Annotated in this window: 108 protein-coding genes, 5 tRNA genes, 3 pseudogenes and 1 riboswitch (2 of these 117 running past the window's edge); of the genes and pseudogenes, 56 read left to right on the top strand and 60 right to left on the bottom strand. The window is 70.5% G+C overall.

Annotated elements, in window-relative coordinates:
- Positions 1-839, top strand: the 3' portion of a protein-coding gene (locus IE198_RS06610; protein WP_189883627.1) for an FAD-binding oxidoreductase. 529 nt of this gene lie to the left of the window's left edge; the window shows 839 of its 1,368 coding nt (coding positions 530-1,368); the start codon falls outside the window, past its left edge; the stop codon is at positions 837-839.
- Positions 840-872: 33 nt separating this feature from the next.
- Here the strand turns inward: IE198_RS06610 and IE198_RS06605 are convergent, their stop codons facing one another.
- Positions 873-1,343 carry an SsgA family sporulation/cell division regulator gene (locus IE198_RS06605; protein WP_189883625.1) on the bottom strand — a complete coding sequence of 157 codons (471 nt, stop codon included), beginning with the start codon at positions 1,341-1,343 and terminating at the stop codon, positions 873-875.
- Positions 1,344-1,568: 225 nt separating this feature from the next.
- On the opposite strand from IE198_RS06605, the gene IE198_RS06600 reads away from it, so the two are divergent.
- Together IE198_RS06600 and IE198_RS06595 are read left to right on the top strand one after the other, a co-directional pair.
- The gene (locus IE198_RS06600) at positions 1,569-3,101 is read left to right on the top strand and encodes an RDD family protein (RefSeq protein WP_189883623.1); all 1,533 of its coding nucleotides are present in this window, start codon (positions 1,569-1,571) and stop codon (positions 3,099-3,101) included.
- Between the two features lie 85 nt (positions 3,102-3,186).
- Positions 3,187-3,924, top strand: a complete 738-nt coding sequence (locus IE198_RS06595) for an RDD family protein (protein ID WP_189883621.1) — start codon at positions 3,187-3,189, stop codon at positions 3,922-3,924.
- On the opposite strand, the gene IE198_RS06590 is transcribed toward IE198_RS06595, so the two are convergent.
- The gene (locus tag IE198_RS06590; protein ID WP_189883619.1) at positions 3,910-4,215 is read right to left on the bottom strand and encodes a hypothetical protein; all 306 of its coding nucleotides are present in this window, start codon (positions 4,213-4,215) and stop codon (positions 3,910-3,912) included. The two genes, IE198_RS06595 and IE198_RS06590, sit on opposite strands and share 15 nt — an antisense overlap.
- A gap of 374 nt (positions 4,216-4,589) precedes the next feature.
- On the opposite strand from IE198_RS06590, the gene IE198_RS06585 reads away from it, so the two are divergent.
- Positions 4,590-7,004 (top strand): immune inhibitor A domain-containing protein, encoded by a 2,415-nt coding sequence (locus tag IE198_RS06585; RefSeq protein ID WP_189883617.1) that lies wholly within the window; start codon positions 4,590-4,592, stop codon positions 7,002-7,004.
- Between the two features lie 122 nt (positions 7,005-7,126).
- Positions 7,127-7,435: a hypothetical protein gene (locus IE198_RS06580; RefSeq protein WP_189883614.1), complete on the top strand. Its 309-nt coding sequence runs from the start codon at positions 7,127-7,129 to the stop codon at positions 7,433-7,435.
- A 203-nt stretch (positions 7,436-7,638) separates the two neighbouring features.
- Here IE198_RS06580 and IE198_RS06575 read toward each other — a convergent pair whose 3' ends face one another.
- Both IE198_RS06575 and IE198_RS06570 read right to left on the bottom strand, forming a co-directional pair.
- A complete protein-coding gene (locus IE198_RS06575; protein WP_189883612.1) occupies positions 7,639-8,223 on the bottom strand; it encodes a nicotinamidase in 585 nt (194 codons plus the stop codon).
- A 184-nt stretch (positions 8,224-8,407) separates the two neighbouring features.
- The gene (locus IE198_RS06570; protein WP_189883610.1) at positions 8,408-9,736 is read right to left on the bottom strand and encodes a nicotinate phosphoribosyltransferase; all 1,329 of its coding nucleotides are present in this window, start codon (positions 9,734-9,736) and stop codon (positions 8,408-8,410) included.
- A 106-nt stretch (positions 9,737-9,842) separates the two neighbouring features.
- Between IE198_RS06570 and clpS the strand changes: the two genes are divergently transcribed.
- The 9 genes and pseudogenes from clpS (at position 9,843) to IE198_RS06535 (ending at position 16,317) form a co-directional block, all read left to right on the top strand.
- Entirely contained in the window at positions 9,843-10,154 is a 312-nt protein-coding gene (gene clpS / locus IE198_RS06565; RefSeq protein ID WP_100107345.1) for an ATP-dependent Clp protease adapter ClpS, read from the top strand.
- Positions 10,154-10,747, top strand: a complete 594-nt coding sequence (locus IE198_RS06560; RefSeq protein WP_189883608.1) for a DUF2017 domain-containing protein — start codon at positions 10,154-10,156, stop codon at positions 10,745-10,747. Before clpS ends, IE198_RS06560 begins: the two co-directional genes overlap by 1 nt.
- 319 nt (positions 10,748-11,066) lie before the next feature.
- Positions 11,067-12,515, top strand: a complete 1,449-nt coding sequence (locus IE198_RS06555; protein WP_189883606.1) for an amino acid permease — start codon at positions 11,067-11,069, stop codon at positions 12,513-12,515.
- An 82-nt stretch (positions 12,516-12,597) separates the two neighbouring features.
- A complete protein-coding gene (locus tag IE198_RS06550) occupies positions 12,598-13,020 on the top strand; it encodes a M67 family metallopeptidase (protein WP_100107341.1) in 423 nt (140 codons plus the stop codon).
- A gap of 277 nt (positions 13,021-13,297) precedes the next feature.
- Positions 13,298-13,647, top strand: a pseudogene (locus IE198_RS34995) (iron chelate uptake ABC transporter family permease subunit); the annotation flags it as partial.
- 264 nt (positions 13,648-13,911) lie between these two features.
- Positions 13,912-14,037, top strand: coding sequence for a putative leader peptide (locus IE198_RS36050; RefSeq protein ID WP_267895594.1), 126 nt, complete (start codon positions 13,912-13,914; stop codon positions 14,035-14,037).
- A gap of 89 nt (positions 14,038-14,126) precedes the next feature.
- On the top strand, positions 14,127-14,414 hold the full coding sequence (locus tag IE198_RS06545; protein ID WP_189883604.1) for a MoaD/ThiS family protein: 288 nt from the start codon (positions 14,127-14,129) through the stop codon (positions 14,412-14,414).
- Positions 14,415-14,420: 6 nt separating this feature from the next.
- Positions 14,421-15,371 (top strand): PLP-dependent cysteine synthase family protein, encoded by a 951-nt coding sequence (locus IE198_RS06540; RefSeq protein WP_189883602.1) that lies wholly within the window; start codon positions 14,421-14,423, stop codon positions 15,369-15,371.
- A gap of 193 nt (positions 15,372-15,564) precedes the next feature.
- Complete coding sequence (locus tag IE198_RS06535) at positions 15,565-16,317, top strand: MBL fold metallo-hydrolase (RefSeq protein WP_189883600.1); 753 nt, start codon at positions 15,565-15,567, stop codon at positions 16,315-16,317.
- A gap of 70 nt (positions 16,318-16,387) precedes the next feature.
- Here the strand turns inward: IE198_RS06535 and IE198_RS06530 are convergent, their stop codons facing one another.
- Positions 16,388-17,656, bottom strand: coding sequence for a PTS transporter subunit EIIC (locus IE198_RS06530; RefSeq protein WP_189883598.1), 1,269 nt, complete (start codon positions 17,654-17,656; stop codon positions 16,388-16,390).
- A gap of 259 nt (positions 17,657-17,915) precedes the next feature.
- On the bottom strand, positions 17,916-19,172 hold the full coding sequence (locus IE198_RS06525; protein WP_189883596.1) for a PTS transporter subunit EIIC: 1,257 nt from the start codon (positions 19,170-19,172) through the stop codon (positions 17,916-17,918).
- 143 nt (positions 19,173-19,315) lie between these two features.
- On the opposite strand from IE198_RS06525, the gene IE198_RS06520 reads away from it, so the two are divergent.
- The 4 genes from IE198_RS06520 (at position 19,316) to rdgB (ending at position 21,586) form a co-directional block, all read left to right on the top strand.
- Positions 19,316-19,660 (top strand): PTS sugar transporter subunit IIB, encoded by a 345-nt coding sequence (locus IE198_RS06520; RefSeq protein WP_308426793.1) that lies wholly within the window; start codon positions 19,316-19,318, stop codon positions 19,658-19,660.
- 90 nt (positions 19,661-19,750) lie between these two features.
- A complete protein-coding gene (gene rph, locus IE198_RS06515; RefSeq protein WP_189883592.1) occupies positions 19,751-20,485 on the top strand; it encodes a ribonuclease PH in 735 nt (244 codons plus the stop codon).
- 94 nt (positions 20,486-20,579) lie between these two features.
- Positions 20,580-20,966 carry a DUF8711 family protein gene (locus IE198_RS06510; protein WP_189883591.1) on the top strand — a complete coding sequence of 129 codons (387 nt, stop codon included), beginning with the start codon at positions 20,580-20,582 and terminating at the stop codon, positions 20,964-20,966.
- Between the two features lie 8 nt (positions 20,967-20,974).
- Entirely contained in the window at positions 20,975-21,586 is a 612-nt protein-coding gene (rdgB, locus tag IE198_RS06505) for an RdgB/HAM1 family non-canonical purine NTP pyrophosphatase (RefSeq protein WP_189883588.1), read from the top strand.
- 48 nt (positions 21,587-21,634) lie between these two features.
- Here the strand turns inward: rdgB and IE198_RS06500 are convergent.
- Together IE198_RS06500 and bcp are read right to left on the bottom strand one after the other, a co-directional pair.
- A tRNA-Leu gene (locus IE198_RS06500) sits at positions 21,635-21,718 on the bottom strand.
- Between the two features lie 289 nt (positions 21,719-22,007).
- Entirely contained in the window at positions 22,008-22,475 is a 468-nt protein-coding gene (gene bcp, locus IE198_RS06495; protein ID WP_189883586.1) for a thioredoxin-dependent thiol peroxidase, read from the bottom strand.
- A gap of 127 nt (positions 22,476-22,602) precedes the next feature.
- Between bcp and IE198_RS06490 the strand changes: the two genes are divergently transcribed.
- From IE198_RS06490 to IE198_RS06480, 3 genes are all read left to right on the top strand, one after another.
- Positions 22,603-22,923, top strand: coding sequence for a DUF3618 domain-containing protein (locus tag IE198_RS06490; protein ID WP_100107329.1), 321 nt, complete (start codon positions 22,603-22,605; stop codon positions 22,921-22,923).
- Between the two features lie 97 nt (positions 22,924-23,020).
- The gene (locus IE198_RS06485) at positions 23,021-23,323 is read left to right on the top strand and encodes a GroES family chaperonin (RefSeq protein ID WP_218184061.1); all 303 of its coding nucleotides are present in this window, start codon (positions 23,021-23,023) and stop codon (positions 23,321-23,323) included.
- 56 nt (positions 23,324-23,379) lie between these two features.
- Positions 23,380-23,446, top strand: a riboswitch (guanidine-III (ykkC-III) riboswitch).
- A gap of 41 nt (positions 23,447-23,487) precedes the next feature.
- Entirely contained in the window at positions 23,488-23,808 is a 321-nt protein-coding gene (locus IE198_RS06480; protein ID WP_189883583.1) for a DMT family transporter, read from the top strand.
- Here the strand turns inward: IE198_RS06480 and IE198_RS06475 are convergent.
- Positions 23,802-26,459 carry a transglycosylase domain-containing protein gene (locus IE198_RS06475; RefSeq protein ID WP_189883582.1) on the bottom strand — a complete coding sequence of 886 codons (2,658 nt, stop codon included), beginning with the start codon at positions 26,457-26,459 and terminating at the stop codon, positions 23,802-23,804. The genes IE198_RS06480 and IE198_RS06475 overlap by 7 nt on opposite strands.
- Before the next feature lie 141 nt (positions 26,460-26,600).
- Between IE198_RS06475 and IE198_RS06470 the strand changes: the two genes are divergently transcribed.
- The 4 genes from IE198_RS06470 to IE198_RS06455 are packed head-to-tail and all read left to right on the top strand — an operon-like array spanning position 26,601 to position 29,883.
- Positions 26,601-27,401 (top strand): ABC transporter permease, encoded by an 801-nt coding sequence (locus IE198_RS06470; protein ID WP_189883581.1) that lies wholly within the window; start codon positions 26,601-26,603, stop codon positions 27,399-27,401.
- Complete coding sequence (locus IE198_RS06465; RefSeq protein ID WP_229833769.1) at positions 27,394-28,197, top strand: ABC transporter permease; 804 nt, start codon at positions 27,394-27,396, stop codon at positions 28,195-28,197. The genes IE198_RS06470 and IE198_RS06465 overlap by 8 nt, the downstream gene beginning before the upstream one ends.
- Before the next feature lie 7 nt (positions 28,198-28,204).
- Positions 28,205-29,161 carry an ABC transporter ATP-binding protein gene (locus tag IE198_RS06460; RefSeq protein WP_189883580.1) on the top strand — a complete coding sequence of 319 codons (957 nt, stop codon included), beginning with the start codon at positions 28,205-28,207 and terminating at the stop codon, positions 29,159-29,161.
- Positions 29,162-29,187: 26 nt separating this feature from the next.
- On the top strand, positions 29,188-29,883 hold the full coding sequence (locus tag IE198_RS06455; protein WP_189883579.1) for a DUF1707 SHOCT-like domain-containing protein: 696 nt from the start codon (positions 29,188-29,190) through the stop codon (positions 29,881-29,883).
- Between the two features lie 380 nt (positions 29,884-30,263).
- Here IE198_RS06455 and IE198_RS06450 read toward each other — a convergent pair whose 3' ends face one another.
- Entirely contained in the window at positions 30,264-31,508 is a 1,245-nt protein-coding gene (locus IE198_RS06450; RefSeq protein WP_189883578.1) for an SGNH/GDSL hydrolase family protein, read from the bottom strand.
- 113 nt (positions 31,509-31,621) lie between these two features.
- On the opposite strand from IE198_RS06450, the gene IE198_RS06445 reads away from it, so the two are divergent.
- Entirely contained in the window at positions 31,622-32,971 is a 1,350-nt protein-coding gene (locus IE198_RS06445; protein WP_229833768.1) for a DUF445 domain-containing protein, read from the top strand.
- A gap of 247 nt (positions 32,972-33,218) precedes the next feature.
- Here the strand turns inward: IE198_RS06445 and IE198_RS06440 are convergent, their stop codons facing one another.
- Positions 33,219-33,521, bottom strand: coding sequence for a hypothetical protein (locus IE198_RS06440; protein ID WP_189883576.1), 303 nt, complete (start codon positions 33,519-33,521; stop codon positions 33,219-33,221).
- A 106-nt stretch (positions 33,522-33,627) separates the two neighbouring features.
- Positions 33,628-34,566 carry a CHRD domain-containing protein gene (locus IE198_RS06435; RefSeq protein ID WP_229833767.1) on the bottom strand — a complete coding sequence of 313 codons (939 nt, stop codon included), beginning with the start codon at positions 34,564-34,566 and terminating at the stop codon, positions 33,628-33,630.
- A 182-nt stretch (positions 34,567-34,748) separates the two neighbouring features.
- On the opposite strand from IE198_RS06435, the gene IE198_RS06430 reads away from it, so the two are divergent.
- A complete protein-coding gene (locus IE198_RS06430) occupies positions 34,749-35,357 on the top strand; it encodes a COG4315 family predicted lipoprotein (RefSeq protein WP_189883571.1) in 609 nt (202 codons plus the stop codon).
- Positions 35,358-35,588: 231 nt separating this feature from the next.
- On the opposite strand, the pseudogene IE198_RS36900 reads toward IE198_RS06430, so the two are convergent.
- From IE198_RS36900 to IE198_RS06410, 5 genes and pseudogenes are all read right to left on the bottom strand, one after another.
- A pseudogene (locus IE198_RS36900) lies at positions 35,589-35,849 on the bottom strand (YunG family protein); the annotation flags it as partial.
- Between the two features lie 90 nt (positions 35,850-35,939).
- Positions 35,940-37,169: a damage-control phosphatase ARMT1 family protein gene (locus IE198_RS06425; RefSeq protein ID WP_189883718.1), complete on the bottom strand. Its 1,230-nt coding sequence runs from the start codon at positions 37,167-37,169 to the stop codon at positions 35,940-35,942.
- Positions 37,170-37,344: 175 nt separating this feature from the next.
- Complete coding sequence (locus IE198_RS06420; protein WP_308426790.1) at positions 37,345-37,719, bottom strand: GNAT family N-acetyltransferase; 375 nt, start codon at positions 37,717-37,719, stop codon at positions 37,345-37,347.
- 78 nt (positions 37,720-37,797) lie between these two features.
- Positions 37,798-40,938, bottom strand: coding sequence for a DEAD/DEAH box helicase (locus IE198_RS06415; RefSeq protein ID WP_189883567.1), 3,141 nt, complete (start codon positions 40,936-40,938; stop codon positions 37,798-37,800).
- A 68-nt stretch (positions 40,939-41,006) separates the two neighbouring features.
- Positions 41,007-42,017: an SEC-C domain-containing protein gene (locus tag IE198_RS06410; protein WP_189883565.1), complete on the bottom strand. Its 1,011-nt coding sequence runs from the start codon at positions 42,015-42,017 to the stop codon at positions 41,007-41,009.
- Positions 42,018-42,218: 201 nt separating this feature from the next.
- Here IE198_RS06410 and IE198_RS06405 point away from each other — a divergent pair, with 201 nt between their 5' ends.
- A complete protein-coding gene (locus IE198_RS06405; protein WP_229833766.1) occupies positions 42,219-42,935 on the top strand; it encodes a class E sortase in 717 nt (238 codons plus the stop codon).
- A 40-nt stretch (positions 42,936-42,975) separates the two neighbouring features.
- Here IE198_RS06405 and IE198_RS06400 read toward each other — a convergent pair whose 3' ends face one another.
- A complete protein-coding gene (locus IE198_RS06400; protein ID WP_189883561.1) occupies positions 42,976-44,082 on the bottom strand; it encodes a substrate-binding domain-containing protein in 1,107 nt (368 codons plus the stop codon).
- A gap of 235 nt (positions 44,083-44,317) precedes the next feature.
- On the opposite strand from IE198_RS06400, the gene IE198_RS06395 reads away from it, so the two are divergent.
- Both IE198_RS06395 and IE198_RS06390 read left to right on the top strand, forming a co-directional pair.
- Positions 44,318-44,635, top strand: a complete 318-nt coding sequence (locus IE198_RS06395; RefSeq protein WP_189883559.1) for a DUF6412 domain-containing protein — start codon at positions 44,318-44,320, stop codon at positions 44,633-44,635.
- Between the two features lie 102 nt (positions 44,636-44,737).
- A complete protein-coding gene (locus IE198_RS06390; protein WP_189883557.1) occupies positions 44,738-45,469 on the top strand; it encodes a YidC/Oxa1 family membrane protein insertase in 732 nt (243 codons plus the stop codon).
- A 13-nt stretch (positions 45,470-45,482) separates the two neighbouring features.
- On the opposite strand, the gene IE198_RS06385 is transcribed toward IE198_RS06390, so the two are convergent.
- The gene (locus IE198_RS06385) at positions 45,483-45,818 is read right to left on the bottom strand and encodes a YnfA family protein (RefSeq protein WP_189883555.1); all 336 of its coding nucleotides are present in this window, start codon (positions 45,816-45,818) and stop codon (positions 45,483-45,485) included.
- A gap of 186 nt (positions 45,819-46,004) precedes the next feature.
- Between IE198_RS06385 and IE198_RS06380 the strand changes: the two genes are divergently transcribed.
- Entirely contained in the window at positions 46,005-46,862 is an 858-nt protein-coding gene (locus IE198_RS06380; RefSeq protein ID WP_189883553.1) for a fumarylacetoacetate hydrolase family protein, read from the top strand.
- A 353-nt stretch (positions 46,863-47,215) separates the two neighbouring features.
- Here IE198_RS06380 and IE198_RS06375 read toward each other — a convergent pair whose 3' ends face one another.
- Together IE198_RS06375 and IE198_RS06370 are read right to left on the bottom strand one after the other, a co-directional pair.
- On the bottom strand, positions 47,216-47,704 hold the full coding sequence (locus tag IE198_RS06375) for a heme-degrading domain-containing protein (protein ID WP_373299782.1): 489 nt from the start codon (positions 47,702-47,704) through the stop codon (positions 47,216-47,218).
- Positions 47,701-48,792, bottom strand: coding sequence for a Gfo/Idh/MocA family oxidoreductase (locus IE198_RS06370; protein WP_189883551.1), 1,092 nt, complete (start codon positions 48,790-48,792; stop codon positions 47,701-47,703). The genes IE198_RS06375 and IE198_RS06370 overlap by 4 nt, the downstream gene beginning before the upstream one ends.
- A 67-nt stretch (positions 48,793-48,859) precedes the next feature.
- Between IE198_RS06370 and IE198_RS06365 the strand changes: the two genes are divergently transcribed.
- The 6 genes from IE198_RS06365 (at position 48,860) to IE198_RS06340 (ending at position 54,795) form a co-directional block, all read left to right on the top strand.
- Complete coding sequence (locus tag IE198_RS06365; protein WP_189883549.1) at positions 48,860-50,038, top strand: ROK family transcriptional regulator; 1,179 nt, start codon at positions 48,860-48,862, stop codon at positions 50,036-50,038.
- 130 nt (positions 50,039-50,168) lie between these two features.
- On the top strand, positions 50,169-51,056 hold the full coding sequence (locus IE198_RS06360; protein ID WP_189883547.1) for a hypothetical protein: 888 nt from the start codon (positions 50,169-50,171) through the stop codon (positions 51,054-51,056).
- A gap of 357 nt (positions 51,057-51,413) precedes the next feature.
- Positions 51,414-52,193, top strand: a complete 780-nt coding sequence (locus IE198_RS06355) for an HAD-IIA family hydrolase (protein ID WP_189883545.1) — start codon at positions 51,414-51,416, stop codon at positions 52,191-52,193.
- Positions 52,194-52,286: 93 nt separating this feature from the next.
- Positions 52,287-52,928: a hypothetical protein gene (locus IE198_RS06350; protein ID WP_189883543.1), complete on the top strand. Its 642-nt coding sequence runs from the start codon at positions 52,287-52,289 to the stop codon at positions 52,926-52,928.
- A gap of 1 nt (position 52,929) precedes the next feature.
- The gene (locus tag IE198_RS06345; RefSeq protein WP_189883541.1) at positions 52,930-53,622 is read left to right on the top strand and encodes a class F sortase; all 693 of its coding nucleotides are present in this window, start codon (positions 52,930-52,932) and stop codon (positions 53,620-53,622) included.
- Positions 53,623-53,775: 153 nt separating this feature from the next.
- Positions 53,776-54,795 carry a glycoside hydrolase family 6 protein gene (locus tag IE198_RS06340; RefSeq protein WP_189883539.1) on the top strand — a complete coding sequence of 340 codons (1,020 nt, stop codon included), beginning with the start codon at positions 53,776-53,778 and terminating at the stop codon, positions 54,793-54,795.
- 62 nt (positions 54,796-54,857) lie between these two features.
- Here the strand turns inward: IE198_RS06340 and glxA are convergent, their stop codons facing one another.
- The 3 genes from glxA to IE198_RS06325 all read right to left on the bottom strand — a co-directional run bounded on the left by glxA (position 54,858) and on the right by IE198_RS06325 (position 59,309).
- Positions 54,858-56,810 (bottom strand): radical copper oxidase GlxA, encoded by a 1,953-nt coding sequence (gene glxA / locus IE198_RS06335; RefSeq protein WP_373299781.1) that lies wholly within the window; start codon positions 56,808-56,810, stop codon positions 54,858-54,860.
- Entirely contained in the window at positions 56,807-58,756 is a 1,950-nt protein-coding gene (locus tag IE198_RS06330; protein WP_189883537.1) for a glycosyltransferase family 2 protein, read from the bottom strand. Before IE198_RS06330 ends, glxA begins: the two co-directional genes overlap by 4 nt.
- A 479-nt stretch (positions 58,757-59,235) precedes the next feature.
- Positions 59,236-59,309: transfer RNA gene (locus IE198_RS06325), tRNA-Lys, on the bottom strand.
- A 208-nt stretch (positions 59,310-59,517) separates the two neighbouring features.
- Between IE198_RS06325 and IE198_RS06320 the strand changes: the two genes are divergently transcribed.
- The 3 genes from IE198_RS06320 (at position 59,518) to IE198_RS06310 (ending at position 62,779) form a co-directional block, all read left to right on the top strand.
- Positions 59,518-60,798, top strand: a complete 1,281-nt coding sequence (locus tag IE198_RS06320; protein ID WP_189883535.1) for a peptidoglycan-binding protein — start codon at positions 59,518-59,520, stop codon at positions 60,796-60,798.
- Between the two features lie 63 nt (positions 60,799-60,861).
- Entirely contained in the window at positions 60,862-62,070 is a 1,209-nt protein-coding gene (locus IE198_RS06315; protein ID WP_189883533.1) for an SPFH domain-containing protein, read from the top strand.
- Positions 62,071-62,191: 121 nt separating this feature from the next.
- Complete coding sequence (locus IE198_RS06310; RefSeq protein WP_189883531.1) at positions 62,192-62,779, top strand: lytic polysaccharide monooxygenase auxiliary activity family 9 protein; 588 nt, start codon at positions 62,192-62,194, stop codon at positions 62,777-62,779.
- Between the two features lie 112 nt (positions 62,780-62,891).
- On the opposite strand, the gene IE198_RS06305 is transcribed toward IE198_RS06310, so the two are convergent.
- From IE198_RS06305 to ehuB, 6 genes are all read right to left on the bottom strand, one after another.
- A tRNA-Lys gene (locus IE198_RS06305) sits at positions 62,892-62,965 on the bottom strand.
- 92 nt (positions 62,966-63,057) lie between these two features.
- Complete coding sequence (locus tag IE198_RS06300) at positions 63,058-63,816, bottom strand: IclR family transcriptional regulator (RefSeq protein WP_189883529.1); 759 nt, start codon at positions 63,814-63,816, stop codon at positions 63,058-63,060.
- 167 nt (positions 63,817-63,983) lie between these two features.
- A complete protein-coding gene (gene ehuA / locus IE198_RS06295) occupies positions 63,984-64,763 on the bottom strand; it encodes an ectoine/hydroxyectoine ABC transporter ATP-binding protein EhuA (RefSeq protein ID WP_189883527.1) in 780 nt (259 codons plus the stop codon).
- Positions 64,753-65,406 (bottom strand): ectoine/hydroxyectoine ABC transporter permease subunit EhuD, encoded by a 654-nt coding sequence (gene ehuD, locus IE198_RS06290; RefSeq protein ID WP_189883524.1) that lies wholly within the window; start codon positions 65,404-65,406, stop codon positions 64,753-64,755. Before ehuD ends, ehuA begins: the two co-directional genes overlap by 11 nt.
- A complete protein-coding gene (gene ehuC, locus IE198_RS06285; protein ID WP_189883522.1) occupies positions 65,406-66,143 on the bottom strand; it encodes an ectoine/hydroxyectoine ABC transporter permease subunit EhuC in 738 nt (245 codons plus the stop codon). Before ehuC ends, ehuD begins: the two co-directional genes overlap by 1 nt.
- Positions 66,140-66,994 carry an ectoine/hydroxyectoine ABC transporter substrate-binding protein EhuB gene (ehuB, locus tag IE198_RS06280; RefSeq protein ID WP_189883520.1) on the bottom strand — a complete coding sequence of 285 codons (855 nt, stop codon included), beginning with the start codon at positions 66,992-66,994 and terminating at the stop codon, positions 66,140-66,142. The genes ehuC and ehuB overlap by 4 nt, the downstream gene beginning before the upstream one ends.
- Before the next feature lie 69 nt (positions 66,995-67,063).
- Between ehuB and IE198_RS06275 the strand changes: the two genes are divergently transcribed.
- Positions 67,064-67,564 (top strand): DUF3830 family protein, encoded by a 501-nt coding sequence (locus IE198_RS06275; RefSeq protein ID WP_189883517.1) that lies wholly within the window; start codon positions 67,064-67,066, stop codon positions 67,562-67,564.
- A 300-nt stretch (positions 67,565-67,864) separates the two neighbouring features.
- Here IE198_RS06275 and IE198_RS06270 read toward each other — a convergent pair whose 3' ends face one another.
- Positions 67,865-69,253, bottom strand: coding sequence for an amidase (locus IE198_RS06270; RefSeq protein ID WP_189883515.1), 1,389 nt, complete (start codon positions 69,251-69,253; stop codon positions 67,865-67,867).
- Positions 69,234-70,196: a D-2-hydroxyacid dehydrogenase gene (locus IE198_RS06265; RefSeq protein WP_189883514.1), complete on the bottom strand. Its 963-nt coding sequence runs from the start codon at positions 70,194-70,196 to the stop codon at positions 69,234-69,236. The genes IE198_RS06270 and IE198_RS06265 overlap by 20 nt, the downstream gene beginning before the upstream one ends.
- Before the next feature lie 94 nt (positions 70,197-70,290).
- On the opposite strand from IE198_RS06265, the gene IE198_RS06260 reads away from it, so the two are divergent.
- From IE198_RS06260 to IE198_RS06250, 3 genes are all read left to right on the top strand, one after another.
- Entirely contained in the window at positions 70,291-71,094 is an 804-nt protein-coding gene (locus IE198_RS06260; protein WP_189883511.1) for a maleate cis-trans isomerase family protein, read from the top strand.
- A complete protein-coding gene (locus tag IE198_RS06255) occupies positions 71,091-71,810 on the top strand; it encodes a maleate cis-trans isomerase family protein (RefSeq protein ID WP_189883508.1) in 720 nt (239 codons plus the stop codon). Before IE198_RS06260 ends, IE198_RS06255 begins: the two co-directional genes overlap by 4 nt.
- Positions 71,811-71,907: 97 nt before the next feature.
- Positions 71,908-73,002, top strand: coding sequence for an LLM class flavin-dependent oxidoreductase (locus IE198_RS06250; RefSeq protein WP_189883505.1), 1,095 nt, complete (start codon positions 71,908-71,910; stop codon positions 73,000-73,002).
- A gap of 197 nt (positions 73,003-73,199) precedes the next feature.
- Here the strand turns inward: IE198_RS06250 and IE198_RS06245 are convergent, their stop codons facing one another.
- Positions 73,200-75,032, bottom strand: a complete 1,833-nt coding sequence (locus IE198_RS06245) for a putative bifunctional diguanylate cyclase/phosphodiesterase (RefSeq protein ID WP_189883502.1) — start codon at positions 75,030-75,032, stop codon at positions 73,200-73,202.
- 477 nt (positions 75,033-75,509) lie between these two features.
- Here IE198_RS06245 and IE198_RS06240 point away from each other — a divergent pair, with 477 nt between their 5' ends.
- Complete coding sequence (locus tag IE198_RS06240; RefSeq protein WP_308426789.1) at positions 75,510-76,688, top strand: M6 family metalloprotease domain-containing protein; 1,179 nt, start codon at positions 75,510-75,512, stop codon at positions 76,686-76,688.
- 59 nt (positions 76,689-76,747) lie between these two features.
- On the opposite strand, the gene IE198_RS06235 is transcribed toward IE198_RS06240, so the two are convergent.
- The 7 genes from IE198_RS06235 to IE198_RS06205 all read right to left on the bottom strand — a co-directional run bounded on the left by IE198_RS06235 (position 76,748) and on the right by IE198_RS06205 (position 83,158).
- Positions 76,748-76,821 (bottom strand) — tRNA-Lys (locus IE198_RS06235).
- Positions 76,812-77,429: a bifunctional DNA primase/polymerase gene (locus tag IE198_RS06230; protein WP_189883499.1), complete on the bottom strand. Its 618-nt coding sequence runs from the start codon at positions 77,427-77,429 to the stop codon at positions 76,812-76,814. The genes IE198_RS06235 and IE198_RS06230 overlap by 10 nt, the downstream gene beginning before the upstream one ends.
- Positions 77,430-77,818: 389 nt before the next feature.
- A complete protein-coding gene (locus tag IE198_RS06225; protein WP_100107283.1) occupies positions 77,819-78,160 on the bottom strand; it encodes a DUF8844 domain-containing protein in 342 nt (113 codons plus the stop codon).
- Between the two features lie 73 nt (positions 78,161-78,233).
- Positions 78,234-79,601, bottom strand: a complete 1,368-nt coding sequence (locus IE198_RS06220) for an AAA domain-containing protein (protein WP_373299779.1) — start codon at positions 79,599-79,601, stop codon at positions 78,234-78,236.
- On the bottom strand, positions 79,598-81,214 hold the full coding sequence (locus IE198_RS06215; RefSeq protein WP_189883497.1) for a hypothetical protein: 1,617 nt from the start codon (positions 81,212-81,214) through the stop codon (positions 79,598-79,600). Before IE198_RS06215 ends, IE198_RS06220 begins: the two co-directional genes overlap by 4 nt.
- Positions 81,205-82,350, bottom strand: a complete 1,146-nt coding sequence (locus tag IE198_RS06210; RefSeq protein WP_189883494.1) for a hypothetical protein — start codon at positions 82,348-82,350, stop codon at positions 81,205-81,207. The genes IE198_RS06215 and IE198_RS06210 overlap by 10 nt, the downstream gene beginning before the upstream one ends.
- The gene (locus tag IE198_RS06205) at positions 82,280-83,158 is read right to left on the bottom strand and encodes a phosphatase PAP2 family protein (protein ID WP_189883711.1); all 879 of its coding nucleotides are present in this window, start codon (positions 83,156-83,158) and stop codon (positions 82,280-82,282) included. The genes IE198_RS06210 and IE198_RS06205 overlap by 71 nt, the downstream gene beginning before the upstream one ends.
- Positions 83,159-83,332: 174 nt before the next feature.
- Between IE198_RS06205 and IE198_RS06200 the strand changes: the two genes are divergently transcribed.
- Positions 83,333-83,929 (top strand): histidine phosphatase family protein, encoded by a 597-nt coding sequence (locus IE198_RS06200; protein ID WP_189883491.1) that lies wholly within the window; start codon positions 83,333-83,335, stop codon positions 83,927-83,929.
- Positions 83,930-84,163: 234 nt separating this feature from the next.
- Here the strand turns inward: IE198_RS06200 and IE198_RS06195 are convergent, their stop codons facing one another.
- Positions 84,164-85,582, bottom strand: coding sequence for an NsdA family TPR-like regulatory protein (locus IE198_RS06195; protein WP_189883488.1), 1,419 nt, complete (start codon positions 85,580-85,582; stop codon positions 84,164-84,166).
- Between the two features lie 227 nt (positions 85,583-85,809).
- Here IE198_RS06195 and IE198_RS06190 point away from each other — a divergent pair, with 227 nt between their 5' ends.
- Complete coding sequence (locus IE198_RS06190) at positions 85,810-86,280, top strand: hypothetical protein (RefSeq protein ID WP_373299787.1); 471 nt, start codon at positions 85,810-85,812, stop codon at positions 86,278-86,280.
- Between the two features lie 65 nt (positions 86,281-86,345).
- Positions 86,346-87,209, top strand: coding sequence for a spermidine synthase (locus tag IE198_RS06185; RefSeq protein ID WP_189883486.1), 864 nt, complete (start codon positions 86,346-86,348; stop codon positions 87,207-87,209).
- Between the two features lie 21 nt (positions 87,210-87,230).
- Here IE198_RS06185 and IE198_RS06180 read toward each other — a convergent pair whose 3' ends face one another.
- Entirely contained in the window at positions 87,231-87,767 is a 537-nt protein-coding gene (locus IE198_RS06180; protein WP_189883483.1) for a hypothetical protein, read from the bottom strand.
- 77 nt (positions 87,768-87,844) lie between these two features.
- On the opposite strand from IE198_RS06180, the gene IE198_RS06175 reads away from it, so the two are divergent.
- The 5 genes and pseudogenes from IE198_RS06175 to IE198_RS36555 all read left to right on the top strand — a co-directional run.
- Entirely contained in the window at positions 87,845-88,546 is a 702-nt protein-coding gene (locus IE198_RS06175; protein WP_189883481.1) for a response regulator transcription factor, read from the top strand.
- Positions 88,543-89,937 (top strand): sensor histidine kinase, encoded by a 1,395-nt coding sequence (locus IE198_RS06170; protein ID WP_189883478.1) that lies wholly within the window; start codon positions 88,543-88,545, stop codon positions 89,935-89,937. The genes IE198_RS06175 and IE198_RS06170 overlap by 4 nt, the downstream gene beginning before the upstream one ends.
- A gap of 165 nt (positions 89,938-90,102) precedes the next feature.
- Positions 90,103-91,593 (top strand): cellulose binding domain-containing protein, encoded by a 1,491-nt coding sequence (locus tag IE198_RS06165; protein WP_189883475.1) that lies wholly within the window; start codon positions 90,103-90,105, stop codon positions 91,591-91,593.
- A gap of 410 nt (positions 91,594-92,003) precedes the next feature.
- Entirely contained in the window at positions 92,004-92,231 is a 228-nt protein-coding gene (locus IE198_RS06160) for a hypothetical protein (protein WP_189883472.1), read from the top strand.
- Positions 92,232-92,516: 285 nt separating this feature from the next.
- Positions 92,517-93,051 (top strand): annotated as a pseudogene (locus IE198_RS36555) (transposase); the annotation flags it as partial.
- A 19-nt stretch (positions 93,052-93,070) separates the two neighbouring features.
- Here the strand turns inward: IE198_RS36555 and IE198_RS06150 are convergent.
- From IE198_RS06150 to IE198_RS06085, 13 genes are all read right to left on the bottom strand, one after another.
- A complete protein-coding gene (locus IE198_RS06150) occupies positions 93,071-93,286 on the bottom strand; it encodes a hypothetical protein (protein ID WP_189883722.1) in 216 nt (71 codons plus the stop codon).
- The gene (locus IE198_RS06145) at positions 93,283-93,567 is read right to left on the bottom strand and encodes a hypothetical protein (protein ID WP_189883470.1); all 285 of its coding nucleotides are present in this window, start codon (positions 93,565-93,567) and stop codon (positions 93,283-93,285) included. Before IE198_RS06145 ends, IE198_RS06150 begins: the two co-directional genes overlap by 4 nt.
- On the bottom strand, positions 93,564-93,761 hold the full coding sequence (locus tag IE198_RS06140; RefSeq protein ID WP_189883467.1) for a hypothetical protein: 198 nt from the start codon (positions 93,759-93,761) through the stop codon (positions 93,564-93,566). Before IE198_RS06140 ends, IE198_RS06145 begins: the two co-directional genes overlap by 4 nt.
- 87 nt (positions 93,762-93,848) lie before the next feature.
- The gene (locus IE198_RS06135) at positions 93,849-94,694 is read right to left on the bottom strand and encodes a helix-turn-helix domain-containing protein (protein WP_189883464.1); all 846 of its coding nucleotides are present in this window, start codon (positions 94,692-94,694) and stop codon (positions 93,849-93,851) included.
- 16 nt (positions 94,695-94,710) lie between these two features.
- The gene (locus IE198_RS06130) at positions 94,711-95,499 is read right to left on the bottom strand and encodes a DUF6879 family protein (RefSeq protein ID WP_308426788.1); all 789 of its coding nucleotides are present in this window, start codon (positions 95,497-95,499) and stop codon (positions 94,711-94,713) included.
- A 13-nt stretch (positions 95,500-95,512) separates the two neighbouring features.
- Complete coding sequence (locus tag IE198_RS06125; RefSeq protein WP_229833765.1) at positions 95,513-95,959, bottom strand: DUF732 domain-containing protein; 447 nt, start codon at positions 95,957-95,959, stop codon at positions 95,513-95,515.
- 1,384 nt (positions 95,960-97,343) lie between these two features.
- Positions 97,344-97,904 carry a hypothetical protein gene (locus IE198_RS06110; RefSeq protein ID WP_189883457.1) on the bottom strand — a complete coding sequence of 187 codons (561 nt, stop codon included), beginning with the start codon at positions 97,902-97,904 and terminating at the stop codon, positions 97,344-97,346.
- Positions 97,897-98,022 (bottom strand): hypothetical protein, encoded by a 126-nt coding sequence (locus tag IE198_RS36045; RefSeq protein WP_268246459.1) that lies wholly within the window; start codon positions 98,020-98,022, stop codon positions 97,897-97,899. The genes IE198_RS06110 and IE198_RS36045 overlap by 8 nt, the downstream gene beginning before the upstream one ends.
- Before the next feature lie 914 nt (positions 98,023-98,936).
- Positions 98,937-100,190 (bottom strand): tyrosine-type recombinase/integrase, encoded by a 1,254-nt coding sequence (locus IE198_RS06105; protein ID WP_189883454.1) that lies wholly within the window; start codon positions 100,188-100,190, stop codon positions 98,937-98,939.
- Between the two features lie 110 nt (positions 100,191-100,300).
- Positions 100,301-100,373, bottom strand: a tRNA-His gene (locus tag IE198_RS06100).
- 92 nt (positions 100,374-100,465) lie between these two features.
- Positions 100,466-101,068, bottom strand: coding sequence for an oligoribonuclease (gene orn / locus IE198_RS06095; RefSeq protein ID WP_100107274.1), 603 nt, complete (start codon positions 101,066-101,068; stop codon positions 100,466-100,468).
- 170 nt (positions 101,069-101,238) lie between these two features.
- Positions 101,239-102,435, bottom strand: a complete 1,197-nt coding sequence (locus IE198_RS06090) for a helix-turn-helix domain-containing protein (protein ID WP_189883451.1) — start codon at positions 102,433-102,435, stop codon at positions 101,239-101,241.
- A gap of 388 nt (positions 102,436-102,823) precedes the next feature.
- Complete coding sequence (locus tag IE198_RS06085; RefSeq protein WP_189883449.1) at positions 102,824-103,111, bottom strand: hypothetical protein; 288 nt, start codon at positions 103,109-103,111, stop codon at positions 102,824-102,826.
- A gap of 421 nt (positions 103,112-103,532) precedes the next feature.
- On the opposite strand from IE198_RS06085, the gene IE198_RS06080 reads away from it, so the two are divergent.
- Both IE198_RS06080 and IE198_RS06075 read left to right on the top strand, forming a co-directional pair.
- Positions 103,533-104,054 carry a universal stress protein gene (locus IE198_RS06080; RefSeq protein ID WP_189883447.1) on the top strand — a complete coding sequence of 174 codons (522 nt, stop codon included), beginning with the start codon at positions 103,533-103,535 and terminating at the stop codon, positions 104,052-104,054.
- A gap of 183 nt (positions 104,055-104,237) precedes the next feature.
- Complete coding sequence (locus IE198_RS06075; RefSeq protein WP_189883445.1) at positions 104,238-104,813, top strand: acetate uptake transporter; 576 nt, start codon at positions 104,238-104,240, stop codon at positions 104,811-104,813.
- Between the two features lie 127 nt (positions 104,814-104,940).
- Here the strand turns inward: IE198_RS06075 and glmS are convergent, their stop codons facing one another.
- From glmS to IE198_RS06060, 3 genes are all read right to left on the bottom strand, one after another.
- A complete protein-coding gene (glmS, locus tag IE198_RS06070; protein WP_189883442.1) occupies positions 104,941-106,758 on the bottom strand; it encodes a glutamine--fructose-6-phosphate transaminase (isomerizing) in 1,818 nt (605 codons plus the stop codon).
- 53 nt (positions 106,759-106,811) lie between these two features.
- Positions 106,812-107,078, bottom strand: coding sequence for a hypothetical protein (locus tag IE198_RS06065; protein ID WP_100111129.1), 267 nt, complete (start codon positions 107,076-107,078; stop codon positions 106,812-106,814).
- 88 nt (positions 107,079-107,166) lie between these two features.
- Positions 107,167-108,096, bottom strand: coding sequence for a DUF4429 domain-containing protein (locus tag IE198_RS06060; RefSeq protein WP_189883440.1), 930 nt, complete (start codon positions 108,094-108,096; stop codon positions 107,167-107,169).
- 130 nt (positions 108,097-108,226) lie between these two features.
- Here IE198_RS06060 and IE198_RS06055 point away from each other — a divergent pair, with 130 nt between their 5' ends.
- Positions 108,227-109,837, top strand: coding sequence for a beta-N-acetylhexosaminidase (locus IE198_RS06055; RefSeq protein ID WP_189883437.1), 1,611 nt, complete (start codon positions 108,227-108,229; stop codon positions 109,835-109,837).
- A 129-nt stretch (positions 109,838-109,966) separates the two neighbouring features.
- Here the strand turns inward: IE198_RS06055 and IE198_RS06050 are convergent, their stop codons facing one another.
- On the bottom strand, positions 109,967-110,830 hold the full coding sequence (locus IE198_RS06050) for a siderophore-interacting protein (protein WP_189883434.1): 864 nt from the start codon (positions 110,828-110,830) through the stop codon (positions 109,967-109,969).
- Between the two features lie 2 nt (positions 110,831-110,832).
- Positions 110,833-110,959: the 3' end of an ABC transporter substrate-binding protein gene (locus IE198_RS06045; protein ID WP_189883431.1), read on the bottom strand. The gene runs 905 nt beyond the window's last position; only the last 127 of its 1,032 coding nucleotides appear in the window; its start codon lies beyond the right edge, outside the window — the gene reads right to left on this strand; the stop codon is at positions 110,833-110,835.

The following is a 110,959-nucleotide window of genomic DNA, read 5'->3' as shown; positions in this document are numbered from 1 at the left end:
ACACCGGCCGCCGCACCGCCAAGGGGGTCGCCGGATACGACCTGACCCGCCTCTTCGTCGGCTCGGAGGGCAGCCTCGGCATCGTTGTCGAGGCGGTCCTGGCGCTACGGCCGCAGCCGCCGGCCCAGCTGGTGCTGGCCGCCGAGTTCCCTTCGGCGGCCACGGCCTGCGACGCCGTATGCGCGATCATGGAACGCGGCCACACCCCCTCGCTGCTGGAGATCATGGACCGCACCACGGTCCGCGCGGTCAACAAACTGGCCAACATGGGTCTGCCCGAGACGACGGAGGCCCTTCTCCTCGCCGCCTTCGACACGCCCGATCCCGCGGCCGACCTGGCCGCCGTCGGCGCGCTGTGCGCGGCTGCGGGTGCGAGCGAGGTGGTCCCCGCGGACACCGCCGCCGAGTCCGAACTGCTGCTCCAGGCCCGCCGGATGTCGCTGACGGCCCTGGAGACCGTCAAGTCGGCGACGATGATCGACGACGTCTGCGTACCGCGCTCGAAGCTCGGCGCGATGATCGACGGCACGGCCGCGATCGCGCAGAAGTACGACCTGACCATCGGAGTCTGCGCCCATGCCGGTGACGGCAACACCCACCCCGTCGTCTGCTTCGACCACCTCGACCCCGACGAGTCGCGGCGTGCCCGCGAGTCGTTCGACGAGATCATGGCGCTCGGACTGGAGCTGGGCGGCACCATCACCGGCGAACACGGCGTCGGCGTGCTGAAGAAGGAATGGCTGGCGCGCGAACTCGGACCGGTCAGTCTCGAGTTGCAGCGCGGCATCAAGCAGACCTTCGACCCCCTCGGCATCCTCAACCCGGGCAAGCTCTTCTGACGCGTCCCGGGCAGGTTCCGCCGGTCCCGCGGCTCAGGCATCGCCGTCCTGCGGGTCGCCGGAGGTGCCGTGTGCACGCATCTCGTCCGCTCCGGCCGGGGCCAGCAGCTCGGCCAGGGCCGCGTCGATCCCCAGCGCCGACGACTCGGAGCCGGGCGGTACGACCCGCAGCGTCTGCTCCAGCCAGGCCGACACCCCCTGGGACGACGCCTCCAGCAACGCTTCCCCATCGGGTGAATTCAGTGCCACGAGGATGACGCCTTGTCCCTCGCTCCTCGACGGCCGGACCCGTACGTCTCCGGTGCCGGACGGTCGGAACACCCCTTCGATCAGCAGCTCGCGGGCGAACGTCCAGCTGACGGGGTGGTCCGAGCCGACGTGGAAGACGATGTGCACCGCATAGGGGTCGTCGGTCCGGTAGGACAGCAGGGCCGGTACGGGGACGGTGCGCTCCGGCGACAGCACCAGCTGCATTTCCAGCTCGCGTTCCACCACGGTCTGCATGGGTCTCTTCCCTCCTGTAGTCCTGCTGCGTCGGCCCGGTGAGCGGGCCTCACGGAAAGAGAGCGCCCTCCATCACCGGTATTACGCGATTTCCGGCGGTAACTTTCCGTGACCATGGAGTGACCGGAAGGAAGTCGTTACGGCAGGACCGGCCCAGCGGTGTGCGCGGGTCTGATAGATGTGGTGCCTTGAATTGAGGCCTCGAAGAGATACGGGACCACGGTGATGAGCGCCCCCACCCCGGCAACCGGCGACGGCAGCCCCACGCCCGGCTACTACCCGGACCCGTCCATTCCCGGATACGTCCGGTACTGGAACGGTGCGGCATGGGTGCCCGGTACGAGCAGGCCCGCCCCGAAGGAGGGCGAAGCCATGCCCACGCCGCCCCCGTCGGCGGCCCCCTCCGCACCTGCCGCGGCGGCCCCCGCACCGCCCGCCCCCTCCGTGGAGGAGACCGGGCCGGTGTTCCTCGACGAGGAGCCGTCCAACGAGCCGTCGCGCCCCGAACCGGCCACCGCTTGGCAGGCCGATGTCTCACGTCAGGCCGGCTTCGGCGGCGACCTCGACAACCGGGTCTCGTGGGGCGGCGACCCCCGTGGCGCCGATCGGCCGGCGGCTTTCGACGCACCCGCCGATCCGCGCCGCCCGGCCGGGCCCGCCTCGCCCGCCGACCCGACCGGCGGCAAGCTGCCCGGCGTACGCTCCGTGGGCCCGCAGACCGGACCCGCTGCCGACGAGGTCCCCGGCGAGGTCCGCCCGGTGAGCACGTCCTCGGCGGGCGAGCCGCCGGCCGACGGCACCGTCGCCATCCGTGCGGTGCGCCCCGGCAAGGGGCCGGGTTCCTCCGGCGTGGCGGAGGAACCGCCCGCCCGCCCTACGCCGGTGCCGCGCCAGCCGGCTGAGAACACCGTCACCATCCGGGCCCAGCGCCCAGGACAGCCCGACGGCACGATGACGATCCGTCCGGTCGGCAACACCGGTGAGGCGGCCGCCGGGCGGCAGGGCCCGCAGCCCGCCGCATCCCACACGTCCCCCGCCCCCCAGGCCCCGGTGAACCCGGCCCCGGCACAGGCTGCTCAGCAAGCGCCGGCCCAGCCCCAGGTGCCCGCACAGTCCCAGCCGCCGGTGACCAGCAGCGCGGGTGGCGGCGCGGCCTCCTGGGCACAGCAGGTGCACCAGCTCGCCCAGACCCCCGGCACCGGCCCGGGCGAGCCCGTCCTTCCGTGGAAGCCCCCCGTCAACGACCCGTTCCTGGCCGCCGCCCAGGCCCAGGCCGCCGCCCGGCCCGCCGGACTCGGCAAGCGGCTGGCCGCCCGTCTGATCGACACGGTGCTGCTCGGCGCGCTCGTCGGCGCCGTGGCCGTCCCGGTCCTCGCACAGACCCGCGCCCACATCGACGACAAGATCGAAGCGGCGAAGCTCACCGGCGAGACGGTGACGGTGTGGCTGCTCGACGGCACCACCGCGGGCCACCTCGGCATCGTCCTCGGCGCCCTGCTCGTGCTCGGCGTGCTGTACGAGTCGCTGCCGACCGCAAAGTGGGGCCGGACGCTCGGCAAGAAGCTCTGCGGTGTGAAGGTGCTGGACATCGAGACCCATGAGCCGCCGGTGTTCGGCGCCGCGCTGCGCCGCTGGCTCCTCTACAGCGTGCTCGGCGTCCTCGTCGTCGGTGTGCTCAATGTGCTCTGGTGCCTGTTCGACCGCCCCTGGCGGCAGTGCTGGCACGACAAGGCCGCGCACACGTTCGTGACCGGCTGACCCGTCGCCGTACGGCCCGTGCAGCGGTTCCCCCGAACGCGCGCGAGCCGTTGCGGGGCTCATGGGGCCGGGATGCACTGCCCCCATGAGCAACGACCAGCCGCCGCACGGGCCGCCCGACGACGACCCGTTCCGAAAGAAGCCGCAGGAACCGCAGGAACCGACGGGTCCCGGCGAGTCGACCCCGCCCCCCGCGGACGGCCCCCCTGCAGGCGGCGGTTCGCCCTACGGCTCTCCGTACGGCGGGGAGGGCGGGCCGTACGGTGCGGGCGGTGGTGGTCAGCCGCCGCCGTACGACGGGGGTGCCTACGGAGGCGGCCCGTACGGGGCGGCCGACCCGCTCGCGGGCATGCCGCCGCTCGCCCCGTTCGGCAAACGGGTGCTGGCCAGGATCATCGACATGATCATCGTCTTTGTGCCGCTGGTGCTCATCTCGTTTGCCTTCGGCGGCGTCGAGGTCACCTATGGCGGCGACGACTGGGACGAGGTCGCGGACCGGGTGAACTCCGGCCGCCAGTGGCTGTGGTCGCTGATCACCCTGGTCGCCTACGTCGGCTACGACACGGTCATGACGGCGAAGAACAACGGGCAGACCGTCGGCAAGAAGATCATGAAGCTGCGGACCGCGATGCTCAACGACGGCCGGGTGCCGGACGTCGGCTCCTCGCTGCTCCGCGCGGCCGTGCTGTGGGTGCCCGCGCTGGTGTGCTGCTACTGCATCTGGTGGCTGGTCATCGTCATCACGGTGCTCACCGACAAGCCGTACCGGCAGGGCCTGCACGACAAGTCCGGCAAGACCGTGGTGGTGTCAGCGACGCAGTGAGTGCTCGCCGACCCTGGCCTCGCCCCCGGTGTGCGAACGGGGGGCGGGGACACGGGTGGTGATTCCGTCAGGGGCGGCGGAGGCGGCGGGGCCGGTGGCGGTCCCGGTCCGCCTGGTCCCGCGGCGCAGGGGCGGCCTCATGGCGACCAGGAGCCCGAGTGCCAGCGAGGCGATGCCGATCGCGGCGACCGCGATGCCGTCGGTGGTGCGGGTCAGCAGCAGGAGGGCGACGGTCGAGAAGACGACGGTGGCCGAACCATAGGCGAGCTGTGCGGCAGTCGGACGCGGCATGACGGTATCCGTCCTCGGGACAGGGGCAGGTCGGAGTCTGGACGATTCGCACTGACACAAGACTCTACGACGGTGGATGCCCGTGCGGAGCCGGCAGTAAGCGTGACCTAACCCACGGTGCCGGTGCATGGGGGGCGCATTGGTTCATTCGCTCGGTCAAGTGGCCAGAACTCTGCGCCTCTTGTCCTGATTCACCATCGTCCGGATAGCGGAACCCTGCTCCTGCATAGTGCAGTTGGTCTGTGCAAGTCAAGGTCTGTCTTTTCTTCCTCAACTCCGGTCGAATGTCGTCACTTGAGACGCGATACCGCGCGCGCGGACGACCCCACAACCGGTCCGCAGCGGCGACGGGACGCGGGGGAGGACACCATCAAGTGACCAGCAAGCGAAGGACGTTCAGAGCGTCCGCGGTGCTCGTGGCCCTTGCCGCGACGACTGCGACGGCTTCTGCGTTCACCAGCGCGCAGGCCGACGGCCAGAAGTCGTCGGACCCTGCGGGCATCGAGCGGCACGACCCGGCACCGCACAAGGGCCATGTCGAGCACGACCTCGAGGGTCCGTTCAGCAAACAGCAGGAGCAGCAGCGCCAGGCCGCCCTCGAGCAGCTCATAGCCGGGGATGCCACCGTACAGAAGCGTGGCGGCTCCAAGGTCGTCAAGCTCGACGACAAGAAGTATGTCGAGCTCGCCCGGGAGAAGACCGACAAGATCTTCACCATCCTCGTGGAGTTCGGCGACAAGGTCGACGACACGACGATGTTCGACCCGGACGGCGCCGGCCCCAAGCCGCCGGTCAAGAAGTTCGGCGGCACGCCCGGCCCGCTGCACAACCGGATCGCCGAGCCCGACCGGTCGAACGACAACTCGACCGCCTGGCAGGCGGACTACGACCAGGAGCACTTCCAGGACCTGTACTTCGGCACCGGCAAGGACAAGGACGGGCAGCCGAAGCACTCCCTGAAGACCTACTACGAGAAGACCTCCTCCGGCCGCTACTCGGTCGACGGCACGGTCTCCGACTGGGTCAAGGTCGAGTACAACGAGGCCCGCTACGGCTCCAACTACTGCGGCCAGTCCAACTGCGCCAACGCCTGGGACGCCGTACGCGACGGCGTGAACGCCTGGGCCGCCGACCAGAAGGCCAAGGGCAGGTCCGACGCCGAGATCAAGGCGACGCTCGCCGAGTACGACAAGTGGGACCGGTACGACCACGACGGCGACGGCAACTTCAACGAGACCGACGGCTACATCGACCACTTCCAGTTCGTCCACGCCGGTGAGGACGAGTCGGCCGGCGGCGGCGTCCAGGGCCCGAACGCCCTGTGGGCCCACCGCTGGTACGCCTACGGAACCGACGCCGGCAGGTCCGGCCCGGCGAACAACAAGGCCGGTGGCACCCAGATCGGCAACACCGGCATCTGGGTCGGCGACTACACCGTGCAGCCCGAGAACGGCGGCCTCGGGGTCTTCGCCCACGAGTACGGCCACGACCTCGGTCTGCCGGACCACTACGACACCTCCGGCGGCGGCGAGAACTCGACCGGCTACTGGACCCTGATGTCGGCCGGCTCCTGGCTGGGCACCGGCAAGGAGTCCATCGGCGACCTCCCGGGCGACATGACCGCCTGGGACAAGCTGCAGCTCGGCTGGCTCAACTACGAGACGGCCAAGGCGGCGACGAAGTCCACCCATACCCTGGGTGTGTCGGCGTACAACACGAAGAAGCCGCAGGCGCTCGTCGTCGAACTGCCGAAGAAGGCCGTCACCACCAGTGTCGTGAAGCCCGCCGAGGGCTCCCAGCAGTGGTGGAGCGACATGGGTGACGACCTCAAGAACACCCTGTCCCGCACGGTCGACCTCACCGGCAGGTCCACGGCTTCGCTGGAGCTCGACGGCTGGTGGGACATCGAGGCCGACTACGACTACCTCTACACCGAGGTGTCGACGGACGGCGGCGCCAACTGGACGCCGCTGGACGGCACGGCGGACGGCAAGGCGATCACCCGCGACTCGAGCGACAAGCCGGCTCTGACCGGTCCCTCCGAGGGCCACAAGAAGCTCGCCTACTCGCTGGACGCCTACGCGGGCAAGAAGGTCGACGTCCGCTTCCGCTACCAGACGGACGGCGGCGTGGCCGGCAAGGGCTTCACGGCCGACGCCATCACCGTCAAGGCCGACGGCGCGCCGGTCTTCTCCGACAACGCCGAGGGCGACGTCGAGGGCTGGACCGCGAAGGGCTTCAACCGCATCGGTGAGTCCTTCACACTCGAGTACGAGCAGTACTACATCGCCGAGAACCGCCAGTACGTGTCGTACGACAAGACGCTGAAGGCCGGTCCGTACAACTTCGGCTTCAAGGCGCCCAGGGACAACTGGGTCGAGCACTACCCCTACCAGAACGGTCTGCTGATCTGGCAGTGGGACACCGCGCAGAAGGACAACAACACCAGCGCCCACCACGGTGAGGGTCTGGTCCTGCCGATCGACGCCCACGCCAAGCCGATGAAGTGGTCGGACGGCACGGTGCTCCGCAACAAGATCCAGACGTTCGACTCGACGTTCAGCCGCTACCGCACGGACAGCTTCTGGCTGCACAACGCGGACAAGCCGCACTGGATCGCCTCGCAGCGAGGCAACGCGGTCTTCGACGACCGCAACGGCGTCTACTGGTACGCCGAGAACCCGACGGGCAGCGTCAAGGTAACTGACACCAACACCAAGATCTCGATCGTCAAGGAGCCGCGCAGCGGCCAGACGATCACGGTCAAGGTTGGCCCGTCGACCAATTAATCCGTAATATCGCAGGTCAGAGCATGATCGGCCGTCGCCCTCTAGCGGGCGGCGGCCGATCGTGTTTAGGTGCGTCTGACCAGGTTCTTATTGACAGTGAGCTCACGGGGGAGTGGTTCCGCATGCCCGGCGGAGGTTATTGCAAGCTGCCCAACGGCAGCGTGGTCGTCGCGCTCAACCTGCCGAGCCCGGCCGGCCGCGACGGCACACTCCGCTTTCTGGTCCATGCGGCGAACCGCGCGAGGGCGTTGACGCGGCTGCGCAATCTGGGGCTCAGAGCGGTGTATCTACGGGGGAACGCGGCGCCGCCGACGCCGGACGAGATCACAGCGGTGCTGCACCACCCCGACGGTCTGCTGTGGCGCCCCGACCAGGACGCCACGCGGGAACTCTGGGCCCCGGCCCGCGCGCTCCTCCGCCGCCCGGTGTGACCGACCGCGTGGGCGGGGCGGGCGCCACCGGCATTCGAGCGGAGGGGCAGGCCCCGCCGGCGCTCAGCAGCCCCGTGGAACGGGTCCGGGCGGGGGCCCGGTTCCGGAAAGGGCGGGTGGGGCAAACGGCCCAGCGCGGCGGCCCCCACCGGCGCGGCCCGGTACGGGCGTGGACGCTCCCTGGCGCGCGCAGCGACCGCGCGTCAGAGCACCGGCTTGCCGCTCAGCTCGACCCCGGCCTCCCGCAACCGCTCCAGCGCCCTCGCCGTCGTCTCCTCCGAGACCCCCGCCGTGAGGTCGAGGAGCACCTGCGTGGTGAAGCCCTCGCGCGCCGCGTCCAGCGCCGTCGCCCGCACGCAGTGGTCGGTCGCGATGCCGACCACGTCCACCTCGGTGACCTCATGCGCCCGCAGCCACTGCGCGAGCGTCGAGCCGTTCTCGTCCGTGCCCTCGAAGCCGCTGTACGCCGCCGCGTACGCGCCCTTGTCGAAGACCGCGGAGATCGCGCCGGAGGCGACGGCCGGCGCGAAGTTCGGGTGGAAGCCGACGCCCTCCGTGCCGGCCACGCAGTGCGGCGGCCAGGAGTCGACGAAGTCGGGGTTGTCGGAGAAGTGGCTTCCGGGTTCGACGTGGTGGTCACGGGTGGCGACCACATAGCGGTAGCCCGGCTGGGCCTGGCCGATCAGCTCGGTGATGGCGGCCGCGACGTCGGCACCTCCCGTCACCGCAAGGCTGCCGCCCTCGCAGAAGTCGTTCTGAACGTCCACGACGATCAAGGCGCGGTGCATGACGGGCTTCCTTCGGTGGGATACGGGAGACGGAAAGAGGCGGACGGTCGGGTCAAGGACCTGCAGAACTACTGAGCGTAGACACTCACCACGCCGTAGGGGAGGGGGCGGCGGCCCGCAGGGGCCTGCGGCGTTCACGTGCCCGATCGTGGACACTTCATGCGCCCCGCGGGCACCGGCAGTATCACGCGTACTCGGTGGGGATCACCGGTTCGCCGCGCGAGAGCTGTATCGCCGACATCGGAAGCCCGGCCCGCGCCGCGATGTGCCGGTCGCGGGCCGCGTCCAGCGGCTCGCGGGCGACGACCTCCCCGCCCTTGACGAGCTCCACCAGCAGCTGCTGCCCGGCGAGCTCCGGCGGTACCTCGCCGACGCCCACGACCTCGGCCTCCGCGACCCCGTCCGCGTCCCGGCGGCGCGCCGCCCACTTGCGGCCGCCGATCGACATCTTGCCGCCCAGCGACTTCTTGGCCACCGGCTGCAGCGGTGCGGAGGGATCGGCGGACCGGGCGCGCGCGACGAGCTTGTAGACCATCGAGCAGGTGGGGTGGCCGCTGCCGGTGACCAGCTGGGTGCCGACCCCATAGGCGTCGACAGGTGCGGCCGCCAGCGACGCGATCGCGTACTCGTCGAGGTCGGAGGTGACCACGATCTTGGTGTCGACCGCGCCGAGCTCGTCCAGCTGCTGGCGTACCCGGTGCGCCACGAGCAGCAGGTCGCCGGAGTCGATGCGTACGGCCCCGAGTTCCGGGCCGGCGATGTCGACGGCCGTACGGACGGCCTCGGCCACGTCGTACGTGTCGACCAGCAGTGTCGTGCCCCGCCCCAACGAGTCGACCTGGGCCTGGAAGGCGCCGCGCTCGCTGTCGTGCAGCAGGGTGAAGGCGTGTGCACTGGTGCCGACGGTGGGGATGGCGTAGCGGAAGCCGGCCGCCAGGTCGGACGTGGAGTCGAAGCCGCCGACGTAGGCGGCGCGCGCCGAGGCGACTGCGGACAGCTCGTGGGTGCGGCGCGCGCCCATCTCGATGAGCCGGCGCCCGCGCGCGGCCGTCGACATCCGCGAGGCGGCGGCGGCGATCGCGGAGTCGTGGTTGAGGATGGACAGGATCACCGTCTCGAGCAGCACGCATTCGGCGAAGGAACCCTCGACCCGGACGATCGGTGAGCCGGGGAAGTACACCTCGCCCTCGGGGTAGCCCCAGATGCTGCCGCGGAAGCGGTAGCCGGCGAGCCACTCGAGCGTGGGCTCGTCGACGATGCGTGCCTCCCGCAGGAAGCCGAGGACGCCGGGGTCGAAGCGGAAGTTCTCGACGGCGTCCAGCACTCGGCCGGTGCCGGCCACCACGCCGTAGCGCCGGCCCTCGGGCAGGCGTCGGGTGAAGACCTCGAAGACGGAACGCCGCTCGGCCGTGCCGGCCTTCAGCGCCGCCTGAAGCATCGTGAACTCGTACTGGTCGGTGAAGAGCGCGGTCGACGGCACGTCCACCGGCAGCCCAAGGTCTGCAGTGTTCATGACGGCGATGCTAGCGCACATTTCGTCAGTCTGACGAGATCTCGTTCCGACGGGTTGCCGTGATGCGGCGGGGCCGTTTGTGCGATGCGGCCTCCCGGGTGGCAGCATGGGTGGAGTGACGATGCCCGTAGAGATCGAACGACCGGAGTCGGCGGAGGAGACGCATGTCGTCCCGGAGCCGGACGTGCCCTGGGTGACGCTGGTGCACAACGACCCGGTCAATCTGATGAGCTATGTCACCTACGTCTTCCAGGCTTACTTCGGCTACTCGAAGGACAAGGCGCACAAGCTGATGCTCGACGTCCATCACAAGGGACGCGCCGTCGTCTCCAGCGGCAGCCGCGAGGAGATGGAGCGTGACGTGCAGGCGATGCACGGATACGGACTGTGGGCCACGCTCACCCAGGACCGCGGCTGATGAGCTCTCACTTCGAGCCGCTCGCCGGCGGCGGGGCGACCGTCCGCCTGGACGAGGTCGAGGTCGCGATCCTGCGGTCCCTCGCCGTCCAGCTCCTCGAACTCATCGGGCCCGGCGACGAGCCCGCCCAGGGCGAGGACCCGCTGGCCGCCCTGTTCGCGGAGGGGCCCAGCGAGCCGCCCTCCGATCCGGCGCTCGCCCGCCTCTTCCCTGAGGCCTACGCCGATCCGGAGGCGGGGCCGCCCGACGAGGAACTGCGGGCCGCGTCCGCCGAGTTCAGGCGCTTCACCGAGAAGGACCTGCGTACCCGCAAGCGCGAGGACGCCCTCGTCGTCGTGAAGACCCTCGACGCACTGGCTCCCGTCGGCGACGCCGGCGCCGTCCTGGAGTTGGGCTCCGACGACTGTCTCCACTGGCTCGGCGCCCTCAATGACCTGCGGCTGACCATCGGCACCCGCCTCGACGTCGGCGAGGACGACGAGAGTGCGGCCCTGTACCGCCTCCCGGACTCCGATCCGCGCAAGCCCATGGTCATGGCGTACCTGTGGCTCGGCGCCCTCCAGGAGACGCTCGTCGAGGCACTGATGTCCTGAGGGTGCCGGCGACGTTCCCGTTCGCTCAACGGACCCTCAAATCCGGATAACGATCGCGTCAATCGATCGTCGCCGTTCCTCACGCGGCGCGTCCTTTGTCCGGTTCTCCCTGTGGTGTGCGTCACTTTCCACCGAGTGGATCACTGTTGCGGGCGTGATAAATCTTCACGACCGCTCGGGGGACGCCACCCCTGTCCTCCGAGTGCGCTTGAACCGGCGGACCGCCGGTGGCACTCCATCCACATCCGGGGGGATCAGGACCTGATCCGCAGCGGCGCTACTCGCCGGCGCGGATCAGCATGGAGAAAGGCGCATCACCATGACCTCGGTGCAGGTCGACAAGCACACCGGCGACGAGGCCGGGGGCAACACTTCGCAGGAAGGCTACGAGCGCGGGCTCGGCAGCCGGCAGGTCCAGATGATCGCCATCGGCGGGGCCATCGGCGTCGGACTCTTCATGGGGGCCGGCGCGAACATCGCCAAGGCCGGTCCCAGCATCATCCTGATGTACGCCCTCGCAGGCGTCGTCATCTTCTTCATCATGCGAGCGCTCGGAGAGCTGCTCCTGTATCGCCCTGTCTCCGGCTCCTTCGCCGAGTACGCCCGTGAGTTCCTCGGCCCGTTCTTCGGCTTCGTCACCGGCTGGACGTACTGGCTGATGTGGATCGTCACCGGCATGGCCGAGCTGACCGCCGCGGCCATCTACATCCACTTCTGGTTCCCCGAGATCCCGCAATGGGTCAGCGCCCTGGTCTTCCTGGTGGTGCTCTTCGGCGTCAACCTGATCTCGGTGAAGATCTTCGGGGAGGTCGAGTTCTGGTTCTCCATGATCAAGGTCACCGCGATCATCGGCATGATCGTGATCGGTCTCGGCGTCCTCACCCTCGGCTTCTCCGACGCCGGTGACACCGCCTCCGTCTCCAACCTCTGGTCCTACGACGGGATCTTCCCCAACGGCATCGGCTCGAGCCTGATGACCCTCCAGGGCGTCATGTTCGCCTACCTCGCGGTGGAGCTCGTCGGTGTCACGGCGGGTGAGTCGGAGAACCCCGAGAAGACCCTGCCCAAGGCGATCAACACGCTGCCCTGGCGCATCATCATCTTCTACGTCGGCGCCCTGGTCGTGATCCTCTCCGTCGTCAAGTGGACGGAGTTCTCCGCGGGCGAGAGCCCCTTCGTGCACGCCTTCGAGAAGATCGGCATCCCGCTCGCCGCGGGCATCGTCAACTTCGTGGTCCTCACCGCGGCGCTGTCCTCCTGCAACTCCGGCATGTACTCCACCGGCCGGATGCTGCGCGACCTCGCCTCCAACGGAGAGGCCCCCGAGGCCCTCGGCAGGCTCAACGCCCGCCGCACCCCGGCCATCGGCATCGCCGTCTCCGTGACCCTGATGGGCATCGGCGTGGTCCTCAACTACATCGTCCCGGAGAAGGCCTTCGGATACGTCGTGTCCGTGGCCACCGCGGCCGGCATCTGGACCTGGATGATGATCCTCGTCAGCCACATCCGCTACCGCTCCGCGGTGGACGCGGGACGGCTGGGTGCCTCGTCCTTCCCGGCCCCGGGCGGCGCGCTCTTCAGCTGGGTCGCCCTGCTCTTCCTGGTCGGCGTGACCGCCATGGTCGCCCTCGACGAGGCGGGCCGGATCTCGCTGTACGTGGCGGCTGTCTGGGCCGTCGGCCTGGCCGTCGGCTGGCAGGTGCTGAAGCGGAGCAACCCGCGGATCGCCGAGCACACGCCGCGGGAGTACGCGACGAAGTCCGACTGACGCGGCGGTGGTGTCCACCACCCGTCTCACCTGATGGCCTCCGGATCTCGGATCCGGAGGCCATCTGCCTATCCTGTGGCCCATGCTGACCATCACCCAGGCCCTCTTCGACCAGATCGTCGCCCACGCCCGTGAGGACCACCCCGACGAGGCCTGCGGCGTCGTCGCCGGACCGGAGGGCTCCGGCCGTCCCGAGCGCTTCATCCCGATGCTGAACGCGGCCCGGTCGCCCACGTTCTACGAGTTCGATTCCGGGGACCTGCTCAAGCTCTACCGCGAGCTGGACGACCGCGACGAGGAGCCGGTGATCATCTACCACTCGCACACCGCGACCGAGGCGTACCCCTCGCGCACCGACGTCAGCTATGCCAACGAGCCCGGCGCCCACTACGTGCTGGTCTCGACCGCCGATACCGACGACGCGGGGCCGTTCCAGTTCCGCTCGTTCCGCATCGTGGACGGTGTGATCACAGAGGAAGACGTGAAGGTAGTCGAGGCGTACTGAGGACGCCCGCGGGTGCCCACCGCCGTCACGGCGTACTGAGCGCCGACCACTCGGCATGGAGGCCGCAGGACCCGGGAAGCCGGTGCGAACCCGGCACGGTCCCGCCACTGCGGCCAGGCCCTGCCCGGAAGTCGGCAACTGGCCCGCCGCCTGCTCCGACCACCCTGGGGACGCGTAAGCCCCGGTGGAGGCCCTTGTCCCGCTGACCGGCTGCACCGCCGGGGCGGAGGCCGGCCCCGAGGCCGCCGGCCTCCGGCTTCCCCTGCACCCTCACCCACTGGGGGGTGACGAGGGCGACGGCGTCAGGCGCACATATACGGACACCGCGCGCTTTCGTGCCGCCGCGTTCGTGCTCGCGTCACCGCCGAGTGCTGGTCGCCGTCCCGGCGCCGCCGGCTTCATCGGCCCGATGGTGCGCACGCCGCCGGGCTTGCCGTCGGCGCTCCCCACCGCGCCCTGCTGCCCGTCGCCGTCTCGGCTGGGCGACCGCACTCGTCGTTGCCGACCTCGCGGCCCGTACGGCCGTCGGCCCCCAGGTACGTACCCGTCGGCCTCCTCGCCGCGCTCACCGGAGGGCCGCTGTTCCTGTGGCTGATGCGCCGGCGCCCCGAAGCAGCCGTCCTGTGATCCCGACCATCCCGCCCGCCGCTCTCGGCGTCCACGGCCCCCGTTACGAGAAGGGCGGGCGGATCGCCGCCCGCGGAACCCCCTCGGACGCCTCGCACCGCAGTTGCCCGCCGACGTCTACGAGGTCGATGCGGGGGTCGCCGAACACCCGTGACGGCTCTCCGGCCATCACCTTTTCGCCCCCTGCCCGCATTCTGAGCGTCCGTCGTCCGTCATGTGAGATCACACTCCGGGACACGGACCGGGAATCGATACGATGACCGCATGGTTCTCCCTGACGTGAGCGACAAGACGCCGAGCACCCTGCTGCTCGTGGCGCGGCTGCACGTCGACCTGTGCCGCCTCGCCAGCGCGATGTGTACGGACCGCGCCGGCCGCGCCGCGTCCTGACGTACGAGCGCTTCAGCCAGCACCGCCCCCACGCGCGGGGGTCCACAGCCGCGCGCCCCTACGCCACCACCACAACAGGAGCCCACGTCATGGCCATCGAGGTCCGCATCCCGACCATCCTCCGCACCTACACCGACGGCGCCAAGGCGGTCGAGGGCAACGGGGACACCCTTGCCGAGCTCTTCGCCGACCTCGAGAGCCGCCACAACGGCATCGAGGAGCGGATCGTCGACAAGGCGAACGGCGACCAGCTGCGTCGCTTCGTGAACGTGTACCTCAACGACGAGGACGTCCGTTTCCTCGACGGCATCTCCACCAAGCTCGCGGACGGCGACAGTGTCACGATCCTCCCGGCCGTCGCCGGCGGGATGGTCTGATCCCCGATGCGCTACGACTCCCCGCTGGCGGCCGTGGGCAACACGCCCCTGGTCCGGCTCCCGCGGCTGTCCCCTTCCGGCGACGTCCGGATCTGGGCCAAGCTCGAGGACCGCAACCCCACCGGCTCGATCAAGGACCGCCCCGCCCTCCACATGGTCGAGCAGGCGGAGAAGGACGGCCGCCTCACCCCCGGCTGCACCATCCTCGAGCCCACCAGCGGCAACACCGGCATCTCGCTGGCGATGGCGGCCAAGCTCAAGGGCTACCGCATCGTCTGCGTCATGCCGGAGAACACCTCCCAGGAACGCCGGGACCTGCTCAAGATGTGGGGCGCCGAGATCATCTCGTCCCCGGCGGCGGGCGGCTCCAACACCGCCGTGCGCGTCGCCAAGGAGCTCGCGGAGCAGAACCCGTCCTGGGTGATGCTCTACCAGTACGGAAACCCGGACAACGCCGGCGCCCACTACGCCACCACCGGCCCGGAGATCCTCGCCGACCTGCCGTCCGTCACCCACTTCGTGGCCGGCCTCGGCACCACGGGCACGCTCATGGGCGTCGGACGCTTTCTGCGCGAGAACAAGCCCGACGTGAAGATCGTCGCCGCCGAGCCGCGCTACGACGACCTCGTCTACGGCCTGCGCAACCTTGACGAGGGCTTCGTCCCCGAGCTCTACGACGCCTCCGTGCTGACCACCCGCTTCTCGGTCGGCTCCGCGGACGCCGTCACGCGCACCCGTGAACTCCTCCAGCAGGAGGGCATCTTCGCGGGCGTCTCCACCGGCGCGGCCCTCCACGCCGCGATCGGCGTCGGCAAGAAGGCGGTCAAGGCGGGCGAGTCGGCGGACATCGTCTTCGTCGTCGCCGACGGCGGTTGGAAGTACCTGTCGACGGGCGTCTACACGGCGGAGACCACCGAAGCGGCGATCGAGACCCTGCAGGGCCAGCTCTGGGCCTAGCCCACTGAGCTCCGCGACCGGCCACAACTTCATACGAACCAGGCGATGTCACCCCTCGTCCCCGAGTCGGGACGGGGGGTGACGTTACCCACAACACGGGGCGGCTGAGGAGCGACCAGCCCTTTGGCGCCTTACGCTCGACGGACCGCACGACCTTCCCCCAGCCCTCCCCGTCAACGGAGGTTCCAGCTCCATGAAGCTCACCGTCGTCGGCTGCTCCGGGTCGTTCCCGTCCGCGGAATCGGCCTGCTCGAGCTACCTCGTAGAGGCCGACGGCTTCCGGCTGCTGCTCGACATGGGCAACGGCGCCCTCGGCGAGCTGCAGCGCCACTGCGGTCTCTACGACCTCGACGCCATCTTCCTCAGCCACCTCCACGCGGACCACTGCATCGACATGTGCGGGTACTTCGTCGCCCGCTACTACCGCCACGACGGCGGCCGCTGCCCCGCCATCCCGGTCCACGGCCCAGAGGGCACCGAACAGCGCCTGACCACCGCTTACGCCGACACGCCCTCCGCCTCCGCCATGAGTGAGGTGTTCGACTTCCACACCCTGAAGCCGGGCCACTTCGAGATCGGTCCGTTCTCCGTGCGCACCGAGCGGCTGGCGCACCCCGTCGAGGCGTACGGCATCCGGCTGGAGCACGGCGGCAGAACGCTGACGTACTCCGGCGACACCGGTGTGTGCGACGGCCTGGACGAGCTGGCGGCGGGTGCCGACCTCTTCCTTTGCGAGGCGTCCTTCACGCACGGCAAGGAGGACATCCCGGACCTCCACCTCAACGGCCGCGAGGCGGGCGCGTACGCGCACCGCGCGAACGCGGGCCGGCTGGTCCTCACCCACATCCCCCCGTGGACGGACCCCCAGCAGACCCTGCGCGACGCCACGGCCGTCTACTTTGGCCCGACGGAGGTCGCCCACCCGGGCGCGGTGTTCGAGATCTGACGCATCCGGGACAACGCGGAAGCCCCCGACACAGCGCGGGGGCTTCGGCGTTCGCAGTGGGCCGTGCGGCTTACTTCGCCTCGGCCTTCTGCAGCTCGGCGAGCTCCTCGTCGGACTCGCGGCCCGGCGTCGGAAGGTTGAACTTGGTGATCGCGAAGCGGAACACCACGTAGTAGACCGCCGCGAAGCACAGACCGACCAGGGCCAGACCCCACGGGTTGGACGCGATGCCCAGGTTGAGGCCGAAGTCGACGAGACCGGCGGAGAAGCCGAAGCCGTCCCTCATGCCGAGCGCCCAGGTCAGTGCCATGGAGACACCGGTCAGCACCGCATGCACCGCGTACAGCACCGGCGCGATGAACATGAAGGTGAACTCGATCGGCTCGGTCACACCCGTGACGAACGAGGTCAGCGCGAGCGAGAACATCATGCCGCCGACGACCTTGCGACGCTCGGGGCGGGCGCAGTGCACGATGGCGAGACAGGCTGCGGGGAGGGCGAACATCATGATCGGGAAGAAGCCGGTCATGAACTGTCCGGCGGTCGGGTCGCCCTCGAGGAACCGTGCGATGTCGCCGCTCTTGCCGTTGTACTCGCCCGCCTGGAACCACGGGAAGGAGTTCAGCAGGTGGTGCATGCCGACCGGGATGAGCGCACGGTTGGCGACACCGAAGATGCCCGCACCCACCGCGCCGGAGCCGACGAGCCACTCACCGAAGTTGTGCAGGCCGGTACCGAGCCACGGCCAGATCAGCCCGAAGACGATGCCGACGATCAGACCGGCGAAGGCGGAGAGGATCGGGACGAGACGGCGGCCGCCGAAGAATCCCGCCCACTCCGGCAGCTTGGTGCGGTAGAAGCGCTGGTAGAGCAGGGCGACCACGATGCCCATGACGACGCCGCCGAGGACCTTGGCGTCGACCGCCTGCTCCACCATGACGATCTTGCCGTCGACTATGGCTTCCTTCTTCGGCAGGCTGCTGTCCGTGAAGGTGCCCAGCACGTTCTTGAAGACCAGATAACCGGCCACGGCGGCCAGCGCCGTGGAACCGTCCGACTTCTTGGCGAACCCGATCGCGATACCGACGGCGAACAGCAGCGCCATGTTGTCGAGGAGCGCGCCACCGCCTGCGGACATGTACTCGGCGATCTTGGTGATGAAGGTCGGGTACGACTCCTTGCCGAGCATGTCGGGCTGGCCGAAGCGCACCAGGAGCGCGGCGGCGGGCAGCACGGCGACAGGCAGCATCAGGCTGCGGCCGATGCGCTGCATGACAGCCATCGCACCCGCGCCCATCTTCTTCTTGTCCGCCCCGGGGGCGGCGCTGGCCGTGGACATAACTTCCTCCAGTGGGCAAGGCGCCGCCGGAGGGCATGACTACGGGGAGGGCGGCGTCTCAAGGGGAATGCGGCCTATGGTCCGGACCGCGTGGTCTACACCACTGAGTGGTGTAGACCTGTTGTAGCACGGTGGTGGTTCGATAAGGAACCTGCGAATTTTGCAGACCGCGTAACGATCCGGACAACGAACGCCAGGGCCCCCGGACCGTCACGGTCCGAGGGCCTGTGCCACCAGCTCGTACGTGCCGGGAGGCGACCTATTTCGTCGCGTCGCGCTCCATCTCCTCCTGGACCTCCTCCGGCTCCCGCCCAGGTGTAGGAATGTTGAACAAAGTGATCAGCAGTCGGAAGAGCACGTAGTAGACCACTGCGAAACAGGCGCCGATCGGCAGGATCAACCACTGCTTCGTGCCCAGGTGCCAGTTGACGACGTAGTCGATCAGGCCGGCAGAGAAGTTGAAGCCCACATGCACCCCCAGCGCCCAGGTGATGGCCATGGAGGCGCCGGTCAGCAGCGCGTGCAGCCCGTACAGCAGTGGTGCCACGAACATGAAGGAGAACTCGAGCGGTTCGGTCACCCCGGTGACGAAGGAGGTCAGGGCGACAGAGAACATGAGTCCTGCCACCCGCTTGCGGTGCTCGGGGCGGGCGCAGTGTGTGATCGCCAGAGCCGCCGCGGGGAGACCGAACATCATGATCGGGTAGAAGCCGGCCATGAACTGGCCCGCCTCCGGGTCCCCGGCGAGGAAGCGCGTCAGGTCGCCCTGCACCACCGTGCCCTCGTCGTTGTACTCGCCCGCCTGGAACCAGAAGAACGTGTTCAGGAACTGGTGCATGCCGATCGGGATCAGCAGCCGGTTCGCGACGCCGAAGATGCCCGCGCCCCATGCGCCCAGGTCGATCAGCCGCTTCGAGAAGGCGGTCAGCGCGTCACCGACCGGATCCCACAGCAGCCCGAACAGCACGCCGAGCGCGCAGCAGAGGAAGGCCATGATGATCGGGACCAGCCGTCGGCCGTTGAAGAACCCCAGCCAGTCGACGAGCTTGGTGCGGTGGTAGCGCTGCCAGATCACGGCCGTCAGCAGGCCGATCAGGATGCCGCCGAGCACCCCCGGGTTCTGTGGTTGGCCCTCCGGCATGGCCTCCGTCACCGAACCCGCGACGGGGAACGCCTTGAGCGTGCTGAAGTAGACGAGAAAGCCCGCGACCGCCGCGAGCGCGGTCGAGCCGTCCGACTTCTTGGCGAAACCGATCGCGACGCCGATGCAGAAGAGCAGCGGCAGGCCGAGGCTGCCGTCGAGAATGCCGCCGCCGCCCTCCACCAGGACCTTGGCCGTCCGGTCCCAGAACGGCCCATCCAGAGTGGCTTCGAGCAGGTTCCCGAGGCTGACCAGCAGGCCGGCCGCGGGCAGCACGGCGACCGGGAGCTGGAGGCTGCGGCCGACCTTCTGGAGTCCCTGGAAGAGGCCGTGCCGCCACTTCTTCCGCGGCGCGGCCGCGCTCTCGGAGCTCATCGGCGTCCTCCCGGAGCAGACCTGGTTCGGCACGTGTAGCAGACTGGTGTAGACCAGTCGCGGTACGGTCCTGGAGCCCGGTCACACGACAGGGCGCCGGTGATCGTCATCTTTCGGTACAAGATGGTTACCCACCCGTGAAGATGGGCCAACCGTGCGTTACCGTGACAAGCCGGACCTACGGTGGGCCGAGGCGGTGGGCCGCGGCGGTGGGCCGGGACAGCGCTCAACGCTCAGAACGCAGGGAGAAAGACATGGCCAGCAAGGCTGAGAAGATCGTCGCCGGGCTCGGCGGAATCGACAACATCGAGGAGATCGAGGGCTGCATCACCCGCCTGCGCACCGAGGTCGCCGACCCCGGCCTCGTCGACGAGGCCGCGCTCAAGGCCGCCGGCGCCCATGGCGTCGTCAAGATGGGCACCGCCATCCAGGTCGTCATCGGCACCGACGCCGACCCCATCGCCGCCGACATCGAAGACATGATGTGAGCTGATCCCTCACCCACCCCGGCACGTCGAGGGGCCTGATTCCGGCCGACCGGAACAGGCCCTTCACCCATCTGCCGATAGGCTCGCAGCATGTCTCGAATCGACGGCCGCACCCCCGAACAGCTCCGCCCGGTCACCATCGAACGCGGATGGAGCAAGCACGCCGAGGGCTCCGTCCTCATCTCCTTCGGAGACACCAAGGTGTTCTGCACCGCCTCCTTCACCGAAGGCGTCCCCCGCTGGCGCAAGGGCAGCGGCGAAGGTTGGGTCACCTCCGAGTACTCGATGCTGCCCCGCTCCACCAACACCCGTGGCGACCGCGAATCCGTACGCGGCAAGATCGGCGGCCGCACCCACGAGATCAGCCGCCTCATCGGCCGTTCGCTGCGCGCGGTCATCGACTACAAGGCCCTCGGCGAGAACACCGTCGTCCTCGACTGCGACGTCCTCCAGGCCGACGGCGGCACCCGCACCGCCGCCATCACCGGCGCCTATGTCGCCCTCGCCGACGCCGTCGCCTGGGCGCAGACGAAGAAGCTCGTCAAGGCGAACCGCAAGCCCCTCACCGGAACCGTCGCCGCCGTCAGCGTCGGCATCGTCGACGGCACCCCCCTCCTCGACCTCTGCTACGAGGAGGACGTCCGCGCCGAGACCGACATGAACGTCGTGTGCACCGGCGACGGCCGCTTCGTCGAGGTCCAGGGCACCGCAGAGGCCGAGCCCTTCGACCGCAAGGAGCTCAACGCCCTCCTCGACCTCGCCACCGGCGGCTGTGCCGACCTCGCCGCCCTCCAGGCCGAGGCCCTCGGCCGCTCCGCAGAGTAAAGACGCAACCAAGAACGCCCCATGGGGCGTCTTACAGACACGGGCGCACGGGCCGAACCGTGCGCCCGTCCGTACCCGGGGAGGACCGTTCCACATGTCTGCGCGCCGACGCACCGCACTCGCCATCGCCGCCGCTGCCCTCATAGTGCCCACCGCCGTCGGCTGCAGCGCCCTCGACAAGGCACTCGACTGCGTAGAGACGGCCGATTCCATCGCCACCAGCGTCAACAAGCTCCAGGAAGCCGTCTCCACCGCCACCGAGGACCCCACCAAGGCCCGTGAGGCGCTCGACGACATCGACCGCGAACTCGACAGCCTCGGCGACAAGACCGACAACGCCGACCTCAGCAAGGCCGTGGACGACCTCGCCGCGGGCGTCGACAATGTGCGCAAGTCCATCGAGGGCGGCGACGCCACCCCGGACATCAGCCCCGTCACCGACGCGGCCACCGAGATCGGCAAGGTCTGCACCCCCGGATAATCGAGGGCATGACCCGACTGATCCTCGCCACCCGCAACGCCGGAAAGATCACCGAACTCAGGGCCGTCCTCGCCGACGCCGGTCTCACCCACGACCTCGTCGGCGCTGATGCCTATCCGGAGGTCCCCGACGTCAAGGAGACCGGCGTCACCTTCGCCGAGAACGCACTTCTCAAGGCCCATGCCCTCGCCAAGGCCACCGGCCTGCCCGCCGTCGCCGACGACTCCGGCCTCTGCGTCGACGTCCTCGGCGGCGCGCCCGGTATCTTCTCCGCCCGCTGGGCCGGGCGCCACGGCGACGACCAGGCCAACCTCGAGCTGCTGCTGGCCCAGCTCCGGGACATCGACACCCCCCACCGCGGCGCCCACTTCGCCTGCGCCGCCGCGCTCGCGCTCCCGGACGGCACGGAGCGTGTCGTGGAAGGGCGTCTGGCCGGCACCCTCCGGCGCTCCCCGCACGGCACGAACGGCTTCGGCTACGACCCGATCCTCCAGCCCGACGGCGAGTCGCGTACCTGCGCGGAGCTGACACCGGAGGAGAAGAACGCGATCAGCCACCGTGGCAAGGCGTTTCGAGCGCTGGTACCGGTGGTGAAGGAACTGCTGGGCCGAGCCCGGTGAACCGTCGAGGGGCGCGGCACCGATGCGGTGCCGCGCCCCTCGCGCACGTGCGGCCGGAGGGACTCGAACCCTCACGGGTGTTACCCCACTGGGACCTAAACCCAGCGTGACTGCCAGTTCCACCACGGCCGCGTGTGCGCCCATCGTAGTGGGCGGCGACCGTGCGGCCGCCTGCCGGTCAGGACTTCGGGTGCGAGGCCTGGGCCGGGAGCACGTCGGCGGCCTCTTCCTTGGACGAGACCGACGGCGGGGAGCAGTCGAGGGGCGTCTGCGCGGTCTCCTTCACGCACGCGACTTCCTGCACGCCACCGCGATCATGCCGACCAGTGCCGCCGCCGCCGAGCCCTGCGCGGGCACCAGAAGGCCGGCCGCGCCGACGCAGCCGTCCTCGAAGCGTGCGAGGCGCGGGAAAGCCGTCGGGTCAGACCCCGAGGTCCTTGATGATCTTGGCGACGTGGCCGGTGGCCTTGACGTTGTACAGGGCGCGCTCGACCTTGCCGTCCTCGTCGACGACGAGCGTGGAGCGGATCACGCCGGTCACCGTCTTGCCGTAGAGCTTCTTCTCGCCGAAGGCGCCGTATGCCGCGAGCACCTCCTTGGAGGGGTCGCCGACGAGCGTGACCTTGAGCGCCTCCTTCTCGCGGAACTTGGCCAGCTTCTCGGGCTTGTCGGGTGACACGCCGATGACGTCGTAGCCCGCGCCGGCCAGCAGCTCGAGGTTGTCGGTGAAGTCGCAGGCCTGCTTGGTGCAGCCGGGGGTGAGTGCGGCGGGGTAGAAGTACACGATCACCTTGCGGCCCTTGTAGTCGGCGAGCGAGACCTCGTTGCCGTCCGCGTCGGGCAGGGTGAAGGCGGGGGCGGTGTCGCCGGGCTGGAGTCGCTCGCTCATGGTTCTCCTCGATGGGCGGTCGGTGCGTACGGCATCGAGCGTAATGGGGGTGCCGACGAGTGCGGCCGCGCCTCAGCTGACAGACTGTCGACGAAGGACTACCGGACACGACCACGGAGGCAGCGCAGTGTCGGATGCCAGGACCCCTGCGCAGATCGAGGCGGACATCGTCCGCCGGCGCGAGCAGCTCGCGGAGACGCTCGACGAGATCGGTGTGCGTATGCACCCGAAGACTGTCATCGGCGACGCGAAGGCCAAGGTCGCCTCGACGGTGGACCGGACGGCCGGACGCGCGTTCGTCGCGGTGAACCGCTCCGTGTCGGACGTGAAGGAGAAGTTCGTGTCCGAGGACGGGTCGCCGAGGCTGGAGCGGCTGGTGCCGGTGGCGCTGGTGGCGGTCGGTCTGGTGGGCCTGCTCGCTGTTTCGGCGCGCAGGCGCCGTTTGTGACCCTGCGGCCCGTGGAAGCCGCCGAGGCAGGTAGGTTCGTCGTGTGAGCGCCAACAGCCATCAGCACAGCCCCCAGCACGACAAGCTGCCCATCCGGATGCTGCACGACCGCGTCCTGGTGAGGACGGACATCCCGGAGGGGGAGCGGCGTTCCAGCGGCGGCATCGTCATCCCGGCGACCGCTGCGGTGGGGCGGCGCCTGGCCTGGGCCGAGGTCGTCGCCGTCGGGCAGAACGTGCGGACGGTGGAGCCGGGGGACCGGGTGCTGTACGACCCCGAGGACCGGGCCGAGGTCGAGGTGCGGGGCGTGGCCTACGTGCTGATGCGGGAGCGGGACCTGCACGCGGTGGCGGCGGACCGGTTCCAGGGGTCGGAGGACTCCACGGGGCTGTATCTGTAGCCGTGGCAAGAGGGCTGGTGGCCGAGGCCACCAGCCCTTTGTCCTGCCCGGGGCCGGGCGGCTTGCTACGTTGGGAGGACCCCGACGAGACGCGCCGTACCGGGTAGGAAAAGACGACGCACCCCGTTGTTGCCCGCGTTGTTCCGCGTCTCGGAGGTGCCGTCATGGCCTGGGTGCTGCTTGTTGTCGCCGGTCTGCTCGAAGTGGGCTGGTCGATCGGGATGAAGTTCACCGAGGGGTTCACCCGGCTGTGGCCGAGCGTCTTCACCGGTGCGGGGATCGTCGTCAGCATGCTGCTGCTGTCGTACGCGGCGAAGTCCCTGCCGATCGGCACGGCCTACGGCGTGTGGGTCGGTATCGGTGCGGCGGGTGCGGCCGTGGTCGGCATGCTCGTGCTCGACGAGCCGGTGACCGCCGCCCGGATCTTCTTCGTGTGTCTGCTGCTGATCGCGGTGGTGGGACTGAAGGCGACCTCCGGTCACTGAGCCGACCCGGCCGGCCGGACGGCGGGCGTGGACGGCGCCGCGGACGTGAAGGGCGTCGTGGGCGTGGAGGACGCGGCGGGTGTGGTGGGCGCCGCTGACGTGAAGGGCGTCGCGGGCGTGGACGGCGCCGCCGGCGCAGTCGGCAGCGGCGGGGCGGTGGGCCCGACCGCGCCGGGCCGGGCGGATGCGCCGGTGCCGGGCGGCTGACCGGGTGCTGCTCCGGGCGCTCCTCCCGGGGCGACGGTGCTCGGGGTGGTGCCGGGCCGTCCGCCGCCTGCTCCGTACGGGCCGCTGTCGCGGCCTTCGCCGGCCTGTTCGTCCGGGTTCTGCCGGTAGATGTCCTCGGGGTCGCGGGAGCCGCCCGGGTCGTTCGGATCCCGCGGGTCGGGCGGCGGGTCGTCCGCGCCGGGTGCGAGCTGCAGCTCGAAGTCCCGGACCAGGGAGCCTTCGAGGGCGGCGGCCGTGTACTGGCCCCAGATCTCGGCGGGTGGGCCGCCGCCGTTGATGCGTGACATGCCGAGCGCACCGTACAGCGATGTCTGGGCCCCGGTCTGCGGGTTCTGCCCCATGACGGCGATCACGGTGGACAGTTCGGGTGTGTAGCCGGCGAACCAGGCTGCCCGGTCCTCCTCCGCGGTGCCGGTCTTGCCGGCGGCGGGCCGGCCGGCCGACTGGGCGGCGGAGCCGGTGCCGCCGTCGACGACGCCGCGCAGGACGTAGGTGGTGGTGTCGGCGGCCTCACGGCCGACGGCCTGTACGGTGCGCTGCTCGGGGAGCGCCACCTCCACGCCGTTCTTGGTGATCTTCTCGATGAGCGTGTACGCGATGTGTTTGCCGTGGTTGGCGAGGCTGGCGTACGCGCCCGCCATGTCGAGGACGCTGGCGGTGGCCGGACCCAGGGCGATGGAGGGGGAGGGGCTCAGGTCGGGGGTGGTGCTCGGCAGGCCGAGGGCGATGGCGGTGCTCATGACACGTGCGGGGCCGACGTCGACGGCCATCTGCGCGAAGACGGCGTTGACGGAGTTGTCGGCGGCCTCGCGGACGGGGATGGGGCCGTAGGAGACGTGGTCCTCGTTCTCAGGGGCGTAACGGGGGCCGTTCCAGCCCTGGACGGGGCGTTTGCTGTCGCCGACGTAGATGGCGTTGGGGGCGATCGGCCGGCCCTCCTGGGTGAGGGAGTGGTTCTCGACGGCCGAGGCGAGGACGAACGGCTTGAAGGTGGAGCCGACCTGGTAGTCGCGCCGGGTGGCGTTGTTGACGTACTGCTTGGTGTAGTCGATGCCGCCGTACATGGCGACGACCTTGCCGGTGTCCGGTTCGATGGAGGCGCCGCCGACGCGGACGTCGCGATCGGCCTCGCGTTCGCTGTCGAGTCTCGACATCACCCGGTCGTTGACGGCGGCGGTGAGCGCGTCCTGTTTGGGGCGCTGCAGTGTGGTGGTGATGCGGTAGCCGCCGGTGGCCAGGGTCTTCTCGTCGAGGATGCCGTGGGCGGCGAGTTGGTCCTCGACGGCCTGGACGATGTAGCCGCCCTGCCCGGACAGCCCGCTGGAGGGTTTCACCTGACGGGGTGTGGGGAAAGTCAGAGCCTCCCGGGCCGCGGCGCCGAGCCACTTCTCCTTCACCATGCCGCCGAGCACGTAGTTCCAACGCGCCATCGCCGCCTGCTGCTTCTCGGGGTGGGTGGCGACGTCGTAGGCGTTGGGCGCGTTGAGCAGACCGGCGAGGTACGCGCCTTCGGCCACGTCGAGGTCCTGGACGTCCTTGCCGTAGTAGGCGTGGGCGGCGGCCTGGATGCCGTAGGCGTTGCGGCCGAAGTAGCTGGTGTTGAGATAGCCCTCGAGGATCTGGCTCTTGCTCTGGTTGCGGCCGAGCTTGATCGCGATGAAGAACTCCTTCACCTTGCGGGTGACGGTCTGTTCCTGGCCGAGGTAGTAGTTCTTCACGTACTGCTGGGTGATGGTCGAACCGGACTGCTTGCCCTTGCCGGTGACGGTGTTCCAGGCGGCGCGGATCATCGCCAGGGGGTCGATGGCGGGAGCGCTGTAGAAGTCGCGGTCCTCGGCCGCGAGTACGGCGTGCTGGACGGTGAGCGGAATCCTGTCGAGGGAGACGTTCTCGCGGTTGATGTCGCCGTCGCGGGCGATGTGCGTGCCGTCCGCGTAGAGGTAGACGTTGGTCTGGGCGGTGGCCGCGGCGTTGGCGGGCGGGATGTCGACGAGCAGATAGCCGGTGACGAGCCCGCCGATGGTCAGCAGTGACGCGACGAGCAGGGTGCCGAGGGTGATGCGCCAGGTGGGGACGGCGCGGCGCCAGCCGGTGCGCTTGCGGCGGGGCCTGCGGCTCCTCTTCGTCTTCGCCGTGTTCCCGAAGGGCGCGGCGGCGTCGGGCGCCTCGCCGCCGTCGGACCCCCGTTCGGTGGCCGGGCCCCCGTCGTCGGGGTCCTCGCCGGCGTCGGTGCCGGAGGCAGGGTCGTTGTCGGCCGCGGGTTCCTCGTCGGGGTCGGGCTCGGTGTCGGCCTCGGTCTCCGTGCCCGACTCCGGGCCCGTGTCCGTCTCCGGGGCCTTGCTCTCGTTCTCGTCCTTGTCGGACGGGTCGGCTGCCGTCGCGTCCTGGGGTGTCCAGCCCTGCTGCTGCGGCTCGTCGCTCATGGACCCATACTGCACTTTTCATCCCGATATCCCCCGTATCCGGGCGCTTCCGTCACCGGAAATCCCCTCGCGGTGGCCAGTCGCCCTGAGCTAGGGTCGTGCGCTTTGGTGCCCGGGGCGGTCGCGTGGAGGGGAGTGGTCGTGCGGCTCTATGCGGTCGTCGCGGCGGGTGGGTTCCGGCGCTATGCGACCTACCGGGTGGCGACGGCGGCAGGGGTGTTCACCAACACCGTTTTCGGTTTCATCCTCGCGTACACCTATATCGCCCTGTGGGACGAGCGTCCGCAGCTCGGCGGATACGACCAGTCCCAAGCGCTCACCTATGTGTGGCTGGGCCAGGCACTCCTGATGACCTGCGCCATGATGGGCGGCGGCTTCGAGGACGAACTGATCGAGCGCATCCGTACCGGTGACATCGCCATCGACCTCTACCGTCCGGCCGACCTCCAATTGTGGTGGCTGGCCGGGGACCTGGGCCGGGCCGCCTTCCACCTGCTCGGGCGGGGCATCGTGCCGATGGTGCTCGGTGCGCTGGCGTTCGATCTGGCCCTGCCCGTCTCGCCGTTGACATGGGTGGCCTTCCTGGTGTCGGTGGCGCTCGGCGTGGTGGTGAGCTTCGCGGTGCGGTTCCTGGTGGCGCTGTCGGCGTTCTGGCTGATGGACGGCACCGGCGTGATGCAGATGTGCTGGCTGGTCGGCCTGTTCTTCTCGGGGATGCTGCTGCCGCTGAACCTCTTCCCCGGGCTGCTCGGCGACGTGGCCCGCGCACTGCCCTGGTCGTCGCTGCTGCAGGTCCCCGCCGACGTGTTCCTCGGCACGCACACGGGCTGGGACCTGGTCCGGGCATACGCCTTCCAGGGCGGCTGGGCGCTCGTCCTGCTGGCCGCCGGGCGGGCGCTGCAGTCGGTCGCGACGCGCCGGGTGGTGGTCCAGGGTGGCTGATGCGCTCAGGGCGTACGGGCTGATCGTCGCGATGTGGGTGCGCTCCACCATGGCGTACCGGGCGTCGTTCGCACTGACGACGATCGGCAACTTCGCGGCCACCGCCTTCGACTTCGTCACGATCCTGCTGATGTTCTCGCACGTCGACGCGCTGGGCGGCTACTCGCTGCCGGAGGTCGCGTTCCTGTACGGGACCACGAGCACCGCCTTCGGCCTCGCCGACCTGCTGATGGGGTCGATGGACCGGCTGGGGCGCCGCGTACGGGACGGCACGCTCGACACCCTTCTCGTACGGCCGGTGCCGGTGCTCGTCCAGGTCGCCGCCGACCGGTTCGCGCTGCGTCGCCTCGGACGGATCACGCAGGGCCTGCTGGTGCTCACGTACGCACTGGTGACCCTCGACATCGAGTGGACGGTGACGAAAGCGGCGATGCTGGCGCTGATGCCGCTCTGCGGGGCCGCGATCTTCGCGTCGGTGTTCGTGGCGGGTGCGGCGTTCCAGTTCTTCGCGCAGGACGCGGCAGAGGTGCAGAGCTCATTCACCTACGGCGGGAACACGCTGCTGCAGTACCCGCCGTCGATCTTCGCGAAGGACCTCGTGCGCGGCGTCACGTTCGTCGTACCGCTGGCCTTCGTCAACTGGGTGCCCTCGCTGTACGTGCTGGGCCGCGAAGACCCGATCGGTCTGCCCGACTGGTTCGCGCTGCTGCCGCCCGTCGTCGCCGCCGGCTGTCTCGGGCTCGCGGCACTGGCCTGGAGGGCCGGGCTCCGTTCGTATCGAAGCACCGGAAACTGAGGACACAGTGGATTTCATCGAACTCGACCAGGTCGAGAAGGTCTTCGACGTACGACGCAGGACGGGCCGGCTGCGCAGGGAGAAGCACCAGGTGCGGGCCGTCGACGGAATCAGCTTCACCGTCCCCCGCGGCGAGATGGTCGGTTACATCGGCCCGAACGGCGCCGGCAAGTCCACCACGATCAAGATGCTGACCGGCATCCTCACCCCCAGCGGCGGCCGGCTCCGGGTCGCGGGCATCGACCCGTCGAAGGAGCGGACGCGGCTCGCGCAGCGCATCGGCGTCGTCTTCGGGCAGCGCACGACACTCTGGTGGGACCTGCCGCTGCGCGACTCGTACCGGCTGATGCACCGCATGTACCGCATCCCCGACCCGGTCTTCCGGCAGAACCTGGACCGCTGCGTCGAACTGCTCGACCTGGCGGAGCTCTTGGAGGTGCCGGTGCGTCAGCTGTCGCTGGGGCAACGGATGCGCGGCGACATCGCGGCCGCGCTGCTGCACGACCCCGAGGTGCTGTACCTGGACGAGCCCACCATCGGACTCGACGTCATCTCCAAGGCGAAGGTCCGTCGGTTCCTGCGCGAACTGAACGCGGAACGCGGCACCACGGTCCTGCTGACCACGCACGACCTGACCGACATCGAACAGCTGTGCAAACGTGTGATGGTCATCGACCACGGGCGGCTGATGTACGACGGGGCCCTGGCAGGGCTGCACGAAGTGGGCGAGAGCGAGCGGACACTGGTGGTGGACCTGGAACGAGAGCTGCCGCCCATCGACCTGGAGTCGGCCCGGACGCTGAAGGTGGAGGGGCCGCGGCAGTGGCTGGCGTTCCCCGCCTCGGTGTCGGCGGCGCCGCTGGTGGCGGCGCTGGCGGAACGGTATCCGCTGGTGGACCTGTCGGTGCGGGAGCCGGACATCGAAGCGGTGATCGCGAAGATGTACGCGGAGCGCTCGGCCTGACCGGTTTGCTTGACTAGGCTGCCGGTATGACGAGCGAACTCCCCGAGATGCGCGCCTCCGACGCCGAACGCGAGCGGGTCGCCGAGCGGCTGCGGGACGCCGTCGCCGAAGGGCGGCTCGACATGAACGAGTTCGAACAGCGCCTGGACGCGGCGTACCGGGCGCGCACGCACGGTGACTTGGAGCCGCTGGTGCGCGACCTGCCGGTGCCGGCCGGCCCCGCCTCTGCCGTCGAAGGCCCCCGCACCACCTGGTCGGGCCGGGTCGGCGGGCCGGCCACCTCTAAGGGCGCGTTCTCGTTCTGGGGCGGCTTCGGGCGGCGGGGGAGCTGGACCGTCGGCCGGAGGTTCACCGCGTTCGCCCTGATGGGCGGCGGCGAGCTGGACCTGCGCGAAGCCCGGTTCGAGGACCGGGAGACCGTGATCGACTGCATCGCGATCATGGGCGGCATCCAGGTCACCGTGCCGCCCGGCCTGAACGTCGAAGTCAGAGGCATCGGTCTGATGGGCGGCTTCGACGAACGAGGCCGCGTCGATGCCACCCCCGACCCGGAAGCGCCCCGCGTGATCATCAGGGGTCTGGCGCTGATGGGCGGCGTCGGTGTGGAGCGCAAGCTCACGCGGGCGGAGAAGCAGCGGCTGAAGGCGGAGCGTGAACGTGAGCGGAAGCTCATGAAGGGGGACGACCGGGACGACCGCAAGGAGCTGGGCGGAGGCGCGTAGCGTCTGCGGCGGGCTTGACCGGGTGCCCTGGGGCGTGGCGGTGTGTTGCCCGGGGCGTGGTGGGCGCGGGGCGGGGGTGGCCGCTGCGCGGGGCCGTTTCGCCTGCCCGCCCCTTCCCGACCCGGGGCTCCGCCCCGGGCCCCGTTCCTACGGGGGCTGCGCCCCCATGGACCCGTTCCCCCGCGCCTCAAACGCCGGCGGGCTGAGATTGGCCGTCTGTCGGGGGTCCGCCCCGGCCCGGCGCCCCGACCCCGGCACCTCGAATACCGGTGGGCTCGAATTGCCGCGTGCTTCGGTCCCGGCAGAGACCGCCACGCGGTGGAGCCGCACACAGCGGGAAGCGGGCGGCAAGCCCGTCGCAGGGCGAGGCCCGGCCCGCGTTACAGCGCTGCCAGATCCACCGTCGTCCCCATCCGTACGAACCCCGCATCGCTGGGATGCAGATGATCCCCCGAGTCGTACACCGGCCTCAGCCGCCCCGGTGCGTACGGATCCCGCAGCGCTGCGTCGAAGTCGACCACCGCGTCGAAGATGCCGCCCGAGCGGATCGATTGGTTGATCTTCAGGCGTTCCGCTTCCGCGGACGCGGTGCAGCGGGGGTGGCCGCCGCACGGCGCGAGCGTGGAGCCGATCACCCGCCACCCGCGGGCGTGGGCGCGGTCGGCGAGCTCGGTCAGGCCCGCGGTCACGTGGTCCGCGGTGGGCGCGTGCGGTGCGCGCAGTACGTCGTTGATGCCTATGGCGACGATCACGGTCCGCGCGCCGGACCGCGCCAGGACGTCACGGTCGAAGCGTTCCAGGGTGCTGGGGCCGCGCCCGTACTCCAGCAGCCGGTTGCCGCTGATGCCCTGGTTGAGTACGCCGTAGCGGCCGCCGAGCCGGTCGGCGAGCACGTCCGGCCACCGCTTGTTGGCGCCGGGGGTCGCGGAGACCCCGTCGGTGATCGAGTCGCCGACGGCGACGATCGCGCCGCGTGCCTGCGAGGTCAGGACGTCTACGGCGGTGACGTGGTGCCAGGAGCTGGTCTGCTCCTCGTACGCGTCGCCCGTCTCGTCCCGCGTGGCGTCGCCGTCCGCCAGATAGGAGGTCTGGACGGCGTGCGGGTGGCTGGTGGCCGGGCCGCCGGGCGCCGGGGTGTGGACGGAGATCAGCAGGTCGCCGTCGTACGGGATACGCAGGACGACCGGGTCGCTGACGATCAGCCCGCCGGGCTCGACGGTCACCTCGTGCGCCCCGTCGAAGGTCATCCGGCGCAGGCTGCCCTCGACGGCGGCCGGGCCGGTGCCCGCGCGTACGGCGAGCGATGCGCCGGTGATCCGCAGCGGCTCGGTGCCGTACAGATTGGAGAAGGTGACGCGGGCGGCCGTGCCGCCGATGCTGGTGTGCACGACGTTCCGCACGGAACGGCCGTCGCGGCCGCTGGGCGCGCCGACCGCGGAGGTGGCCGCTGCGGCGGCGACGGGACTCGCGGACCAGGTGCCGATCCATTCCGGTACGGCGGCCGGGGGCGTACGAAGCTCGGGTTTCTTCTTGAAGGAGCCGACACCGAGGTAGATACCGCCACAAATGAGGGCAACTGTGGCCATGAGGGCAGCGAGATTCACATACCCCTGACGCTTATTCATGCACACATCATCCGGCATGGTCCGGGAACTCGATGTGCCGCCCAGGAGTACCTGATGTAGGGACGAGTGGTAGGGACATTGCGTACGGACGCAGGCGCGGACGGGTGGAGCGGATGGAACGTACAGAACTGGGCAAGCCGGGCGGCGGTGACCGGGTCGGCGGCACGAGCGCCCGGCCGGCCCCCTCGACGGCCCTGCCGTCGTTCGCGTACACCGAGGCCGACGAGGAGAAGCGGCGTGGTGTGCGGCGGATGAAGACGACCGCGACCGGGCTGCTGCTGCTCGTCGCGCTCGTCTTCGTCCTCGCCACCTGGGCGAAGAACGCGGGCCTCGGTGCCTGGGCCGGTTACGTCGCGGCGGCGGCCGAGGCCGGCATGGTCGGCGCGCTCGCCGACTGGTTCGCCGTCACCGCCCTCTTCCGCCACCCGCTCGGCATCCCCATCCCGCACACCGCGATCATCCCGAACAAGAAGGACCAGCTCGGCGCTTCCCTCGGCTCGTTCGTCGGCGAGAACTTCCTCTCGGGCGACGTCGTACGGCTCAGGCTCCGCGCCGTCGGCATCGGCAGCCGGCTCGGGGCCTGGCTCGCCGAACCCGCGCACGCCGACCGGGTCACCGCCGAACTGTCGACCGCCCTGCGCGGCGCGCTGACCGTGCTGCGCGACTCCGATGTGCAGGCGGTCGTCGGCGAGGCGATCACCCGCCGCGCCGAGGCCGCCGAGATCGCGCCCGGTATCGGCAAGACGCTCCAGAAGGTCGTCGCGGACGGCGCCCACCACCGTGCCGTCGACCTGATCTGCACCCGTGCGCACGACTGGCTGATCCTCCATTCCGGCTCCGTGATGGACGCCGTCGAGGGCGGGGCGCCCGGCTGGACCCCGCGCTTCGTGGACAGGAAGGTCGGCGAGCGCGTCTACAAGGAGCTGGTGCGTTTCGTCACCGAGATGCGCGACATGCCCGGCCACCCGGCGCGCGGGGCGATCGACCGCTTCCTCGGCGACTTCGCCGCGGACCTCCAGTCGGACACGGACACCCGCGCCCGCGTGGAGCGCATGAAGTCGGAGCTGCTGTCGCGCACCGAGGTGCAGGACGTGATCGCGTCGGCCTGGTCCTCCGTCCGCGCCATGATCATCTCGGCGGCGGAGGACGACCGGAGCGAGCTGCGGATGCGGGCCCGCGCCTCGCTGCTCTCCCTCGGGTCGCGCCTCGCGACGGACAGCCGGCTCCAGGCGAAGGTGGACGGCTGGGTGGAGGAGGCGGCGGTGTACGTGGTGACGACGTACCGCGGGGAGATCACCTCGCTCATCTCGGAAACCGTCGCGAGCTGGGACGCGGAGCACACCTCCCGCAAGATCGAGGCGCACATCGGCCGCGACCTCCAGTTCATCCGGATCAACGGCACGGTGGTCGGCGCGCTGGCCGGCCTGCTCATCTACACCGTCGCGCACGCGCTGGGCGCGTGAGGGTCCGGTCGTCCGGCCCCGGACGTGCGCTGGGCGGGTGAGGGTCCGGTCGTCCGGCCCCGGACATGTGCTGGGCGCGTGACCGGTCCCTGCCTGATGGTCACGCGCCCAACGCCTCTACGGGGAGGTGTGGATGAATACGTACGGTGTGCCGGAAGCGTTCAGCCCGATCTCGGGGACTCTCGGACCCGGGGATCGGAGTCCCAGGGATCTGTGTCCCGGGGATCCGGGCCCGGCCCCGGCTCCGTCAGTGACTGCGCCGCGTGACCGTCCACGAGGCCAGCGCCACCCCGGCGGCCGCCGTGAACACCGCCGGCCACGCGCCGACCTTCCTGGCGAGCGGGCGCGACCCGGCGAACGCGGCCACGTACGCGGCGCTCAGCCCGGCCGCCGCCTTCGGCCCGGCGACCTGGTGCCATTGCCGGGCGGCCACGGCGCCGGCCGCGGCGAGAGCGACCCCGCCGAGGGGACGCTTCCTGGTCCACCGGGCCACGCCGTACCCGCCGACGAGTCCGCCTGCCGCCACCGCCGCTGCGGGAACCCTGGCCATTGCTGCCGCCTCTCGCGTTTTCGCTGTCACTGTTCGTCCCGAGCACAGACCGTCGCCGTCGGCGTCCTGGTCGTCATCGTCCCGGTCGTCGTGGCGGTCGGTCCTCCTAGTGGAAGAGCTGGCCGCGGACCGCCCCGTCCGGGAACTCCTCGGTGTGGATGTTGGAGTAGAAGCCCCACGGGTTGTTGCGGATCTCCTCGACCACTCCGGCGTGCTGGTCGTTCAGCCGCCCGGAGACGGCGAACAGGCCCTCGGGAATCGGCTTGTCGAAGAAGCCCATCACCACGTCGCCGTTCTTGCCGAATTCGCCCTTGTGGATGTGCGCGGCGCTGGGGGCCTTGATGTTGACCCACGCCAGCGAGAAGTCGACGGTCCGGCCCTTGGGGTGCAGGAACGTCACCGCCTTGCCGTCCCGGTCGTTGACCTTCGTCGCGTCGTTGTTGGCGACCTCCTGGGCACCGTTGGCGAGGGCCCGTAGCTTGCCGCCCTTGATGATGTGGAGCGGGTTGATGTTCTCGTGCAGTTGCTTCAGCTGGCCGCGGACCGCCCCGCCGGGGAACTCCTCGCTGTGCAGGTTCATGTAGAACCCGGACGGATGCTCGATGATGCTCTTCGCGAGCTCGGCGTCGGTCAAGGTCGCGTGCCCGGCGGCCGAGTGCAGCGAATCGGGCATCGGGGTGCCGAACAGCGGCACCTTGACGTCGCCGTTCTGCCCCGCGGCGCCCTGGTGGATGTGGCCCTGGCTCGGCACGAACCCTTCCCACTGCATCGCGAACACCACGCGGTCGCCCTTCACCTGCATCAGGGCCACCGCCTTTCCGTCCGGATCGTTCACGGCGGCCCCGCTCGCGTCGGGCACCTCGTGCGCGCCGGTGAGGACGACGGCGAAGGTGACGGCCTTGCCGTGGCTGGGTTTCGTGAACGTGGCGGCGGACTGCGACAGACTTCGCCCCCCTCCATGGCTGTCATGTGCGACGGCTGGGACGACACCGGCCACGGCCAGCACGAGGGCGGCGGCCGGCACGGCGAGAGTGCGCTTGTGCATTGCGGATGTACCTCTCATTGGGGGCCGACCCGGTCGTGGTCGGTCGGGGTCTTGTACGCGGTGCCCGCGCGGGCCGTTCAACGAGAGGTCCATTGGATCCGATTGAACAGCCGCTCGGTCGAGGCCGTACCACCCGCCGTACGAACTGCCCGCTACAGCACCGGAAGCCGAGGGATCAGACCATGCGCAGCACCCGGAACCGTGGCCGCACCAAGGCCCTGATCGCAGCCCCGCTGATGGCGCTGGTGCTGCTGACCGCGACCGCGTGCGAGGACTCCGGTGACTCGGGTTCGTCGTACGGCGCGGGTCCCGCCGGGCAGCCGGCGGACCAGCAGGCCCCGGCCGAGCCCCCGGCGGACTCGGCGGCCGACGCCACCCCGCCCACCGGCGAGGAGCCGGCCGCCGACGCGCCGCCCAAGCAGGCGCCGGCCCCCTCGATCTCGGTCCGCACGGCCGAGACGGACCTCGGCACGATCCTGGTCGACGACCAGGGCCGCACCCTGTACGGCTTCACCAAGGACAAGCCCGGCCAGGCGAACTGCGACGCCGACTGCATCGCGGTATGGCCGGCGTTGATCTCGGCCAAGGATGTGACGGCGGAGGGCGGCGCCGACGCGTCACTCCTCAAGGAGGTCAAACTGGGCGCGGGCGCGGAACAGGCCGTCTACGGTGACTGGCCGCTGTACTACTACGTGGGCGACGTGACGGCCGGTGACGTCAACGGCCAGGGCCTGGACGCCGAATGGTTCGTGATCGCGCCCGACGGCAAGCTGATCAAGTCGGAGGCCTGACCCCGGGTTCTTCCGGCTACGCGAGGGTGCACTGCTCAGGGCCGGGCGGGCCGAGGCTCTACGGCGTCCGGGAGGCGGGCCCGCGGGAGCTACGCGCCCCCAGGGGCGCAGCCACCCAGCCGGGCGAGGACCCGGCCGCGCAGCAGCTCGTACTCCTCCGCCCGGCGCCGGGGCCGGCCTGGCGACGGCACGGCCTGCCGTAACGGTCCGGCCGAGCCGGAACTGGTCGCGGGTGATGTCGATCTCGGTGCCGTCGGGCCGCCGGTTCCACCAGTGGAAGCCGTGCTGCTCAGCGTCCAGGTGCACTTCCCCGAGCATGAACTCGCCACCGAGCAGGTCGTGCACGACCAGGGCCGTGATGTCGCAGTGCCCCCACGCCGGGTTTCCGGAGTCCCATCCGGCGCGCTCCGGATCGTCGGGCGAGCAGGTGTCGGCGGCCCAAGAGGCGCGCAGCGCATGCTCGATGCCGGCCAGGGTGTGGGTAGCGTTCACACACGGCAGGATGCCGCACCCCTGTGACAACGTCCCGGGGAGACCGACCCCGACCGAGCCGCCCGGGCCGAGCGCCGAGCGATCACGCCGTCAGGCGTTCACGGCCCGGCCCCCCATCTGGATCAGGGCGTGCGTGCCGCTCGTACGCCACGCCTGCCCGCCCGCCTCCAGCGCGGCCACGGTGTCCCCCTCCAGACCGGTGATGACGTCCGACTTCAGGGTGCGCAGTGCCGCCACTGGCCCAGGGAAGTACGGGACACGCCCACCGAAGGACGTGGTCGGCTCCCAGAGGCGGTCGCCGACGAGACGCCGGTAGTTCAGGTCGCCCTTGACGACGGTCACGGTGGCCCCCGCGAACTCCTTCCGCAGGCTGTCGGGCATCGCGTCGTACGGGAACGGCGCGCAGAAGAACTCGTGCGCGCGGACCACGAGCCGGCCGTCGGCCATCGCACCCCACAGCCGTCGCCCGATCTCCGCGGCGTACCGTGCGGCCTGCACCTGAGCCTGCGCGAGGCGCCGCATGCTGTCGACGACGTCCGACATGGTCGCGTCGGAGACGTAGTACGGATACGGCTTCACATGCAGCACCACCTCCACCGCGCGCTCGGCGTGCAGCAGGTGGTCGATGAGTACGAGGTCGGGGATGAGCTCACGCCCGGCGTTGTCCGCGACGACGTGCACGGAGGGCGCCGCGCCACCCGCCGGCAGCAGTGACCACAGCGCCGCGCTCTCGTCGGCGACGAGTCGCGAGCCGGTCCCGCCGGCCGTCGACGGCTGCGCGCCACCGGAGTCGAGACGGAAGCCGAGGTCCGCGCGGTTGCCCCACAGCGAGGCACCCAGCAGCGCGGGCCCCTGGACGTCGGCGGGCCGCCCGGCCAGCTCGTCGAGCGCGGCGAGCTCGTCGTCGACGGTCGCGCTGCGCAGCTCGGCGGCCTTGAACGGCCCGAAGGGGTCGATCCCCTGCCAGGGACCGGGCTCGAAGTAGCCGAGCGCGCCCAGGAGCCGGCGGTAGAAGTAGCTCTCGGACCACAGGAACGGCACGTCGAACCAGGACCGCCCGAAGTAGCCCTGTCCCCACGCCGCCCAACGCTCGCGGTCGTGCGAGCCCGCGGCGAGTGGCTCGATGACACCGTGGGCGGTCTCCTCGAGCAGCGCGTCGAGCGCCGCGTGCTGCGCCGGCCCACAGGGGAACGCGTCACGGACCTGTTCGATGAGTGCCGGGTGCCGCTTGGCCAGCACCCCCCAGGCGAACGACCCGGGCTCGTTGCCCAGGATCACGGGTGCGTCGTCGGCGCTTGCCTGCGTCGCGTCTGCGGTCATCTCGCTCACGTACTCCTCGGTCGTTGCGGGCCGCGGCCGGTGCGCCGCCGACGGGTCCATCATGACGACCTGCACGGCCGCGGTTGGCTCCGGCCGCTCCCGTACCCGCGATCCCCTGAAGGGCGCCCGGGGCGGGGGCTTGCCTGTCAGGCGGCTGCGGCCGGGGACCGGTCTCTCACAGCGACAGCTTGAACCCGTCGTGGCTCCGGGCAAACCCGAGCGATGCGTAGAACCGGTGCGCCTCGGCACGCCGCTTGTTGCTGGTCAGCTGTACGAGGGTGCAGCCACGCTCCCGCGCCCGGTCGATGGCCCGCGTGAGCAGGTCCCGCCCGAGCCCGGCCCCACGCCGGTCCGCCCGTATCCGCACCGCCTCGATCAGCGCGCGTTCCTGCCCGTGGCGGCCGAGGCCCGGGATGTAGGTGAGCTGCAGACAGCCGAGGACCGTACCGTCGCCCTCGTCGAGGACCATCATCTCGTTGCGCCTGTCGGCGTCGATGGCATCGAAGGCCCGGACGCACGCATCGTCGACATGGACCGTGCTCGCGTCCACGACGGTCTCTTCGCCGGCCAGGAGTGCTACGACGGCGGGCAGATCGAGGCGGGTTGTGACCGGCGGTGGCGGGCGCACTCAGCTCGCGGCGACGGCCGAGTAAGACCACACATCTGCGGGAATCTCGTGCTGCAACTCCCAGGTGATGCCCATCGGCTTGCTGCCCGTGTGACCAAGGAATTCGGCGGGCCCCAGCAACATCCACGGCTGAGGGCCGCCAATGTCCGTGCTCCTGTAGCGGCGGACGAACAGGAGCACGTGCGTGCCGCGTTCCTTGTGCCGCCTGTAGCGCTGGCCAGTGGGGGAGCTCTCAGAGGTCTGGTTCTGGGACTCCCAATGGAAGCGGAAGTTGTTCACGGCGTAGTCCCTGTAGCGCGTCTGCGGTGAGAAGTCCTTCTCGTCCTTCTCCAATGTGATCAACAGAGCGTCGGTCTTGATGCTCTCGCACCACCTCACCCCCTCCCGGAAGTGCCCAGGCATGAAGCCGCCGATGAAGGACTGGCCCAGCGCGGGCAGGATTTCCTCACGGCTGTACGAGGCGTGCACCGTCAGTGGCAGGCTGGTCAGTTCGCCCAGGAGAGGCACCGGGACATGGTCCGTGCGTTCCAGGTTGTGGGCCAGGACTTGGCGCAGCTCGTCCCGGAAAGCCTGTTGCGGCCGGAGGTGGTCCAAGGCCTCTTGGTACGTAGCGAAGCCGCCGAGCGGCCACAGCGAGAAGTAGAGCATGCGGACGTACGCCTGGTCCCGTTCGCCAAGATCGGCATACGCTGGTGCGTCATCGGCGAGAAGCGTGGAGTACGCAGCAACCCGTTGCGGGTCATCGACGTGCAGTAATGCGGAGGCTCGCCTGAGCAGTTTTGCTTCCCCTTCGGGGGCGGGGGCGGTCAGCAGCTTTGCACGGCGTAGGAGACCAGTCCACGAGTTGCCGTTGCCACGGTAGAGCTCCTTGATCTCTCGCCCACTCTCGCGTAGGTACGCGGAGAGCCGGAGCTCGGCGTACTGGCCCACCTCCCGAGCCAACTGAGTGATGTTTACACCGATCTGACTGCGAATGTTGTCGATGATCAGCTCCTTGGCCTTGGGCTCAAGGATGATCTGGCAGCCGGACGGCAACTGCGGAAAGTCATGCGCGATGTTGGCGAGTAGGCGATTGCGCGTCAGGTTCGTGAGGGTTCGGAACTGCTCCTCGAAGCGGAACTCTTTGCGGTGCTGGCCAATGAAGTCCAGGACCGTTAGCACTGCCTTGCCTTCGCTGCGCCGCAGGCCACGGCCAAGCTGCTGGAGGAAGACGGTCGCACTCGACGTCGGCCGCAGCAGGAGGAGGGTGTCGACGTCCGGGACGTCCAAGCCCTCGTTGAAGAGGTCGACGGAGAAGATGACCTGCAGCTCTCCAGATCGCAGAGCGTCCAGCGCCGCCTTCCGTTGCTCGCGCGGTGTCTCGCCCGACAAGGCGATTGCGTTGAGGCCAGCCCGTTGGAAGAAATCGGCCATGAAACCGGCATGGGCCACAGAGACGCAGAATCCGAGCGCGCGCATGGAGCCCGGGTCGGTGACCTTGTCTCGCACGGCCTGCACGACGAGGCGGGCCCGAGCCTCGTTGCCGGTGAATAGGTTGCCGAGAGCCGAAGCGTCGTATGAACCACGCTTCCAGGCGATGGCGCTCATATCGGTGTTGTCGGACACACCGAAGTAGTGGAAGGGGCTGAGAAGTTCGTTCTCGAGGGCTTCCCATAGGCGCATCTCTGCCGCGATACGGCCATCGAAGAACTCGTCCTGGACATTGCGGCCATCCAGGCGCTCCGGTGTGGCCGTCAACCCCAGCATCTCGACGGGCTTGAAATGATCAATGATCCGGCGATAGGTCGGTGACACGCCATGGTGGAACTCATCGATGACGATGACGTCGAAGTGGTCCGGCGCGAAGCGTTCCAGCGAACGGGTGCTGAGCGATTGCACGCTTGCGAACACGTGCGTCCACTCGTCGGGGACCATGCCGCTGTGGAACTCCCGGCCGAAGTCAGCGTTGACCAGTACATCTTGATACGTGCGAAGTGACTGGCGGAGGATCTCTTGACGGTGTGCAACGAAGAGGAGCCGGAGCTTTCGGTCGTGCTGGCTCACCAGCCGCTTGTAGTCGAGAGCAGCCATCACCGTCTTGCCCGTGCCGGTTGCTGCCACGAGTAGATTCCGATGCCGATCGTGAACGGTTCGCTCAACCTCCAGCCGTTCCAGCATGTCTCGTTGATGTGGATAGGGACGCACTTCTAGGCCGGACAGGGTGATGCTCCGGCCGCTGTCGGTGCCGGCAGCGGTGCTTCGGCCGGCCTGCTGGAGAGCCGCGTCCAAGCGTGAGCCGTCGCGCTCTGGCTCGTACAGCTCGAAGGCTGACTCACTCCAGTAAGAGTCGAAGGTGGCCTCGAACTTGCGGAGAACGTCGGGCGTCGCGATGGATGAGAGCCGGACGTTCCACTCGAGGCCGTCGAGCAGCGCGGCCTTGGAGAGGTTCGAGCTACCGACGTACGCGGTGTCGTAGCCGCTGTTTCGCCGGAACAGCCAAGCCTTCGCGTGCAGCCGGGTCGAACGTAGTTCGTAGTTGACCTTTACTTCCGCATCGTACTTTTCGACCAACTTGTCCAGCGCTCGGCGTTCGGTCGCGCCGATGTAGGTGGTCGTGATCACTCGGAGGGGGACGTTGCGGGCGTGCGCGGCTTCGAGGGACTGCTCTATGACTCGCAGACCGTGCCACTTCACGAACGCGCAGAGAAGATCGACGCGGTCAGCGGTGGCCAACTCGGCGCGAAGCTCGAAGCCGAAGCTTGGATCGCCGGATGAATTGGTGATGAGTGCCGTGTCAGAGAGTGGTGTCGCAGGACGGATCGCGTAGACGCCCTTAGCTTCCTGCTCGGCGATCGCGAGGAGTTGGCGCGGCCCATCGGCGACGAGGTCGACCCACTCGCGTGCTCCCTCGATGGTGCTCATCGACTCGAGGATGTGGTTCGCGGCGTGGACACGTTCGGCTGCCGGCAGGCGTTCCAGTACCCGCCGCGTCGTCTCCGCCACGTGTCGCGCGATGACCTGAGGCGATGACTCGGGGCCCACCGCGTCGTCGATGGCATGCCAGCGATCACTCGTGAGGCCTTTGAGCTGGTTCTCGAGCCGCAAGGTGATCAGCTGCTCGTACAAGCCGGTTACAGGTGGATCATCGATGGGACCCGACATCGCATTCCCTCCCCTATAGGCCTGTCAGTGATATCAGGCATCACTGACAGGGCCCAACGGGACAGGTTCTACGCCCCGTGACACTCCCCGTACCGTCTCCCCGACCCGCACCAGCAAGCCGCCCCCCGCGCCGGCGGCCATGCCGCAGCCCGTCCCCGCGCCGCGAGGGTCGTGGCGTACTGGGGGAGGAGGTCGGCGTTCGACGGTGAGGACTGCTCGGACGCGGCGAAGGCCTCGTACGAGGGGACCGTGGCCGTCACGATGCCCAGGTTCTCCGTGCCCGTGGCCGCGAGGTCGCGCAGCGAGGCCTCGATGTCCGTCAGGTGGGCCGCGTGGGTCGGGTACTCGGACTCGAGCTCCGGGTACGCCTCGAGCAGTTCGGTGAGTTCCGCCTCCGGCCAGTGGAGGACCGCGACCGGGAAGGGCCGGGACAGGGCCGAGCGGTAGGAGCCCAGTTCGGAGCGGAGGCGGGCGATCTCGGCCTTGAGCTCTGCCGGGTTGTCGGAGCCGAGTGCCCACAGGCGGTTCGGGTCGTGCAGTTCGTCGAGGGTGACGTCCGGGGTGTGGGCGGCGTGGACCCGGTCGGCCGTCGCGTCCCATTCGTCGTGGGGCAGGCCCAGCATGCGGCGGACGCGGTGGCGGCCCGACAGCAGGGACCGGGTGGCGTAGGGGACGTCCTCGTCGCCCTCGGCGAGGAGGATCGACAGCGCCGCCGAGAAGCACTCGTGCGACGCCTCCAGCTCGTCGTGGTGCTCCAGCGTCTCCGCGATGATCTCCCACGGCGGGGCCTCGGTCGGGGCCGCGGTGCGGATGCCGTTGATCAGCGCGCGGGCCTCGGCCTCGTGGCCGTACTCCCAGAGGTTGGCGGCCTGCAGCGCTTTGACGAGCTGCGGGTGCTCCGGGGCTTCGGAGGCCAGGAGGCGGTCGTAGAGGGTGGAGGCTCGGCCGCGTTCGCCGGCGAGTTCCAGGTGGGCTGCGGCCTGGAGGAGCAGCGGTTCGGCGTCCTCCGGATACTGCTCGGCGGTGCGCAGCAGGCGCTCGGCTTCGGCGATGTGGTCAGCAGGCGTGTCGGGGCGCATGCAGCACACCGTACTGCTGTACGGGGTACCGCAGGAGGCCGACCCGATCCCGGGTACGGGGTGCTGGGCGTGTGCGCCCCTGCCCCGCTGCCCGGTGCCGAGCCGGTCGCCACGCTGGTGAGTTGAGGGCGGCGGCCCTACCCTGCGCCCGTGCGGAGGCGGTGGGAGCGGCAGCGGGGACGAGGCGGGGAACGCGGACGCGTGTGGTTCGCGCGCGGGCTGTCGACAGCCGCGGAGGTCGCGGTCACGCTCGGCGTCGTCGTTCTGCTGCTCGTCGTCCACCAGCTGTGGTGGACCAACCGGCAGGCCACACAGGGCGCGGCGCGCCAGGTGCAGGCCCTGGAGCGGGAGTGGGAGGGGGAGCGTAAGCCGCCGGCCGGGGAGGAGGTACGGGAGGCGGAGCCCACCCCGAAGGCCGACACCGACGCCGGCGCGGCCCCGGACCGCGGGCCCGAGCCGCCCCGCTGGGACCGGGCGTACGCCGTCCTGCGCATCCCCCGCCTCGGCGTCGTCGCCCCCGTCGCCGAGGGGATCGGCAAGCGGGGCGTCCTCGACAAGGGGTACGTCGGGCACTACCCGGGCACCGTGCAGCCCGGCCGGGCCGGGAACTTCGCCGTCGCCGGGCACCGCAACTCCCACGGCGAACCCTTCCGGCACATCGACCGGCTCCGCCCCGGAGACACCGTGGAGGTGGAGACGCGCGAGGGTGTGTACGTGTACGCCGTCGACAGGACGCTCCCGCGCACCCTGCCGGGCGAGACGGGTGTGATCGACCCGGTACCGCGCAGCTCGGTGCGGCCCGCCGCGGGATACCGCGCGGCGGGCAACTACCTGACGATGACGACGTGCACGCCCGAGTTCAGTTCCCGGTTCCGGCTGGTGGTGTGGGGGCGGCTGGCCGCGGTACGGCCACGATGAGCGTGACCGGTACGGGAAGTGGCCGCCCCCGCCCGTACGGCTACGAGGTGAGTCCGATCTCCTCGCACGCCTCACGCAACTTGGGCACACAGATCTGGTCGACGGTGTAGAGGCCGTCCAGGACGACGGTTTCCTTGATGTTGTCCCGGGTCAGCGCGATGACCGGGATGCGCACGGTCGGGACGGACTCCTCGGTCGGAGTGTCGATGTCCGTGTGGGCGGCCGCGCCGAGCGACATGTGCCTCGCCAGCAGGATGGCCATCTCGGCGGCGGCGGCCGCCTCCGGCGCGTACTGCTTGTAGACGGTCATGTACTGATCGCCGGTGACGATGCGCTGTACTGCGGCCAGCTCGGCGTCCTGGCCGGTGACGGGCGGCAGGTCGGTGACGCCGGCGGACTTGAGCGCCGTGATGATGCCGCCCGCCATGCCGTCGTTGGCGGAGTAGACGCCGGCGATGGCGTCCTTGCCGAGAGAGGCGATCGCGGCATCCATGTTGGCCTTGGCGTTCTCGGGCTTCCAGTCCTTGGTGTCGTACTCCAGGCCGATCTCGACCTTGCCGTCGAGCTCGGTGTGGGCGCCCTTCTTGAACATGGCGGCGTTCGGGTCGGTCAGGGCGCCGTTCATCATCACGATCTTGGCGGACTTGGACGCGCCGCCCCCGCTCTTGAGAGCCTCCAGCAGGGCTTTGCCCTGGATGTGGCCGACCTGTTCGTTGTCGAAGGAGACGTAGCCGTCGATCGGGCCCTCGGCGAGGCGGTCGAAGGCGACGACGGGGATGTCGGCCTCGTCGGCCTTCTCGATCGCCTCGGCAATGGCCTTGGAGTCCACCGCGTCCACGATCAGTACGTCGACCCCGTCCTCGATCATGGATTCGAGCTGCTGCGTCTGCAAATCGGCGTCTTGCTTGGCGTTGGCGTAGAGGACCTTGCCCTTGCTGTTGGTGAGCCGGGCGATTCGCTCCTCGATGACCGGTTTGTCGAACTGCTCGTATCGAGCGGCCTGGTTCTCCGGAAGGAGCAGCCCGACGACGATGTCGTCGCTCAGCCTCACACCCGGCTCCTCCTCCTCCGTCCCGCAGGCGGCGAGCGGTATGAGCATGGCGGTGGCGGCGGCTGCGACGGCGGCACGACGCAGATGTGCGTTCATTGGGTGAATCCAACCTCCCTGACAGGCCGAAGCATTTGCGGCCAAGGTGGCCGAAAGCCAACTCTGCGGGTCAGGAAGCGTCAAGGGTTGCGCCGCTAACGTGATCGCAACGTGATTCTGTGTAATCAAGCGTTCAAACAGTTGCGTCGGCGGACCGGGAACCCTGCGCCGGTGCGGCTCGTATACTCGATGTCCCGCAGGACGAGATGGCAGATCGCTGACAGGGGAGGGGCGCATGGCCGGTCGTACGGCACGCATGCTTCGCCCCGCCGTGCTGCTGTTCCTCCTCCTGCTCGAGATCCTCCTCGTCGACGGCAGCAGCATCTCCGCCGCCGTCGCGCTCGCCGCCTCCGCCACCGCCGCTGCCGGTGCCGCACTGATCGTCTGCGCCGTCATCAGCGCGCGCTGCGCGCCCGCCGTGCCACGCACCCGCGTACGCACCGCCCTGCGGGACCGCGAGGAACGCACCGCCTTCCTGCCGCAGCGCGACCCCGATGCCCGGGGTCGCAGGCGGCCCCGAGCGCCCGGTCGTCCCCTCCTGACGACCCCGTAGGCGCACCGGCGCCGATACGCGCACTCCGCGCAGCCCTTAACGGGTCGTCATGCCGTCATGTCTTCCTTTCCCGGCACGACGAGACCCCCGGAGGGCTCACCCATGTCCGTTTTCGCCACCCTGGTCGAGCAGCTCGCCGACCTGCTCCAGCCACTGTTCGCCGCGTCCGCCACTGCCGCCGCGATCGTCGTCTTCACCGCGCTCGTACGACTCGCGGTCCACCCCCTCTCCCGCGCCGCCGCCCGCGGGCAGAAGTCCCGCACCCGCCTGGCGCCCCAGCTCGCCGAACTGCGCACCAAGCACGCCAGTAATCCGGAGCGGCTGCGGAAGGCCACGTTGGAGCTGTACGCCAAGGAGAAGGTGTCCCCGATGGCCGGCTGCCTGCCGAGCCTGCTCCAGGTGCCGGCGTTCCTCCTGATGTACCACCTGTTCTCCAGCGCCGAGATCGGTGGCGAGCCCAACGGGCTCCTCGGCCACTCGCTCCTCGACGCGCCCCTCGGTGACCGTTGGACCGACGCCCTCGCGCACGGCGGGGTGTTCGGCGGCGCGGGACTCGTCTACCTGGCCCTCTTCGCGGTCGTCGCCGCCGTGGCGACGTCGGGCTACCGGCGCACCAAGCAGCAGATGGCCGCCGCGCCGGCGACCGCCGAGCCGCTGCCGGGCATGGGGGCGATGACGAAGGTGATGCCGCTGCTCTCGTTCCTCACGCTCGCCACCGTCGCCGTCGTGCCGCTGGCCGCCGCGCTGTACGTCGTCACCTCCACCACCTGGACCGCGGTCGAGCGGGTGTTCCTCTACCGGGACGTTCCGGTGCCGCCGACGGCATTGATGTGAGCCGGGGAGCAACTCAGCGGGCGCGGGGCGCGTACATGATGACAGCCATCCCGGCGAGGCAGATCAGCGCGCCGGTGATGTCGTACCGGTCGGGCCGGTAGCCGTCCGCGACCATGCCCCAGGCGATGGACCCGGCGACGAAGACACCGCCGTACGCGGCGAGGATGCGGCCGAAGTCGGCGTCGCTCTGGAAGGTGGCGACCACCCCGTAGAGGCCGAGCGCGACGACGCCCGCACCGATCCAGATCCAACCGCGGTGCTCGCGCAGTCCTTGCCAGACCAGCCACGCGCCGCCGATCTCGAAGAGCGCGGCGACGAGGAAGAGGGCGGCGGAGCGTGCGACGGACATGACGGGGACCCTACGCGGGGGTCGGCGACGCTCGAGGGACCGCGTCGGCTACCGGCCCGAAGGGTCCAGGTTGTGAACACGGTCTTGCAGAGTGGTCGGACGTCTTGGAGGATCAGCCAATCCTCCGATCCTCCGATGGCCGCACCTGTCGGGCCGGGCTCGTACTCGACCAGAGGAGAGAAGACCATGAAGCTGCTGCGTGTCGGAACGGCAGGCGCCGAACGCCCCGCGCTGCTCGACCAGGACGGAACGCTGCGCGACCTGTCCGCCCTCGTCGCGGACATCGACGGCGCGCTGTTCGCCGACGCCGCCGCCCTCGGCCGGCTCAGGGCCGCGGCCGACGCGGGCGACCTGCCCGTGCTGGACGCGACCGGGCTCCGTGTCGGGCCGCCGGTGGGCCGGATCGGGAAGGTCGTGTGCATCGGGCTGAACTACCACGACCACGCCGCGGAGACCGGCGCCGAGACCCCGGCCGAGCCGGTCGTCTTCCTCAAGGCAGCCGACACCGTGGTCGGTCCCGACGACACCGTGCTCGTGCCGCGCGGCAGCCGCAAGACGGACTGGGAGGTCGAGCTCGCCGTCGTCGTCGGACGTACGGCCCGCTACATCGAGCCCGACGAGGATCCGCTGTCGTACGTCGCCGGGTACGCCGTGGCACACGACGTGTCGGAGCGGGAGTTCCAGATCGAGCGTGGCGGCACCTGGGACAAGGGCAAGAACTGCGAGACGTTCAACCCGCTCGGGCCGTGGCTGGTGACGGCCGACGAGGTGCCGGACCCGCAGGCCCTCGGACTGAGGCTCTGGGTCAACGGCGAACTCAAGCAGGACGGCACGACCGCCGACCAGATCTTCCCCGTCGCCGACGTCGTCCGGTACGTCAGCCGCTTCATGACCCTCCACCCCGGCGACATCATCAACACCGGTACACCGGCGGGCGTGGCGCTCGGGCAGCCCGAGCCGAAGCCGTTCCTGCGCGCCGGTGACGTGGTCGAGCTCGAGATCGACGGCCTTGGCCGCCAGCGCCAGGAGCTCAAGGACGCGTAGCGCGCGCGAGCACGCGAAGTCACGGGAGGGCGGCCGGCCACCCCGGGCGCCCGCCCGCCTGTGGCGTGACGGCTACCGGCGCGGGCGGGCTCGGGTCGCACCTCCGCGGGCGGAGTGGCGGCTGCCCGAGCGGTGCCCGCGGCGCGGCGGGCTGCAGGCCGCCTGCCCCTGTGGCGTGACCGACCGGCGCAGCACTTCCGGCGCCGTCCGACGGGCGGTCGGGCAGTCGGTGTGGCCGGGCCCGGCTACGCCCCTCGGCCCGGGCCAACACCGGGCGAGAAGCCGGGGCTTGCGGTACGGCGCGCGACAGCGTGCCGTACCGCAAGCCCGTGCCCGCAGCCGACGTCGCCGGCTCACGTGGCGATGAAGCGCTCCAGCGCCTCGACCACCATCGCGTGGTCCTCCGCCTGAGGCAGGCCCGAGACCGTGACCGAGCCGACGACGCCCGCTCCGGCGAGCGTGATCGGGAACGACCCGCCGTGCGCCGCGTACCGGTCCGGGTCCAGGCGCGAGGATTCCTCGAACGTGGTGCCCTTGGCGCGGTGCCGCGCCCCGACCAGGTACGAACTCTCGCCGTACCGCTCGACGACCCGTCGCTTGCGGTCGATCCACGCGTCGTTGTCGGCGCTGGAGCCGGGCAGCGCGGCGTGGAACAACTGCTGGGCGCCGCGCCGGATGTCGATGGCCACCGGTGCCTCGCGCAGATGCGCCATCTCCACCAACATGCTGCCGAGCGCCCATGCGTCCGAATACGTGAACCGGCGCAGCGTGAGCCGGCGCTCCTGCTCGACGATCTCGTCGACACTGAGGTGGGGGGCCGGCTTCATCGTGTCCATGTTCATGCGCTGACCTCCACGGTGACGGTGATCCCTTCACGGGCGGAGCGACGGGCGGCCTCCAGCACGTCCAGTGCTGCGGCCGCCTCCTCCGCGGTGACCGGCGGAGCGGTCTTCTCACGCACCGCGGCGGCGACCGCCGCGTAGTACGCGGGGTAGTCGCCCGGCACGGTCTCCACGGGAGCGCCCCCACCGGTCAGCGGCGACTCTCCCGCACCCACCCGGCCCCACATCGACTCCGGTTCCACGCCCCACGGCTCGCCGTCCTTCGGGCGGCGGCCGGCGCGCAGGGCGTCCTCCTGCGGGTCCAGGCCGTACTTCACGTACCCGCCCTCAGAGCCCAGAACCCGCAAACGCGGACCGAGCTGTGCGGTGGTGGCGCTGACGTACAGATGCGAGCGGACACCGTTCGCGTGCGTGATCGCGATGAAGGTGTCGTCGTCGGCCCGCGCGCCGGGGCGGCGCACATCCGACTCGGCGTACACGCGCACGGCCGGGCCGAAGAGGGTCAGCGCCTGGTCGACGACATGGCTGCCCAGGTCGTACAGCAGACCGCCGATCTCCAGCGGGTCGCCGGACTCGCGCCAGCCGCCCTTGAGCTGCGGGCGCCAGCGCTCGAAGCGGGACTCGAAGCGCTGCACATCACCGAGGTCACCGTCCTCGATGAGCTTGCGCAGGGTCAGGAAGTCGTTGTCCCAGCGGCGGTTCTGGAAGACGGAGAGCACGAGCGAGCGCTCGGCGGCGATGGCGGCGAGCGTGCGGGCCTCCACGGCGGTGCCGGCGATCGGCTTGTCGACGACGACCGCGAGACCCGCCTCCAGGGCGGCGCGGGCGAGCGGGACGTGCGTCTTGTTCGGCGAGGCGATGACGACCAGGTCGAGTTCGTCGGCCCGGGCCCACAGGCGGTCGGGGGACATCTCGAGGCGGACCTCGGGGAACTCGGCGCGTGCCTGCTCCTGCCGCTCCGGGCTGGAGGTGACGACCGTGTCGAGGACGAGTCCTTCGGTGGCGGCGATCAGCGGGGCGTGGAAGACGGAGCCCGCCAGGCCGTAGCCGACGAGGGCGACGCGTAGGGGAGAGCCGGTACCAGTCATAGGCCCACTTAAGCAACGGTGTTGCCAAAGTGCAAGCGGGGGTGAGAATGGAAGGGTGAACAGGAGCATGGCGGGAGTGGGAGCCAATCTGCCCGCGCTGCGCAGCCACAATGCGGCGCTCGTCCTCGATCTGCTGCGCACGGCCGGTGAGGGCGGTATAAGCCGGCTCGAGCTGGCCGAAGCCGCCGGCCTCACGCCGCAGGCCGTCAGCAAGATTGTCGCCCGGGTACGGGAGGAAGGCCTCGTGGAGGAGGCCGGCCACCGGGCGTCGACCGGAGGCAAGCCGCGCACCGTGCTGCGCCTGGTGCCGTCGGCGGGCCATGCCATCGGCCTCCACCTGGACCGGGACGAGCTGACGGTGGTCCTCCTCGACCTCGCCGGCAGCCGCGTCGACACCCGAACCGTCCCCCTCGACCTGGGCGCCGGCACGGAGGCGGTCGTGGCGACAGCGGCGACCGAGGTCGCGACCCTGCTGACCGGGCCGGCTCCGGAGGCCGTGGGGGGCGGACTGCGGGTGCTCGGCATCGGAATCGCCATGCCCGGGCCGCTCGACCACGCGGGCGGGACGACACATCGCGTCACCGGCTTCCCCGAGTGGGACGGGTTCCCGATGCGGGACGTGCTCTCCGCGCGCCTCGGGCTGCCCGCCGTCCTCGACAAGGACACCAACGCCGCCGCCCTCGGCCTCGCCCTCCACGGGCCCGGCACCTCCTTCGCCTACCTCCACCTCGGTACGGGCCTCGGCGCCGGTCTCGTCCTCGGCGGCGCGCTCTACCGGGGCGAACGCACCGGCGCCGGCGAGTTCGGGCACCAGGTCATCCAGCTCGACGGCCCCGAGTGCAGCTGCGGCAAACGCGGCTGCATCGAGGCGCTCTGCCTGCGCGCCGTCGCCCGCGGCGACCTGGCGGACGCCGCCCGCATCCTCGGCACCGGTGCCACCAACCTCGTCGAACTGCTCGACATCGACCGGGTCCTCCTCGGCGGCCGTGTCATCACCGCCGCCGAGGACGAGTTCGTACGGGGAGTGGGCGCGGTGCTCGCCTCGCGCAACCAGGTCCCGGTGGCCGCGGCCGAAGGCGGTGAGCACACCGTCGCCGACGGTGCCGCGCAGCTCGTGCTCGCCCCGGTGTTCGGCCGGTCGGAAGCCCTCGCGCCCCCCGCAGTCGCCCCGGCCGGGACCGCAAGGCCCGGCGGTGGCTCCCCAGCCGGTCCCACGGTCAATCAGGAGGGCCTCGAAATACGCTGACAGGAGGGGCGTTGCGCCGCTGAACGGCCGTACCGTGCCGTGCGCCGACCTGGCCGCCGGGCACACATGGATCGCCCCGGGACCCGTCCCGGGGCGATCCCGGCAGTACGCGAGCCAGCAAAGGCCTCTCATGCGAACGCGCAATGCCCTCGCCCTCACAGCCGCCGCGTCACTGATCGCGCCCGCGCTGATCAGCGGTTCCGCGACCACGGCCGCCGCCGTGACCTCCGGTGTCCCGCTCCGAGCGGCCACCTCCACGCAGGCCGCCGCACCCCCGGCGGCCCGGTCGGACGACCGGCCCGCCGAGCCTGCCCCGACCTGTGGCAAGGCCACCGACCCCGACTTCCCGATCAGGACGAGGATCCGCGGCGGCCCCGCCACCGTCCGGGCGGGCTCCGGCTTCCATTCCTGGTCGGTGGAGCTGGCCAACAGCACCCGCGAGAGCTGCGACCGGATCCACCCCGTGCTCGTCCTCACCGCCCGGGACCGGTCGCTCACCGCGGAGCGCGTCACGCTGGAGTTCCACGACCAGGAGGCGGACCGCTGGCGCCCGGTCACCCTCGAGCGGACCGTGCAGGACGAGTTCGTCGGCGTCTTCGACGACGGCTTCCAGGGTTTCGTCGTACCGGCCGGCAAGACGGTCACCGTACGGACCCGGCTCTCCGTCGCCGCCGGTACGGCCGCGAACGAGGTCACCGTCAATGCCGCCGTCGTCCAGCGCAAGGGGGACGACGGCGACTGGGTCGGGGAATCGGGCGACTACCGCTTCGCCGTTCTGGAGGGCGACCGGGACGGTGGAGGGTCCTTGGAGCCCACCCCCGCCCGTTCCCCCGGTGTGCCGCCGACCGCGCCCGCACCCACGACCGCCGAGAAGTCGCCGCCCACCCACGACCAGCTCGCCACCACGGGCTCCGACTCGCTCGCCAGGGTCGGCATCGGCGTCGCAGTGATCCTGTTGAGCAGCGGACTCCTCGTGTTCGTCGCCCGCCGCCTGCGGTGGGGAGCCGGTCACCGCTGAACGGTCACGGCGACCCGGGGCCGGGCCGTGGACGAACATGCGCCGGGCAGTGAGATTACGGGTACGCCCCAATGCCCCTGCGGGGCAGGGGCGTTGGGCGTGTGCGCCGACCCTCGACCACGCCGGCCGCCGACGGCGGAGCCCCCTGCCGATCGACGGCGTCTCCCGCCGTACCGTTCTCGCCTGTGCCGCCTGTGCCGCCGGTGCGAGCTTCCGCTTCCACCGCACCCGGGCCGGCAACGGGTACCGCGTGATCGACGGGGTCGAGATGCAGGCATCCTGATTAGGCTGTGGGGCGTCGCCACAGCGCAGTCGCGGCGCCCAGCACGCATGACCCGTACGGCAGGAGTCCGTCTGATGGCAGAACGCAAGCCGATCGAATCCTGGCTCACCGACATGGACGGCGTCCTCATCCACGAGGGCGTCCCGATTCCCGGCGCCGACGCGTTCATCAAGAAACTGCGGCAGACCGGGAGGCCGTTCCTGGTGCTCACCAACAACTCCATCTACACGGCACGCGACCTGCACGCCCGTCTCGCCCGCATGGGCCTCGACGTGCCTGTGGAGAACATCTGGACCTCGGCGCTCGCCACCGCCCAGTTCCTCGACGACCAGCGGCCCGGCGGCACCGCCTACGTCATCGGCGAGGCCGGCCTCACCACGGCGCTGCACGACATCGGATACATCCTCACCGACCACGACCCCGACTACGTGGTCCTCGGCGAGACCCGGACATACAGCTTCGAGTCGCTGACCAAGGCGATCCGGCTGATCAACGGCGGCGCAAGGTTCATCTGCACCAACCCCGACAACACCGGCCCGTCCACCGAGGGCCCGCTGCCGGCGACCGGCTCGGTGGCCGCGCTGATCACCAAGGCGACCGGCAAGGACCCGTACTTCGCGGGCAAGCCCAACCCGCTGATGATGCGGACGGGGCTGAACGCCATCGGCGCACACTCCGAGACCAGCGCCATGATCGGCGACCGGATGGACACCGACGTGCTCGCGGGGCTCGAGGCCGGAATGGAGACTTTCCTGGTGCTCACCGGCTCCACGACGCCCGCCCTGGTCGACCGCTACCCGTTCCGGCCCTCCAAGGTCGTCGACTCGATCGCCGATCTCGTCGACCGGATCTGAGCACGTCAGCGGCGTCGAAGGTACTCGGCGGCCGGCTCTGCGGATGCGGAAACGGGCCAAGCGCGTGACTCTTGCGGTATCAGGAGGTTCACGATGCGTACTGGTTCCATAGCTTTCCGTGTGGCAGGGGCGGCCGCCGTACTCGTGATGGCGCCCGCGACGGCCGCATTCGCCGGCAGCTCCGTGAAGGCCACGGTGACGCCGGCCGCTGTCGCGCCCGGCGGTGAGGTCGAGATCCGCGTCGTGGGCTGCCGGGCCGGATCCGGCGTCGCCCGGTCCGACGCCTTCCGCGGGGAGGCCGCACTGTCGGCGAAGGGCAGGCACGGCCTGCTCGTCGGCAGGGCGACGGTCGGATCCCGCGTGAAACCGGGGACGTACGACGTCCGCGTCGGGTGCGACCTGCGCGAGCACCCAGGAGCGGGAAGCGTCGAAGTCACCCGCCACCACCACTCGAAAGCCGCCCCGCCGGATCCGGCGCCCTCGAAGAAGTCCCGTCATGACGAGCCCCGCGAGCGGCACCCGTCCCCGCCGCAGACCCACGAGTCTCCTGTGGCCCCCGTACGGGCGGGAGGCGGCGGCACCGCCGTGCTCGCCGCGCCGGTCTCCACCGTCGACGCCGAGGACGGCGGACCCAGCACCTCGCAGACCGTGATCGGCCTGGTCCTCGCCGGTGTTGCCGCGGTCGCCGTGGCAGTGCGCAGCACTCGCCGCCGACGCCGCACGGGCACGGACTGACATGTCAGGTGCCGATTCCTCCGCCGCTCCCGCTCCGGGCCCCGGCAACGGCCGGCTGGTGACCGGAACGGTCTGGGCGGTACTGGTCCTGGTGCTGTGGTTGTGGGGGAACGAAGCACCCGGCGCCCACGGCGGCAGTTCGTCCGCACCGACCACCGGCGACATCGCCGCGGTCGGCCGCCCGCCCGGCATCCCGATGCCACCCGCGCACCGGCCGCTGGACGCTGCCGCCGAGCCACGCCGCGTGTCCTTCCCAGCCATCGGCATCGCCGCGCCCGTCGTCGCGCGCGGCCTCGACGCGGCGGGGGCGGTGGACCCGCCGCCGCTGGAGACACCGGGGACCGTCGGTTGGTACGACGGCGGCACCGAGCCCGGTGAGCCCGGCGCCGCGCTGCTCGTCGGACATGTCGACACCGAGACGAAGCCCGCGGTGTTCTACGGACTGAGCGCCGCACGGCCCGGCGAGAAGGTCGAGGTGACCCGGGCGGACGGCTCGGTCGCCGAGTTCACCGTCGACGACGTCCAGGTCATCGCCCGCGACCGGTTCGACCCGCAGAAGGTCTACGGACCCCGCCAGGCCGGCCGAGCCGAACTGCGGCTCATCACCTGTGGCGGCACCTTCGACCGGGCGAGCGGCGCCTACACGGCGAACGTCGTCGTCTACGCGTATCTGTCGGGCGTCTCCGCGGCCTGACCGGCGGCCGGCGGAGACGGCGTCACCGCAAGTGCACGAAGATCCGGCGGACATCGAGACAGCCGCCGCGGGTGTGCCAGGATGGTTCGACCGGTCTTGTCCCGGGGAGCTGTCAGGGCCGGACCGAACGCAATGTGCACCAAGGGGGAGTGGATGTACCGCAGTTTGGTCGGCCGCAGTGCCCGGACGGGCGCGGGCCTGGCCGCCGCAGGAGCGGTGCTGCTGTTGGCGGGCTGTTCCTCCGACGGCGACGGCGACAAGAACGCGCAGCCGGTCGTGAGCCAGCAGCCGAAGGAGAACGATCCCTACTGGGTCAATCCCGACGGCAAGGCCGCCCGGCAGATCGCCGCGTACCGCGAGAACGGTGAGAGCGAGAACGCCGAGCTGATCATGAAGATCGCGGAGCAGCCCGTCGGCGAATGGATCGGTCCCGACAACCCTCAGGCGGAGGCCAAGGGCTTCACGGAGGCGGCGACCGAGGCCGACCGCGACGCGCTGCTCGTCCTCTACAACATCCCGCACCGCGACTGCGGCCAGTTCTCCAAGGGCGGCGCCGCCGACGGCAACGCCTACCGGGCCTGGGTCGACAGCGTCGCCAAGGGTATCGGCGACCGGCGTGCGACGGTGATCCTGGAGCCGGACGCGGTGCTGCACCTGGTGGACAACTGCACCCCGCAGGAGTTCCACGAGGAGCGGTACGACCTCCTCAAGGGGGCCGTCGAACGGCTGAAGCAGCAGCCGAACACCAAGGTCTACCTGGACGCGGGCAACGCCGGCTGGTCCAACCCGGACGCGTTGTACGAGCCGCTGAAGCGGGCCGGTGTCGAGCAGGCCGACGGTTTCGCGGTGAACGTCTCCAACTTCTATCCCACCGACGCGAGCAAGCAGTTCGGCAGGAAGCTTTCGGAGAAGATCGGCGGCAAGCACTTCGTCATCGACACCAGCCGCAACGGCAACGGCCCCTATACGCAGGGCGATCCGGCGGAGAACTGGTGCAACCCGCCCGGCCGCGCGCTCGGCGAGCCGCCCACCACCAGGACGGGCGACCCGCTCGTGGACGCCTATCTGTGGGTCAAGCGACCCGGTGAGTCCGACGGCGACTGCAAGGGCGGCCCCAAGGCGGGCGACTGGTGGCCGCAGTACGCGATCGACCTGGCGCGCAACTCGAAGTAGCGGTACGTGAAGTGCCCGGCAGCCAGGGACGCGCTGCCGGGCACTTCACGTGGTCAGAGGTCCTACGGGACCTCGACCCACACCGCCTCGGACGGTGTGCCCGCCTCGTCCGTCACGAAGAACATGTAGTGACCCGACGGGACCAGCGCCCTGTTCTCGGGCACCGTGACCTCCACGCCGTCCGCGGTCTTCTTCATCTCCAGGGCGATCGAGCGCTGGTCCACGTCGGTGACATGGGTGACCGCGCTCGGCCGCATCAGCTTCGCCGTCTTCAGGGCCTTCCCGCTCTTGATCTTGAAGATGCCCTTCTCGCCGCGCTCGACGGTCTTCGGGCCGCCGGTCACCTCGGGCCTGGTGTCGCGGAAGAGATAGGGCGGGGTGTAGATCTCGATGCGCTGCTCGAAGACTCCCGGCCGGGTGTCGGCCTTGTCGGAGAACAGCGAGTCCGAGCCGAAGATCATGACCCGTCCGTCTGGCAGCAGCACCGAGCCGGAGTGGTAGTTGCGGCCCACGTTCGGGTCGGCGACGCGCGTGTAGGTCTGCGTCTTCGGGTCGTACGTGCGGGCCTGGAGCACATTGGAGCCGCTGCGGCCTCGGTAGTCCTCCGAGCCGCCGGTGACGAGCACGGTGTCGTCGGGCAGCAGTGAGGCGCTCGGGTAGCGGGTGCCCTTCTCCAGCGAGGGGCCGTCCTTGAAGCGGGGGGCGTCGGCCTTGAGGTCGACCAACCGGGACTTCTCGCTCGACTTCTCCGACTCGCCGACCCCGCCGCCGCCGATGACCATGAACTTCTGGTCCTGGGCCGGTGGCAGCATGACGGTCGCCGAGGTCTCCATCCGGTCGGGATCCGACAGGCCCGGGATCTTGGTGAACCTGTTCGTGTCCAGGTCCCAGACCCCGGGGTCACGCCCGACGTCGGCCGGCCCGTAACCGGCGTTGGAACCGGAGTAGAAGAGCTTGCCGTTGCCCATCAGGAAGATCGCCGGGTAGGTGGGGAACTTCCTGGTGATCCCGGTGTACTCCCAGGTCTTCGTCTTCGGGTCGTAGATCTCGTCCTTGCCGGGGACGATCTGTCCGATCTCGTCGAGGCCGGAGAGCGAGAGGACCTTGCCGTCCTCGAGGGTGGTCAGCGTGGGGTACCAGCGGGCCTCGTTCATCGGATCGACGGGGACGTACTTCTCCGCGACCGGATCGAACTCGAAGGCCTCCTTGATGCCCTGGAAGTCCTTCTTGTCGAGCGCCAGCTTCTGGGCGATGCCGTAGACGTTGCGGGCGTCGGAGCCGCGCAGGCCCTGCACGCGGTAGTTGTCCTCCGTGCCGGTCTCGTACTGCTTGCCGGACTGCTCCGCCTCGACGTAGATGCGGCCGAGGCCGGCCTCCGTGCGCAGGAAGGCCCCGGTCCTGGGGTCGAAGACCTTCTTGGCCTTCTCGACCAGTACCGGGTCCTTGGAGATAAACGTTTTTCCACTCTTCTTGCCGGTGAACTTGGTGCCGGCGGGCAGGGTCTTGGGTGCGTCGGGGTCCTCGTTGTGGACGATCATCAGGCCGCCGGCCTTGGTGACGTCGCCCTCGAGCTTCTCGTACCGCTTGGTGCCGCCCGCCACCAGCAGCTTGCCGTCGGGCAGTTGGGTGTGCCCGGCGCAGAACATGTCCTTGGGGGTGGGGATCTTCTTGAACTTGTTCGTCGCCGGGTCCCAGAGGACCGACTCGAACTTCTTCGCGTCGAAGTTCTTCTGGTTGTTGCCGGACCCGGCGATCAGCAGCACCTTGCCGGTGCGCAGCAGCGCCGCGTGAATCGTGTTGATCCTGTACTCGGATGGGACCTCGAGGAAGTCCCAGTGGCCGTTCTCCGCCTTGTACTCGGGCTTGTTGATCTCGTACTCGTGGTACTGCTCCGAGCCGAAGCGCCAGATGGCGGGGCCGTTGAAGCCGGCGACCACCACGATCACCGCGGCACCGATGGCTATTCGGCGTGCGCGGTTCTTGCGGTGGTTCGGCCGCGCGGGCATCGTGCTCATTTCTTACGTCCCCCAAGGGCGATCTGCATGGTCTGGTCCGTGGTGGCCGGCGCCTGGCCGGCCGCGAACTGCGGTCTCGGCTGCGGCGCATGAGGTCCACCCGGACCGGTTCCGGCCGGCGGCTCGCCTCCCGTGCGCCTGCTCCGGCGCTTCTTCTTCTCCGCGGCGATGCCGTGCCGCCAGACGAAGATGGGCGCCGCCGTGATCAGCAGCGCGAGCGAGGCCCAGGTGATCATCGCGGGGTGGTCGTGCCCGAACCAGAACGAGGAGGCGAGGGAGCCGCCGAATACGGCGACGAAGAACAGATGGATGCGGAACGTCCCGAACAGGGTGTCAGGGCTGGACGAGTCGCCCTTGGGGGTCACCACGAACTTGCTCTTGCGCCGCAGCACGGCGTCCATCAGCGAGCGGGCGTAGATGGGCGCGGAGAGCGCCGACATCACCATGCCGGCGAGGCCGCCGGAGCCCTCGGGCTCGTGCGGCGAGACGTTGTGGCGGCGGTTCCAGATGTAGAGGCCGATCTGGAGGGCGGAGGCGTTGCCGTAGAGCATCATCCAGATCGTCGGGTCGATCTGCACACCCGAGGCGCCCATGCCTAGGAACAGCGCACAGCTCAGCGCGGCGAGGATCCAGTTCAGGGCGGACATGGGATAGAAGATGATCATCATCGTGTAGTTGAAGAGCTTGCCGGGCGGCAGCGTGCCGAAGCCCTTCCAGTACTGCTTCAGGATCGTCTCGTACGTACCGCGGGACCAGCGCAGCTGCTGGGTGAAGAAGTCGGTCCAGGCGGACGGGCCCTCGCCGACGGCCAGTACGTCCGGCGTGTAGACCGAGCGCCATTTGTTGCCGGTGGCCGGGTTCTTCGCGCGGTGCATCTCGAAGCCGGTGGCCATGTCCTCGGTGATCGAGTCGTACAGTCCGCCGATCTGCTTGATGGCCTTGATACGCACCGCGTTGGAGGTGCCGACGAACATCGGGGCGCCGTAGCGGTTGCCCGCGCGCTGGATCAGGGCGTGGAAGAGGAACTGCTGGGACTCGGCCGCCTTGGTGACGAAGGTGTCGTAGTTGCCGTAGACCTGCGGGCCGATGACGAAGCCGACGTCGGGGTCGCGGAAGTAGCCGAGCATCCGCTCCAAGTAGTTGGGCAGCGGGACGTGGTCGGTGTCGACGGAGGCGAAGAAGTCGTAGTTGCCGCCGTGCGCCTCGAGCCAGGCGTTGTAGTTGCCGTGCTTGGTCTTGGCCCGGTGGGCGCCCTTCTCCTGGTTCCACCTCGCTACGCCCTTGCGGGAGAAGTGGTGGACGCCGAGTCGGGCGCAGACCTCCTTGACGGCGGAGTCGTCGCCCTCGTCGAGCAGCCATACGTCCATCAGGCCGCGGTGGCGGATCCGCACCGCGGCCTCCAGCGTCTTCGTCACCATCTCCAGGGGCTCCTTGCCCGGCACGAAGGAGGTGAGGAAGGCGACGCGGGTGCCGGACTCGGGCACCACGGGCACCGGGTCACGGGCCACCAGGGTCGCGTGCGCGTTGGACAGCACGTTCATCGTCCGGAACAGCTCGATCAGGCCGATCGAGACGAGCATGACGATGTCGAGGGCCAGCAGCAGGTCGTTCTGCAGATTCGGGTCGCGCTCCGTCCAGTGCTGCGGCTGCATCAGCCAGGCGAACAGGCCCAGCGAGAGCAGCGGAGCGGCGCCCAGCAGCAGGGCCGCGCGTATTCGGTGCGGCTCCTGCGAGAGCAGCGAACGGTACTGGACCTTGTACGGCCGGGTCGGGTCGGGCTGGGTCAGGGGGCCCGCCAGCCGGCTGTAGTGCTCGTAGTCGTAGCGCGGGAGCGCCTTCCTCGGGCGCAGCCGCGCGGTGGCGGCGCGCAGGTGCGCGGGCACCCGCAGCTGCGTGGTCCGCGACGAGTCTTCCGGCTGCCCGGCGCCGTCAGGCGTCGACGTCATTGATCATCCCCCCGCACGCGTGGTGAGTGCGTGCTGTGGTCGGTCGTGTCACCCGGGGGGTCGCAGGATCCCCTGTACCTGCCGGCCCGGGCGTGTCAGTGGTGGCACCGTCCCTACAGACATGAAACGGTCACCCTTCGGTTGCATGATGCCCGTCGCGTCTTCCGTCCGTGAACGGGCCCCCGCCCCGTGCGTCCCGCGTCGGAAGCGTCCCCCGGAACCGCTGCCAACTGCGCAAAACGGGCGACCAATTGGGGTCACCGGCTCCAGCATAGGTTCTCGGAGCCCCGTCATGATCGCAAGGGCGAAAGGGGCTGTTAACCGTTCATACGCACGAATTGGACCGGCTCGCGTCACGGGTTTCCGGTCGGTAGGTGCTGGCTGGAAACGATCGTATGTGTCACCACATCTGTGCCGGTCATGGGTAGAGGGAACGGCCGAGGCCCCCTCACCTGTGGTGAGGGGGCCTCGGCTTCGCGTGCGCCGCCAGGGACTCGAACCCCGGACCCGCTGATTAAGAGTCAGCTGCTCTAACCAACTGAGCTAGCGGCGCCTGCTGACCTGGAGAACTCTACCGGACGGCCGGGGGTGCTCGGCGCCGCTGCCCCGCCGTCGCCCCGTCATGCCGATGACGCGCCATGGCCCGTTAGGTCATTGTTTTTACCCTTTGATCCGTCAAAATGCATTATGTCCATACCGCTGGGACACTGGCACCCGTGAAACGTCGTCAGAAGATCTTGTTCAGTGCGGAGGAGTCGCGCATGGCTGCCGTACCGGTCTTCGAGGAGTTCGAGCCCGCCGCCGACCGCGACTGCGCCGGCGGCGTACACCGGCGCCGTACGCTCGCCGCCGGAGAACATCCCGGCTCCCGAAGCCGTCGCAGAGCACTTGTCCTGGTCACCGCGGCCGGTGTCGCCCTCAGTACCCCGGCGTCGAGCTTTGCGGCAGAGGGCGTCCCGCCCCCCTCCGCGCGGACCGGTGCTGTGTCCGCCGAGCCGGCGCCGCCACCGACCGAACAAGGTCCCACCTCCCCCCTGCACGGTCCCGCGGGCAAGACCGCCGCCACCAAGACACAGCTGCGCGCCATCACCCGGGCCGAGATCATCAACCGGGCCAAGGAGTGGGTGAGCGCCAGGGTGCCGTACAGCATGGAGAAGTACTGGTCGGACGGATACCGTCAGGACTGCTCCGGCTATGTGTCGATGGCCTGGAACCTCGCGGGGAACGAGTGGACCGGCAGCCTCGCCGAGTTCGGCGACCGGATCACCTACGAGAACCTGCAGGCCGGGGACATCCTGCTCTTCCACAACCCGGCCAACCCCACACGCGGCTCGCACGTCACCATCTTCGGCGGCTGGACCGACTACACGCACACCTACTACACGGCGTACGAGCAGACCAAGCCCCACACCCGGAAACAGGCCACGCCCATGGCCTACTGGAACAACTCCGCCTCCTATGTCGCCTACCGTTACAAGGGCCTCGTCACCAGCACCGGCGGAGGGGAGAGGGAGGCAGCGCCGTTCCCGGGCGCGACCGACTTCGGCCCGGGTGTGGACACCGAGTCCGTCATCCGCCTCCGCGAGATGCTCATGGCCCGTGGCGGCAAGCGCTTCTACCCACAGGGCACGGCCCCCGGCTGGACCGACGCCGACCGCCGCGCCACCCAGGCCTTCCAGCACGCCCAGGGGTGGCGCGGCAAGGAGGCGGACGGCATGCCAGGACCCCATACCTGGCGCCTGCTGGCGAACAAGCAGGGCAAGGACATCCCCGGCCCTGCGCCCACCAGGGAGAAGGCAGGTGCGCCCGCCTTCCCCGGACGCGACCACTTCGGGCCCGGCCGGTCGAACACGCACATCACCCAGCTCGGTAAGCGGCTCGTCGAGCGCGGTTACGGCACGCACTACACGACGGGGCCGGGCACGCACTGGGACGAGGCGGACCGGCGCAACGTCCAGGCCTTCCAACGCGCCCAGGGCTGGCGCGGCGCTGCGGCCGACGGCTACCCGGGACCGGAGACCTGGAGGCGCCTCTTCTCGTAGGACATGTCCCGCGGACCCGTACACGCACGACGACACAGCAGAGCGACAGCTAAGGCGGCAGGCATGAACACCACGACGTCGGAGCCGGAGGGCACGGTGCCGTCCGAGAGCCCGCGGCGCAATTTCGTCATCGCGAGCGAGACGACGACCGAGATCCCGGTGCACCTGCTGTTCCGGGACGACGAGGGCCCGCGCGCCCTGCGGCCCTCCGTCGTCTCCCGGCGACAGGGCACGGGGGAGCAGCCGAAGGTGGGACACGAGCCGCCCACCACCCAGAAACCGCACCTGGACAAGCCGGCGGAGAAGGACCCGGACCGGCCCGGCCGGCAGACGCCGGCCGTCGGCAGCTGCGCGGTGCCGCCGCCCGACCCCGGGCTCACCGAGCGCCCCGGGCCCGTACTCCCCGGCTGGACCGCCCTCGTCGCGGGCGGCTGTTCGCTCGCCGGGATCGGCGCGGTGGTCTGGGGGACGGGGGCCGTGCCGGACAAGCTCGCGGGGGTGTTCGGACTGACCCCGCCGCCGTACCGGGGCATCGGGATCTGGCTGTGGTGCCTGCTCACGCTGGGGGTGATCCTGGCGCTGTTCGCGCTCGGCGGGCTCGGCCGGGTCCAGGCGGGGAGGGCATGGGTGCTCACGCTCTGCGGGGACTACCGGGGAAGCGTGCGGCGTACGGGGCTGGTGTGGATGAGCCCGCTGGTGCTGCGCCGGCGGATCGACGTACGGCTCCGGCACTGGCGCAGCGGCCCGGTGGCGGCGGTGGACGCGGAGGGCACGCCGCTGCGCGCGGTGGTGCTGGTGGTGTGGCGGGTCAAGGACACGGCGCGCGCGGCGCTCTGCGTGGCGGACCACGAGGCCTATCTGGCGGAGCAGGTGGAGGCGGCCACCGTGCGCGTCCTCTCGCAGTTGCCGGCCGACGCCTTCCTCCCGGACGTCCCGACGCTGCGTGACGCCGACGCCGTCGGCGAGCGGCTGACCCGGGCTCTCGTGCCGGAGTGCGCCGTCGTCGGGATCGAGGTCTTCTCCGTGCAGCCCGTGGGCCTCGAGTACGCGCCCGAGGTGGCGGCCGCCATGCAGCGCCGGCGCGTCGCGGCGATCGACGCCAAGCACCGGGAGACCGTGCTGACCTCGGTGGTGGACGCGGTCGACGAGACGGTGAGCCGGCTGACCGAGCGCGGCCTGGTCGATCTGGACGACTACGAGCGCAAGGCGCTGGTGAAGGACCTGACGGTTGCCTTCTACACCGGCCGGGCGGGTGCCGTCGAGGCTCCGTGATTGGTCTGGACAATGTCAACCGGCGTCAATACATTGGAACTTGGTCTAGACCTGAACGAGTAGCACCGTGCGCGTGCAGCAAGTGCCTCGGAACTCCCCCACGTTCTACCAGGAGCCAAGCATGCGAAAGAAGATAGGCGCGGCCGTCGTCGGTCTCGCCGTGGCGGGCACGACCCTGCTCGCCACCGGCAGCGCGAGCAGCCACGGCTACACCGACTCACCGATCAGCCGCCAGAAGCTCTGCGCCGACAGGACGGTGAGCAACTGCGGCCAGATCCAGTGGGAGCCGCAGAGCGTCGAGGGCCCGAAGGGCTTCCCGGCAGCCGGACCCGCCGACGGCAGGATCTGCTCGGGCGGCAACGGTCAGTTCGCCGAGCTCGACGACCCGCGCGGCGGGTCGTGGCCCGCCACCAGGGTCGGCTCGGGCCAGAGCCACACCTTCCGCTGGCAGTTCACGGCCAGGCACCGCACCACCGACTTCAAGTACTTCATCACCAAGCCCGGCTGGAACCCGAACCAGCCGCTGACCAGGGCGGCGCTGGAGTCGCAGCCCTTCCTCACCATTCCGTACGGTGGCCAGCAACCCCCGGCCACGCTGTCCCACTCCGGCAGTCTTCCCCAGCGGTCGGGCCGCCATCTGATCCTGGCGGTGTGGACGGTGCACGACACGGCGAACGCTTTCTACGCGTGCTCCGACGTTCAGTTCTGAAACACACCTGTCATGGACGCGGCGACCCCTTCCGCCTGGGCCGTCGCGTCCGGCCATGACGAAACACCTCGCGGGCCCTCCGGTCGACCGGAGGGCCCGCGAGGTGATGTTGTGCGCCGCCAGGGACTCGAACCCCGGACCCGCTGATTAAGAGTCAGCTGCTCTAACCAACTGAGCTAGCGGCGCCTGTTTCGTCTGCCGCTCGGCGGCTGACCCATTAATAGTACCTGGTCCGGAGGGGTGCTCCGGACCAGGTGCCGCCGGGCCGCCGATGGGCCCTATATCGCCAGCGAGAGCACCACCGGAGCCGCCCGGCGGTTCAGGGTGTCGGCGGCGGAGCGCAGCCGGTGCGCGTGCTCGATCGGGAGCGACAGCGCCAGGCAGCCCACCGCGGAGCCGGCCGTCAGTGGCACGGCTGCGCAGACCGTGCCCACCGCGTACTCCTGGAGATCGAGGACGGGGACCGTCGGCGGCTGGCTGTCCAGTTTGGAGAAGAGCAGCCGCTCGCTGGTGATCGTGTGTGACGTCAGACGGGCGATCTTGTGCCGCGAGAGGTGGTCGCGGCGCCCGTTCACGTCGAGCTGGGTCAGCAGACACTTGCCGACCGCACTCGCATGGGCCGCCGAGCGGAAGTCCACCCACTCATTGACCTTCGGCGTGCGCGGGCTGTCGGCGAACTGGGTGATCCTGACCTCGCCGTCGATGTAACGGCTGATGTAGACGGCGGCGCCGACCGAGTCGCGCAGCTCGGTGAGGGTCTCCTGGAGCTTGGCCTCCAGCGCCTCCTTGCGAGTGACACCCGAGCCGAGCAGGACCAGCGAGTCGCCGATCGCATACGCGCCGTCGGCGACCTGCTCCACGTATCCCTCGCGGCGGAGCATGGCCAGCATGGGGGCGAGGTGGCCGGTCGGCAGACCGGTCTCCCGTGCGATCTGGGTGTCGCTGACTCCGCCACCGTGCTTGGAGATCGTCTCGAGGACGCGCAAGACGTATTGCACCGAGTGGAACGGCGCGGTCGGCTCGGGCTTCAGCGCCACGGTTCCCCCCTGGCAGGTTGTTACCGCACGGTTGCGTACCACGATAGCGGCGAAGGCCGGTTCAAGGACCGGCTGTTGGCGTAAATGATGAGGCGCCCCGGCCTCACACGCCGGGGCGCCTTGCGTTGGCATATGCCGGAGGAACTCTTGGCCGGTGGAGTGAGAGGTCAGAGCACCGCACCGAGGAACTCGCGAGTACGTTCGTGCTCCGGATCCGAGAAGATCTTCTCCGGCGGGCCGGACTCGATCACCTTCCCGGCGTCGAACATGAGCACGTCGTCCGAGATGTCCCGGGCGAAGTTCATCTCGTGGGTAACACAGAGCATGGTGATGTCTGTGGTGCGCGCGATGTCACGCAGCAGATCCAGTACCCCGGCGACCAACTCGGGGTCGAGCGCCGAGGTCACTTCGTCCAGCAGCAGCACCTGCGGCCGCATGGCCAGCGCCCGGGCGATCGCCACCCGCTGCTGCTGACCGCCGGACAGCTGTGTCGGCCTCGCGTCGCAGCGGTCGGCCAGCCCCACCAGCTCGAGAAGCTCCTTGGCGCGCACCTCCGCCTCGTCCTTGGACAGGCCCAGCACCCGCACCGGCGCCTCGGTGAGATTGCGCAGAACGGTCATGTTGGGGAACAGATTGAACTGCTGGAAGACCATCCCGATCTTCTTGCGAGCCTCCCGGCGCTCCTTCTCGTCGGCCGGGAAGAGCCTGTTCCCGTTCACCGTGATCGTGCCCTCGTCGGGACTCTCCAGGGTCATCAGCAACCGGAGGATCGTCGTCTTTCCCGAACCGGACGGGCCGATCAGGGTGACGTGCTTGCCCGGGCGTACCGAGAAGCACAGATCGTCCAGGACCGTGTTGTCGCCGAATCTCTTGGTGACGTTGTCGAACCGGATCAGTGCATCCGAAGTGGCGCCGGCGGTCGTGCCGGCAGGGGTGTCAGCGGACAAGGCGGCGCTCCAGGGCTCGTACGAGAAGGGAAGCCGGGTAGGCGATGAGGATGAAGGCGACGCCGACCACGGTCAGCGGCTCGGTGTACTGGAAGGACTGGCCGCCGAACTGGCGCGCCTGGTTGAGCATCTCCAGCACACCGATCGCGAGCAGGATCGGTGTGTCCTTCAGCATCGCGATGACGTAGTTGCCGAGGGCCGGCATCACGCGGCGGAAGGCCTGCGGCAGGATCACCGCCATCCAGGTGCGGTGGGGCGGCAGGCTCAGGGCCGTGGCCGCCTCCCACTGCCCCTTCGGCACGGCTTCGATCCCGGCCCGGTAGACCTGCGCGGTGTACGTCGAGTAGTGGAGCCCGATCGCGACCGTGCCGGTGGTCAGCGCGGAGAACTGGATACCCCACTCCGGCAGTACGAAGTAGAAGAAGAACAGCTGCACCAGCAGCGGAGTGGTGCGGATGAACTCGGTGAAGACGTTCACCGGCCAGCGCACGAACCGGGTCGGCGCACGGAAGGCGATCGCCCACACCAGGCCGAGCGTGAAGGAGATCAGCGAGCCCAGCACCAGCACCTGCAGCGTGATCAGCACGCCGTCCCAGAACTCGGGCATGAAGTCCGACACCGCGGACCAGTCGAAGGAAGTCATCAGGACGCACCCCCCGGCATGGTGGTACCGGTGACCTTGTCCTGGGCCTGCCGTTCGAAGACCCTGCCGAAGAGCCCGGGTTCCGGTTCGATGCCGATGTTCCGTTTCGTCTTCCGCTCCAGCGCCTTCATGGAACGCGTCACCGCGAAGGCGAGCACGGCGTAGATCACCAGGCTGACCGTGTAGATCTGGGCGCTGTCCTGCGTGGCCAGTCGCACCAGGTACGCGGCGAAGGAGACGTCACCCACCCCGAGCAGCGACACCAGAGCGGTGCCCTTCAGCAGCTCGACGAGCAGGTTGCAGAACGACGGCATCATCTCGGGCACCGCCTGCGGGAGCAGGATCAGCCGCATCCGCTGCCACGGCGTGAAGCTGAGCGCGACGCCCGCCTCGCGCTGAGCGGGGGCCACCGAGTTCAATGCGCCACGCACGATCTCCGCGCCGTAGGCACCGTAGGACAGGCCGAGCGCGAGTACGGCCGCGTACATGGGGACCAGCTGCCATCCCATGAGCGGCGGCACGACGAAGAACAACCAGAACATCAGCACCAGAGCCGAGGTGCCGCGGAAGATCTCGGTGTAGAAGCCCGCCAGGAAGCGGACGAGACGCGAGCGGTGGGTGCGGGCCATGCCGATGGCGAAGGCGACGGCGGTGGCCACGACGGCGCTGTAGAACAGCAGTTGAACGGTGATCCAGATACCGGGCAGCACCCAGTTCTGCCAGAGTCCGGCTGTCATCGGCACAGCTCCTCGGCAGTGAGGGTGGTCATCTCGGCCTTCGTGAAGCCGAAGGGCTTCAGGATGCGGAAGAGCTCACCGCTCTTCTTCATCTTGTGGATCTCGACATTGAACGCGTCGCGCAGCTCGGTGTCGGTGGGGCGGAAGGCGAAGCCGCCGCCGTCGATCTGCTTCTCGCCGTCGACGACGGCCGCGAACGGCTCGGTCGCCTCTGCCTTCGAGCTCTTCCTCACGACTTCACGGGTCGTCAGCGCGGTGCCCGCGAAGACGTCGACGCGCCCGGACTCGACGGCGTTCAGACCGGCGACCTGGTCCTGCAGGATGACGATGTCCTTCTCCGGAATGCCGGCGGCGACCGCGTAATCGATCTCCGCGTAGCCCGTTCCGGTGGAGAACCTCGCCTTTGTCCGCACCACGTCCTCGTAGCTGCGCAGCTTCTTCGGGTTGCCCTTGCGGACGATGAACGAGTCGAGCATCTGGTACTCGGGGTCGGAGAAGATGACCTGGCGGCACCGCTCGTTGTTGATGTACATCCCGGCGGAGACCACGTCGAACTGCTGCGAGTTGAGGCCCGGTATGAGGGAGGCGAAATCGGTCGCCACCGGCTGGACACTGTCTATACCGAGCCGCTTGAAGATGACCCGGGCCAGTTCAGGGGCCTCGCCCGTGAACTCGCCCTGATCGTCCACATAGCCGTACGGCACCTCGCCCGCGATGCCGAGGCGCACGGTGCCCTGCGACTTCAGCCGGGCCAGCGCGTCGCCGGACGGCACACGACTGCACCCCGCCGCACCGGCGACGGTCAGCGCGCCGGCCGCCGCCGTGCCGAGCAACAGGGCGCGTCTGCTCATCGATCCTGGTTGTCTTGTACGAGCCATGGGCGCGCGGCTACCCGGGCCCTCGCGGGGTATGCGTACGAAATGGCCGACCGATACATGACCGTTGCCTTGAACAAGCGCGGTGTGGAGTGCACCGCCCGCCTGCTCTTCGACAAAGCACCGCTGACCTGCGCCGCCGTGTGGGACGCACTGCCGCTCGCCGGAGATGTGTACCACGCGAAGTATGCGCGTAATGAGATTTACGCCCTGCTGCCGGCCTTCGCCGAGCAGGAGCCGCCGCTGGAGAACCCGACGGTGACGCCGATCCCAGGTGATCTGTGCTATTTCACCTTCACCGACGTGCAGTTGGGCACGGCGTCGTACGGCTACGAGTCCGGTGCCGCGCACCGCGGCCGGACGACGGTCGTCGATCTCGCGCTGTTCTACGAACGGAACAACCTGCTGCTGAACGGGGACACCGGGTGGGTGCCCGGCATTGTGTGGGGCGCCGTCGTCGACGGCCTCGAGGAGATGGCGGCCGCCTGCCAGGACCTTTGGCGGACGGGGGCTGCGGGGGAGACGCTGTCGTTCCGACGGGCGTAGGCGCGGGGCGCGTGCGTGTGGCGGCGGACTGTTCCCCTGCCCGCCCCGTTCCGCCACCGACGTGTGGCTCCACCGCGCGGGTGGAGCAAGTCCCTGGCCCCGGGAGCGCGATGCGAGCGGTGTGCCGGGCCGCCGACGGGGGCATCCCACGGCCACCAGGCCGTAGGGGCCCTCGGAACGGGCTCCGAAGCGGAGCCGGTGGCGTGTCCTGGGCGCAGGCCGCCAGGCATGGAGGAGCCCGGTTCGGGAAGGGCGTGGGTGGGGAACGGCCCCGCGCAGCGGGCCGCCCGGCGGCGCGGTCTACCCCCGCGCCGCCACGCCGGCCGCGTACAGCGCCTCCGCACCCCGGAGCACGACCCCGTCCGCATGCCGCGCCCCCACCAACTGCACGCCGATCGGCAGACCCGCCCCGTCCACACCGCACGGCACCGTGGCTGCCGGCTGCTGCGTCAGGTTGAAGGGGTAGGTGAACGGGGTCCACCCGGTCCAGCGGTGGTGCGGTGACCCCGCCGGGACCTCTGCCCCCGCCTCGAACGCCGTGATCGGCACCGTCGGCGTCACCAGCAGGTCGTACGACGTGTGGAAGCGCCCCATGCGCCGGCCCAGCGCCATCCGCGCGTCCACCGCCGCCAGATAGTCCAGCGCGCTGTACCGTTCCCCCGCCTCGACGATCTCCCGCAGCCCGGGGTCGAGCAGCTCGCGCTGGTCCCTGCCGAGGTGCTGCACCAACCGGGCCGCGCCGCTGAACCACAGGGTGTGGAAGGCATCGACCGGCTCGGTGAAGTCGGGGTCGGCCTCCTCGATGTACGCGCCGGCTTCCGCCAGCGCTCCCACCGCCCGCCGGACCGCCGTGGCGACCGCGGGCTGCACCGCGACCTGGCCGCCGAGCGAGGGCGAATACGCGATCCGCAGGCCCTTCACCCCCGCGGCGAGTCCCGCCCGCACCTCGCTCACCGGGCCGAGATGCGACCAGTCGCGCCAGTCGTCGCCGCTGATCACGTCGAGCATCAGTGCCGCGTCCGCCGCGTCCCGTGTCATCGGCCCCACGTGCGCCAGCGTCCCGAACGGGCTCGACGGGTACATCGGCACCCGCCCGTACGTCGGTTTCAGCCCGAAGATCCCGCAGAAGGACGCCGGGATGCGTACCGAGCCCCCGCCGTCCGTCCCGAGCGACAGAGCGCCCGCGCCCATCGAGACGGCGACCGCGCTCCCGCCGCTGGAGCCGCCCGCGGTGCGCGACGGGTCGTGCGGGTTGCGGGTCACCCCGTGCCGTGGCGAGTCGGTGACGCCCTTCCAGCCGAATTCCGGCGTCGTCGTCTTGCCGAGGAACACCGCGTTGTGCGCCCGCAGCCGGGCGACGGACGGCGCGTCCTCCTCCCAGGGCCCGTCCTCGCGGACCGTCCTGGAGCCCCGCAGGGTGGGGCCGCCCCGCTGGAGGAGCAGGTCCTTGACCGTGACGGGTACCCCGTCGAGCAGTCCCTCCGGCTCCCCTTCGTGCCATCGCCGCGCCGACGCCTCCGCCTGGGCAAGGGCCTGCTCCGCGTCGACCCGGACGAAGGCGTTGACGCGTGGTTCGACGGCCTCGATCCGTTCCAGCGCCGCGCGGGTCGCGTCGACGGGGGAGAAGTCGCCCCTCTCGTAGCCGGCCAGCAGTTGACGTGCGGTGAGGTCAGTCAGGCGAGTCGTCATGCATGGGGACGTACCCACGTTTCTTGTCCACCACGTTCGGCAGAGGTTTTCCGGCCGCCCACCGTTCGTACATCTCGACGAACTGCTCACCCAGCCGGTCCCGCCAGCCGACCGTGTCGCCGCTCATGTGCGGGGAGACGATCATGCCCGGCACGTCCCACAGGGGGCTCTCGGGGGCGAGCGGTTCGTCCTCGAACACATCGAGGGCCGCGCCTGCGATCCACCGCTTGTCGAGCGCGGCGGCCAGATCCTTCTCGACGACGAGCGGCCCGCGGCCGACGTTGACGAAGCGGGCGGAGGGCTGCATCAGGTCGAAGCGCCGTGCGTCGAACATGCCCCGGGTGTCGTCGGTGAGCGGTGCCGCACACACCACCCAGTCCGCGCGCGCCAGCAGCGGGTCGAGGTCCCGTGCGCCGTGGATGCCGGTGCGCGGTGTGCGGCCCACGACCGCGGTCGCGACGCCCAGCGCCTTGAGAGTACGGGCGATCGCGCGTCCGATGGGCCCGGCGCCGACGACCACGGCCCGTGTCCCGGCGACCGCCAGCCCCTCGCGGTGGCGCCAGTGCCGCTGCCGCTGGAGCTCGAGGGTGGCGGGCAGATCCTTGGCCATGGCGAGCACCAGCGCAGCCACGTACTCGGCGATCGGGGCCTCGAAGATGCCGCGGGCGTTGGTGACGACGGTGTCGGATTCGGCCAGTTCCGGGCAGAGCAGCCGGTCCACGCCGGCGCTCGGGGTGTGCACCCAGCGTGGCCGTGGCCCCTCGCCCGGCCAGGCGCGGCGGACCGCGTCGGAGGTGAAGTCCCACACCAACAGGACGTCCGCTGAAGGCAGTTGGCCGGCGAGCGTGTCCTCGTCCGCGTATGTCACACGGACCTGTCCGGTCAGTCTGCCGAGCCGCGGAGGAGGATCGGCGGCCAGTACGAGAAGTTCCACTTCGGACATCGGTCGGAAATCGCTTCCTGACGTCTGACATGTACGGATTGACCACGCTCGCACCCGAACCTACCTTCGTCAACAAGACACCAAGGGGGCCTGCATGGACGTCTCCTTTCTCGGTGGGCCACAGCCGCAGCATGGTGTCGGCGTGGTCGCCCCGTTCGATTTCGCTCTGGACCGCGAGCTGTGGCGCTGGGTGCCCGACGACGTCTCGCTGCGCCTCACCCGCACCCCTTTCGTGCCGGTCGGGGTCTCCCTCGACCTGGCCCGACTGGTGAGCGAGCACGAGACGCTGCGCGAGGCCGTACGGGCCCTGGGAGCGTCCGAGCCCGAGGTCATCGCCTACGCCTGCACCTCGGGCAGTTTTGTCGACGGCATCGTGGGGGAACGCGCCATGTGCGAGGTGATGAACTCCGCGGGCGAAGTGCCCTCCCTCACCACCTCCGGAGCGCTGCTCCAGGCACTCGAAGAGCTGGGCGCCGGCCGCATCGCCCTGCTCACGCCCTATACGGAGTCGGTCACCCGCTCACTGGAGGACTATCTGGGAGAAGCTGGAGTGACGGTGACGGGCTGCGCCTTTCTGGGCCTGACCCGGCACATCTGGAAAGTGCCGTACCGGGCGGTGGTCGACATGGCGCGAGAGGCGGTGGTCGGCGCGGCCGACGCGCTGTTCATCAGCTGTACCAACCTGCCGACGTACGACGTGATCCCGCAGTTGGAGGCGGAACTGAGGATGCCGGTGCTGTCCGCCAACCAGGTGACGATGTGGGCCGCGCTGCGCACCATCGGCGCCCGGGCCGTCGGTCCTTACCAGGCACTTCTGATGGAGCCGGAGGCGCTCGCGGGAACGCTTCCCGAAGCACAGCCGGAGACACAGCCCGAAGAACAGGAAGGCTGGACATGACGACGGTCGGACTTCTCTACCCGGGACATTCCGCGGAGGACGACTACCCCCGACTCGAGGTACTGCTCGACAGCGACATCAGGCTTCCCATCGTCCACACGGACATCGGCGAGGACGCGCATCGCGTCGACGCGCTGCTGAGGATGGGCTCGCCCGAGCGGCTCGCCGCCGGTGTCGAGGCGCTGCGCCTGGAGGGCGCCGAGTCGGTGGTGTGGGCGTGCACCAGCGGAAGCTTCGTCTTCGGATGGGAAGGCGCCCACGAGCAGGTGCGCGAGCTGGCCAAGGCGGCGGGGATGCCCGCGTCCAGCACATCCTTCGGCTTCGTGCACGCCGTACGGCACCTGGGCACGCCGAAGGTCGCGATCGCCGCGACCTATCCCGCGGACGTCACCGAGTACTTCGCCGCTTTCCTCGAGAAGTCCGGCGCCGTGGTCGTCTCCGGCCGGGACGCGGGCGTCCTGACGGCGGAGGAGGTCGGAACCTGGGGCCGTGAGGAGGTCCTCGAGCTCGCGCGCTCCGCCGACCATCCGAACGCCGACGTGATGCTGATGCCGGACACCGCCCTGCACACCGCGGCCCATCTGGACGATCTGGAGTCCGCACTGGGCAAGCCGGTCCTCACCGCCAACCAGGTGACCGTGTGGGAGGGCTTGCGGCTCGCGGACCGTCGCGCGTGGGGCGACAAGCTGGGCAAGCTGTTCGCCCGGCCGGAGTAACCGCCGGTCCCGGGCGGCGGGAATAAGCGGAGAGGCCCTCCTGTTACCTGTCGGGTCACAACGAACCACGCACGACAGACGCAGGAGGGCCCCAGCGGTGAACGCAGAAGCAGTGGACGAGATCCGAGGTACGGCGGCCGGGACCGCCCCCGTCCCCCTTTCCGTGCTCGACCTCGTCACCGTCGGCAGTGGACGGACCGCAACCGACGCACTGCGCACCAGCGTCGACATCGCCCGCCTCGCCGAGCGCCGCGGTTACCACAGGCACTGGGTCGCCGAGCACCACTCGATGCCCGGCGTCGCCTCCTCGTCCCCGGCCGTGATCCTCGCCCACCTCGCTGCCCATACCGAACGCATCCGCCTCGGCTCCGGCGGCGTGATGCTGCCCAACCACGCGCCGCTCGTCATAGCCGAGCAGTTCGGCACGCTGGAGGCGCTCGCCCCGGGCCGTGTCGACCTCGGCCTCGGACGGGCACCCGGTACCGACGGGGCGACGGCGGCGGCGCTGCGGCGCACGGACGGCCTCAGTGAGAGCGCCGACGACTTCCCGCAGCAGCTCGCGGAGCTGATCCGCTTTCTCGACGACGACTTCCCGGACGGCCACCCGTACGCCCGGATCCATGCCGTACCCGGCCCGGTGCAGGCCACCTCACCCGGCGGCGTCCAGTCCCCGGCCAGGCCGCCGGTCTGGCTGCTCGGCTCCTCCGGCTTCAGCGCGCGGCTGGCGGGCGTGCTCGGTCTGCCGTTCGCCTTCGCGCACCACTTCTCGGCGCAGAACACGATCCCGGCGCTCGACCTGTACCGCGAGTCCTTCCGGCCGTCCGCGGTGCTCAAGGCCCCGTACGCCCTGATCGGCGTCTCCGCGCTCGCCGCCGGCGACGAGCACGAGGCCCGCCGCCAGGTCCTCACCGGCGCCCTCTCCATGCTCCGGCTGCGCACCGGCCGCCCGGGTCTCATTCCGACGCCGGAGGAGGCGGAGGCGTACCGCTTCGGCCCGATGGAACGCGAGTTCGTCGACAGCTGGCTGGGCAACGTGGTGCACGGCACGGCGGACGAGGTGCGGGCCGGCCTGGACGACCTGCAGAAGCGGACGGGTGCGGACGAGCTGATGATCACGGCGAATGCGCATGGCGGCGAGGCGCGGGTGCGGAGCTACGAGCTGATCGCTGACGCGTACGGGCTGCCGGCCTGACGGGGGGTGCGCTGCGGGCGCGGGACGCACCTGCGGCGGGCCTGTTCCCACCCCGCCGCTTCCCGAAGCAAAGTCGACCCGTCCGGCGTTCGAGGACACTGCGCGAAGCGCAGTACGGGGCTCTGGGCCTGCCGCGGTTTCGGGAAGGAGCGGGTCGGGGGCAGGCTCCCCTGCGGCCACGCCCGCCCACGCGCCCGTCAGCCCGAGGCCCCCGCGCGCGCCGCATCCGTACCCGCGCCCAGCATCTCCGCGATCCGTTCCGGGCCCACCGCCCGTGAGTACAGCCAGCCCTGCCCCGTGTCGCAGCCGATCCGCCGCAGCCGAGTCGCCTGGCCCGACGTCTCCACGCATTCCGCGGTGACCGTCAGGCCCAGCCGGTGCGCCAGTTCCACAAGGGCCTGGACGATCGTCTCGTCCGCCGGGTTGGCGTGGGCCTCGTCCTGGAAGCCGCGGACAAACGTTCCGTCGAGCTTCAGCACGGAAACCGGCAGTCGGCTCAGATACGCCAGGTTCGAGTAGCCCGTCCCGAAGTCGTCGATCGCGATGTGCACCCCCATGTCGCTGAGCGCCTGGAGCGCTTGCAGTGGGCGCCCCGCGGACCCCATCACCGCCGACTCGGTCAGCTCCAGCTGCAGCAGATGCGGTGGGAGGCCGGTCTCCGCCAGGATCTCGGCGACGTCGGTGACCAGGTCGGAGTCCCAGACCTGCCGCACGGCGACGTTGACGCTGACGAACAGCGGCGGCACGCCGGGGTGGTCGAGCTGCCACTGCCTCGCCTGGCGGCACGCCGTACGCAGCACCCACTGCCCGAGCTGCACGATCGAGCCGTCCTCCTCCGCGATGGCGACGAACCGATTCGGCGTCAGCGTGCCGAACTGCGGATGGTTCCAGCGCACCAGTGCCTCCACGCCCCGCGTCACCCCGTCGGCCATGCCGACCAGCGGCTGGTACTCGAGCGTGAACTCCCCGCGCTCCACGGCGGGACGCAGCATCGAGGAGAGCGCCTGCCGTGTCATCCGGTGCGCGTTGCGCTCCGGGTCGAAGAGGGTCCAGCGGGACTTGCCGTCCTCCTTCGCCCAGTACAGCGTCGTGTCCGCGGCCTGCATCAGTCCGGTGGCGCTCGTGCCCGTCACCGCACGCTCGACCACACCGATCGACGCGGACACCGACAGCCGCTGCCCCGCGAGGTCGAACGGCTCCTGGAGCGCGGCCAGTACGGACGTGGCGAGGTCGGCGAGCTGCTCGGTGCCGGTGGAGTCCTCGACGAGGATCGCGAACTCGTCGCCGCCGAGCCGGGCGACCAGATGCCCACCGCTGCGGCCCGAGCCGCCGCCCTCGTCGGCGCACTCGGTCAGCCGGGTGGCGACGGCGGCCAGCAGCCGGTCGCCGACCCGGTGTCCGAGGGTGTCGTTGACGGCCTTGAACCCGTCGAGATCCAGGTAGCACAGACCGATCCGGCCGGTGGACCCCTGGTCGTACGGGGACGACTCGAGTGCGGCGGTCAGCCGCTCGAAGAACAGCGTCCGGTTGGGCAGCCGGGTCACCGGGTCGTGCATCTGGAGGTGTCTCAGCCGGGCCCGCAGTTCGCGGCGGTCGCTGATGTCCGTGACGGACAGGAGCACCGTGCCGCTGTCGGGCACCGGTGCGACGGTGACCTCGGCCCACAGGGCGCGCCCGTCCGGGTGCTTGAGACGGCGTGTGCAGCGGAACCGCGAGCGGCAGCCGCGCAGCACCTCGCGGTACGCGTGCCAGGTGCGGGCGTCGGAGGTGAGGTCGATGAGGTCCGCCGCGTGCTGCTCGCGCAGCTCCGCGGGGCGGGTGCCGAGCAGCGCTGCCAGCGCTTCGTTGGCGCTGACCACCACGCCTTCGGGGTCGACGACGGCCATGGCCAGCTGTGCCGCGTTGAAGGCCGCCCGGTAGTCGCTCAGCTCGGCGGAGCTCCGGCCGAAGTTGTGACGCTCCGTGATCGAGGGTCGGATTCCGGGGACTGCGACGCCCGCGGGCCCTTGTCCTTCGGAGGTTCCGCTCACCGCTCACTCCCGCAGTGCAGTTGTGTCGTACAGGGTCGTACAAATGTGGTCGGGGGACGGCCCGCCAAGGCATTCGACGAAGAAATCCAGCAAGAACTCGGGGAAAGTGTGCCGATCATAGAGGCAGCGGAGGTGGCTGTTCCAACGTGACCATCATGCGACAGGGCCTCCAGGGGGAGCGGTCGATCGTTTCTGCGCACGTCTGGAACGGGGTCTGCCGCCCCCTGACCACTTGTGACTTTCCGTGAGCCATCGGAGTGTCGTCGTATCTCGGACCGGCATCGGACCGGTGTCAGGTCGGTCACCCGAGTGGGGCACCGGGAAGGGCGTACCACCAGAAAACATCACAGGGTGGGTGACGCATCCCGCATTCCGCAGCCGGAGGTCCACGTGGAGGGTCAGCAGTCGCCCGAGGGAACACCCGAGAGAGTGGAAAGAGTGCGTCTGCGCAGTGCCGCGGCCGCACTCACTTCTCTCATGGCGTTCACGGCAACCTCCCTCGTGGCCGGCCCCGCGGTGGCCGACCCCATCGGCGGCCCCTGCGCACTCCCCCGGACCGCCGCCCACCATTCACTGGGCCTCGACACCTGGAACGCGGCGTACACGCGGCCGGCCGCCGACCTCGACGCGGTCATGATCTTCCTGTCGTTCCCGGACGCCGTGCCGATGAACTCGCCCCAGGAACTCGCCGCCGACCACTTCCCGGCCACCAGCGACTTCTTCCGGCACGCCTCCTACGGCAAGTTCGCCCTCGACGCCCACCCGCTGGCCCGATGGCTGCCGATGCCGAAGGCCTCGGTCGCCTACGGGATACAGCGCGACTGGAAGCCCGAGGAGCGAGCCGCCTACCTGCGCGACGCGGTCGCCGTGGCCGACGACGAGGTGGACTTCTCCCAGTACGACATCGTCTACCTGGTCGCCGACCCCGACGCACCGGGCGTCGACTCCGACGCGACCAAGGTCGTCAACTTCGACCGGCCGCTGCGCGCCGACGGCACCGACATCCGGCGGGTCGTCACCGTCTTCGAACGCCACCCGCCGGACCGCAACGTGCTCGCCCACGAGACCGGCCACGTCTTCGACCTGCCCGACCTCTACCACCGGCCGGTGGACGGCCACAGCGACTGGGACACCCATGTCGGGGACTGGGACGTCATGGGCAGCCAGTTCGGACTCGCCCCCGACCTGTTCGGCTGGCACAAATGGAAGCTGGGCTGGCTCGGCCGGTCAGAGGTGCGGTGCGTCAACGCCGAGCCCGGCGGCGACGTGGTGACTCTCGAACCCGTCGCCGCCGCGCCCGTGCGCGGCGGAAGCATCGGCACCCGGCTGGCGGTCGTACGGACCGGACCGGAGAGCGCGCTCGCGATCGAGGCCCGGGGGGCCACCGGCAACGACGCCTACACCTGCACCGAGGGTGTCCTGCTCTACCGGGTACGGGCCGAGACGGCGTCCGGCGGGGGCCCCATCGAGGTCGTCGACACGCATCCGGAGACCGGAGCCTGCTGGGGGGAGTCGGTCTACCCGCAGCTCGCGGACGCGCCGCTGCGGGTCGGTGAGACCTTCACCGCGCCGGGCCCGCCGGGAGGGCGGGCGAGGGTGGAGGTCGCGGAGCGCACGCGGACGGGGTCGTGGACGGTGAAGATCACCACGGTCTAGCCGGCCTGGCCGGACACGAAGAAGGTCCCCCGCTTCCGCGAGGGACCTTCTTCCGTCTGTGCGCCGCCAGGGACTCGAACCCCGGACCCGCTGATTAAGAGTCAGCTGCTCTAACCAACTGAGCTAGCGGCGCCTGCTGACGTCGTAGACCTTAGCATCCTGATCGGCGGGAGGAAAAATCGATAACCGTGCCGCGTCCGAGGCCTTCGCGCGCACCGCCCGCACACACGCCCACAGCAGGACCTCCGGGCCCGGGAGCCACGGGTGCCGGGTGTCCGGGGCGACCAGCCAGCGTGGCTCGGAGGCGATGTCGGCGGGGGTCAGAGCCGGGACGGTCACCGCGTCACCCCTGCCGTGGCAGAGCAGTGGCGGCACGACGTCGCCCCACTCCTCCCAGTCGAGCAGCGACGGTAGCCGCTGGGCCGTGCCCGGCGCGGCGAACAGCATCATCCGGCCCCGGTGCATGGCCACGGGCCCCGATCCGGGGCCTTCCGCCCACAGCTGGTCGAGCATCCGCCGCCCGAAGATGGCGGGCACGTTGACCACATCGAACGCCGAGCCGCACGGCAGCACGACGGGCGCGGTCGGCCGTGTCTCCCACTGGGCGAGCGCGGAGCGCGGATACTCCTCCGCGGAGGCGAGCCAGCCGACTCCGGGAGGCGTCACCCGGGCCGCCACGTGGTCCTGGCCGTCGGGGACGGCGTACGTCAGGAGGGATGGGTCTCGCAGCCATGCGGTCATGTCTCCAGGCTTACCCTGGGTGACACTGCAATTGCACTTGCTTCGCCGAAACGAGGACAGGGTGGGGCGGAGTGGAGTATCTTCCGCCACCGGCATATGCGTTCTGATGTTGACCGAGCCGAGTTCCCGGGCGTGTCCCCGGCCTTGGGAGTGCTGCCCCTCGGGCGTGCCCGCGTCACCGGCGTCCCCGGTCCGGACTCGGGAGGGCAGGTTCCGGCCTGCTGGGAGCGCTCCTCCCGGGCTTGGCGAGCGCGGGGAGGTGGCACATCCGTGCCGACCGGGGCGCGCAGGAGGTTCGGCGCGCGGGTGTGGCTGGCGGAGCCCGCCGCACGGCGGTACAGCGGTCGGGGGGACATGCCCCGCGCAGCGGAACCGGGCCGGATCCCGGGCTATGTGACCGCACCCCGCAGCAGGTCCCTGCCGAATTCGATCATCTTTCGCGCGTAGTCCTCCGTCCAGCCCGCACGCTCCCCGATGTCCGCCGGCGTCAGCCGGTCGAAGCGGCCGGGGTCGGCCAGCTGGGCCGCCGCGACGGCCTGGAACTCGACCGCGCGGTCCGTCGCGGCCCGGAAGGCCAGCGCCAGTTCCGTCGCGCGGTCCAGGAGCTCTCGGGGGTCCTCCATGGACTCCAGGTCGAAGAAGTGCTCGGGGTCGGCAGCGGCCTCCGAGGGCTCGAAGAGCAGCGGGGCAGGCCGCACCCTGCGCTCGGTCGTCCGCTCAGGTTCCGCCATGTCCGTACTCCTCCTCGCGTCACGGCCCGCGCTCCGGACCGTCATCCATTGTCCCGCGTCGCGCAAGACCGTCTCAGGCCGTCCCCGGCTCCCAGCGGACGCGGTGCTCGGCCAGATGCGCCAGCACCGCGTGGTTCGCCTCCCAGCCGTCCGGGAACTTCACCGTCACACCCAGCTGCACCGGCTCCGTGGACGGGTGCTCGTCCAGCAGGTCGCTCACGCCTTCGCGGCACACCACGATGCACGCGTGCCGGTGGCGTGAGGCGAGCACGCACAGGCGGCCGGTCTCCAGGTGGAAGGCCGTCGCGTCCGGCCGCCCGGACAGCGGGTGGAGTACGACGGTCACGTCGTACTCCCGGCCCTGGAGACGGTTGGCGGTGTCGACCGTGACACCGGCGACACCCAACTCCGTCAGCGCCGCGCGCACCGCCGCCGCCTGGTCGCGGTGGGCCGTGCCGACCGCGATCCGGTCCACGGTGAGCGGCACCGGCTCCGCAGACTGCTCGGAGACCGCCGCGCCCCCGCGGTCCAGCAGCCGGCGGACCACCAGGGCCACGGCCCGAACCGCCTCGGGGTCGGTGCGCGGCGTGTGGCGCGCGGGCAACTCCAGCAGCCCCCACCCCGACTCGGCGGCCTCGTCGAGGACCCGGTCGGGCCCGGAGCCGTCCGAAGGCACACCGAAGGCCAGCCGCCGATCGTCGGCGACCGTGCCGCTGCGGAAGGGCGTGTACGGGTAGAACGCCTCGGACACCAGCGGCGCCGCCGACGCCGGGAGCCGCCATGAGACGGGCAGCCGGTGCTGCGGCAGGTCCGGGTTGTGCGCCAGCAGAGTGGAGACGGCGCTGCCGGAGGGGTCGTACGACAGCCCGGCCCACTGCTCGGAGCCGACGGTCGTGAACGGGTCGAGCTGGCCGGGGTCACCGACGAACAGGGCCCGTTCGAAGAGCCCGGCGACGGCGAGGAGCGCGTCGGAGCGCATCTGGTACGCCTCGTCGACGATGGCGTGCTGCCAGGGCTCGACGCCCTGCACGTGCGCCCACTTGGCGGCAGTGGAGATGACGACGTCCAGGCCGGCGAGGTCGCCCGCCCTCGCGGACTTGCGCACGTTGTCCAGGTCGTCGAGGGCCTTGTCGTACGGGTCGGAGTCGTTCGAGTGCAGGCGGCCGACGGGGAGCTCCGGCTCCTTCCCGGCGAGCCGCAGCACCAGGTCGTCGACCTGGGCGTTGGTCTGGGCGACGATCATCAACGGGCGTCCGGCGGCGGCCAGTTCGAGCGCAGCGTGCACGACGAGGGTGGACTTGCCCGCGCCCGGAGGCGAGTCGACGACGACGCCCCGGGCGGAGCCGTGGAGCGTGTCGTGCAGGATGCCTGCGGTCGCGCGCGCCGCTTCCGCGCCGGGATCGGACAGCGGCCGGCCGCTCACGGCGGAATCGGACGTCACAGCAGGTCCTCCGGGGTGACGAGGTCGGGCATCTCGGCGACGTGGGACCCGGGGGTCCCCCCGGCGAAGCCAGCGGGAGGCCCGCCGTGTGTCCACGGCGTCTCCTCCGGGTCCGGCAGCTTCGGCCCGCCCCGCTGGTCGTGCTCGAACAGGGTCCAGGCGATCCTGTCGCCCTTGACCGGCACGGACCCCTCCGCGGGATCCTTCCCACGGCCCATCCGGTCGGTGACGCGCAGCACCAGCGTGCCGTCCTCCTCGTATCGCACGAACTGGGCCGTCTGCGGTTTGCCGTCCAGCGAGCGGTACACCTTTGCGCTTCGCCCGCCGAGGTGCGGGTGGTCCTCCGTGCGCACGGTCAGCAGGGGGCGGGGGCTCGGCCGCTTCGACTCGGACCAGGCCATCTCGACGTCGATCACCTCCGACACGAACGCTTCACCGGACAGGCGGCGGCCCGCCAGCACCAGGGGATCGTCCAGGGCCTCCTGGGCCTCCAGCTGCGCCTGCGCCGTCTCCCGGGCGGCGAGCTTCTGCGCCGCGGTCACGGCGTCGTCGCGCCGCGGCTGCGGTGGTTCACCGGCCCGGACCCGGTCGCGGTGTGCCGTGAACGACCAGCGGTCGCGCGTCCAGCGGTCCTCGACGCGGGAGCCTTCCGGAAGTGTCCGTACGAGATCGAGGGCACGCCACACCGCGTCCCAGGTGGGCCGCATCTGGTCCGCGACCAGGCGCCGGATCTCCCGTTCCGCGCGGTGCAGCTCGCCCAGTCGCTCGTCGGCGCTCTCCCCGTCCTCGGCCGCCGCCAGCAGCTGCCGGGCCCGGTCGTAGCGCTCCATCGCGGGCGCGAGCCGCCGGTTGTCGAACACGGGATCGGTCGCGGGTCCGGCGGGCGGGCGGAGCAGCATGCCCTCCCGGTCGCGGCCCAGTTCGGCCCGCAGCGCCGCCTGAGCCCCGGACTCTCCGTCCGGCGGGTCGATCCAGGCGAGCAACGCGCCCAGATGCTGGTCCTCGAGCGATGACTGGCCCGTCGCCCAATGGCGGTTCAGCAGGTCGGTCGCGGCGAGCAGCAGGGAGGAGCCGGGAACGCGGGCGCGCTCGCCGTAGTGGGTCAGCCAGCGGCCCAGCAGCGGGACGCGCGGCGGCGCCGGATACGGGGTGTCCGGGTCCTGCTCGGCGGTGCGCCGGAACCGCATCGAGCGCCCCAGCAGCCGTACGAACTCGGCGCCCGCCCGGCTCGGCACGATCAGCTGCGCGGCGTCCGCGCACAGTTCGACCTCGACGGTGACCTTCTTGCCGGTCTCCGCGTCCGTCTCCTTGCGCTCGACGAGTTCCACGTCGTCCCCGAAGCCGTCCACGTACGGCAGGAGCACATCGGCCAGCTCGGCGAGGAACGCCGAGCGCAGGTCCCGGTCCCGGGGCTGGGCCACGACCAGCAGCCTCGGCTCCTCGCGGTCCGTGCCCACCAGCGCGCCGAGCGGCGCCCCGGCCTCTCCCGCGGTGGTCAGCGGCACGAACACCATCGGGCGTTCGGTCAGCCGCCGGTGGCGGACGGTGGCAAGCGGCTGGGCGCGGCCCGACTCGACGGCCTCCAGCCGGGCGAGCGTGGCGATCAGCGACATACGCCCGCCTCCGGCACTCCGGCCGTGCCGGCCAGCGCCTCTGCCCGCAGGGCCGCGGCGCGCCGTAGCGCCGCCACCGCCGGGTCGGCCGGGTCGCCGGCCTCGCCGCGCGCGGCCGCCAGCACGCCGCCCACCGTCGTCAGCCCTCCCAGCTCCCCGCGGACCGACCGGCCCAGTGTCTGAACCGCACCGGCCTGCCGGGCCCGATCGCGGCAGTGGAACGCCAGCTCGCACGCGGCCAGGCAGTCGGGCGCGTACGCGTGCGGGACCGACTCGACCGCGGCCGTCAGCTCGTCGGCCGAGCAGGCCTCGAGGTCGAAGGTGACACCCTCGGGCAGCGCGGCTGCGATGTCCTCGACCCGGGTCAGCCTGGCCAGTTGACGGCGGGTCACGGAGAGCTGCTTGCGCACGTCCACGACCGACGCGGTCGGCAGGTTGGAGAAGTCCTTGGGGCAGACCAGCAGAATGCCTGGGGCGACCTGCGCGGCGTCCGTGACGGCGGCGACCCGCTCCAGTGCCAGCACGTACACCGCGGCCTGGCGGGCGGCCGCACCCACCTTCGACGAGTCGGCCGACGCGTCGATCATCGGGAACGACTTGATCTCCACGACCGTCCACCGGCCGTCGGGGCCGACGACCACCGCGTCCGGCTCCACGTATGCGGGGGAGCCCGCCACGTCCAGGGCGAGCAGCGGGTGGTCGAGCAGCGTCCACGCCCCCGCCGCCGTCGCCTCGCGCAGCGCCAGCGCCGTGCGCGCCGCGCGGCCCTCGGGACCGGCCGCGGCCAGGTCCGGCACCAGGGCACCGGCCGGGTCGTCGATGCCGAGGAGGCGCAGCAACTCCTTGCCGCCGTCCGCCTTCACCTTCGCCTCGAAGGCGTTGCCCCGCATGAACGCGAACTGGGACTGCCCGAACGTCCCGGGCGAACCCAGCGCGGACGCCAGCGCCGCCTTGTCCACCCCCGCGCCGTCCAGCAACGCCCGGCGCCGGCACCCGGGGTTGGCGGCGAGCGCCGCCAGGGCGCGGGCATCCAGCGGATGGGGCTGCGCGGCAGGACCCCGCAGCTCAGCGAGCCGCTGCCGGAGTGCTGTCGTCGGCGCCTGCGGAGGGGGTCCGCTGCCCAGGGATTCGCTCACCCGCGGAAGTCTCGCATCCGCCACCGACAACGGTGGATCCCGAGGCGGCCGGAGCGAACCCGAGCCGCCCGCGCACCCCGTCGGCCAGCCGCATCGCGGGCCTGGTCAGCAGCGCCCCGGCGCCCATCACGGCGGCGCCGGCGACCGCGTCGAGGAAGTAGTGGTTCGCGGTGCCCATCACCACGACGGTGGTGAGCAGCGGATAGAGGACGGCAAGTGTCCTCAGCAGCGCCGTACGGCCGTGCTGCCACAGCATCAGACCGCACCACAGGGCCCAGCCGACGTGCAGGCTCGGCATCGCCGCGTACTGGTTGGTCATTCCGCCGAGCCCGCGCGGCGCGCTCGCCTCCGTGCCCCACCAGCCGTACGAGCTGTACTGCGCCATCGTGTCGACGAAGCCGTGACCGGCGTCGAGCAGCCGGGGCGGACAGGTCGGCATCAGCGTGAAGCCGACCAGACCGAGGAGCGTGGAGACCATGAGCCAGGTGCGGGCCGCGCGGTAGCGGAGGGGGCGGCGGCGGAAGAGCCAGACCAGCACGGCCGGGGTGACCAGGTAGTGCAGGGAGGCGTAGACGAAGTCGGCGGGTATGCCGAGGGCGGGGACATCTGTGAAGAGACGATTCAGCGGGTGCTCGGCGTTGAGCAGGAGTGCCTTCTCGGCCCGGAGTATCGCGAGGCCGTGGTCCACCGCCGTCGAGACGTCGCCGCGAGCGAGGAGCCGGCCGCCCGAGTACGCGGCGTAGACGACGGCGATCAGCAGCAGCTCGGGCCACCAGCGGGGCCGGTGGGCAGGTGCGGTCTGCGGCATCCGGTCGGTCTCCGTCTCGACTTCGGCTTCGTTCTCGGCCTCGTCTTCGTCTTCGTCGTCGGGCGCGATCACGCGTACTGGAAGGGGGACGCGGAGATCGTCCCGGAGGTTGCCTGACGTTCAGGTGCGCGATGATGGGGCGACATCCGATCGTGAACCTCAGGAGAGCCACCCATGGCACCGCGGATCCTGCTCGCCCGGCACGGCCAGACCGAATGGTCACTGCTCGGCAAACACACCGGCAGGACGGACGTACCCCTGCTGGAAGAGGGCCGTCGCGGCGCGAAGCTGCTGGGTGAGCGGCTGCACCGCGCGCCGTGGTCGGGCCTCGAAGGGGTCGAGGTCCGCACCAGCCCGCTGGCACGGGCGAGCGAGACCTGCGCGCTTGCGGGTTTCGAGGAGCGGGCGCGGCCGTGGGACGCGCTGATGGAGTGGGACTACGGGGCGTACGAGGGCCTGACACCGCCCGAGATCCACGCGATCCGGCCGGGCTGGCTGCTGTGGCGCGACGGCGCGCCAGAGGGCGAGAGCCTCGCGGACGTCTCGGCCCGCGCGGACGAGGTCGTCGAATGGGCACGCTCGGCCGACCGCGACGTGCTGGTCTTCGCCCACGGCCACATCCTGCGCTCACTCGGCGCGCGCTGGCTGGGCGAGCCCATCTCCTTCGGGGCGCGCATCCGGCTCGATCCGACGAGCCTGTCGGTGCTGGGGTGGGCGTACGGGGAGCCGGCGATCGAGCGCTGGAACGACACGGGGCATCAGGAGGGTTGACGGGGGCGCGGGTGGCCGCGCCTGCGACAGGCTCTTTCCCCACGCCGCACCTCCCGGACGGGGCAGGCCCCGGACCCCGTACCGCGCTCCCTCTGGGCCTGGCGGACCGGGCCCCCAGGTCGGCAAGGCGCAGGGGAGCTTGAGGACACCGTGCGAAACGCGCTACCGGGGTCCGGGCTCCGTCCGGTTCAGGGAAGGGGCGGAGTGGCGAACGGCCCCGCGCAGCGGCGTGGGTCAGGCCGGGTGGGGGGCCGCGCGGCGGTGGAGGAAGGAGGCCACCGATGGTGTACGGCCGTGTGGCAGCAGTACCTTCGCCGTGTCCGCCAGCATCGACTCGATCCGCGCCGAGCGCACCTCGCCCATCAGGTCCAGCACCTGCTCGCCCGCCACCGCCGCCTCCTCGGGGGCGCCCGCCTTCGCCAGGTCCGCCGCCAGTTCCGCCCGGTAGAGCGCGAGGTTGCGCGTGAAGCGGCGGTCCTGGAGCGTCGCCGCGCGCCGTGCGTGACGGGCCGCGCGGGCCCATTCGCCCAGTGCGGACCAGCACTGCGCCTGGAGCGCTTCCAGCTCGGGTTCGGCGAAGAACGACATCCACTCCGGGTCCGCCCCCGACGCCCCGCGCGCGAAGTACGCGTGCGCCCTCGCCAGCGACTGCTCGCAGCTCGCGCGGTCGCCGAGCCCCGCCCAGCCGCCCGCCTCCCGCAGCGCGAGCAGGGACAGCAGACGGTGCGAGGCCACCTGCCGGGCCGCCAGCTGGCCGGCCTGCGCGGTGCGCACGGCCTCCCGGGGCCGCCCCGAGTCCCTGGCCAGGAACGAGGTGTTGCAGAACGCGTGCGCCTCCAGGGCCGGGTCGCCGGCCACGCGCGCGGTCGCGAGGGCCTCCGCGTAGTGGGAGCGGGCGTCCTCGAACCGGCCGGAGTCGTGGGCGAGCCAGCCCACCGAGATGGCGAGTTCGCCGGCGCCGGCGTGCAGCCGTTCCTCCGTCGATCTGCGGGCCGACGTGCCCGCGTCGAGCAGCGCGTAGGCGGCTCGCAGCGGCCTCGCCGCGCGCCGGTAGAGGCCGTCGGCGCCGTGCCGGTCGTCGAGGAGACGGATACGGCGCACGGCCTCCTCGACGGCGCGGACCTCCGCCTCGCCGACCCTTGGCCTGCCGGGCACGGATCCGAGTCCGAGCCCCAGGGACGCGGCCGCCACCGTGGCGGTGCCGCTGGTCATGAATGCGCGACGCAGCACGTCGCTCTCCTCGTCGCTGTCACTTCCACCGCTGCCCATGGGGAAGGGGCAACAGGGATGGTGGTTCGGGTGGGCGGGGTCTGCCTGGTCGTCCGGCGACTGCGCCGAAACGGAGTCGACCCGCTTCCGCGCGCCGCGCCCGCGTACGCGTTCCCGGGCCGTGAAACCCAGGTCCGTCAGCGCGAGGCCGGGGAACATGTGCAGGAACACCCGCTCGTACGCGTAGTTCGGGCAGCGGATCTCGCCGGCCTCGACACGGCCGATGTAGCGGGCGTCGCAAGAGACCTGCTCGCCGATCTCGCGGGCGGCCCGGCGTACGGCCGTCGCGAACTCGCCCGGCGAGCGGTGTCCCCGCAGCCTGCGGAAAGCCAGGTTGGGTACGGGAGGAGCAACTGCCCGCGATGCCTTTGACGATGACGCCATGGCCGAGCCCTCTCTTGGTGCGGCCGGATTCCGGCGGGCAAGAACGTACCTGCTGTGAGAGCTCCCTCACCCCGGGTTTAGCTACAAAAGGGGCATCTCGCCGGTGATCTGCCATGAACTGCCACCCTTTGCGGCGGCGTGCCGCCGTAGCCCTTGACGCACACGGGCGTTGAACCGTACGGAGGCGCCTTACGCGTCTCCACTCGAGCGAGGAGGGGATCCCCTTGTTGGAGGTCGGCATGGAGACCGGCGCGACGCCCTCGACCACGGCCGGGCATCTGCCCAGCCCCGACAGCAGCGCACCGCCCACTCGCCACGTGGTGGGGGCAGTGGGCCACATCGGGTCGGCGGAGCCCTGCGACCTCGTGACGGTCCCCGCCCGGCAGGGCCTCGAGGCGGTCGACATCCTGCGCCGTGCCGCCGCGCCCGGGGTCGGGCCGGTGCTCCACGACGGGGCGTGCGACACCCTCGGCTTCCTCGTCCCGCCGGGCACCGCCGACGCCTGGGACGTGCCGGGCAGCGCGTGCACCCAGACATCGGGCCGGGGCCTGCGCATTCCGGCGGAACTGCCGGTCACCGGCTCCGGCTGGCTGCTGCCGCCCGACGACGACGCGGGCACGGTCACGGACCCGGCGGTCCTGCGCGAGGCGCTCGGCGAGGCGGCCCGCCTGATCGAGGCAGCCGACAACCGTCGCTGACAGCCCGCGACCGCGCTCGCGAGCGCCCGGACGCGGGGCTTGCCGGGGCGGGCGATAATGGACGGGTGGCGAAGAACAGGCGGCGTGGGGGCGGTGGCGCCGCGGCCGTCGTCGCGACCGTGGACGGCGGGCTCGCGGAGTTGATACCCGACCGCGACCGCCCACACGGATGGACGCTGCTCATCGACGGCGCTCCGCAGTCGCACGTGGATCTCGACGACCCGGCCAACCTGTCCTTCGAGTACCAGCGCAGGCTCGGTCACGCGCTGGACCTCGCCGCCCCCGAGGGGCGGCCGTTGAACGTCGTGCATCTGGGCGGCGGCGCCTTCACCCTCGCCCGGTACGTCGCCGTCACCCGCCCCCGTTCCACCCAGCAGGTCATCGAGTTGGACGCCGCGCTGGTCCAACTCGTACGCGAAAGGCTGCCCTTGGAACCCGGCGCCCGGATACGGGTGCGGTCCCTCGACGCCCGGGCCGGGCTCGCGAAGGTACCGGAGGGCTGGGCGGACGTGGTGATCGCCGACGTGTTCAGCGGTGCGCGTACGCCCGCCCACCTGACCAGCACGGAATTCGTCGCAGAGGTACGCAGGGCCATGAGGCCCGGCGGCTGCTACGCCGCCAACATCGCCGACGGGCCGCCGCTCGCGCATCTGCGGGCCCAGATCGCCACGGTCGCCGCCGTCTTCCCGGAACTCGCGCTCGCCGCGGACCCGACCGTGCTACGCGGCCGCCGTTTCGGCAACGCCGTACTGTTCGCGTCGGACGCCGCGCTGCCGGTGGCCGAACTCACCCGCCGGGTGGCGAGCGACCCGTACGCCGGCCGTGTCGAACACGGACGGGCGCTCGCCGACTTCACGGGCGGGGCGGCGCCGGTGCCGGACGCGAGCGCCAAACCGTCGCCCGCACCGCCGCCGGCCGCCTTCCGCTGAGGGCCGAGCCGGGAGAAGAACCTAGCGCTCGTCGAACTGGACCATCGGCGGATGCCCGTTCCACGTGCAGAACACCGACACCTCGTGCCCGTCCTGCGTGAACGTGACCCGGATCCACGTCGGCTGCTTCCACACCTGCATCTGCCAGTCCGCCGCCGGAGTCGCGGAGACCAGCTCCGCGGAGCTGTCGCCGATGTCGAAGACGACCCGGCCGCCCTTGACGTTGTAGCCCTTCACGTTCCCGGACTCCGGGGGAGGCTGCGCCGCCGGGGACTTGGGGGGAGGGCCGGTTCGTGTCGGCGGGGCCGGCGGCGTGGTCGTGGCTTGCTTGCTCGGGGACGGCGAGGGGGAGGGGGCCGGCGGCCGGGCCGTCGACGACGCCTGCGGCTTGGCCGCCTGGGGCGTCGGGATCTGCGCGGTGATGGGCAGTGCGCGCGGCCGGTCGTACGCGGTTCCGGCCATGACCGTGTGAACGCCCCACCACGACAGCGTCACCGCCGCGCCGGTGGACAGCGACCACGCCATGGCATGTACGAGTCCTCGATGCATCGGGGCCATAGTGCACCACCGGCAGCACGCTTGTCCCGGACGGGACCGGCGGACCGGCATCCCCCGGATGGCGTACGGTGCCGCCCATGGCAAGTGTGCTCGTGGTCGAGGACGACCAGTTCGTACGCTCCGCCCTCATAAGGCACTTGACCGAGGCCTCCCACACGGTACGGAGCGTCGGCACGGCCCTCGAGGCGCTGCGCGAGGTGGCCCATTTCCGGTTCGACGTGGTCATTCTGGATCTCGGACTGCCCGATCTGGACGGCGCGGAGGCCCTGAAGATGCTCCGCGGCATCACCGACGTGCCCGTGATCATCGCGACCGCGCGGGACGACGAGGCGGAGATCGTACGGCTGCTCAACGACGGCGCCGACGACTATCTGACCAAGCCGTTCTCCGTGGAGCACCTGTCGGCCAGGATGGCGGCAGTGCTGCGCCGCTCCCGGGCGGCGGCCGGCGATGCCCCGCCCTCGCGGGTGATCCAGGTCGGCGGACTGTCCATCGACCCGCTGCGCCGCCAGGCCGAGCTGGACGGGGACCGACTCGACCTCACCCGCAGGGAGTTCGACCTGCTGGCCTTCCTCGCCGGCCGGCCCGGCGTCGTCGTCGCCCGCAAGGAACTGCTGGCCGAGGTCTGGCAGCAGAGCTACGGCGACGACCAGACCATCGACGTCCATCTGAGCTGGCTGCGCCGCAAGCTCGGCGAGACGGCGGCACGGCCGCGCTATCTGCACACACTGCGCGGAGTCGGAGTGAAGCTCGAACCACCGAACGGACACCGGCCATGAGATGGGCGCTCGTCAAGGTCTCACTGGCCGTCACGGTGATGGTCGTGCTCGCGTTCGCGCTCCCGCTGGGCATCGTCATCAAGGAGATGGCCCGCGACCGCGCCTTCTCCAACGCCGAACGCCAGGCGGCGACGATCGGACCCACCCTGACCGTCACCACGGAACGCCGCCCGCTCGAGCGGGCCGTCGAGTCCACACCCGCCGGCGCGGTCGGCCGGATGGCCGTGCACATCCCGGCATCCGGCGAACCGGGCAGCCTGCCACTGGAGATCGGCAAGCGCCGTGCAGCCAAGAAGGACCTGGCGACCGTCGAACGGATCGGCCGCGCCTCGATCGCCGAAGTGTCCGGCGGTTCCGCGCTGCTGCAGCCGACCGCGATCAGCACCGGCCAGATCGCCGTCGTCGAGATCTTCGTACCGGAGGGCGAGGTGTCCAACGGCGTCGACACCGCCTGGCTCGTACTCGCGGGTGTCGGCATCGCACTGATCGTCGGCTCGGTCGCCGTCGCCGACCGGCTGGGCGTACGGATGGTGCAGCCGGCGCAGCGGCTCGCGGGCGCCGCGCACGACCTGGGCGAGGGCAAGCTCGGGGCACGCGTCCCCGAGGAGGGACCGCCCGAACTGCGGTCGGCCGCCGTCGCGTTCAACTCGATGGCCGACCAGGTCGTCCAACTTCTGGCCAACGAGCGCGAGCTGGCCGCCGACCTGTCGCACCGGCTGCGCACCCCGCTGACCGTGCTGCGGCTGAACGCGGCGTCGCTGGGGGAGAGCGCCGCCGCCGAGCAGACCCGGGCAGCCGTCGCACAACTGGAGCGCGAGGTGGACACCATCATCCGCACCGCCCGGGAGGCCAAGCCGCAGACCGCGGCGGCCGGGCCCGGCGCGGGCTGTGACGTCTCCGAGGTGGTCCGGGAACGGATGGGTTTCTGGTCGGCGCTCGCGGAGGACGAGGGCCGCAAGGTCCGGCTCGCCGGTGTGGACCGGCCCGTACGCATCCCGGTCGCCCGCCCCGAACTGGCCGCCGCGCTCGACGCGCTGCTCGGCAACGTCTTCCGCCACACTCCAGAGGGCACGGCCTTCTCCGTCGACGTCCACAACGGCGACGACGCTGTCATCGTCCTGGTCTCCGACGCCGGTGGGGGCATCGCCGACCCGGCGGCCGCGATGGCCCGCGGCAACAGCGGGGCCAGGGACGGCTCGACGGGCCTCGGCCTCGACATCGTGCGCCGGGTCGCGGAGTCGACGGGCGGCGACGTACGGATCGGCAGATCGGTGCTCGGCGGCACGGAGGTACGGATCTGGATCGGCCTCGACCCGCGCGCAGCGGCTGCCGAGGAGCGGCGGGGACGGCGGCGCGGACGCGTCCGGCGGCGGAAGGCAGCACTCGGGTAGCCGTGCGCGCCCTCGGCCCCGTCGAGGATTAATCGCCTCCCATGCCTCCCTTAAGCGCGCCCTAAGAAGCCCGACCGCGGTCCGTGATCGGGCATTTGTCCGGTTCGGTATCGCTAGCGTGCAGCGCACCACCCCCCGACTCCGTAATGCAGAGGCAGGCACGCGATGGGCAGCAGTACGCACCGGCGCAGGGCGAGCGTCAGGACCAAGGCGGTCGGCGCGGTCGTCGTGACCGCGGTGATCGGCGGCGCGGCGATCACCCTCACCGGCACCGCCCAGGCCGCGGCGGTCGGCGCCGCGTACACCAGGACCAGCGCCTGGGACGGCGGTTACACCGGCCAGTACGTCATCACCAATGAGACCGACAAGGCGCAGACGGACTGGACCCTCGAATTCGACCTGCCCGCCGGGACGAAGATCAGCTCGCTGTGGAACGGCGAACACACCGCGGACGGACAGCACGTCACGGTCAGGCCCGCGAGCTGGAACAAGAGCCTCGCGCCTGGCGCGTCGGTCACGGTCGGCTTCGTCACCTCCGCGAGCGGCAAGGCCGCCGACCCGGTGTCCTGCCTCATCAACGAGATCAAGTGCTCGCTCGACGACGGCGCGACGCCCCAGCCGAGCGGACGGCCGACGGAGCAGCCGACCCCGAGGCCGACGCCCACTTCGGCGCCGTCTGCGACGGCCACGCCTTCGGAGACCCCGAGGCCGACGCCCACGGCCACCGCCACCTCGACGCCGACCGGGACGCCGAAGCCGGGTGCGGCAGCGCGCTACGCGCCGTACATCGACACTTCGCTGTACCCCGCGTACGACATGCTGGACACGGCCGCCAAGACCGGTGTCACGGAGTTCAACCTCGCCTTCATCACCTCGGGCGGCAGCTGCGCCCCGCTGTGGGGCGGCGTCACGGACCTCGCGAACGACAAGGTCGCGGCCCAGATCGGCGACCTGCGCGCCAAGGGCGGCGACGTCCGCGTCTCCTTCGGCGGCGCGGCGGGCCACGAGCTGGCGCTGAACTGCTCCACCGCCGACGACCTGGCCAAGGCATACGGCAAGGTCATCGACACCTACAAGCTCACCAAGGTCGACTTCGACATCGAGGGTGCCGCACTGCCGGACACCGCGGCCAATTCACGGCGCTCGCAGGCCATCGCCCAGCTCCAGAAGACCCATCCCGGCCTCGACGTCTCCTTCACCCTGCCCGTCATGCCCGAGGGCCTCACCCAGCCCGGCGTCGACCTGATCGCCGACGCCAAGAAGAACGGTGTCCGGGTCGACGCGGTCAACATCATGGCGATGGACTACGGCCCGGCCTACAGCGGCGACATGGGTGAGTACGCGATCTCTGCCGCCACCGCCACCCAGGCGCAGATCAAGGGCGTGCTCGGACTCTCCAACGCCGCCGCGTGGCAGGCCGTCGCGGTCACGCCGATGATCGGCGTCAACGACGTCGTGACGGAGATCTTCAAGGTGGAGGACGCCACGCAGCTGGTGAAGTTCGCCGAGTCGAAGAACCTGGCGTGGCTCTCGATGTGGTCCTCGACGCGGGACAAGCAGTGCGCAGGTGGGGAGAAGCCGGCGGCGGATGCGACGTGCAGCTCGATCCTGCAGGAGCCGCTCGCCTTCACGAAGGCGTTTGCCGCGTACAAGTAGCCATTCCTCCCGCCCCCCACGGGCGGCGCCCCGGCCGGGTCCCCACCCGCCCGGGGCGCCGCCACGCCCTCCGCCTGCCGCGCTGTCCCTCCCCCGGCTACTTCCCGCTGCACCGGATCGCGGCTCCGCCGCGTGGCGGGGCTCCGCCCCGGGCCGCCCGCCGCGTGGCCGGGGGCTCCCCTGGACCGCATTTCGCGGGCTCGTCCCCCTGGGCCTGGCGGCCTGGGGGACCCCCATCGGGCCCCCGATGGACTCGGACTCGCGCTACGCCCGTCCGGCCCGTCCGGCCCACCGCGCGAAGCGCGGTTCACGCAGCGTGATGACCCCCGGATTCGATGTGACGCACGAGAACGGGGGCATGGGAGCGCTCCCATGGGTCGTGGTGCACCTGCTCCTGACGCTCGCCGGCCATGCGCCCGGAACGCATGACCCTCGCCCAGTACCCGGTCGTGCCGAGGCAACGGTGGTGCTGCTGGTCTCGCTGCACGCGGGGTGACCCGCCGCCGGGGCTGGAGCAGCTGTCGATCCCTGTGGTGGCCAGCGGCCGACGCTCGGCGCAGCAGACGGTCGCCGCAGTCGACTCCTACGACTTCGAGGGTGCGCGGGTGGCCGTGGCCCGTCCGACGGCCCGGGGATGACGCGCCATCGCGGCGATCGGCTTCGCCGGCTCGGCGGTGGCCCGTCACATGGACCCGGCGCTCACGAGCGTGCGCCCGCCGACGGAGGGGATGGGGCCACCCCGCGGCCCGGCTGCTGGTCCCGGAGATCACGCGGCCGTCAACGGAGCGGCCCCGATGGTGCTGCCGACCGAGCGGGGGGCCGGGACTCGTCGTGCCGCGGGAGACCGGGCCAGGCGCGGAAAAGGGCCCCGGTCCGAACCTAGATTCTAGTGGTCGTTGCAACACCCCAGTTCAGGGGTGGCAATGGACTTCAAGATCCGGGAAGACCGGAGGCCGCAGGGACCCAGGAAGCTGGTCCAGGAGCGGGAGGCATACTTCCGGCTTGTGGATCAAGGAATGGGCTACTCCGAGGCCGCCGCCGCCATCGGCATCAACGTCCGGACGGGCAAGCGATGGCGGAACGGACGCGGCGCCTCGGGCAAGAACAAGGCGGCACCACCGGTCAACACGGTGGTGCGCCGCCCGTTGAGGCAACGCCTCCCGCGCCCTCGCGCTACCTGGGCGAGGCCGAGCGCATCCACATCGCCGACCGGCTGCGCGAGCGGGCCACCCTCCGGGCCATCGCTGCCGAGCTGGGCCGCAGCCCCTCAACGATCAGCCGCGAGATACGCCGCAACCGGCACCCCACCAACGGCCAGTACCGGCCCCACGCCGCCCAGGCCCGTGCCATGGCCCGCCGGCCCGCCCCAAGCCCGGCAAGATCGGTCAGGACCCGGAACTGCGTACCTTCATCCAGGACCACCTGACCCGGCGCTGGAGCCCGGAGCAGATCTGCCGCCACCGAGCCCCGGCGGGGTCTATGGGCAGGCATACACGTCGATGTCGAGGACGTGCGCGCCCATGCGGCCGACAGCTCGGCCGACGAGGACGGCGCCGACCGTGAGCTGCTTCTCGCAGGCGTAGCAGGCACGGCCGGCGTACGCCTCCCACGACAAGTCAGCGGCCGGCGGGATCGGCGTTTCCACACAGCGGGCGGTGGCCGAAGCAGGGGAGACATCGACAGGAGCGGTCATCGCGCACAGCCCACAGGGAGGTAACTGCGCTCCGCCTCGGGGACGACTCCGGCCGCTTGTGCTCGCGCCTGCTCCTCCGCGGTCGCGGTGCGGAGGTCCCGCTCGTAGATGGACTCTTCGCGTTGCGTGCGGCGGGCGGGGCCGTGGTGGAAGCGGACGCGGACCATGCCGCCCTCGAGGGTGACGAATCCGAGGTGCAGGGTGACGAGGCCCGTGCGTCCGTCTTCGGCGGTGACGTGGTCGCCTACCGCGTACCGGGCGCTGATCCTGTGGCGGCTCATACCTCCACCCGCCCGATCGCGGGAGAGAGGTCGCGCTGATCGCGGCACGGGTCGCAGGCGTACAGGGCCAGCGGCGGCCCCGACTGCCGTTCCACTGAGCGGACATAGGTGGCGGTGGATGAGGGGCCCTTGTGCCAGTGGCACCAGCGTGACCCCGCTTCGGCAGCCCCCGAGGGGCGGGTGTCTGAGTCCATGACCAGCACGTTAAGGACGAGCGCGAATCAGAGGCGGCTCTGATTCGCGAATATTCGCCGACCCACTCGGCCGATTCGCCGCGATGCTCAGACGGTGTCCAGCTGCGCCCGCGCCCGTGCGATCAGGCGGTGCGCGGCCGGGCCGAACACAGCCGCCTGGTGCAGCAGATCCCACACCCGGCCGTACACCGCGACGCTGTCCCGGTCGTCGAGCCACAGCTCCGCATGCCAGTCCTCGACGATCGCGAGCCGCTCGTCATACAGCCAGAACCCGGGCCCCGGGGGGATAGCCACACGGGAGCCCAGCGGGACGATGCCGAGGTGGACGGTGTCCAGTCCGATCGTTCCGACGAGCCGGTCGAGTTGGCCGGCCATCACCGCGGCCGGTGCGATGCGAGTGTGGAGCGCGGCCTCCCACATCAGGACGTGCCATGTCCGGCCTGTGTCGTACATGAGGGCCTGGCGGCGGATGCGGGCGCGGACGGCGTCGTCTATGTCGCGGGGGCTCCGGTGCAGATCTGCGTAGGCCGCGAACACTGAGCGGGCGTAGTCGGGGGTCTGGAGCATGCCGACGACCATGTGGTTCTGCCAGGCGCGCAGGACCTTGGACCGCTCGTACTCGACGGTGAGGGCGTCCTGGACCGGGCGGTGCCCGGCGGCGAGTTGGCAGCGCCAGGTGCGTTGCCGGGACTCCAGTGCGCCGAGCTGGGCGACCAGCTCGTCGGCGACGTCGGGCCGGTCCGCAGCTGTGGCCGCCCAGGCGCGCAGGTCGTCGGCGCCGGCGGTCTGGCGTCCGGTCTCCAGCTTGCTGACCTTGGACTGTGGCCAGCCGAGCCGGTCGGCGAAGTCACGGCCGGTGAGCCAGGTGGCGGCGCGCAGCTCGCGAAGCCTGGCGCCGAGCGCCGCCCGTCCCTGCTGGTAGTCCGTGCTCACATGGGCACGGTAGCGGCTATGCCTGGTCGTAGGGGGTGGCGTGGTGCCATGCGGCCTCGCGGGCCTGGAGGTAGCGCAGCACCTCGCTTGGGGTGGTGATGAGTTCGACGCCGGTGATCTCGTCGGCGTCGTCGAAGTGGAGCAGGCCTACGACCCGGGCGTCGAAGATCCAGAAGTCTTCTTCAGGGAGCCGGAGTTCTTCGGCCGTGGCCCGGGTCAGGATCCGGATGTCCTCGCCGACGGCCTCGTTGCGCCGGGCGTTGTCGAGGAGGTAGCGCTGCCCGACGGTGGGCGGTTCGTCGAGGATCCGCACCCGCTCGAACCGCTTCCCGAGCGCGGCCTGCTCACGGCGGCCGCGGCACCACGGGTCATCGAGGTCCCAGTCCACGCGGCTTTCGGCGAGGAACTGGGCGTAGGTGTCGGTTTGCTCGTCGCTGGCGTACCGGCGGCGGGTCTCCAGACGCCACGCGGAGTGCTTCAGCGTGGTGAACATGCTGGTGAACTCGTCGAACGGAATCGGGACGGGCACGTGGACGGGTTCCTTTGGGCCGAAGTTGGCGAGGAGTTCGCGCGGGACAACGACGGCGCCCTCCTCCGGCGTGAGGTTGTCGAGCTGCTGGAGTTCGGCGGGGTCGGTGACGCGGTCGCCCTGGACGACGTAGGCGTCGCTGCCCGGGAGTTGGTAGAGGGTGGGGCAGCCGTCGTTGCGGAGTTGGAGCCGACTCGCTGCAGTCGCCGGGCCATGGTGGTTCCCCTCGTTCGGTGTCGGTACGCGGCACCGTAGCGGGAGTGGCCCGGCGGTCAACAGGACGCCAAAGTCAGTAGGCCCCGCTCTCCTTCAGTTCTTCCACCACCATCGCCTGGTGCTCTGGGCAGTACGCCTTCACCGCAAGGACGACAAGCTGCTGCGCGTCCGGCAGAGCCGTTCCCCAGTTATGGCCAATGGGGTAGAGGCTCGGATCGTCGAGCACGTACTTCACGCTGTGGTCCGCGTCGAACTCGCTACACCACTGCGGCGGGTAGGCGACAAGTTCCTCGTCCGTCGGCTGGGAATCTGACCAACTGGAGAAGCCGGCGGCCGTCACGGAGTCGAGGAACGTGGCCTCAGCCTCGACGGATGCTGACGGAGAAGGGCTGGCTGTGGCTTCACTGCTGCTGTCGCTCCCGCAGGCAGTGAGCGTGGCCGCCAGTAGGGCAGTTGTTACGGCTATGGCGGTGCGGCGCATGGTCCCCCCAAGGACATTACGGATGGTGGTGAGCATCATGCGCTGTGTGAGGACAGTGCGGTAGCCGTGTTGCGGAACAGGGCCCCTACGGGTATTGGCGGCGGGACGGGTCCAGGGCGAGAGACAGTGGTGCCGGAGGCTCCGGGTCAGGAGCCCTGTCTTTGCGGCAGACCTTCGCGTCCGGGGTCGTCGTCCGGGGTCTGCCACGAGTAGCCCTCAGGGCAGGACTGACCAGCCGGACCGGCAGGCCCCTGCTCGCCCTGCTCCCCACGCGGGCCCTGCTCTCCGCGCTCACCCTGAGGGCCGGTGGGCCCCTGTGGTCCTTCCGTGCCGGCCGGGCCCTGCTGCCCGTCGGCTCCGCCCTGCCCAGGCTCGCCCGGCTCGCCAGGCGCACCAGTGGGGCCGACGTCTCCCGGCGCCCCGGGCTCGCCCGGTTCACCAGCCGGACCACGCGGGCCCGGGATCGGCACCGATACCTCTGCTCGGTCCCGGCCTATAAGGAACCTCGCGCGGACGTACGCGCCGTCGATCAGCTGGCGTTCACACAAATCGCCTGGGCCTCGTATGTGACGGGAACGTCGGCTGCGTTCTGGACACCGGCTTGCCACCCGGTGCGGTCGGCGAATGCCCCGGACTGGCTGACGGTGACGCCAAAAACGAAGGGCTCCCAGACAACGCCTCCTCCGGTTACCACCTTCCCCGGATCACACTCCACCAGAGTGACGCAAGAGGCTCCGGGACTGCACGTGGTTTCCGTTGTATTCACGTCGTACCCGGAAACGCCGACCGGTCCCTGGGCCCCCTGTGCACCGGTGCTGCCCTGGAAGCCCTGGGGACCCTGCGCTCCGGTGCCGCCCTGGAAGCCCTGCGCGCCTTGGGCCCCGGTGTCACCCTGCGGGCCCGCTGCGCCTTGGGAGCCCTGGGGACCCTGGACGCCCGGAGCCCCCGGAACCCCCGGGACTCCCTGGAAGCCCTGGGGACCGCGGGGGCCCCTGCCCTTGTCCTTGTCCTTGTCGCGGTCAGTGCTCGTGGCACCGTTCGGGCCTGGCAGCCCCACGCTGTGTTCGGTGCCAGACCTGTGGATCGCGTCGGCGATGGCCTGCGTGCTCGTAACCACGTTGAGTGCCACAGCAAGCGCGCCTGCTGAAACCATCGTGGCGGAGTTCACGCGGGAACTTCGGATCGTTCTACGGCTCACCAGAGCACCTTCCTCACGAGACTTCGGGTGGTCACGCCGCAAACGCGCAGACTCGGCAAAGTGAGCTTGATTGCATGCGTGTCGGATTGTCCGTATCCACGAACAGAGCCATCTTTCACGCCACATGATCGAATGATCGCGACCTGGCGCATGTCATTGCGAAGACCACCCGAGCAGTCGCAAACGCCCCGTCGTCCGGGTGGGCGACGGGGCGTCTGACCTGCGTCAGCGGGCGTCGCCGTACCCGGGGCCGTCGCACCCGTTGCAGACGTCGGGGCAGCGGCGGCAGCCGGAGCAGAGTTCGTCACCGTGGTGGCAGCGACAGCCCTCCAGCTCCTCGGTGGCCGGGTAGACGGCGATGTCCTCCAGGCAGTGCCAGCCGTCACCGGCCGCGTGGTCCTCGGTGTGGCGGGCGGGGCGAATGCAGCGGCGTACCGGGTCGTCGCCGTGTTCGGCGCGGCACTGCTCGGCCGGGCGGGGCTGCTCCTCGCGCTTCGTCGGGGCGTCGGCAGCGCAGCCGGGGCAGTGCACGGGCACGCCGTGGTCGGGGATGCACGGCGGGCGGCCGTCGAGGTAGCGCTCCAGCATGCTCATCGTCTCGGCGCGCTGCGTGGCGAGTTCGGGGCTGATGGGGAACCAGCTGGTGATGCGACGGCCGTTGTCGGGCGTCGTCGTCGGGGCGTCGTCGTCGGCGGCGACAGGCGTCGCGTTGGCGTCGGCGAGGCATCGGAGCTGCGTCCCTATCTCGACGACGGCGGTGGTGAGCTTGCGGTACGGGTCAGTCACGGTCCTGCTCCTTGCGGTCGCGGAGGCGGTCGATGATGACCAGGACGGCGGCGGCCGCCGCCGCAAGGGTGAGGCCCGCGGCGACGACGAGGAGTGTGGGGAGGAGGCGGCTCAGCACGGGCGTGCTCCGGTGTCTGTCTCGGGGGTGTGGTCGAGGTGCGCCACTGTGAGAACGACGCGGGAGCTGGTGCCGTACGCCGTGCCGCCGTTGAGATTTCAGCGGCCGGTGTGCGTGCCGCAGCCGCACTCCCCGGCGCACTCGCAGCGGCCGGCGGCCCGCACGGAGCGGTGACGAGAGCGTGCGCGCGATCGTGCCTCACCTCGACGGGATGAGCCCCGAGGACATCCGCAGGATCCAGGTCCTCATTGAGGCGTACCGCAAAGCCTGAGTCGCCTTACCCGTATCCGCACTCAAAGTAACTTGCGCATTCCATCTAGTTAAAAGCGCAGGCCGTGTGCATGATTGGGGTCCGCCTGGAGGGTGGAATCGGCCATTCTATGCGCACCCCAGTTCGAACTGGCGTGCGCGTGGGGCTGTGCGGATCAGGGAGGGCGACGTGGGCAGGACATCATCGAAACGGTCTACCGGGTGGCTGAGGAAGGGGAGTTGCCCCCGGGCCGCGTGGTCGACATCGTGCCCAGCGCCGACGGCATGACCATCCATGTCATCGTTGCCTCCGGCCACGCCTCCGTCGAGCTGCTCAAGGAGATATCCGAACAGCAGCGCAGCGCCTTCGAGACCGGCCGCTGGAAGCGCCTGGAGCCCACACCGGAGAACATGGTCCATCCCCGTCGCGTGTTCGAAGCCTGCTGGGAACTCGCACCGGCTCACCGCGTCCCGATCGGTATCCACTGCCTCTCAGTCGAGAGCGTCGGCCGTCATGCCTGGCTGATCCGCGAGGGGGGAGGCCACACCCCTCGTGGCAGCAGAGATCAGCATTCTGCTGCGCCGCATGGTCCGCTCCGAGGTGTGGGTCCAGGGCGACGCCGACGAGCCAGGCCCCGCCCCCCACGTCGACGCCTGACCGCGGTTCATCCCGCCTGGACGACCGAGAGGGCCGCCCTGGGTGCCGGCACACCCATGGCGGCCTCGACGGCGGCGGTGATGTCGTCGTCGAGGTGTCGCTCCAGGTGCTCGTACCGGTCGACCGTGGTCTGGATCGACTCGTGCCTCAACCGGAGCTGGATCGCGGGCAGCGGGATGTTCGCGGAGATCAGCCACGACGCGTGGGTGTGCCGAAGATCGTGGATTCGGGGCCTCTTCGGCAGCCCCTTCTCGACGGCCGCCTTCACCGCGGGCATCCACTTGCGGTTGTAGTAGTTCGCGTGCCGCCAAGCCCCGCCCATCGCGGCGCGGAACACGTCGTCGTCGTTCCTGCGCCCGGCGGTCAGACGCCGCAGCATGTCGATCTGCGCGGGGGACAGGCCGAGCAGGCGCCGCGCCTTCTTCGTCTTCGGCGGGCCGAGGTAGAACGCCTTCTCGCTGCCCTTCTTCGCCTTCTTCCATGCGCGCTGCACGCTGACGGTGGGCTTGGCCGCGGTCAAGTTGAGGTCGCTGATCTTGAGGGCGGTGGCCTCGCTAAAGCGCATGCCGGTGCCGACCAGCCAGTCGGCCAGGTCCCGCGCGTCGGGGTCGGTGATCTCCTGTGCCACGCGGGCGTACTCGTCGCGTTCGAGGAACGTCATCGGCTGTTCGATGTGGTCGTCTGCGCGGGGGAGCCGGGTCTTCTTGCAGCAGTTCGTGGTGCGCAGCTGGGGCTGGGCCTCCACGGCGGCCTGCACGATGCAGTACAGCAGCCCGTGCCGGTTGCGGATGGACTTCGGGTCGGCCGGCCTGCGCGCCCACTTCTCCGGGTCGTCGTCGGCGGGCTGGCCCTCTTCTTCGCGGCGGACCCAGTCGGTGACGTCGTCCTGGGTGAGGTTGCAGACGGTCGCCGGCACCTCGAGCCCATCGGCCCGGGCATGGACGATGTGGGAGAAGTGGATGCGGATCTCGCGGTGGTAGTCCTCGCGGGTGCGGACGTCGATGCCGGTGAGTCGGTCGACGTAGCGGGTGGCCCACTTCATGAGCGGCATGTCGCCGGGCGTGGTGTCCGGCTCTACGAACCCTTCGCCACGCACCCAGCCATGCGGCCACTGTCCGCCGTGCGCCTCGACGAGGGCCTTGAACTGCTCGGCCGCGGGGAGCTCGGCGAACTTCTCCGACTGCCACTCGCCGTCCTGCCGCCACTTCACCTGATAGGTACAGGTCCCGTCCTTCTTGGGTCGTTCCACGATGCTCGCCATGGGCGGACGATACGACCGGCGAACGGGGTCTGTGTTCCCATGGTGTTCCCAAAGTTCCGGGCATGACGAAGGCCCGGCCTGTTTTCGCAGGCCGGGCCTTGATCAGTAAGGGTGAGTAACGGGACTCGAACCCGCGACATCCTGGACCACAACCAGGTGCTCTACCAGCTGAGCTATACCCACCACGACCGGTCGCTTTCCCGACCGGCCGAGAAAAAGTGTACAGGGTCCGAGAGGGTGCTCGCGCCCGTGTTTTCCACGGGCACGGAGCAGGGCTATTGCGCGGGCAGCACGTGCTTGGCGGCGATGCCCTTCGCCGTCTCGGAGTCGGGACCGGGCTGCGGGACGAAAACCGCCTCGCGGTAGTAGCGGAGTTCGACGATGGACTCGCGGATGTCCGCCAGCGCCCGGTGGTTGCCGTTTTTCTCCGGGCTGTTGAAGTAGGCCCGCGGATACCAGCGGCGGGCCAGCTCCTTGATCGAGGAGACGTCGACGATCCGGTAGTGGAGGTAGCTCTCCAGCGTCGGCATGTCGCGCAGCAGGAAGCCGCGGTCGGTGCCGACCGAGTTGCCGCACAGCGGGGCCTTGCCGGGCTCCTTGACGTGCTCCCGGACGTAGGCGAGGACCTGCTCCTCGGCATCGGCGAGGGTCGTGCCGCCGGCCAGGGCGTCGAGCAGGCCTGAGGCGGTGTGCATCTGGCGCACCACATCCGGCATCGTCTCGAGCGCCGCGTCCGGCGGGCGGATCACGATGTCCACGCCTTCGCCGAGCACGTTAAGTTCCGAGTCGGTGACCAGCGCGGCCACCTCGATGAGTGCGTCGTCCGTCAGCGAGAGCCCGGTCATCTCGCAGTCGATCCACACCATGCGATCGTTCATGCGTCCTACCTTACGGGGGCGGCCGGGCGACGTTCCCGGCCTCGCAGGCCCGGCCCGGGAACACCGCCGGCCCGGCCGGGGCGCCGTCCTGTGCGGGCGGGCCCCGGCCGGGCCGGGTCGGGCTGTGGGGTGGGGCTGTCCGGCGGACCTGGGTCGGACAGGCCCACGGCCTACGGTGCGCTGCGCGGCCCCGGCAGGCTCGGCCGGCCGTGACCCGGCACATACGACTCCGGGCCCGGTTTGCCCAGGTCGGCGGCGGCCGACGCCATGGCCCCCGCGGGGGCGCGTCTGGCGACCGGCCCCGTCTGCGCGGCCACCATGGCCTCCGCCAGTGACGACCGGTCCGGTTCGCCCTGTGGGCGGCGGGCCCGGTACGCGGCCCGGTAGGCGGCCGGGGAGGACCCCAGCTGCCGCCGGAAGTGGCCGCGCAGTGCCACCGGGGAACGGAAGCCGCATCGGCCGGCGACCTCGTCGACCGAGTAGTCGGAGGTCTCGAGCAGCCGTTGCGCCTGCAGCACCCGCTGGGTGATCAGCCACTGCAGCGGGGCCGACCCGGTCAGTGAGCGGAACCGCCGGTCGAAGGTGCGTCTGCTCATGTACGCACGCGCGGCCAGCGTCTCCACGTCGAACTGTTCGTGGAGGTGTTCCAGTGCCCAGGAGACGACCTCGGCCAGCGGGTCCGAGCCGATTTCCTCGGGTAAAGACCTGTCGAGATAGCGCTCCTGACCGCCGCTGCGCCGGGGCGGGACGACCAGCCTGCGGGCGAGTGCTCCGGCTGCCTCCGTGCCGTGGTCGGTGCGCACGATGTGCAGACAGAGGTCGATTCCGGCCGCAGTGCCCGCGGAGGTGAGCACATCGCCGTCGTCGACGAACAGCTCCCGCGGATCCACGTGGACGGACGGGTAGCGCTTCGCCAGGGTCGGCGCGTACATCCAGTGGGTGGTGGCGGGACGCCCGTCGAGCAGGCCGGCCGCGGCCAGGACGAACGCCCCGGTGCACAGGCCGACGATCCGGGCGCCTTCCTCGTGTGCCCGGCGCAGCGCGTCGAGCGCCTCGGGCGGCGGCGGCGAGGTGATCGAGCGCCAGGCGGGCACCACGACGGTGCCCGCTCTGCTGATCGCCTCGAGACCGTACGGTGTGGTCAGTTCCAGACCGCCGGTGGTCCGCAGCGGTCCGTCCTCGCCCCCGCACACCAGCAGGCGGTAGCGAGGAACTCCGGCGTCCTGACGGTCAATTCCGAACACCGAGAGCGGGATGGAACTTTCGAATATAGGGCCGCCGCTGAACAGCAGCACGGCGACGACTTCCCGTCGCCGACGCCCGGACAGCTTTCGTGCCGTCTCCGGTGCGGCGGAGTCCTGACTCATGACGCTAAACCCCCCTCGAAGTGCGCGTCTCCCCGTTCGTTTCGGGCCTTTCGCTCCTGCACGTTTCCCCTCGGTTCTGCACGAGTCCCCCGGCCTTCGATACTCATGATCGAATCTACTGCGTCCCGTGGCGCCGGCGTGACAAGTTCGGGATGCCCCGCTATGTCGACATGGCAACTTGGCGCGATGCATTCGATCACGAAGCGTTCCATCTGGGGGCCCCGCAGGGAAGTGCGCCTCACGGTCATGGCCCGTCCCCGTAGGGTGCGGGCGCCGTCTTCAGCCCTTTCCCCCCTGGTGACAAGGGGGTTGGCAGGCCATTTCGGCAAGGTTCCGCCTGTGCAGTGAAGTTGGCTGAAAACATACGGGTGAGGGGTGCGCGAAACTGTCAGCCGCCGGGCGTGCGCCTCGATCCGCGCCTCGCTCCGCGCCGCGCGCCGTGGCGCGCCCCCGGGACGGTACCGGAGTCATGGCTTCCGGCGTGCGGCGAGTCCGTACGGGCGTGGCACCGTGCCGCCGTCCGCTCGGAGTGGCGCAGCAGGGCCCGGCAGGTTGCGGTCACCGCGGCGAGGCCGAGGGCCGCGGCGGCCGCGCCCCAGGCGGACGTCCCGTACGCGACCAGCACCACAGGGACCAGCAGGCAGCTGAACGCCCCCCAGCGGACGACTTCGCCCACCGGGTCCGACGGCCGGCCGGAGGGCGGCCTTGACGGTTTGCGCCGCGAGGAGGGCGGCCGCCTGGGGGAGGGGCCGGAAGCGCGGCGGGGCGAGCGGGCGGGGCCGGGCGGTCGTACGGGCACTGGAGCTCCTGAGGGCGGCAGGGTGGCCCAGTGGCCAACGAGGACCGGAGTCATCCGGTCACCGCACGGCGCGCAGACGTCTGTAGTGGCCAACCGGCATTGCGATCCCGGGCGCGCTCGGGCATGCTCCCTGGAACGTCGCGCATGGGGGCAGCGGGCCCTGGGCAGGAGAGGAGTGTCGCCGTACCCTGGGGATACGGGGTTGGGAAGATGATTCCCGGACACAGCTCCGCCGCTCCAACCGACGCACCTCCTTCAGTCGACTCCTCCGAAGAGGACCTCCTTCGCCGAGACATCGATGGCCGGTCACGAAATCCCCGAACCCGCGGACCGCAAGCAGGTAGCCGATTCCTCGTCGGACCTGCGGGCGGCGGAAGAAGCACGCCATTCATGCGATCCCGCCTTCCGGCACGGAGTCGTCGTCGGTTTCGACGGATCGACCTCCAGTGAGCGAGCGCTCGCCTACGCCATCGGCATGGCGAGGCGGATCGCCTCCGGGCTGATCATCGTCCATGTCGCCAACCGGCTGCCGACCACCGTCTGGGCCGGCTGCGAGCCGCCCGTCTTCGTGGACGTGCCGGACCACCGCACCGAGGTCCTCGGCCTGGAGCTGGCTTGCGCGGACTATCTCGCCGAGGTGCCGTGGATCCTGGTCGAGCGCGGCGGCGACATTTGTCATGAACTGGAAGAGGTCGGCCGTGAGTACTCGGCCGACGCGATCGTGGTCGGGTCCACGCACGGGATCGTCGGCCGGCTCTTCGGGTCGGTCGCGGGGCGGCTCGCGAAGCGCGCGCAGCGCCCGGTGGTCGTCATTCCATAGGCCCGTCGCCGGCCGCCTTCGGTGAGTCGGCGTCAACTTCCCGCACTCCGCACCGACTTATTCGGCGCGCCGGAAATCTACCCGTCCGTAGCAGGTGGGTTGTGCGCTTGTGAAGGGTACATAACGGTCCTGGGAAACAGCGGCTCTGCAGCACAACTGCACAGGACAGGAAGGGAGCCCGCCGTGGACAACGACGTCTCTGCGGGAAGCGCTGGTTCTACTTCGACTCTCGGCCATCTCGCCCTCGGACTGACCCTGTTGGCGTTCGGCGTCGGCAACACCGGCATGATCGACAACGTGACCGCGGCCGACGCCGCCGCGCTCGCGACCTGGGTCGGCGGAGTGGCGCTCTTCGTCGTCGGCCTGCTCGAGTTCCGCGCGGGCAACGGCCGCTCGGGCACGGCGTTCGCCGGTCTCGGCGCGTTCTGGTTCACCTGGGGCACCGCCGTCGGCGGCGAGACCTCGGCCGAGGCGGCAGGGCTCTTCATGCTGCTGTGGGCGCTGCTCGCGCTGACGCTGACCGCTGCGGCCTCCGGCAGCGGCGTGCTGGGCCAGGGCGTGTACGGGCTCCTCACCCTCGCGCTCCTGCTGGGCGCGACAGCGGCCTTCGCCGGGAACGACGGGCTGGCCAAGGCCGGCGGCTGGGTCGGCGCGGTCGCGGGCTTGGTGGCCTGGTACGGCGCGACGGCGGCGCTCGCCAAGTGGCCCACCTTCACCGGACGCGCTGCCGGCCGCCGGGGAGTGACGGCCACCGGCTGAGGCCCCTGCGCCTCACGGCAGCCCCAGGGGCCGGTGCTCCGGGTCGCACCGGCCCCGCACAAAGGAAGCGCCCCCTGCGGTGCGGTGGCACAGGCAGGGGGCGTTCTCCATGACCGGGGACGGCGGGCTACTCCACCGTGACGGACTTGGCCAGGTTGCGCGGCTTGTCGATGTCCCGGCCGAGGGACAAGGCGGTGTGATAGGCGAGCAGTTGCAGCGGGATGCCCATCAGGATCGGGTCCAGCTCGTCCTCGTTCTTCGGCACCACGATGGTGTGGTCCGCCTTTTCCTGCTCGCGGTGGGCGACCGCGAGGATCCGGCCGCTGCGCGCCTTGATCTCCTCCAGCGCCGCCCGGTTCTTCTCCAGCAACTCGTCGTCCGGCACGATCGCGACGGTCGGCAGCGCGGGCTCGATCAGTGCGAGCGGGCCGTGCTTGAGTTCGGAGGCCGGGTAGGCCTCCGCGTGGATGTAGGAGATCTCCTTGAGCTTCAGCGACGCCTCGAGCGCCACCGGATAGCCGCGCACCCGGCCGATGAACATCATCGACTTGGCGTCCGCGTACTCCTCGGCCAGCTTCTTGATCTCGCCCTCGGACTCGAGGATCTCGCTGATCTGTGCGGGGAGCCTGCGCAGACCGTCGATGATCCTCCGGCCCTCGGCCACCGACAGGTCGCGGATGCGGCCCAGGTGCAGGGCGATCAGTGCGAAGGCGACGACCGTGTTGGTGAAGCACTTGGTGGAGACGACGCAGACCTCGGGGCCGGCGTGGACGTACGTGCCGCCGTCCGCCTCGCGGGCGATCGCGGAGCCGACGACGTTCACGACGCCGAGCACCCGGCCGCCCTTGCGCTTCAGCTCCTGGACGGCCGCGAGCACGTCGTAGGTCTCGCCGGACTGGGAGACGGCGATGTAGAGGGTGTCGGGGTCCACGACCGGGTTGCGGTAGCGGAATTCGGAGGCCGGCTCCGCGTCGGCGGGGATACGGGCGAGGGACTCGATGAGCCCCGCGCCGATCAGGCCCGCGTGGTACGAGGTGCCGCAGCCGAGGATCTTCACACGGCGGATGCCGCGGGCCTCGCGCGCGTCCAGGTTCAGACCGCCCAGGTGCACGGTGTTGAACCTGTCGTCGATCCGGCCGCGCAGCACACGGTCGACCGCGTCGGGCTGCTCGCAGATCTCCTTGTGCATGTACGTGTCGTGGCCGCCCATGTCGTACGACTCGGCCTCCCACTCCACGGTGGTCGGCGTCGCCGTGGTCGTCGAGCCCTCGGTGGTGTACGTACGGAAGTCGTCGGCCTTGAGGGTGGCCATCTCGCCGTCGTCGAGGGTGACCACCTGGCGGGTGTGGGCGACCAGGGCGGCGACGTCCGAGGCGACGAACATCTCCTTCTCGCCGATGCCGAGCACGACCGGGGAGCCGTTGCGGGCGACCACGATGCGGTCGGGGAAGTCGGCGTGCATGACGGCGATGCCGTAGGTGCCCTCGATCACCTTCAGCGCCTGGCGGACCTTCTCCTCCAGGGTGTCGGACTGGGCGCGGGCGATCAGGTGGGTGATCACCTCGGTGTCGGTCTCGGAGGCGAAGACGACGCCGTCGGCCTCGAGCTTGGCGCGCAGTTCGGCGGCGTTGTCGATGATGCCGTTGTGGACGACGGCGACCAGGTTGTCGGGCGACAGGTGCGGGTGGGCGTTCTCGTCGCTCGGGGCGCCATGGGTGGCCCAGCGGGTGTGTGCGATGCCGGTGGTGCCGGCGAAGCGCTTGGGGACGCGGGCCTCGAGTTCGCGGACCCGGCCCTTGGCCTTGACCATCTTCAGCCCGGTGGACCTGGGGCTGTTGATCACCACGCCCGCGGAGTCGTAGCCCCGGTACTCCAGCCGCTGCAGTCCTTCCAGCAGCAGCGGAGCCACATCACGCTTGCCGATGTATCCGACGATTCCGCACATACAGTCTCTGCCCCTCCATAGATCAGGTGTGTGCCCGGCCCCGACAGGGCGGCTCAGCCGTAGACGATGCGGCGCAACTGGCGGAGCGAGAGCTCCGGCGGCGCTACCGCGCGGTGCGGCAGCTCGGCCGCGATCCGCTCGAAGATCGCGGTGTTCACGGCGCCGCCGGACTGCAGTTCGCGGTGACGGCGGCGGACGAACTCCTCGGTCGTCTCGTCGAAGTACGCCAGGACGTCGAGGATCACCCGGGCGGCTTCCCCACGCCGGAGCGCGGTGCTGCGCACCAGGTGGTCGACGAGGTCGTCGTGCGACGTGCGCACTGACTGGCGAGGTTCGAGCACCTGTAGATATTGAAGGGCGGATGCTCCCGTCTGCAAGAATCCTGCCCGATTCCGGGCAGGAGATAGCTCACATCCGTTTGAGAACGGCCTTTTTCGCGGTGCTGAACTCGTCCTCGGTCAGTATTCCGGCCTGATGCAGCTCGCCCAGTTCGCGCAGTCGGCGCAGCAGTACATCGTGATCCTCGCTCCCGGGTGTTCCGGGTGTTTCGGACATCACGGATTTTCCGGGTGTCCCGGAGGCGTCGTCGGCCGCGGCCGCCGGTGCCGACGAGGTGTCCGGCACCGGTGTGCCGGCGGCGTAGGGGTGCGGCATGCGGGCCGCGACGGCCGCCGCGACCAGCGCCATGAGCGGGTCCTTGCGGAAGCCCCACAGCTCCACCGCGTGAGGATCGTGCTTGGGCGGGGTCCGGGTGGGTTCCGGCGTCACCTGGAAGCGCAGACAGCCGTTCTCCAGCCCCGCGGCGGGCAGCCACTCCACCGACCTGACGTCCGCCGGCGCCAGCGTGCGGGTACCGCCCGACTGCTTCGACTCGCTCGCCTTCCAGTTCCACTCCAGGCGGATCCGCTCACCGTCGAACGTGACCGTCTCGTCGCCCGCTCCGACGGTGATGGGCAGGGGCGGTCCCGGTAGCACGTATGCGTCCAGCGCTCCGGGGTCCATCTGCTCCAGCAGCAGCGCGTGGCGCACCTCGTCCACGAAGTACTCGGCGACCCCGAAGCGCCCCGGTTCCACGCTGAGCCGGTACGGGTCCGAGGCGTCGTCCAGCCGGCCGCCGGTGATCTGGAGCAGGGGGTCCGCCCCGTCCCGCAGTCGCAGCCGCATACGGCCGGCCTTCTTGCCGGACTCGAACGAGATGCCCGCCAACGCCACCAGCGGCACTGTGACTTCACCGAGGGTCCGCCGCAGCAGGCTCACGCTTTTGTCGTTGCCCGGCACGATGCGCACCGTGTCCCCGTCGAACGTCCAGGTCCCGTCCTTCTGGATGATTTCCGCCATGAGGGGATTCTTCCACCGGCGGAACGAGTAAGTGGTCTACACCTTGACCGCAGTTGAGGCACACGGTACGCATGGTGACAGCCCGGTTGCTCTGCGCACAGACGAGACACCCCTCGAAGGGACCCAGCCTGTGAGTCAGCCCCGACCGATTCCCCGACTGCTCGGTTCGCTCCTGCTCGTCACGGCGGCCGCCCTCTCCGGCTCCGTCCCGGCGGCCGCCGCCTCCGGCGCCGAACGCGCGGCCACCGTCCGGCCGCTCGGGCAGATCGTCCCCGCGCCGGCCTCCGTGAGCCCCTCAGGCGCGCCCTTCACCCTGACTGCCCGGGCCCGTATCCAGACCGACGCCTCTGCCGAGGCGCGGGCGCTCGGCGAGCGCCTCGCCGAGGTGCTGCGGCCGTCCACCGGTTACGCCCTGCCCGTCACGACACGGCCGGCTGCCCGGTCCATCCGGCTGCGGCTGGCGGCCGAGGAGAGCGCCCTCGGGGACGAGGGCTACCGCCTGCAGTCCGCGCCCGGCGGCGTCACCATCACCGCCCACCGTCCTGCCGGTCTCTTCCACGGAGTGCAGACGCTGCGTCAGCTGCTGCCCGCCTCCGTGGAGTCGGACACCCGACGGAGCGGTCCCTGGCAGGTCGCGGGCGGCACCATCACCGACAGCCCGCGTTACGCCCACCGGGGCGCGATGCTGGACGTCTCGCGGCACTTCCTCACGGTCGACCAGGTCAAGCGCTACATCGACCACCTGGCCCTCTACAAGATGAACAAGCTGCATCTGCACCTCTCCGACGACCAGGGCTGGCGCATCGCCATCGACTCGTGGCCGCGGCTGGCCACGTACGGCGGCTCCACCCAGGTAGGCGGCGGCCCCGGCGGCCACTACACCAAGGCCCAGTACAAGGAGATCGTCCGTTACGCCTCCTCGCGCCATCTGGAGGTCGTGCCGGAGATCGACATGCCGGGCCACACCAACGCCGCCCTCGCCTCGTACGCCGAGCTCAACTGCGACGGCGTCGCCCCGCCCCTGTACACGGGCACGGCCGTCGGCTTCAGTTCGCTGTGCGTGCCCAAGCAACTGACCTACGACTTCGTGGACGACGTGATCCGTGAGCTGGCCGCGCTCACACCGGGCGAGTACATCCACATCGGCGGTGACGAGGCGCACTCCACCAGTCACGAGGACTATGTGGCATTCATGAACAAGGTGCAGCCGATCGTCGCCAAGTACGGCAAGACGGTGATCGGCTGGCACCAGTTGACCGGCGCGAGCCCGCAGCAGGGCGCACTGGCCCAGTACTGGGGCCTCGACGGCACCAGCCAGGCGGAGAAGGCACAGGTCGCGGAGGCCGCGAGGAACGGCACCGGGCTGGTCCTCTCGCCGGCCGACCGGGTCTACCTCGACATGAAGTACGACAAGGAGACCGAGCTGGGCCTGGCCTGGGCGGGCTATGTGGAGGTGCGGCGGTCCTACGACTGGGACCCGGCGAACTACCTGCCGGGCGTGCCGGCGAGCGCCGTCAGGGGTGTCGAGGCGCCTCTGTGGACGGAGACCATCTCGAAGGACGAGCACATCGACCGGATGGCGTTCCCGCGGCTGCCCGGGGTCGCCGAACTGGGGTGGTCGCCGGCGTCCACGCACGACTGGGAGACGTACAAGGTGCGGCTGGCGGCGCAGGGGCCGCGGCTGTCGGCGCTCGGGATCGACTACTACCGCTCGCCGCAGGTTCCGTGGCCCGCGCAGTGAGATGAGAAACCGGCACCCGGCGGGAGAGACCGGCGACGGCGTACGGCCGATCCCTCTCCCCCTGGGGCACGGCTGTTGTGTCGTTGTCGACACAACCGCTCCTCCTCGAAGGGGCGGTGGGGGGCGGAGCTACTGCTCGGCTTCCTCCGCCGGCTCCTCGCGCAGCCCGTCCTCGCTCACACCGCGTTTCCAGTAGCCGACGAACGTGACCCGCCTGCGGTCGAACTCACGGTCGTTGACCAGATGGCGACGCAGGGCCTTGACGCTCCCCGACTCGCCCGCGATCCACGCGTACGGGACACCCTCGGGCAACCCGGCGGCCTTGACGGCCTCCACGGCCGACGGAGCGTTCTCCTCACGGACGAGCCAGGTGATGTCGGCGTCCGCGTCCGTCTTGAGCGGCAGCCGGTCACCGGACTGCGGCACCTCGAGCCAGACCTTGGCCGTCTTGCCGGCCGGCAGCCACTCGAGGATCGCCGCGGCGGCGGGCAGTGCCGTCTCGTCCGCCCAGATCAGCACCCAGTCGGTGTCCTTCGGCGGCCGGCAACGCACGGCGGTGTTGTCGGCGACCGCCGGACCGAGCACCATCACCTTGTGCCCCGGCTCGGCGGCCAGCGCCCACCGGCAGGCCGGACCGCCGTCCTCGTGGACGGCGAAGTCGATGTCCACCTCGCCGGCGTCGCCGCGGTGCTCCCGCACCGTGTACGAGCGCATCACGGCCCGCACGTCCTCGGGCAGCGTCCGGTAGGCGCCGAGAACCGCATGGAGGTCGCCCGCGTCGACGGGGACGACGGGCGCGTCCTGACCCGGGTGCGGCAGGAACAGGGAGAGGGACTGGTCGCGGCCGCCGGCCGCGAAGTCCCGCAGGCTGTTCCCGTTCGCCGTGGCTTTGCCGGCGAAGGTGATGCGGACGAGCGACGGGCCGAGCCGCCTCGTCCGTGTCACCTTCAGGTCGAAGAAGCGGAACGGGGCGAGCTCGGCCGCGATCGGCATCGTCAGGAGACCTTCTTCGCGTTCTCGATGGCCTTGGCGAGGTCCTCGAGGATCGGCGCGCACTTGGCGTAGGAGTAGATCGGCTCGGTGACGCGCGGGATGACCTGACCGGCCTTCACCGCGGGCAGA

It is taken from the genome of Streptomyces xantholiticus, assembly GCF_014651015.1.
GTDB lineage: Bacteria > Actinomycetota > Actinomycetes > Streptomycetales > Streptomycetaceae > Streptomyces > Streptomyces xantholiticus.
The sequence above is the reverse complement of the archived record's forward strand: the minus strand, read 5'-3'. Positions and strand labels throughout refer to the sequence as shown.

Coding starts and splice junctions, on each gene's coding strand:
- IE198_RS06605 (WP_189883625.1), bottom strand. CDS start 1,343: ATGCAGACCGTGGTGGAACGCGAGCTGGAAATGCAGCTGGTGCTGTCG.
- IE198_RS06600 (WP_189883623.1), top strand. CDS start 1,569: ATGAGCGCCCCCACCCCGGCAACCGGCGACGGCAGCCCCACGCCCGGC.
- IE198_RS06595 (WP_189883621.1), top strand. CDS start 3,187: ATGAGCAACGACCAGCCGCCGCACGGGCCGCCCGACGACGACCCGTTC.
- IE198_RS06590 (WP_189883619.1), bottom strand. CDS start 4,215: ATGCCGCGTCCGACTGCCGCACAGCTCGCCTATGGTTCGGCCACCGTC.
- IE198_RS06580 (WP_189883614.1), top strand. CDS start 7,127: ATGCCCGGCGGAGGTTATTGCAAGCTGCCCAACGGCAGCGTGGTCGTC.
- IE198_RS06575 (WP_189883612.1), bottom strand. CDS start 8,223: ATGCACCGCGCCTTGATCGTCGTGGACGTTCAGAACGACTTCTGCGAG.
- IE198_RS06570 (WP_189883610.1), bottom strand. CDS start 9,736: ATGAACACTGCAGACCTTGGGCTGCCGGTGGACGTGCCGTCGACCGCG.
- clpS (WP_100107345.1), top strand. CDS start 9,843: ATGGGTGGAGTGACGATGCCCGTAGAGATCGAACGACCGGAGTCGGCG.
- IE198_RS06560 (WP_189883608.1), top strand. CDS start 10,154: ATGAGCTCTCACTTCGAGCCGCTCGCCGGCGGCGGGGCGACCGTCCGC.
- IE198_RS06555 (WP_189883606.1), top strand. CDS start 11,067: ATGACCTCGGTGCAGGTCGACAAGCACACCGGCGACGAGGCCGGGGGC.
- IE198_RS06550 (WP_100107341.1), top strand. CDS start 12,598: ATGCTGACCATCACCCAGGCCCTCTTCGACCAGATCGTCGCCCACGCC.
- IE198_RS36050 (WP_267895594.1), top strand. CDS start 13,912: ATGGTTCTCCCTGACGTGAGCGACAAGACGCCGAGCACCCTGCTGCTC.
- IE198_RS06545 (WP_189883604.1), top strand. CDS start 14,127: ATGGCCATCGAGGTCCGCATCCCGACCATCCTCCGCACCTACACCGAC.
- IE198_RS06540 (WP_189883602.1), top strand. CDS start 14,421: ATGCGCTACGACTCCCCGCTGGCGGCCGTGGGCAACACGCCCCTGGTC.
- IE198_RS06535 (WP_189883600.1), top strand. CDS start 15,565: ATGAAGCTCACCGTCGTCGGCTGCTCCGGGTCGTTCCCGTCCGCGGAA.
- IE198_RS06530 (WP_189883598.1), bottom strand. CDS start 17,656: ATGTCCACGGCCAGCGCCGCCCCCGGGGCGGACAAGAAGAAGATGGGC.
- IE198_RS06525 (WP_189883596.1), bottom strand. CDS start 19,172: ATGAGCTCCGAGAGCGCGGCCGCGCCGCGGAAGAAGTGGCGGCACGGC.
- IE198_RS06520 (WP_308426793.1), top strand. CDS start 19,316: ATGGGCCAACCGTGCGTTACCGTGACAAGCCGGACCTACGGTGGGCCG.
- rph (WP_189883592.1), top strand. CDS start 19,751: ATGTCTCGAATCGACGGCCGCACCCCCGAACAGCTCCGCCCGGTCACC.
- IE198_RS06510 (WP_189883591.1), top strand. CDS start 20,580: ATGTCTGCGCGCCGACGCACCGCACTCGCCATCGCCGCCGCTGCCCTC.
- rdgB (WP_189883588.1), top strand. CDS start 20,975: ATGACCCGACTGATCCTCGCCACCCGCAACGCCGGAAAGATCACCGAA.
- bcp (WP_189883586.1), bottom strand. CDS start 22,475: ATGAGCGAGCGACTCCAGCCCGGCGACACCGCCCCCGCCTTCACCCTG.
- IE198_RS06485 (WP_218184061.1), top strand. CDS start 23,021: ATGCTGCACGACCGCGTCCTGGTGAGGACGGACATCCCGGAGGGGGAG.
- IE198_RS06480 (WP_189883583.1), top strand. CDS start 23,488: ATGGCCTGGGTGCTGCTTGTTGTCGCCGGTCTGCTCGAAGTGGGCTGG.
- IE198_RS06475 (WP_189883582.1), bottom strand. CDS start 26,459: ATGAGCGACGAGCCGCAGCAGCAGGGCTGGACACCCCAGGACGCGACG.
- IE198_RS06455 (WP_189883579.1), top strand. CDS start 29,188: ATGACGAGCGAACTCCCCGAGATGCGCGCCTCCGACGCCGAACGCGAG.
- IE198_RS06450 (WP_189883578.1), bottom strand. CDS start 31,508: ATGAATAAGCGTCAGGGGTATGTGAATCTCGCTGCCCTCATGGCCACA.
- IE198_RS06445 (WP_229833768.1), top strand. CDS start 31,622: ATGGAACGTACAGAACTGGGCAAGCCGGGCGGCGGTGACCGGGTCGGC.
- IE198_RS06440 (WP_189883576.1), bottom strand. CDS start 33,521: ATGGCCAGGGTTCCCGCAGCGGCGGTGGCGGCAGGCGGACTCGTCGGC.
- IE198_RS06435 (WP_229833767.1), bottom strand. CDS start 34,566: ATGCACAAGCGCACTCTCGCCGTGCCGGCCGCCGCCCTCGTGCTGGCC.
- IE198_RS06430 (WP_189883571.1), top strand. CDS start 34,749: ATGCGCAGCACCCGGAACCGTGGCCGCACCAAGGCCCTGATCGCAGCC.
- IE198_RS06425 (WP_189883718.1), bottom strand. CDS start 37,169: ATGACCGCAGACGCGACGCAGGCAAGCGCCGACGACGCACCCGTGATC.
- IE198_RS06415 (WP_189883567.1), bottom strand. CDS start 40,938: ATGTCGGGTCCCATCGATGATCCACCTGTAACCGGCTTGTACGAGCAG.
- IE198_RS06410 (WP_189883565.1), bottom strand. CDS start 42,017: ATGCGCCCCGACACGCCTGCTGACCACATCGCCGAAGCCGAGCGCCTG.
- IE198_RS06400 (WP_189883561.1), bottom strand. CDS start 44,082: ATGAACGCACATCTGCGTCGTGCCGCCGTCGCAGCCGCCGCCACCGCC.
- IE198_RS06395 (WP_189883559.1), top strand. CDS start 44,318: ATGGCCGGTCGTACGGCACGCATGCTTCGCCCCGCCGTGCTGCTGTTC.
- IE198_RS06390 (WP_189883557.1), top strand. CDS start 44,738: ATGTCCGTTTTCGCCACCCTGGTCGAGCAGCTCGCCGACCTGCTCCAG.
- IE198_RS06385 (WP_189883555.1), bottom strand. CDS start 45,818: ATGTCCGTCGCACGCTCCGCCGCCCTCTTCCTCGTCGCCGCGCTCTTC.
- IE198_RS06380 (WP_189883553.1), top strand. CDS start 46,005: ATGAAGCTGCTGCGTGTCGGAACGGCAGGCGCCGAACGCCCCGCGCTG.
- IE198_RS06375 (WP_373299782.1), bottom strand. CDS start 47,704: ATGAACATGGACACGATGAAGCCGGCCCCCCACCTCAGTGTCGACGAG.
- IE198_RS06370 (WP_189883551.1), bottom strand. CDS start 48,792: ATGACTGGTACCGGCTCTCCCCTACGCGTCGCCCTCGTCGGCTACGGC.
- IE198_RS06365 (WP_189883549.1), top strand. CDS start 48,860: ATGGCGGGAGTGGGAGCCAATCTGCCCGCGCTGCGCAGCCACAATGCG.
- IE198_RS06360 (WP_189883547.1), top strand. CDS start 50,169: ATGCGAACGCGCAATGCCCTCGCCCTCACAGCCGCCGCGTCACTGATC.
- IE198_RS06355 (WP_189883545.1), top strand. CDS start 51,414: ATGGCAGAACGCAAGCCGATCGAATCCTGGCTCACCGACATGGACGGC.
- IE198_RS06350 (WP_189883543.1), top strand. CDS start 52,287: ATGCGTACTGGTTCCATAGCTTTCCGTGTGGCAGGGGCGGCCGCCGTA.
- IE198_RS06345 (WP_189883541.1), top strand. CDS start 52,930: ATGTCAGGTGCCGATTCCTCCGCCGCTCCCGCTCCGGGCCCCGGCAAC.
- IE198_RS06340 (WP_189883539.1), top strand. CDS start 53,776: ATGTACCGCAGTTTGGTCGGCCGCAGTGCCCGGACGGGCGCGGGCCTG.
- glxA (WP_373299781.1), bottom strand. CDS start 56,810: ATGAGCACGATGCCCGCGCGGCCGAACCACCGCAAGAACCGCGCACGC.
- IE198_RS06330 (WP_189883537.1), bottom strand. CDS start 58,756: ATGACGTCGACGCCTGACGGCGCCGGGCAGCCGGAAGACTCGTCGCGG.
- IE198_RS06320 (WP_189883535.1), top strand. CDS start 59,518: ATGGCTGCCGTACCGGTCTTCGAGGAGTTCGAGCCCGCCGCCGACCGC.
- IE198_RS06315 (WP_189883533.1), top strand. CDS start 60,862: ATGAACACCACGACGTCGGAGCCGGAGGGCACGGTGCCGTCCGAGAGC.
- IE198_RS06310 (WP_189883531.1), top strand. CDS start 62,192: ATGCGAAAGAAGATAGGCGCGGCCGTCGTCGGTCTCGCCGTGGCGGGC.
- ehuD (WP_189883524.1), bottom strand. CDS start 65,406: ATGACTTCCTTCGACTGGTCCGCGGTGTCGGACTTCATGCCCGAGTTC.
- ehuC (WP_189883522.1), bottom strand. CDS start 66,143: ATGACAGCCGGACTCTGGCAGAACTGGGTGCTGCCCGGTATCTGGATC.
- ehuB (WP_189883520.1), bottom strand. CDS start 66,994: ATGAGCAGACGCGCCCTGTTGCTCGGCACGGCGGCGGCCGGCGCGCTG.
- IE198_RS06275 (WP_189883517.1), top strand. CDS start 67,064: ATGGCCGACCGATACATGACCGTTGCCTTGAACAAGCGCGGTGTGGAG.
- IE198_RS06270 (WP_189883515.1), bottom strand. CDS start 69,253: ATGACGACTCGCCTGACTGACCTCACCGCACGTCAACTGCTGGCCGGC.
- IE198_RS06265 (WP_189883514.1), bottom strand. CDS start 70,196: ATGTCCGAAGTGGAACTTCTCGTACTGGCCGCCGATCCTCCTCCGCGG.
- IE198_RS06260 (WP_189883511.1), top strand. CDS start 70,291: ATGGACGTCTCCTTTCTCGGTGGGCCACAGCCGCAGCATGGTGTCGGC.
- IE198_RS06255 (WP_189883508.1), top strand. CDS start 71,091: ATGACGACGGTCGGACTTCTCTACCCGGGACATTCCGCGGAGGACGAC.
- IE198_RS06240 (WP_308426789.1), top strand. CDS start 75,510: ATGGCGTTCACGGCAACCTCCCTCGTGGCCGGCCCCGCGGTGGCCGAC.
- IE198_RS06230 (WP_189883499.1), bottom strand. CDS start 77,429: ATGACCGCATGGCTGCGAGACCCATCCCTCCTGACGTACGCCGTCCCC.
- IE198_RS06225 (WP_100107283.1), bottom strand. CDS start 78,160: ATGGCGGAACCTGAGCGGACGACCGAGCGCAGGGTGCGGCCTGCCCCG.
- IE198_RS06215 (WP_189883497.1), bottom strand. CDS start 81,214: ATGTCGCTGATCGCCACGCTCGCCCGGCTGGAGGCCGTCGAGTCGGGC.
- IE198_RS06205 (WP_189883711.1), bottom strand. CDS start 83,158: ATGCCGCAGACCGCACCTGCCCACCGGCCCCGCTGGTGGCCCGAGCTG.
- IE198_RS06200 (WP_189883491.1), top strand. CDS start 83,333: ATGGCACCGCGGATCCTGCTCGCCCGGCACGGCCAGACCGAATGGTCA.
- IE198_RS06195 (WP_189883488.1), bottom strand. CDS start 85,582: ATGGCGTCATCGTCAAAGGCATCGCGGGCAGTTGCTCCTCCCGTACCC.
- IE198_RS06180 (WP_189883483.1), bottom strand. CDS start 87,767: ATGGCCCCGATGCATCGAGGACTCGTACATGCCATGGCGTGGTCGCTG.
- IE198_RS06175 (WP_189883481.1), top strand. CDS start 87,845: ATGGCAAGTGTGCTCGTGGTCGAGGACGACCAGTTCGTACGCTCCGCC.
- IE198_RS06170 (WP_189883478.1), top strand. CDS start 88,543: ATGAGATGGGCGCTCGTCAAGGTCTCACTGGCCGTCACGGTGATGGTC.
- IE198_RS06165 (WP_189883475.1), top strand. CDS start 90,103: ATGGGCAGCAGTACGCACCGGCGCAGGGCGAGCGTCAGGACCAAGGCG.
- IE198_RS06160 (WP_189883472.1), top strand. CDS start 92,004: ATGCGCCCGGAACGCATGACCCTCGCCCAGTACCCGGTCGTGCCGAGG.
- IE198_RS06150 (WP_189883722.1), bottom strand. CDS start 93,286: ATGACCGCTCCTGTCGATGTCTCCCCTGCTTCGGCCACCGCCCGCTGT.
- IE198_RS06145 (WP_189883470.1), bottom strand. CDS start 93,567: ATGAGCCGCCACAGGATCAGCGCCCGGTACGCGGTAGGCGACCACGTC.
- IE198_RS06140 (WP_189883467.1), bottom strand. CDS start 93,761: ATGGACTCAGACACCCGCCCCTCGGGGGCTGCCGAAGCGGGGTCACGC.
- IE198_RS06125 (WP_229833765.1), bottom strand. CDS start 95,959: ATGATGCTCACCACCATCCGTAATGTCCTTGGGGGGACCATGCGCCGC.
- IE198_RS06105 (WP_189883454.1), bottom strand. CDS start 100,190: ATGGCGAGCATCGTGGAACGACCCAAGAAGGACGGGACCTGTACCTAT.
- orn (WP_100107274.1), bottom strand. CDS start 101,068: ATGAACGATCGCATGGTGTGGATCGACTGCGAGATGACCGGGCTCTCG.
- IE198_RS06090 (WP_189883451.1), bottom strand. CDS start 102,435: ATGAGTCAGGACTCCGCCGCACCGGAGACGGCACGAAAGCTGTCCGGG.
- IE198_RS06080 (WP_189883447.1), top strand. CDS start 103,533: ATGGCCGGTCACGAAATCCCCGAACCCGCGGACCGCAAGCAGGTAGCC.
- glmS (WP_189883442.1), bottom strand. CDS start 106,758: ATGTGCGGAATCGTCGGATACATCGGCAAGCGTGATGTGGCTCCGCTG.
- IE198_RS06060 (WP_189883440.1), bottom strand. CDS start 108,096: ATGGCGGAAATCATCCAGAAGGACGGGACCTGGACGTTCGACGGGGAC.
- IE198_RS06050 (WP_189883434.1), bottom strand. CDS start 110,830: ATGCCGATCGCGGCCGAGCTCGCCCCGTTCCGCTTCTTCGACCTGAAG.